This is a genomic window from Cyclobacterium xiamenense, assembly GCF_042140265.1.
GTDB classification, from domain to species: Bacteria; Bacteroidota; Bacteroidia; order Cytophagales; family Cyclobacteriaceae; genus Cyclobacterium; species Cyclobacterium xiamenense_A.
In genome coordinates this window covers 1,070,858-1,186,200 of the sequence record NZ_CP159481.1, presented here as the reverse complement: position 1 = coordinate 1,186,200, position 115,343 = coordinate 1,070,858, and the positions used below count along the sequence as shown (strand labels likewise).

Below are 115,343 nucleotides of genomic sequence, written 5' to 3'. Positions count from 1 at the left end.
GAGTGCACCTTGTACACCACGCTCTCCCCCTGCCCGATGTGTTCGGGAGCAATTCTGCTCTACGGTATTCCCCGAATTGTCATCGGTGAAAACGAAACCTTTATGGGTTCCGAAGCACTGCTCAGGCAGCACGAAGTAGCCCTCACCGTACTCCAGGATCCCGTGTGCATAGGGCTTATGCGCCGATTTATCCAGCAAAACCCCGATATCTGGCAGGAGGACATTGGCGTCTGAAGCTATTTCTGGCGAAAGGTGTCCGAAACAAATCGCAGTACTTCCGGAAGTGATTCTCTCCAGTACGTCCAGTTGTGGGCCCCATCCCGAATCCTGAATTCATGCGGGATTTCCTTTTTCTTCAGTGCAATGTGTACCAGGCTATTCCCTTCGTAGAGAAAGTCGTCGTCTCCGCAATCAAAAAACCATTTTACCGATTTGATTGTCTCCGCAGCGTTCAACTCGATCTGCCGAAGCGCCTGATGGCGGTTATAATACGCCTCCAACGCAGCCGGATCCTTTACGGCAGTCCCGTTATTCTCCAACCCTTTTTTGAAATCCTCAAAGCTGGTGTTTCGGAGGGCTGCACTCAGGGGCAGGCCGAGGAAAACAGGTCTGGACGGTGCATGGCATAGAAAAAGGTACCTCCCCCTCCCATGGATAAACCGGCAATGGCTCGGTACCTTTTTTCCTTCTCGATTCGGTACTGCGCCTCAACATAGGGCATCAATTCCTCAAAAAAGAAGTCTTCGTACCGCCACTCTCCTTCTATATCGTTGAAATAGCCCCGCTTTCCGGTATTGGCATCGGGCATGACGACGATCATCTGCGTGGCAATGCCTTCAGAAAAAGCCCGGTCGGCGATATGCTGCACCTCACCGAACTGTACCCATCCGGTTTGGTCGTCGCCTGCTCCGTGGAGCAAATAGAGTACCGGATACGACCGCTGGGAGTAGGCGTAGCCGGGAGGAAGGTAAACAGCAAATTTCCGCTCCATATTCAGGATTTTGCTATCCACGGTCAGCGCATCAAAAACCTGGCTATCCTGAGCACATACAGTGGAAAAGGATACAAAAAAAACCAACAAGAAGGCAAATAAAGGTCGCATAATAAATGGGGGTTTATTTCCGGTGACTAAAACTTTGGATACATTTGGATACAAGCTACTAAATTCAGCGCTAAAGCGGTAAAGATAGCCGCCTTTTGCCAAAAAAAGACGTGAAAATGCAAGCCAGTTTTTTGAAGCAAAGCGCCTTCGTTACAATTTCCGAACCAACCGGAGGCGCGCTCTTCCATTCGAGTACCGAACGTTACCGCCTGTCGGCCTCCTATTTGGCCAACCAATCCAATTCAAATTTGTACAAAGCGATGTAGACACCTTCCATCCCTACCCCATGAAAACCAGTCTCACCGGATTCTTTTTCGTCTTGTTACTCGTGCTTCTTCCGGGCTTTTCGACCAAAGACCTCCCAAAACCGGAGTTTAAAATTATTTCCTTTGCGGAATTCGAACAATTGGCGGCACAGAAATCAGAAAAGTTGCGCATCTTCAATTTTTGGGCCACCTGGTGTGCCCCCTGTATCAGGGAAATGCCTTATTTCGAACAAGCAAACCAGTCGGATGAGGAACTGGAACTCTATTTTATCTCTATCGACGATGCCCGACGGCCCGACCGGGTCACATCCTTCATCGAACGAAAAGCCATCCAATCACCCGTCTATCTGCTGAATGACGTGGATTTCAATTCCTGGATCGACAAAGTCAGTACCGATTGGACCGGAGCCATTCCTGCCACGCTTTTTATACAGGCGAATGGGACCAGACATTTTCACGAAGGGGCCATGGAAGAAACCGAACTGCTACAACGTATCGACCAACTCAAACAGTAAGCGTGATGAAACATACCCGAAAAATTCTATGCACCGTACAGGCATTTTTGATGCTAACAACTTTTTCGCTGGCCCAGAATGATGGATACCAGGTAGGCGACGAAGCCATGGATTTTCAACTGCCAACCGTGAGCGGATCGCAGGCCTCGCTGAGCGGGCTGGAAGACAATCGGGGCGCGGTTGTCGTGTTTTCCTGTAACACCTGCCCCTACGTAAAGGCCTATGAGGACCGGCTGATCGAGTTGCATCAAACGTATGCCCCCAAAGGATACCCCATTATCGCGATCAATTCGAACGACGAAAGGATCAGTCCGGGAGATAGTTTTGAGGCCATGAAAAAAAGGGCGGCTGAAAAACAATTTCCATTTGCCTACGCCTACGACAAAAGCCAGGAGGTCATCCGTACCTATGGAGCGACGCGAACTCCGCAGGTCTTCCTCCTGGAAAAAGAATCCGATCGGTACATGGTTCGGTACATCGGTGCCATTGATAACAACTACCAGGATGCCGCATCCGTCAGTGAACGGTATCTGGCTGATGCATTGGACGCCTTGCTAAGCGGAGAGCAGGTACCACGGGAAACGACGAAGGCCATCGGCTGCAGCATCAAGTGGACGCGAAATTCCCGGTAATGAGGCATCGCTACCGCTGAGGTACGATGCTTCCCCGGCACTTATTCGTAGCCGTGGTACAGGTAAATGGCGCCATAGGTCCATTGCGGTCCCTGAATTCCCGGGTAATTGTACCGATCCATCATCAAGGCAAGGTAACGAAAGGGATACCCCTCGGGTAGTTCGACCACGTTGGGCCATACCCGGGTACCGGATTCCGCATCCCAGGGAGGGAGGTCCATTTGCAAGGTCCCCTGTTCCTTCAGATCCGGGTAGCTGTAAATGAAGATCTTCCGTTCGCTGCTTCCGAAGAAGGCATAGCGCTGTTCGCCAATTTTTTGGAGCGAGGTTCCGGTGGAGTTAACCGATACCGGTCCGGCAAGAGGTACAAATCCGCGATTCCACTGTTCGGATTCCAGCAGGATGGCCTTGTATCCGTTTTGGTTGATGCAGGTAAGCATGCGCCATTTGCCGGCCGCTGCATCAAAAAGCAGGTGCGGATCTTCAATGTCTCCAACCATGCCAAAGGGTTCCGCCTGCATGACCGAAAAGCCAAATCGGGGATCCTTTTTGCTGGATATGGTAAGTAGCTGCTTCGCTTCGTTTTCGTTGGCATAGGCACTAAACCCGGTGGTGAGCCCCTTCCACATTTCCTCCCTCCGATCGTAGAACACATGAGAAGCCACCTCGTTTCGCAGCAGGCCGTCGTTCCTGTCAAAAACGATCACTCCCTCCAGTCGGAGATCAAAAACCGTAGGATCCATACTAAATACTCCTTGCAGGGGGTGGGGCAGTCCCCTTCCGCGAATGGTGAGGGTGTACCACAGCCTTCCCGCGTCCAACAGGGGGCTTCCATCTTCGTAGGTAATGGCCCGGATATCCGCCAGACCCATGCCTGCTCCCAGGTAGGCATCTACCCGGCCGATGTGCACCGCACCCTGGGAAATCTCCAGGAATACCTGCGATTGGAAGCGATGGATTCTATCTCGCTGCCGTAAATCCAGGTACTGACTGAATTCGCCCTGCCCGATCACCAGGGGCAAGCCTGCATCCTGAAGGTACACGGTCAAGCCACTGCCCAGCAGTTGCAAAATGATTCGCTTCCCTGCCAGGGAGTCGCTGGAAGCGGTCTGAATGGACGTGGATAAAACCTGAAGCGAATCCTCGAACACCTCCATCCGCAAGTCCTGCAACCGGCCATTGGTATATTCCAGCCCTACGCGCATTCCCTCGGGTCCCGAACCAAAAGTGAATCCCAGCACCCCGGTCCCGCTGAGGTTTCCCAGATCGAGGGAATAGGTGGCAAAGGGATTGAATCCGCCAAACCAGACTTCTGTGTGTGAAGCCTCTTCGGAACGGACGAGCAGTTGATCGTTTTTCAACAGAACGGCTGCTTTTTCTGCCCGATGGTGGCTTATCGGATGCATGGCGGGCAATCCAATGATGGAGGCTGGATCCAGGGAGGCCAGTGGTATGCGTTGCTCCTGATCGAAAACAAACCGCTTCACCCCTTGCCGAACAAACCGCAGGGCCTCCGGTGAGGGCTGCGCCTGAATGGAGGCCATTACGAAAATTAATGCCGGCAAAAAACAGTACTTCATGAATTTATCATTTTTTAGCAAAGGTCAGTGGTCGCTGACCAATAATCCTCCGCCTGTGGGAAGCCTGCCTTAGGCAGGTCGGGTGCAGGCAGGCAGGATAGCAAACGCACCCGAATATACGCATACATCGGGTCCACTTACTAGTGGAAAGTGCTCTTTTTTACAGTCCTCCATTCAATCCGGAAACGAACGCTCGGCTGTTCGCAACTCGTTTTCTTTCCAAGGCGGGGCTGAAATAAGTAGCCTATCCCTTGTCCGATGCAGTATAGGATTAGAATGCATTCATAAGATAACCTCAGGAAGCGAACCCAAGGCCTCTTTCCTCACACACTGAAAAGCACCCATGAAACCATGCACTACGAGTTGGATGATTGCCCTACTTTGCCTGGCGCTGGCGTCCCCAGCTGCCGGGCAGGCAGGTTATTCCTTTAAACAACCGATTAGCAAAACGATCGCCCTGCCGGCAAGGGCAGGAACGCAGGTCATGCGGCTTTTTTCGCAGGGAGATTCCATTCGGGTCGTCACCTCCCACGGTCTATTTACCTATCATCAGGGAAGTTGGTCGGGAGAGCCCTTTATCAGTGGCCTACAAGTTGCAACCATGGATGCGGCGAACCGTATCTGGCTATCCAACGGTCGCTCCATTTGGGCAGAAGATGGAAACCGGATCCCCAATCCGGCTTTACTGCCCGGCGAGTCGATTCGCTGCCTTGCCTGGGTGAGTCCACAAACTCTTCTGGTAGGTACCAACCGGGGGCTGCACACCTGGCAGGATGCCTGGAATCGGATCCCGTTTCCGGAAGAAATGGTCGTAAATTCCCTGGCGGTTGACAGCGAGGGAAACGGGTGGATGGCTTCCAATCAAGGTCTCTGGCGGTGGCAAGACGGACACTGGACCAATTTTGACGAAGACGTGATGGCTCCGGGACACGAAAGCAATTACCTGGCATTGGAACCTGATATCGCGGAAGGAATCCTCTATTTCAGTTCCGAAAAGGCAGTCGGCGCCCTGGCAGTAGATGGAAATCATTGGATGGCCCGGGGATCGGACGGTTTGCCCTACGGCCCGGTGACACGCATGGCGATCAACGACGGGACGATATGGATGGCTACGGAAAAAGGACTGATCAAAAAAGACAGCAGCTGGCACTACTACGCCGGCAGGCGCTGGCTTCCGAACGACCGGGTGCAAGACCTGTTGCCCCTGGGAGCAGATCGGATCTGGGTGGGCACTCCCGAAGGTATCGTGGAACTGGCAAGCATCCCTATGTCTTTGGAGGAAAAAGCCGACTCCCTGGAACGGGTGGCAGAAGCACGACACAACCGGCTGGGACTCATTAACCGATCAAAGCTCGCCTCACCCGGTGAGCTGGGCAGTAGTTTTCTGGAAAACCAGGACAACGATGGCCTTTGGACCTCCTGCTACCTGATCGCGCAATGCTACCGATACGCTGTCACCGGGGACGAAACTGCCCGAATCCGGGCGGTGCGCACATTTGAAGCCTTGGAACGCCTGGAAACCGTCACCGGCATCTCCGGGTATCCCGCACGGTCCTATGCCGGCGCATCGGACCTGGTGGCACCTTCCCGTTCTCCCCATCCCAAAAATTGGCACTATTCAGCGGATGGAGAATGGCAATGGCTGGACGATACCAGCTCGGATGAAATCGTCGGACACCTCTTTTCCTTAAGTCTCTTTCACGAATATGTGGCCGATGCCCCGCAGCAAAAAAGGATCGTCAATTTAATCGACCGTATGGTCAGCCACATTCTGGACAACGAATTTCAGCTCATCGACGCTGATGGTCTTCCCACCCGCTGGGGAATCTGGAACCCCGACTCGCTCAATCGTTCCAGCAATTGGATGTACGAACGGGGCCTGAATTCCCTGCAGATCCTTTCCCACCTGAAAACGGCCTACCATTTTACGGGCAAGGAAAAATTCGAAAAAGCCTATCGGTACCTGATTGAAAAAGAGGGGTACGCCGAAAATGCCCTAAGGGCAAAAATGACCCATCCCTTTGAAATCAGCCATTCGGACGATATCCTGAATTTCTTTCCCTACTACAACTTGCTTCGGTATACCGAGGAAACCGATCCCTCACGGAACTTGTACCTGCAAAGTCTGCGGCGATCCTGGCAGGCAGTACGTAGCGATCGCATGCCTGTGTGGAACCTACTTGCAAGCAGCCTACTCGGCGAAAAACTGGAGCTGGATCTGGCGCGGGATGCATTGGAAGATTTTCCACTCGACCTGATCAATTGGTCCTTCACCAACAGTCATCGTTGGGATTTGGAAAGGGATGAATTTCCGGGTCGGGGTGGGGCCGAACAGGCATTGGTGGCCCTTCCTGCCGGAGAGAGTAACGTTTTCCGCTGGAACACCAATCCAAAGCAATTGGATGGCGGTGGCTCCGGATTGAGTGAAGAAAGCGGTAGTTATTACCTGGTGGCCTATTGGATGGGCCGGTTTCACGGTTACTGGTAATACACCCGGGTAGGGGAAACGCGGCCTTCAAAAAAAACCTGGTAACATCCTGAGCATTCGCTCGATTCCCGGAACGCGTCCATTCGGCCAATAGCGCCTGTTTTCGATTTTAATGCGGCCCTTTTGGAGCGGATCCCGCTTACCGATCGGTTTCCTCCTCGATGGCGCACCGTATGTTCACAGGCTATTTTTTCCGGAATTCTAGATCTTGCAGGAGCCATTCCCTTCGCCGCGCCTCGCTTTTTCATGGGTTTGTCCAAACCAACCCTTCTCAAAGAAATGAGTGAGACGGCGATAGAAGCCCGTCTTCGAGTGAGCAATGCACTCGTCCACAGCTCAGCGCCGCAAGATTTACCGGAGCTATCGGTTTTTTGAGGAAGGGGATCAGGAAATAGACCTCTTTTTCAATCCGTGCTGAATGCTCTTTCGCGTTTCCTGCTTCGAACAAGCCCAAACCTTTCCGGAAAAAGGCTGCCCTCCTGCTGTCATTTCCATACAAATTCTCCGGTTTCTACCCCCCAATCGTTCCCAAAATATCCGGTTCCCACCACAGCCTCGTATCCGGTCTCCAATGCATCTGCACCCAGGATCGTCAGGTCCGGATAGGCGGTTCCCGCCAAAAAGTAGGAGTTGGCGTGTACGGCGGCAAAGCCGGTTGGGCCGGTTCCAGCAATCACTCCCACCGAGGCGAGGTTACTGTCCGGACGGGGCTGGATAAAATAGCAACCCCACCCTTCGCCGGTCCATACCCGATCGCCCACGGTCAGCTCTCCCCGCCTTACCTGTACCGGGCTTTCGGACAATAAAAGCTTCCATGCGCCATTGGTATCCGCATTGCCGTACAGGATTACTCCCCTATCCGGGTACGCTTCGAGGGAAAATTGCCGGTCCGCAAGCAATTCGATGGCCCCGTTTCCACGATAGCCAAAAGTTTCAGCATCGAACCGTGCCTTGTGAAAATTCCAGTCGTTTTCTTCCGGGCTGCCCTGGGTTCCGTAGACAAAGACCATCCGGTGGCGGAACGCATCCTTGAACCCCCCGTACCGATGGGGACCTTTTTCTTCCCTACCCGGCAAATTGCCAATCCTCCAACCTGCTGAATCGGTACGAACCAGTACGATTTGCGCAACGGACTGTTCCAATGTAAATTGGCTGTTGTCCAACGTAATCGCCAGCGGAAACAAAACTTCGGCCTTGCGCAAATCCAATTGCAACACACGCACGTTCCGGGTGCTGCCCCGAACCGATAAGGAATCCGCCCCAAGCTGCAAATCCACTCCGCTGATTTGGAAGGGATGCTGTTGTTGATAAATGGTTGCCCAATAGGATTGGGAGGAAATTCCGGGACTGGCGGTAAGAAATTCCAGCGTTCGCACCTGCCCGGACCCTGGCCGCCGATGACTTTTGAAAAAATCAAACAGGGGAGGCCAATCGGCAGAATGATTTCCGTACCAGTGCCCACCGCCCGGGTATTCGTAATAGGCAAAATCCGGGTGAAAACCTGCCAGCAACTGCCGCATCTCCCGGGCATGCCGCACCGGCACCACCGCATCGGCATCTCCATGATTGATATACACGCCAAAATGCAGGTAATTCCGATGCAATAACCGGGTACGCTGGGAATTTCCGGCTCTTTCGAACATTCGCTGAACGGGAGTCTGCACGGGCCGAACGTGTTCGATCCAATCGTGCAGTTCCGCGTAGCCCGCCGCAGGCCCGACAGCGGCCCAGAAATCGGGATAGCTGGCACCGAGGTACCAACTCGCATGTCCTCCCATGGAATGACCGGTCAGGTAGATTTTTTGTGGGTCGGGCTGGAAACGCTTCTTTCCGATCTCCAACACCTCGAGGGCATCCAGCCGCCCCCAGTCCTCCCAGGCAAAGCCAAAAGGTCCCCGATTAGTCGGCGCGATCAAATGGCCCCAATCCTTGGGAGTGTAAACCGCAGCCTGACCGCTGGCCTGCACCCCGGCACCGTGCGTGGAAAAGAACAAAGCCGGTGACTGCCCTTCCGGCACCTGGCCTGGCTGCACCGCGTAATACTGCACGCTGCCGTCAATGGTACTGACAAACGTCCGGTTGTGCAGGCTGGCAGCGGTGCGGTTTTTCAGCGGCAGGGTCAGCGAACTCACTTCCTCCCCTGAACCGGACAGCAAGTGCAACTGTACCGCTACCTCTTCGCGGGTCAGGCCTGCTACTTCCGGAATCCGAATCGGAACGATACGCGAGGTTAGCTTTTCTACCACCGGAAGCGGGGTGCTTATTTCTTCCCCGCCTTCCGCCCGAGCCAGGATGCGGTAATCGGCTGCCACGGCTTCTGTGGCGTTAATCACTTTGATACCTGCCCACTTGAACCCACTCTCTTCCTGAATCAGGTCGGGCAGCGTCGCCTGATCGGCATGGAGTTGAACGGAAGGTTCCGCCGCATGCAACGAAGCCCGTATTTCCGGATTTCTGCCCGAAGTCAGGTAAAACGTATTCCTCCCTTTTTTTACCTTTATCGGAAGCTTGGTGATGCCGAAGCCAAAATGATCTCCCTCCCGCGGAAAGCCATTGACATAGGCCTTTCCATGACCCGAGGCATCCAGGATAACCACCCGTTCGGACGGACTCTGGTATTCCAGGTACAGACCTCCGGACGCCAGGTATTCGTGTTTGAAAAAGCCCGACTCATCGGCTTTGATCGGCTCCCAATCAAGAGAGGGGCCATCCTGGCTGCTGTCTGGCCGAATCGACTCACCGGAAAGCAGCCGTGAAACGACCGGATCTACAGGGAACTCGGTACGGGCATAGCGGGGGTATTTCACGGGCTTGCCAAAGCCCGTCACCCAGCCTTCGGTGAAGACGATGGGATCGGTAGTGGTTTGTGCCCGGCTCTCGAACAATAGTCCCGATGCCAGAAACAGAAGCAGCAGAATGCAGCGTGGTGGCTGGTGCATGCGAATGGTGGTTGAGGTGGAAAAAGAATTGGTAACGGGGTCCCTGACTGCCCGTTGATTTACTGGTCAAAGAAAAGGATTTTCGTTTGAAAAAAGGACCGATTTTTCAACTAATCTCCAGTAAATGCAAAATTTGGATTCGATTTGCTTCAATGGTTACCGACTTTAGCCCTCCCGGATGGGTTGGATGTCTATTTTTTAACCGGAACGGCCCGTATTTCCGGCCCCTCAGAGCACCCCGCCACCAGGTGCCGGCCCATTCTATCCGGAGAACGGTTAGTTGCCGGCGATGGTTTCTACAATCAGCTCCTTGCGATCGAACAGGCCCGGATTAAACTGTAGCCCAAGGCCGGGCAAGTCCGGAGGGCGCACCAGGCCATTTTCTACCTGGGGAGCATTGGCAAAGAAAAAAGGATCCCGCTCTTTCCAATACGGGTAAACGCTTTCCACAAAATGTAAATTGGTAACCGAGGCAGCCAGGTGTACCGACGCGTACCACAGGATCGGCCCGCCAGCCGTGTGCATCATGGTGGGGATATAATAGGTATTGGCCAGGTCCGAAATTTTTTTACCTTCGGATATACCACCGCACCAGGTGAGATCGTACATGGCTATTTCGGCAGCCCGCTTACCGGGATTCCAAAAAGAAAGCCAAGCAATCCTATCCTTTCAAAATTGAACCTGAATTTCTACACGTATCAAAAATTACATACACCTTACCGGTAGCGAGGATGGAAACATCGAAATAGCTCTCACCCCTACTCCTTCGGTGGGTTGATCATGATATGGGCACGGTGGGTACCGGGATCCATGATCCAGGGCATACCGGGCGCCTCTGGCTTCAATGCCAGACCCGTACTTTCCTGTGTCGCCCAGGGAATGTAAACCACGTAGCGCAGGTAGGTGTTTTTCACTTCCCCATTCATGCCGTCGTAATCCTCGGCGGCTGCCGAAAGGGAATACAGTGTGGCCCCATCTTTGGGCATCTGCAAGGTGCCGGCCTTGGCTTCCGCCTCCCGGGTGTCGAAGATTTCCTTAAAATTCTTCCCTTCTTTCCTCAATTCCCTGCCTCGTTCCATAAAGGGCTCCAACTGCTTGTGGTAGCAGGCCACGCTGAATCCCTCGGTATTGGGATCGTCGGCAATGCAAACCATATCATTGCTGCCTTCGCGCAGGACGGTCCAGGTGCCGCGGGCATCGTAGCCATAGACCATGGCTCCCTCGCGCAGGTCTTCGGGAGCGGCCAGGACGGCGGTTTTGATTTGCATGGCTTTGGAGGGCAGCTGTTGGGCCGGGGCCTGAAAAAACAACAGCAGGGCAAAAAAACTAAGTAGACAGTAGGTTGTGATCTTGTATCGGTTCATTTTTTGGTCGTTTAGCGCTCCTTTAATATAAGGGCTATTTTTAGAAAAATAAAGAAAAAGTCAAAAAGTACGAACCGCAAGAAGGCCGGGTAAAACCAAAAAAACCGCCGGATCGAACCCGGCGGCTTATTATATAGTTTTGACAGATGCGAATGGTTACCGATCCAGGCGGGTATTCGTTCCATCTACCGGAGTACGGTGTTCCCTGTTGGCGAGATCCCAGGCCGTATGAAAAATCAGCCGGGCACGTTTTTCCATCAGGTCAAATTCAATTTTATCTACCGTATCGCTGGGTTGATGGTAATCGTCGTGCACGCCGTTGAAAAAGAAGATTACGGGAATGTTGTGCTTCGCAAAATTGTAATGATCGGAGCGGTAATAAAACCGGTTTGGATCGTCCTCTGCATCGTACCGGTAATCCAGAATCAGGTTGGTGTAGGTGATGTTGTTGTACTCATTGATGATCTTGAGTTGGGAGGACAGCATTTCGGAACCGATCACGTAGACGTACTCCTGGTTTTCGGCATTCTGGTACTCGTAATCGATCCTGCCCACCATATCGATGTTTAGGTTATTTACCGTATTTTCCAGGGGAAACACGGGGTTTTCGGCGTAGTATTCCGAGCCCAGCAGGCCTTTTTCTTCCCCGGTAACGTTGAGAAACAGGATGCTTCTACGGGGTCGGTACCCGTCCTTTGCGGCGCTTGCGAAGGCTTCGGCGATTTCCATCACGGATACGGTACCCGAGCCATCGTCATCCGCCCCGTTATTGATTTCCCCCTGACTATTGACGCCCACGTGGTCGTAGTGAGAAGAAATTACCAGCACTTCCTCTTTTTTATCGGTTCCCTCCAGGTAGGCCAATACGTTTTCCGTACCTACCATGATCTTATCCTTTCGAACGCGGTAGCGTGCTTTTTGGGAAGGGATGGATTCCGGATTGTTTTTTGCGGCTTCCTTGAGTTGCTCCACGGGGGTTTCAAATAATTTTCCCATGGTCTCTGAGCTGACCATAAAAACCGGCCGGTGCTCGGTGGGCCGGTCAAAACCCAGCCTACCTCGTCCGGAAAGGCTCTTGTACCGGTTGGCCACCCGGTCGAAGTTGGCCTGTCCCTCCATGGTGACCAATATCACCCCTTCCGCGCCGGCTTCCATCACCTTGCCGACAACGTCGGCGGATCGTGCACCGATGGCCCACATGCCTACCAACTTTCCTTCCACGTCCACTTTTGCCAGGTTTTCGTCCGAAGACAAACCCAGAAATACCAGTTCGGTACGGATGCGCTTTTGGGTATCCGCATCTCCAATAAAGACAAAATCTTCGTTCAGTACCAGATCCTGATTACCCACCTGCAATTCCAAATCTTCCCAGCGGACGCTGGAAAGTTCAAATGCCTGCAGGTAATTGCCGCCCACTGGTCCTGTCAAACCCTGCTTCTGATAGAAATCAACGAGGTAGGCTGCCGCGAGCTTCTGCCCTTTTTCTCCGGTATCCCGGCCCTCCAGCTCATCGGAGGCCAGGTAAGTGAGGTGCTTATCCAAATCCCCGGCTTGAATGGTGCCGGCGTAGCGCAGGGAAAGGTCTTGCTGACCCAATGCCGGAAAAGAAAAAACGGCCAACAACATGGCTGCGGCAATCATCGGTAAATTTTTCATGATGAAGGATTAATGATTGGTAAGGATGGTCTTTTGAAAACCTAATTCCGTCTCAACTGGTTAATAAGAAGATAATTAAGGGCATAATCAATACCTAAATCGGCTATTATTTCTACCTTTGCGGTTCGATTCAGGAACAATTGACTCGGCCAAAAATAATGATATTTTATCGGATATATGAAAATCAACCTTGCTTCTTCGGAAAAATTTAAAAACAGGCACATTGCTCCTTCGGAAAACGACATCCAATCCATGCTGGATGCCATCGGGGTCTCCTCCCTGGACACCTTGATTGACGAAACGATTCCCCGGAGCATCCGCCTCAAAAAACCACTACAACTCCCCAAGGCGCTATCGGAAACAGCATTTTTAAAGAGTTTCAAAAAGACAGCCAGCAAAAACCAATTGTATAAATCGTACATAGGGTTGGGCTATTACGACACCCTGGTACCGGGGGTAATCCAGCGTAACATCCTGGAAAACCCGGGCTGGTACACCGCTTATACACCCTATCAAGCCGAAATTGCCCAGGGGCGATTGGAAGCGCTGATCAACTTTCAAACCATGGTGGCCGAACTCACCGGCATGGAATTGGCCAATGCCTCCCTGCTGGACGAAGGTACCGCTGCCGGAGAAGCCATGACCATGCTGCATGCCAGCAGGCCCCGGACCAAGAAGCAGGCGAATCGGTTTTTTGTGGACGAAAAAGTATTTGAGCAAACGAAAGAACTTCTGAAAACCCGTGCCCTCCCGGTGGGTATCGACCTGGTATTTGGGTCCCTTCAGGAACTGGACCTAACGGATCCCGACCTATTTGGCCTGCTGCTCCAGTACCCGAATGCAGACGGCGAAGTTATTGATTACAGCCGTCTGGCAGAGTCTGCCCGGGAAAACAGCGTCTTTACTGCCTTCAGTACGGACCTGTTAAGCCTAACGCTGCTCAAGCCTCCCGGAGAAATGGGGGCAGATGTGGTAATCGGTAGCAGCCAGCGATTTGGTGTGCCCATGGGTTTTGGAGGCCCGCATGCCGCCTTTTTTGCCACCAAAGAAGCGTTCAAAAGACAGATTCCCGGACGAATCATCGGCGTATCCGTGGATAAATCGGGTAAGAACGCCTACCGCATGGCACTTCAAACCCGGGAGCAACACATCAAACGGGAGAAAGCTACCTCTAATATTTGCACGGCGCAGGTGTTGCTGGCGGTGATGGCCGGTATGTACGCGGTGTACCACGGACCCAAGGGGTTGAAGGCCATTGCCTCCCGAACGCATGGGCTCGCAGTCATGACGGCGGATTGGCTGTCGCAATTGGGCTATGAACAGGTGAATGCCGTCTTTTTTGATACCATTCGCATTCGCGTGGATGAGGTGCAGAAGGAAAAGATCAGGGCCTTTGCGCTGTCGAAACGACTGAACTTCCGGTACGAAAAGGAGTACATCCTGCTGAGTTTTGATCAGGTAAAAAACCGGGCAGACGTGGCAGAGATATACGAAGTGTTTGCCAAATCTACCAACCTGCTTCAGGTAGAAACGCCGGCAGTGCCGGATCAGGTAGACGGCATCATTCCGGCAGGGCTGGAACGAACCAGTTCCTACCTGGACCACGAGGTATTCCACCGGTACCACTCCGAACACGAGATGCTGCGGTACATGAAGCGCCTGGAAAACAAAGACCTTTCCCTGGTGCATTCCATGATTTCGCTGGGCTCCTGCACGATGAAGTTAAATGCCACCGCAGAGATGATCCCGGTGACCTGGCCGGAAATCGGTCAATTGCACCCTTTTGCCCCTCAGGATCAGGCGGCAGGCTACTACGAAATGTTTCAGGAGTTGAGAAACTGGTTGAGCGAAATCACCGGATTTGCAGACACCAGTCTGCAGCCAAATTCGGGAGCTCAGGGAGAATACGCGGGATTGATGGTCATCCGGGCCTACCACATGAGTCGGGGGAGGACTTCCGAAACATCGTACTGATTCCTACCTCTGCACACGGAACCAACCCCGCATCGGCGGTAATGGCGGGCATGCAGGTGGTGTTGGTGCCTTGCGACGAACGGGGCAATATCGATGTGGAAGCCTTTAAGGAAAAGGCCAGCGAACACAAAGACCGCCTGGCTGCTTTGATGGTTACCTATCCCTCCACGCATGGCGTATTCGAGGAAGCCATACAGGAAATATGTGCCCTGGTGCACGAGTACGGTGGGCAAGTCTACATGGACGGTGCCAATATGAACGCCCAGGTGGGGCTGACCAGTCCGGGAATGATCGGTGCTGATGTTTGCCACTTGAACCTGCACAAAACCTTTTGTATCCCCCACGGCGGCGGGGGCCCGGGTATGGGACCCATTTGTGTAGCCAAGCACCTGGCCCCTTTTCTGCCGGGCAATCCCTTTGTCCGCACCGGTGGAACAACGGCCATCAGCCCGATTTCTGCAGCCCCGTTTGGAAGTGCCAGCATCTTGCCCATTTCTTACGCCTACATTGCCATGATGGGAGAAAAAGGGCTGGCCCACGCTACCAAAATGGCCATTTTGAATACCAATTACATCAAAAAGCGGTTAGAGGCCGATTACCCCATTCTCTATACCGGGAGCAAGGGCCGAGCGGCCCACGAGATGATTTTGGATTGCCGGGCCTTCAAGGAATCTGGGGTAGAGGTAGAGGACATCGCCAAACGCCTGATGGACTACGGGTTTCACGCACCCACCGTCTCTTTCCCTGTAGCCGGTACGCTGATGGTAGAACCCACGGAATCGGAATCCAAAGCGGAATTGGACCGCTTCTGCGATGCGATGATCGCTATCCGCCAGGAAATTCGGGAAATTGAGGAAGGAAAGGTCGACCCCAGCTCAAACTTGCTGAAAAACGCCCCCCATACGGCCGGGGTTCTTTTGAGTGATACCTGGGAATTCGCTTATTCCCGCGAACGGGCAGCCTACCCCTTGCCTTTTGTCAAGGAAAATAAGTTCTGGCCCACCGTGGGCCGAATCGACGCTGCCTACGGTGACCGAAACCTGATGTGCAGCTGCATTCCTACCCAAGCCTACGAAACGGAAAAAGAAGCGGTGGAATAAACGAAAAAAAGCCCCTTTGGCCTGCGCTTCCAAAGGGGCTTTTTCTAAGGGCGGAGGACTTTACTTCAGGCTTCCGGTCATGTCTTCCGGTTTGACCCATTCGTCAAATTGCTCGCTGCTCAGCAGCTCCAGAGCAATGGCGGCCTCGCGAAGGCTGGTACCTTCCTTGTGTGCCTTTTTGGCAATTTTCGCCGCATTTTCGTAGCCAATATGCGTATTTAACGCGGTGACCAACATCAGGCTATTCTCCAGGTGACGCTGAATAAAAGGTCTGTTGGGCTCGATACCGATGGCGCAATTATCGTTGAAAGACACACAAGCATCTCCCAACAGCCGGGCGGACATCAGCAGGTTATTGACCATCATGGGTTTGAACACGTTCAGTTCAAAGTGCCCATTGGCTCCTCCCACAGACACGGCCGTATCGTTGCCGATGACCTGGGCACAAACCATGGTCATGGCCTCTGCCTGGGTAGGATTGACCTTCCCGGGCATGATGGAGGAACCCGGTTCGTTTTCGGGGATCAATAACTCGCCAATACCCGAGCGGGGTCCGGACGACAGCATGCGAATGTCGTTTGCAATTTTCATCAGGCTGACCGCCAATTGCTTCAGGGCTCCGTGAGTTTCCACGATGGCATCATGTGCCGCCAGGGATTCAAATTTGTTGGGAGCGGTGACAAACGGATTTCCGGAGAAATGAGCGATTTTTGCCGCCACCAACTCCGCATAGCCCTTCGGAGTATTCAGCCCGGTTCCTACGGCCGTACCGCCCAGGGCCAATTCAGACAAGTGAGGAAGGGTGTTTTTTATCGCCCGCATGGCATGGTCCAGTTGTGCTACGTAGCCGGAAAACTCCTGTCCCAGCGTAAGCGGGGTGGCATCCATAAAATGGGTGCGGCCGATTTTCACCACGTTCATAAAGGCCTCGGATTTGGCTTTCAGCGTATCCCGTAGTTTTTGTACCCCGGGCAGGGTCGTTTCTGCCACCATCTTATAGGCAGCAATGTGCATGGCAGTGGGAAAGGTATCGTTGGAAGACTGGGACTTGTTTACGTCATCGTTGGGATGAATCTTCTTCTTTTCATCCTGAAGGCTACCTCCGGAGAGGACGTGTGCCCGGTAAGCAACCACTTCGTTTACGTTCATGTTGGATTGGGTACCCGACCCCGTCTGCCAGACCACCAGTGGAAACTGGTCGTCCAGTTTACCCTCCAGGATTTCGTCGCAGACGGTAGCGATGATGTCCGCTTTTTCCGGATCCATCACGCCCAATTCGGCATTCGTTAGGGCAGCCGATTTTTTTAGGATGGCGAATGCATGAACGATCTCCAAAGGCATTTGCTGCCGGGCTCCACCGATCTTAAAATTATTTACCGAGCGCTGGGTTTGGGCACCCCAATACTTGTCGGCCGGAACCTCTACGGGTCCCATGGTATCCTTTTCTATTCTGTATTCCATTGAATGGCTTGGTTTACGTTAAATACAATTGAGCTGCTAAATTACAACAGGCCGGGCATAATCCATAGGTCCCGCGTGCTTAGTTCCTGCAATTTCCCGCGGAAGGAATCATCGGGAGGCATTCTTGCCGGCATTCAATCCCATGGCCTCGTGAAAAAGTGCCTGGCTTTCGCGGACCTTTCGCCGAAAATGCCAGAAAGCAAAACCGTAGTTGGCCAATCCCGCCAAAACACTGAGCAAGGCCATCTTCCAGTCCTGAAAAACGGACAAAAATAGCACGGTCAACCCAAAGCTAATCACGCCCCAAAAGCCAAGAAAGAAAGCGGTGCTGGGAAAAAACGAATATTCCAGCGAGATCAGGCAGCCTTTAGACAGGGGGGACACCTCTCCTTTTATCAAAGGAAGGAAACTATCGGCTTTGTTGATTTTTTTCGAAATCCGAAAGCAGGCCTTTTCCAGGCTGCCATTAAAAACCACCGCTTCCTCTGCGAGGGGCAACGGCCGGTCCAGGTAATTTACTTTTCGGGTGATGCGATCGAGTTTCTTTATCACCTGCTGGCTGTCCAGGGTAGACACAAATGTTTCGCTGTATGTGGGCACCAATCTCACCATGAACTAACAAGCAATTCGGAATAAAGTTTATACCTCGGCAATGCAGGAGATTTCCACCTGCACGTTTTTTGGAAGCCTGCTAACTTCCACCGTTTCACGGGCCGGAGGGGCGCTTTTAAAGTACTGTCCGTAGGCTTCGTTGATGGTGGCAAAATCATCCATGTTTTTTACAAAGATGCTGCATTTGACCACCCGGTCAAAGGAGGAGCCGGCAGCACGCAGGATGGCCTCCAGATTTCTCATGACCGCATGCGTTTCCTCGGTGATGTTTTCGTTGATGAGTTCTCCGGTATCCGCGTCGAGGGCAATCTGCCCGGAAACAAAGAGCAAGCCGTTGCTTTTAACTGCCTGGCTGTAGGGACCGATGGGAGCCGGTGCTTCCGTAGACTGGATGATTTCTTTGGCCATGGGGAAAGGGGTTAAATGAAGCACAAATTAAACCCTATTCCAAGAATTTATCAAAGGAAGAACAAAAGATCTCAGTTGGCGACCAATTTAAAACCCTCTCCGTGGAGGGTAACGATCTGAACGCTGCTGTCCCCTTTCAGCAGCTTGCGGATTTTGCTGAGGTACACATCCATGCTACGGGCATTGAAATAGCTGTCGTCTCCCCAGATTTGTTTGAGTGCAAAAGAGCGACTCACGGGTTCATTCATCGATGCCGCCAACAGGCGGAGGAGTTCGTTTTCTTTGGAGGTCAATTTGTGCATGCCTTCCTTACCTTCCAATTGCTGTTTGTCGTAATGCAGCACAAAGCTGCCAAAGGAATAGGTCTTCAGTGCGGTTCGTTCTCCCCTGGCCTTGGTTCTTCGCAGAATGGCGCCGATTCGCAATAGCAATTCCTCCATGCTGAATGGCTTGGTAATGTAGTCGTCTGCTCCGATCCGAAATCCCTGAATGACATCGTCTTTGAGATTTTTTGCCGTGAGGTAGATGATGGGAAGGTGCTCTTCCACCTTCCGGATTTCCTTACCCAGGGTAAAGCCATCCTTTTTCGGCATCATCACATCCAGGATACACAGTTGGAAATAATCTTTCTTATAGGTGGTCCAGCCTTCTTCCCCGTCCCGACACAAGGTGACCTCGTATCCTTTTACCCCCAGGTATTCCTTTAGAATATCGCCCAGATTGGGATCATCTTCTACCAATAGAATTCGTTCCTTGCTCATTGCCTTTTTGGTAAATTAATGGTGAATATACTTCCCTGACCCGGCTCACTTTCCACCTGTATGCTTCCCTTATGGGCCTCCACCATGGTTTTCACATAGGAAAGCCCCAGTCCAAAGCCCTTCACGTCGTGAATATTACCCGTAGGCACCCGGTAGAATTTGTCAAATATTCGTTTTTGCGCCTCTTTGCTCATGCCGATACCGGCGTCCTGTATGGCCAGAATATACCGATCGTTCATCTCCCGGACAGCCACCCGAATGGAAGGCCTATCGCCCGAGTACTTGTTGGCGTTGTCCAGTAAGTTGTTGAGTACATTGTTCAGGTGAAACGGATCGGCCTCCAGACTACCTGTCTGGACCTGGTAGTCCGTTTCGATGGACCCGCCCCGCTTTTCAACCAGTAACTCAAAATGCTTTTTGGCTTCTTCAACTGCATCTACCAGGTTGATGCTTTCTACCTCCAGTTTGAAGTCTTTTTTGTCCAGGGCAGCCGCCTGCAAAACCTGCTCTACCTGCTGACCCAGCCGCGTGTTTTCATCCTTGATAATCCCCAGGTACCGGGAACGGAGCGATTTTTGTCCCAACAAATCCGGATCCTGGAGGGCCTCGATGGCCAGACTCACCGTAGAAATGGGTGTCTTAAACTCGTGGGTCATATTATTGATGAAATCATTTTTGACCTCGGAAATTTTCTTTTGCCGGATAATCACCTTTATGGCGTAAACGAAACAAACGATTATGATCGCCATAAAGAGCAAGGAACTGGATAAGGGCAAAAAGACCTGCTGCAAGAGGTAGTTTTCCTTGGTTGGAAAGTGGATGACCAGGAAGTTTTCCAGGCCCAGCAGGTCGCTGGGAAAGAGTTCTGCCCGAATGCCTTGTGCTTTTAAAAACTCCAGATTTGACACGGAGCCGACGCCCACGATGCGGTCGTTTCCATCGATGATCCCCAACTCAAAGGGCTGGTGGATGTTTCGGTTGACCAACTGGTCCCGCACCTCTCTGCGGACCTGGGCCGTGTCGATCCGGTTGAGAATATCCTGATTGCCCTGAGAACAACAATTGATGGATGACCACCTCCACCAACTCAATTTTCATGTTTGCTTGTACAATGGACTTCGCCACGTTGCGGGAAACGTTGAATTCCTCGATGATAAAATCCTGCCGGTTGCTGGCGTATTGCCGTTTGCTGATGTAATTGTCTTTCCGACTCAAAAAATCCAGGAACCGTTCCTTTTCCTGCAATAGAATGGCCAGTTCGTCGGGAGTAAAAAGCGTAGACGCCACCGACGGGGACATGTAAAAATATTTTTCGATTTGGCTGAAACTCTTCGGCTCCCCTTCCTTCGAAGCAATTAATTTCCGAAAAGTAGGGGAAATCTGGGGAATGCTTTGGTCAAAAAGGGAATCCACCATGGAGGGCCGATTTATTGCCACCTGCCGGTGCCTGACCTGTACCTGAATGGGTTCAATGGGTTCCAGCAGGGCTTTTTGAAACAAGGTGTCCCGCGCAAGGGAACTCAGCAAAATATCACTGGCCTCGCCTTTCTCCAACCGCTCGGAAGTGGATGCCAGTGCTTGAAACACGTTTTGTTCAAACCGCTCTTCGTTGATCTTTAGCACGTTTCCCACCCAGTAAAACTGAAACCCAATCAAGCCCAGACTGGCAAGCGTCATCAGGAAGATAATGATTTTAATACTGGTTTTTGACATGGTACAAATTTAAACGATATCCATCAGGAAATCATTTCCTTAACTTTTTTTAACAGGGGGCAGGAAGGGCCACCTTTCTTTTAGTAAAACATGCATTCCCGCAACAGAATTCCCTTTGGGTCGCTGGAGCAAAATTCGTTTTAAGTTTGGCTTTCATTCTCTATCTTTGCCAGCTAAATCAACACCTATGGAAATTAGCAACCAACGTTACTGCATTCAGGAGATCCCGCTACTGGATGTAGCCAAAAAATACGGAACGCCGGTTTATGTCTATGATGGAGAAAAGATCCTTGCGCAGGTAGAAGCACTCAAACAAGCCTTTTCCGGAGTAACGTTGAAAATTAAGTATGCGACCAAGGCATTGTCCAACCTTACCATCCTGAAGCTGATGCGCCAGGCAGGCACCGGGGTCGATGCCGTTTCCATAGAAGAAGTACAGCTGTGCCTGCATGCCGGCTTTGCGGCCGGGGAAATCATGTACACCCCAAACTGCGTGGATTTTGAGGAGATCAAACAAGCGGTGGAATTGGGAGTGATGATCAACATCGATAATATCCCCATGTTGGAGCATTTTGGCACCGAATACGGGGCCTCCGTTCCCCTGTGTATCCGTCTGAATCCGCACATCCTGGCCGGTGGAAATGCAAAAATATCCGTAGGACATATCGATAGTAAGTTTGGTATTTCCATTCTTCAACTCAAACATGTCTTGAAAATCGTGCAGGCTTACGAACTACGGGTGGTAGGGCTTCACGTGCACACCGGCTCCGATATTTTGGATGCGGAAGTGTTTCTGAAAGGAGCAGAAATACTCTTCGATGCTGCCCGGGAATTTGGGCAATTGGAGTTTCTGGATTTTGGTGGCGGGTTCAAGGTTGCCTACAAGGAAGGAGACATTACCACCGATATACAGGATGTGGGAAAAAAAGTATCGGCCGCTTTTCAAAAATTTTGCACCGAATACGGCAAGAAGCTGGAAATTTGGTTTGAACCCGGTAAGTTTTTGGTAAGTGAATGTGGCTACCTGCTGGTAAAAGCCAACGTGGTCAAGCCCACTCCAGCCACGACCTTTGTGGGGGTCGACTCGGGCCTTAACCACCTGCTGCGCCCCATGATGTACGATGCCTACCACGGGGTGGTAAACATCAGCAAGCTGGATGGACCGGAGCGGGTGTATACCATCGTGGGCTACATTTGTGAAACCGACACCATCGCCGCCGACCGCAAGCTTCGGGAAGTAAAAGAAGGCGATATACTGGCCATCAAAAACGCGGGGGCCTATGGCTACAGCATGGCCTCCAACTACAATTCCCGGTTCCGACCGGCAGAGGTGTTGCTTTTACACGGCAAAGATCACCTCATTCGGAAACGGGAAACCTTCGAGGACTTACTAAAACACCAACCGACGGTTCGATTTATAAATCAAAACAGGGGGCAAAAAAATTTGCCCCCTGTTTTTTTTCCAATTCCCGGCACTTTTTCCAAAATCCCGGGGAGTAACTTCGTTTTTCTCTCTACCAAATCACACCTGATTTTTTCCCATTAATCCCGCCGTAAATTATTTTTTACGGTAATTTGGGAATTTAAATTTTATTCTATTATTTATAAGAATAGAACATATTTTTAATATTTCATTTAAATGTGTTCTAATTACATAAAATAATATTTCAAAAAATAAAAGACAAAAAAGAATTTGTGTAAAACAAAATTTATCGTTCAAAACAGCGGATCGGACTTGTGTCTGATAAAGCGTCGGCAAACACCGACTATCCGGAAAAACCGAAGATTTAGTTAACTTTTAACACATTACAAAAAATGATGGCGTCCAAAACAAAAGCGATTATGCAGATCCACCTGGACCAAAAAGATGCTCGCATCATCGGTCAGGACCTGCTGGAATACGCCGAGACTTTAAGCGAAGCGTTGGGCATGGATACGTTTCGTATTCAGGAAGAGATGCAATCCGGGGATCTGAACCATTTAATCATTACGTTCAATTACTATTTTGGGGAGTACATTGAGCTGTTGGATTCCGACCACCGCATCAGCTCCTGAATTCCGCAGGAGAGCGACTATTTTTCAATCAACCCATCTGAAAACAAAGAAGGTAAAAAGCTGCTTTACTGTATGAAAACACAGAAGCAGCCATGACAAAAACGTTACGACTTATTCTGGGAGATCAGTTGTACTCCCACCATTCCTGGTTTACCGAAACGAAGGAGGAAGTGGTCTACCTGATGCTGGAAATGCGGCAGGAAACGGATTACGTTCGGCATCACGTACAAAAGGTGCTGGCCTTTTTTCAGTCCATGCGAAATTTTGCAGCGGAGTTGACCGAGAAAGGGCACCGGGTACGCTACCTGCGCATCGATGACCCGGAAAACAGGCAATGCCTGGAAAAAAACATTGGCGATCTAATTGACCGGGAGCAATTTGACCGATTTGAGTACCTCCTTCCGGATGAGTACAGACTCGACAAACAGCTTCAACGGATCTGTGAACAGCTACCTATCAAAACAGATTGTTTTGATACCGAACACTTTTTGACCGACCGAATGGCCGTAAAAGAATTCTTTTCTGGTAAGAAAACCTACCTGATGGAATCCTTTTACCGGTCCATGCGGCAGAAGTTTGGCGTGCTGATGCAGGGGGACAAGCCGCTAGGGGGAGCATGGAATTTCGACAAGGAAAACCGAAACGCCTTCCGGGAAGAGGTATCGGTGCCGTCCTTTCCATCGTTTGACCGGGACCTGGGATCCCTGTTAGAATCCATCGGGGAGGCCGGAGTACAAACGATAGGTACGGTAGATCCCTGCCTCTTTTCCTGGCCCTGCTCGCGGCAGGAAGCGCTGATCGTTTTGGACCATTTTCTTGATCAACTTCTTCCCCATTTTGGCAGGTACCAGGATGCCATGCATACCGCCGAACCTTTCCTGTTTCATAGCCGGCTCAGCTTCGCACTGAATAGCAAAATGCTCCATCCACTCGAAGTGATCCGCGCCGCCCAAGAATGCCTGGAAAAGGACCCGAAAACCTACGGCTTGGCTCAGGTGGAAGGCTTTATCCGTCAGATACTGGGTTGGCGGGAATTCATGCGGGGGATCTATTGGGCGAAAATGCCGGACTACGCCTTGATGAACTTCTTTGACCACAAGCGCCGCCTTCCCGCATTTTTTTGGAATGGCAAGACCAAAATGAATTGCCTGAAACAGGCCATCGGGCAATCCCTGCAGCAGGCCTATGCCCACCACATTCAGCGGCTGATGGTCACCGGGAATTTTGCCCTGCTGGCTGGAATTGATCCGGATGAAGTCGACCAATGGTACCTGGGGATTTACATAGATGCCATTGAATGGGTGGAAATCACCAATACCCGTGGCATGAGCCAGTTTGCGGATGGAGGCATCGTGGGCACCAAGCCCTATGTCTCCTCTGCCAATTACATCGACAAAATGAGTAACTATTGCGAAAACTGCCATTATTCGAAAAGCAAAAAAACGGGGGATAAGGCCTGTCCCTTCAATAGTTTGTATTGGGCCTTTTACGAGCGCAACCGGGAAAAACTGGAAAACAACCCCCGCATCGGTTTCGTGTACAACACCCTCTCGAAGATGAAGCAAAAAGATGAAATCCTGAAACAAGCAGAAAGGTATCTAGAAAACCTGGAGGAGCTTTAACCCCATCCTAACTATTTGTATTTATCTGGTTCAGAGGGGATTGTGATTCTAAAAACCCTTTCTGGGTCTAGTATTGAGCTACCTCCCGGCTTTCTGTCTCCGGGTGTAGATTGCATCTAGATCCCTGCTATCCGAGTGGTTACCTATACAAGGCTTTTGCCATGCCGGAAACCAAAGACCAACCGTAAAGAAAATCGTTCTTTAAAATGCACACGATGAGCGGTAGTAAATGGCTTTTTGGCAGGTTTTGTCTCTTTATGTTTCCGGAAATAGCAAGGCTGATTGCGCTACTTCACCCCGTATTGACCTATTATCTGTGTTAATCTGAGTAATCTGTGGTGCAACCTTTACCAAATAATGCCATTACAAATGGCCTTTTTGACGGTTATTATCTGTTAACTTGCCGGAAGATAGGACCGTGAAGTTACAGGCTACACCTGGCGTGAAGCCTGGGGGAATTAGATCTACCTTATCGATAAATTATATTAATGCAATGAATACCAAAGTTTTATAAGCAACACAAACAAAAAGTCGGAAAAACAAGTTATATTTAGTGTTCGACCAACAATTAAAAACATGTACTGGAGTCTTGATGCGTTTTTTCAGCAGAACCTACGGCTGAATGAAAACGAAAAGTTAAAATTGATAAAAACCTATATTAAAAACCTAAAAAGTGAGAAAAAAAGAGGGGCTAAATGCCCCTTTTTTCGTGTTGGTCGTTTTTTTAATGCTTCTTTATCAGTCCCTCTGTCAACTTATTTAGCGCTTCCACCTTGTATTCAAAATCCCCTTTCAGGGTATCTCTGTACTTGTTGATGTTTTCCACCATTTCGTTGATGTCTTCCGGAATCGTCTCTTCCAGCAATTGCCGCAAGCGCTTTGCCGTCGTTGGGCTTTTGCCATTGGTGCTGATAGCGATTTTCACGTTTCCCTTGGTGACGATGCCTCCCAGATAAAAATCGCAGTACTCCGGTGTATCCGCCACGTTGACCAGCAAATACCTTTCTTTGGCATCCCGGTAGATAGTTTTATTGACTTCTGGAAAGTTGGTGGCAGCGATCACCAGGTGTTTTTGTTCCAGGTAGCGCGGATGGTAGGCATCTTGTACCAACCGAATGCGGGGATTATCCCGCGCGATTTCTCGGATTTCGTCGGAAATCTCCACGGATACTACCGTGACGGTAGCATGAGGGCTGGACTTAAGCAAAAAAGTGAGCTTTTCCAGCCCTACAAATCCCGCACCTACCAGCAAGGTTTCGAGTTGATGTACTTTCAGAAAGATGGGATACAGTTCATTCATTGGACCAGGAAATCAATTGGTGTTCGCAAATAACCTCTTCATAAACCGCCCGGAGTCGGGGACTTTCCCGGACTACCTCGCCGATAACGATGATTGCAGGAGCCCCAATCTGTTGCTCCCCGGCTTTCGCTACAATATCTTCCATGGTGCCTGCCACCACTTTTTCCTCCCGGGTGGTGCCCCGTTCGACGATGGCAATGGGTTTGTCCATCAGGCCCTGCGCTTCGTAGGTATGCACAATTTCTTTTAGCTTTTTGGTACCCATTAAAAGCACCACGGTGGCTTTGGAGCGACAGGCCAGTTTGAGGTCCTCGGAAAGCGCGCCGCTGGAGGTCGTTCCCGTAATTACCCAGTAGCTCTCCGAAATACCTCGCTTGGTCACCGGAATGCCCACCGAAGCCGGAACGGCCACTGTGGAAGAAATACCGGGAACCACCGCTGTATCTATCCCAAACTGCTGGATGTAATCCAATTCCTCTGCCCCTCTGCCAAACACAAAAGGGTCTCCTCCTTTCAGGCGCACCACGTGCCCGTATTTCTGGGCATAGATGACACATAGCCGGTTGGTCTCGTCCTGAGGGTTCTGCTGACTTCCATGGCGCTTGCCCACAAATATTTTCAGGGCCTTGTCTGGCGCATGGTGCAGCAGCGCCCGATCGATCAGGGCATCGTACAAGACCACATCGGCCTTGTTCAGTGCCAACACCCCTTTTAAGGTGATCAACTCCGGGTCGCCCGGCCCTGCTCCCACCAGGGTTACGCGCGGTCTGACCTCATTTCTCATGCATGTACTTCTTTAGACCTAAATTCACTGATCGCTTCGTATACCCGCTCTGCCGTCTGGTAATACTCCCGGGCAAAAACTGGGGTAGGCGAATGCTGTTTGATTTGGTAGACCAAATCGGAAAAAGACCCCCCCAGGTCAATCTTGCCGGAATCGATGAAGTGACCTTCAAATTCGGAAACAATGCTGGCGTAGCTATTGGTATTTACCCCTTCGGCCGTCAAAATGGCCTTGGCCGCATTTACCATGCATGTATAGGCCTGGTAGATTCCATCGGCCCATTTCTCTGCCTTCAGACTATCCTCCGCATCGGCCAGCTTCTCGCGGGCCTCCAGCAGCAGGGTGGAGACCAGGTCGATGACCACCCCGGCACATTCCCCTACCCCAATGGCTTTTACATAAGGCTCCTCGTTGCCCCAGTCGATGAAATCCGACTCCGTAATAGCATCGGTTCCTGCCAGAGGCTTGAGTAGTTCGTAAAAATACATCTGTCCCTGACGCTCGTAGTAGAGCGCATAGTTTTCTCCGTTTTCCGCTTGTGCTTTGTAATCGTCCAACAATACGCGCAAGGCTTGCGGGCCACGCTTGCTCGGGATTTTAATGACTTTGTCGGAAAAACGGCCTTTGCCGTCACCAAAAGTAGCTCCGCCCAACAGCACCTGCAAGGCCGGCAACACCGACTTACCTACTTTCATGGACATTCCCTGAAAACCAATGGAAGCCATATTGTGCTGCCCACAGGCATTCATGCAGCCCGATATCTTAATGGTGAGGTTTTTGTCGAGCAAAAACTCGGGATATTCGTCCAAAATCACTTTTCCCATCACATCGGCAGCGCCCGTACTACTGGCAATCCCCAGGTTACAGGTATCGGTACCGGGGCAAGACGTAATGTCTCCGATGGAGTTGTATCCATAGTCCGCCAAGCCCAATTTTTTCAGCTCCTGGTAAAAAAACGGTACCAATTCTTCTTTCACGTCACGAATCAGAAAGTTCTGCCGCAGGGTAAACCGCAATTCATCGTTTGCGTATTCCCTGATCAGCTTCGCCAGCTGCCGGGCCTCTTTGGTGTAGAAGTCACCCAAATGTACTTTCACGCCCACGGCCACGTATCCGGGCTGCTTTTGAGGCAATACGTTGGTCAATTTCCATCGTTTGTAATTTTCGTCGGTAGGAACGGTAAAAGCTGGCATGGCCGGGTTGGGCAAGGATTTGGAAGCCTCGTACTCGCTCACGTCGATCGGATAGGATTGGTGCTGCAGGGCCATCCGCTCTTCCGCTACCAATCGTAAAAATTCCTCCAGACCCAGGCCATTGATAAGAAACTTCATGCGGGCCTTCATGCGCTTGGCCCGCTCCCCATGCCGGTCAAAAACACGAACGACCCCCTCAATAAAGGGAATCAACTGATCGGTGGGCAGAAATTCATGCACTACATCTCCATGTCGGGGTTGAGAACCCAGTCCTCCGCCCAAGAGAACCTTAAATCCACGTTCCGAGGTACCGTCTTTATGGGTTCTCAGTTTGGCAATAAAGCCCAGGTCATGCAGGTAAGAAAGCGCGGTGTCTTCTTCGCTGGCGGAAAAGCTAATCTTGAATTTTCTGCCCATTTCCTGGGAAATGGGGTTGCGTAGCATGTACCGGAAAGTGGCATCCGCATAGGGGGTCACATCGAAGGGTTCGCGGGGGTCAATTCCTGCGGTTTCGGAAGCCGTGACGTTCCGGACGGTATTGCCGCAGGCCTCCCGAAGGGTGACGTCATCCTTTTCCAGTTCGGCCCAAAGTTCGGGGGTTCGGTCCAGGCTCACGTAATGAATCTGGATATCCTGCCGGGTGGTGATGTGCAGCCTGCCGGTGGAATATTTCTCGGAAACATCACAGATGCGGGTTAGCTGGGAAGACCGCACCCTTCCGTAGGGTAGCTTGATGCGGATCATCTGTACGCCCTCTTGTCGCTGTCCGTAAACTCCCCGGGCCAGCCGAAGACTTCTGAATTTTTCCTCATCTATTTTCCCATTTCGAAAAAGCTCAATTTTATTGGCCAATTCGACAATATCTTTCTCCACCAGGGGATTTTCGATTTCTGTTCTGAAACTTTGCATGGTACTACTTTTTCAGTTTTTAATTTGCGTGTTGTCGATCAGGCATTTTTCGTGAGTTGCCCGGGCTCGTGAAGGCCGCACTCCTTGTGGGACGCTTCCCACCACCAGCGGCCCGCCCGTGGATCCTCTCCCGGCAGTATGGCCCGGGTACAGGGCGCGCAGCCAATGCTAACGAAGCCTTTGTCATGCAGGGGGTTATAGGGAATTTTATGCTCCTTGATATAATCCAGCATTTGATCCATTGACCAACGCAATAAGGGATTGTATTTGAGGATTTGGTTTCCTTCCTCCCATTCAAGCAAAGGCATCCCTTGTCTGTTCGAACTCTGCCCTGCCCGTAGACCGGTTACCCATACACGGTTTCCTTTCAGTGCCCGCCTGAGGGGTTCTACTTTCCGCACATAACAACAGGCCTTCCGCTTTTCCACGGATTGGTAAAAGCCGTTGATGCCGTTTTCCTGTACCAGGTCCTGAACCGCACCCGTATCGGGATAGTAGGGATGAATGGTCAGCCCGTACTTCGCTACCGTTTTTTCGAGTAGATCGTAGGTCTCGTAAAACAGCCTGCCCGTATCCAGGGTAAAGATTTTAACTGGAAGCTTGTGTTTGGCGATAATTTCCGTGATCACCTGATCCTCCTGACCCAGCGATGTGGAAAATACCACTTCCCCGGGAAACAGATCGGTTAACAAGGCCAGTCCATCCCCGGGAGATAGCTTCTCGATCCGCCGGCTCAGTTCTTCTATTTCGGTTGCGTTAATCATGGGGTTTCGGTTTTTAGTGAAGGGATCCTTCTCCCTTGCGCATCTATCTGCTTCTTACACAGCCGCACAGGTACAAAAGTACATAAAACCTACAAATTATATAGAGTAAATGGTAAAAAAATTATTCGTTGGATAAAATATCCTGCAAGGTCTTCATTTCCAGTATTTTGAGTGTCTCGTCCCGAACTTCTGCCATCACCTTGTTGAGGCCACACCGCTCCTGGCTTTCACACTCTTCACAGGGTTCGTAGTAATTAAGACTCACGCAAGGCAGCAAGGCAATGGGGCCATCCAACAGCCGTATAATGCGGGAAAGAGGGATTTGGTCCGGTTCCTTGATCAGGTAATAACCGCCTCCCTTACCTTTTTTGCTCCCTAAAAATCCGGCTTTCTTCAATTCAAGAAGGATATTTTCCAAAAACTTGTGGGAGATTCCGTGTTTTTCCGAAATCTCCTGAATCAATATGGCTCCCTGATCTTTGTTTTTCCCCAGGTAAGTTAGGGCATGAAACGCATATTTGGTTTTTTTTGAGAGCATGGACCTTGCAGAAGGTTTGAGAAGTTTACAACGCTTGAATCAAATAAAGATAATCACTTTTGGCAAAAACGAACAGGTTATTTCCGGATTTATGATAAATGGCAAGGAATGGTGCGGAACCAACAAGCAAGTTAGTTGCATACATAACCGGAGTTTTTGCGGGAGCGCCGCTGTGTAAATGCGAGCAGCGAATGTCACAGCAAACAGAGCGAATGGGTAGTAACCATCCGATTATCAGGGATCTACTGACTAAAAAATAGTTGGTAGTCGGAAATCTCCGGGGTTGCCAGGGTACCGGCAAAGCCCTTGGGCATGCCCAGACTGTAAGGGGAAGGAACCATCCATTGGCTGCGTACTCCTTCTACCTGCAAGACGCCCTGCGGATCCAGCGTCACAAACGCATACAAGGGCGCCTGGTACCCGGCTATTTGGGGCAGGGAGGGGTACTGTTTGTAATCGGCTTTGGAAAAACGATCCCGACTTTGGTAGCTAGCTGCCGTCCAATGGTACGACATGCTGTTGATCTCCAGGTAGTCGATTCCATTTTGGTGGTGATGGTAATCGATGTGGTCGTGCCCGTTGAAGCAACAGATGACCTTTTCCTTATGGCTCTCCATGATCTTTTGAATCTCCAACCGGTTTTTTATTCCCCAGGTGTAGTTCCACAAGCTTTGGTGGGAAAATACAACGGTAGGTAGCCGGGTTTCGGCCAAATCCGCTTTTAACCAATCGATCTGCTCGGGATGTATATAGGTACGGGCGCTGTCCGAAATGTAAAAATTCGCCCGTTCGTAATCGATATACTTCCCATCCTGGAAAATGAAATTAGCATCCAGTACGATAAAATGGTAGCCCCCAAAATCGTAGGAATAGTAGGCCTGGGGCATGCCCCAAAAATCCAGCATTTCCTTTTTTGTGTTCCTGTCCATGTCGTGGTTTCCCAACACGTGGTATTTCGGTCTCCGAAAAGATTCCCAAATCCCCATAAACGCTCTATTGCCGCGCTCCCCCATGCAGAAATCGCCCAGCTGAATGATGAAATCGGCCTTTCGCTCGTCTGCCTTTTGAATAAACTGTTCGAGCCGTTGGTTGGCGTCTGGCATTAAGTCCTTGTGCACGTCTGCAACGATTCCAAAGGTTAATTTTTGGGGAGATACGGCCGAAGGTACAAAGCTAAGGCAGGTACCCGGTACTCCGGCCATCAGGGCTGCCAACCCGGTTTGATGTAGAAATTTACGTCTGTTCATGATTGGTTTAGCTGATCACTGAGGCGATCTTTCCTGTGGGAATGATTCCAACGCAAAGGTAGTGACGAGCAACCCATGATCCGAAGGATACGGCAGTTCCTTGCCATTGATTCGCAGGTTTTCGCCAAAATAGGCCATGTAAGATGTAGAAGCCAACGGTTTTAAATTTCCCTTGTAAAAAATGTAATCGATGCGGTGGGAATCCGTCTTTCCCTTTACATCCCAGGTAATCCCCGGATGCCAGTTTGGGTTGGGATGTACTTCCCGGAAGGAATCCCTCAGACCCATATCGGCCAATACTTTTGTCGCATACCAGGGTACGATCAGTCCCTTGTGCCGCGCCTGGGTTTCCTCGCTCCAGTCCAGGTGGGAGGGGGAATTCATGTCGCCACCCAAAATCATGGGAATGGAATCGGCGGCAGCAGCGTATTTCCTGAGGTAAGGCAAGACGTTTTGAATCATTTCGGTACGTTTGCCGGCGGCTTCCCAAACCAGCAGTTCCTGTGCGGATTTCCCCATCTCCTCCGGCGCATCCTCCCAGGGTAAATAATAAAACCAGTTGGAAAAAACGTTTATTTTCCGCCCATCGACCAGTACCTCCCGTCCACCCAGGTAAAATGGGTACCCGGTATCGATCCGTTTTCCAAAGGGGTATTTGGAGTAGATCGAAAGATTGACGCTGTCGTCATCCGGATCGGTACCCTCAGGGGCTATCAGGTGAAAACGATAGCCTAAAGTCTCCGCTATATGCGGTCCGGAACCGTAGGTTTCCACCATCAAAATCACATCCGGGTTGATTTCCCGGATGATATCGATCACCCGATCCGGACCCTCCGGCAGGTCATTCCCCCCATGCAGGATGTTCCAGGCCATGACCTTGAGCGTCTTTACGTCGGGAGTTTGTGCCCAGGCATTGGTATGCAGGAGTAAAAAAGCGACAAAGAAAGCATGGAGGATGATTCGTTGCATCGGTTGGTTGTGTTTGAAATTGATGGGCACGGAAGGCAGCCTATGTTGATGAAAACTGGCTGCTGGTAAATATACAAAGCTTATCTTTTACGGCCAATCGCTGTTTTTTTACGGCGGTCGAAAAGGGTATTGGGTTGGGTTCGGGTTTCCAGACAGGTTAATCCCACTGGCTAATCCTAAATTCCTGAAACAAATCGCATGGAAATAAAAGAACCGAAAAACCCAACTTGAACTAATTCCCTCCGCCGCCGCGGAGGGCAAGGGGGATTTGGATACGATCGGATCTACGAGAACGGTGATACCACCGGATCTGCTCAGGCAGGCGCAAAGGCACCAATGCCACGTTACAATGCCATTTCAGCAATTCCCCCTTTTTTAGGCGGCATGGGGAATTTTTTCGAGCAGCTCGAATTTATAATAGGTTGATTTTGAGTATAATGACCTAATAAATCCCCCCACCCCCTGGGTAAGATTTGGGTACGTACGTACGGATTTCCGGTCGGAATATGACGGCGCGACTTTCTCAGCTCGTTGAAATGGCGCCCGTTCCGCATTAAGACGCCATTCAGCAACTCCAATCTTTCTACGATCAACCGGTAAGCAAAAAAAGGGAAAGCAAGTTTTCGGTCTCGCTCTCCCTTTTGGTTTTGCCAGTTGTTTGTTCAGATCAACTCCACACTTCGCTTCACAAAGGCGGTAAGCTCCTTACCGGTCAGCAGCCCCTGCGAAAGTAGCGCCAGATCAAAGGCCTGTTTGGCGAGTCGTTCTTGTTCGGCGGCATCCTCCGATTTGAGGATTTTGTCCACCACCGGATGATTGCCATTGACCCCTACCTTGTAATTATCGGGGAAGGAACCGTAAAGCCCCATACCTCCGCCGTTTTTCGCCATGTCCTTCATCCTACGCATGAACTCGTCCATGGTAACGGTGACGGGCAACTCCTCCGGACTGGAACCCTGGACTTCCACCGAATAGGTCTTGTTATCGATGGCTTTTTCAAAAATCTCTTTCACCTTATTGGATTGCTCTTCGGTCAACAGGTTTTCGTATCCGCCTTCCTTTTCGATCAACTTGTCTACCACGTCGGCGTCCACGCGCTTCAGGCTGGCATTTTCTAACTTGCCCTCCAGGTGCTGGATAAAATGGCTGTCAATCGGTGAATCCATTAACAATACGTCGTATTCCTTTTTATTGGCCGACTGGATAAAGGTATCCTGTTTATCGGCGTCAGTGGCGTACAGGTACACCAATTTTTCGTCTTTGCCGGTTTGATAGGGCTTGACCTTCTCCTGGTATTCGTCCAGGGTGAAATGCTCCCCGTTTGTATTGGTGAGCAGGGCGAAATCCTTGCCTTTTTCGTAAAATTTATCCTCCGAGATCATCCCGTATTTCACAAAAAGGCCGATGTCCTTCCACTTTTCTTCGTACACCTTCCGGTCTTTTTTGAACAATTCGCCCAGCTTATCCGCTACCTTCTTGGTAATGTAATTGTTGATTTTCTTGACGTTGCTGTCCGCCTGCAGAAAGCTTCGGGAAACGTTCAGCGGAATGTCCGGAGAATCGATCACCCCGTGCAATAGCATTAAAAATTCCGGCACGATATCCTTTACCTCATCGGTAATAAAGACCTGCCGACTAAACAGTTTAATCTTGTTGCGCTGCAGGTCAAAGTCGTTTTTGACCTTAGGGAAATACAAAACGCCCGTCAGGTTGAAGGGATAATCCACGTTCAGGTGAATCCAGAAAAGCGGATCCTCGCTCATGGGATACAATTCCTTGTAAAACTTCAGGTAATCCTCGTCCGTCAGGTCGCTTGGCGCCTGTGTCCAGATGGGATGAGTGGTATTGATGATATTGTCTACCTCCACCGATTTCCACTTCTTCTCGCCCTTGTCGTCCACGCCGTCTTCTACGCTTTCGGATTTCGTTCCAAACCGAATCGGCACGGGAAGGAATTTGGCGTATTTGTCCAGGATTTCCTGCAGCTTCCATTTGTCCAGAAACTCCTCGGACTCGCTATTCACATGCAGGATCACATCCGTTCCCCGTTCGGTTTTGGTGCCGGGGCTGATTTCGAATTCCGTACTGCCATCACAGACCCATTTGGCTGGCTCCGCGCCTTCCTCGCGGGACAGGGAATGAATTTCTACGGTATCCGCCACCATAAAAGCCGAGTAAAAACCCAAACCAAACTTACCGATGATTTCATTCGCATCCTTGGCATCTTTGAACTTCTCCACAAATTCGGAAGCTCCGGAAAATGCGATCTGATTGATGTATTTTTTGATTTCCTCAGCCGTCATGCCGATACCCTTATCCGAAACGGTGATGGTCTTTTTGTCTTTGTCAAAACTGACATCAATGGTCAGGTCGCCCAGCTCTCCCTTGTACTCGCCCAAAGCGGCCAATCGTTTGATTTTCTGGCTGGCATCCACCGCGTTGGAAACCAATTCCCTTAGAAAAATTTCATTATCCGAATAGAGAAACTTTTTGATTATGGGGAAAATATTTTCGGTATGGATCGAAATGGTACCTTTTTCCTGCATGGCTTTATATGATTTTGATTAAAACAATTTCGTACGTTAACTAACCCACGGTAATCAAGACCCGTTCCAAAATCAAAAGGGTGTCAAAATGGCAGGATTTTACCGCTGAATAACTTCAAGAATTATTCTTTCGTCAATTCATCAAGCCTCTCCTGAAAGTTGGGGAACGAGGGATTGCCCATTTCTACTTTGCGATCATCTTTTAGCAAAAATGAAATAAAGGATACCTCCCCGATACCGTTCGCTTTATAAAACTCTTTATTCGGGTCGTGAATTACAGGGTGCGAAAAATTGTTTTCTTTCAGTTGGCGGATCAATTTGGAACTGTCTTTCTCTGAAATGTAGAAAAGGAAGGCCACCTCCTTGTTGTTTGAAATGGCAGGTTGCCAGTCCAGGTTTGTTATGGAACGGCCGACTTTACTCATATACACGGCTACTTTGTATTTGCTGTCAAACCAACTGGTATTAAATTTAACGGCATCTCTGATTTCTTGATCAAAAATAAAATCAGGAGTGAACTTCACCTTTAGATTGTCGGACAAAAAATTATTTCCTGATGTCTCCAACGGAACTATTTTATCAATTTTATAAGGAAAAGCATGTACTTCTACATCTTGAAACAAAATATGCAGGCCTTCCTCACCATCAAGTGTGTAAGTGACAGGTGTATCACAAGCGGTTAAAGAAATAATGAACAGAATAATACTGTACTGTCGATTTATCATCGTAAGTGCTTTAAAATCAAATCAACTAGCCTATTACCTGCCTATTCTGTGAGCAGCGAAGCCTCCGGCAGGGCAAAGGCAACAACATTGGGATCCGCATCTACGGTGAGTCCATAGATGATTCCCTTCTCTTCATACACGGTAAATCCGGTTAGCGGGTAATCTAGCGAATACTGATTTAAAATTTTTCCCTGATAATCAAAAACAAAAATCCGATTCAATTCATCTGGATCACTGATGTTTCGAAAGCTTTTACCCAGGTGAAGCCCGTATATTCGTTCTTTCCCGGCAAAACTATCCGAATACTTTACTGTGAGTGTTTTCATGTTCATAGCTGCCATGGGATAGCCCCTACTATAGTCCACCTCAAATTCGGGAACTTCATCTACAGGACCTCTGATAGAAAGGATCTTTCCAGATGCCTTATCCAATACATCGATAAAATCCCGTCTGGATCCTGCAGCGATAAATTCACGTTTATCGGGAGAGGCTTTTAATCTTCCCTGATGTATACTACTTATCACATTGGCAGGAACATCTTTGCGATCGATCATACTGTCCCAGGTACCGTAGGCGGCCAATGTATCCCCTTGCAGCGACACCTCAAAATACTTATCGTTACCATCCACCATCGTAACTAATAAGCTGGTATCTGATGCCCAGGTCAAATCAGCTACATAATGGAAAATTTCTCCCAGTCTCAACTGGCTTTCTGCCAATTTGGAAGTCCCTTCATTAACGGAGTACTTTGAAAAAAAAGTTTGTTCCAAATCGTAGCACCAGAAGCTTTCTTTTTCAAAGGCGGGTTCCAATTTCCATACCAGGGTTGCTTCTCCCGGACCAAGGCCATTCTTCCCGGTACTGCGGATGTATTTTTCGGATTGTATGTCAAGGATATGCAAAAGATCGCCATTGCTTCTTTCACTTACCACCAGGAAATCTCCCAAACACAAAATATTTCTCGGGTTTGTTATGTTGGGGAAATTGTACTTTTTCCCGACCAAGGCTATCGGATCCGGAAGATCCTTTTCATCAAAAACAACGATTTCTTCGATTTCGTTTTCCTCCGATGCGGGAGAACAGGCAAAGCCTAAAGCGAAAAATCCAACTAGAAGGGTTAATTTATTGCGCATCATTTCTTGAGAATTGATATCAAAATCAAGTTAAAAGGGAGTAGGACATCTTTGAAGCCTACTCCATTAAAAGTTAGTTAAATACAGGTATCATCATTTGGAACCCAAATGGAGTCCGCAAATTTCAATCCAATTGGGTGCGGACAGGAGTCATTCCACGAGCAACATACGCCTCCATATTCATTAGAACCCGCAATCGCCTTCTCCAAAGCCACGTCGGTTGAGGAAAAGGGCGCTTCTGTACGGCCAATACCAAACTGCCATCCGGCCACCAGCATAACCGCTACAGCCACAAGGGCTGCCATTAATTTTCTTGAATTTTTAAGCCATGTCTTCATGTTTTTTTTGGTTTAATGTAAAACATTGATTGAATGGCACTTAAATTGATAAAAGAAACGAGAGTTGCAACTATTCTTTTAAAAAATACTGAAAAAATTACAACTCTTCTGTTTTAAAGCGTATAGGGGGATTTAGGTCGCAAGTTTTATGAGATAAAAATTTCCCTGTAAGCAGACTTGTGGATTTGATTAATTTTTATTGTAGCTCAGGAACCCTGTCAAGATCATACGTGTAAATCTCATCTTTTTCAGTTAAACCAAACAGCAGATTGTTAGCGGAATCAATACAAATATGTAGTAATTTTTCCTTTATAATTAGTTTACAAGTTGGATTTCCATCCCAGTCGATCACATGGACTTCAGCCGGCGAATTGCCTATCGCCCATTCTTTTCTACTAAGATTTGCATAAAGTCCAAACAGAAATCCGTTACCATCCCTTAAATCAACATAGTATTCATTTTTTAAAGGCATACTCGCTTTCGCAGCGGTACTAAGTGATTCGACGTTTTTATTTGTTGTAATCGAAATGGAATTATCAGGATTTTCTATATCATATATATTCAACTGATCCATAAACATCATCCCTCCTGCGTATTTTCGCTTCAACTTATTGAAAACCGTAACTGAAGCCATTAGATAACTATCCTGTTGATCATTGAGTCCTGATTTTAAGGCGGTATCAAGCCGAGTAATTTGCTGATCATTCAGCTGATATACCGAATACAGTTGGTTTAAATTTAGGAAATCCATGTTATCAATAAAAACCCTTTCATCGTCAATTTTGTAAGCTCGATATATCTCATTCAGTTTTTTCAATTTGACAGTATCCATAAATATATCAATTTCACCATACCACGACTGAGTGAGGTTAAAATAAAATATTCCCTGCCTAGCTTTGTGATAAAATGAAATAAGGACATCATTTCCTTTCTTTTCCGCAGAAAGGGGTCTCAGAAGGTTTTCAAATTCATTGGGACCTTCTCCCTTTCTTATAAAATTTTTTTCCAGACCAAGGTTATGTAAGGATCTAATATTGTATAGCGTATCCCGTTGAGGGGTGGTAATAACCATTAGACTGTCCAGTATGTGGATATTTTGTGCACCTAAGGTTTCTAAACTAGCAAGTGTCCCGTCAAGGCTATAGGATTTTTCGAATTTTATAGTTACGGGACGCTCACCCATAAAAGTGGTTTCTTTTTCGGGCACACAACCTAAAAAAACTACTATGGTTAATGCTAACAGCAGTGATAATTTCATGTCTTTTGATTCCGTGTTAACTTATTCAAACCGATTCATACCGACTGCATCGATATGAATCGGTTTGGAAACGCTTTTAAGGAGTACATTGGTCTCCAAGGTGATACCAAGGAGGAATCCCAGTTGCAAGCGAACATGGTGAACAAGCCACCGATTGTCCGTCGGTTCCCTGTAGTATACTGTAGCATATAATACTATCACCACTTCCCGCAATCGCATTCTCCAAAGCCACTTCCCTCTCCGAAAACACCGTTTCCGTACCACTAACCCCAAACTGCCAGCCGGCCACCAGCATAACTGCTACAGCCCCAAAGACTGCCATTGATTTTCTTGAATTTTTAAGCCATGTTTTATACTTTTTTTGGTTTAGCGTAAAACATTGATTAAATGGGAGTTAATTTGATAAAATAAAATGATAGTTGCAACTATTCTTTTAAAAAAAATAAAATAAATTACAAGTAATCTGTTTTAAAGCGTATACGGGGAATTTAGGTATCAACCTTTCAGGATTGGAAATGGTCAGTTAGTTGGCTTATCCGTCTTTGTTGAACAATTTTAATCAATTCGGTTATAGTTCGATCTGTTTGGCCTTTTTATCAATCATTACGTGATAGGCTTCCTTCATTTTACTCGGAAGAAAGCTTATTTCCACAAACCCATGCCATATCGGTATCGTCTTTCTGAAACGCTCGAAAATATTATCGAATGCTTTCTGATCGATTTCAAACCTTCTCATCGCTATTTCAAAATCCCTTCGTGTTAGCTTCCTCTTTTTTCCGTTAAGGGTGAGTGCCAATTCTTCGTTATCTCCTTCAACCACCAACTGGGCAGCTACCATGTCATAGGCGGGACTCAGGTTGTATCCCCTTTTCGGATCCTTAAATAGGGAGAAGTTTTTCAGGTGCATGTCATTGTTACCGGTAAGGAAACAAAATACAACCTGCTCAAAGAAGGTGATGATATCAAATCCGGGATTGGTCGAAAAGTGAACCAGTGCTTTTCCAATCTGTTCATAGGAACCCCGATACTTCGATTCTGTTAACCGCTCGGTCAGTTGGCACATGTCTTCCATATGGAATTTTTGCTTTCCTTTTCTATCTATTCGTTTGGTCATGTAAGAAAGCTCCCCTGACTTTAACCGGATCAAGGTATGCGGAACGGTTCTTATTCCGGCTATGGCTGCCAGGTGCATCGTGAGGTCTTCCAGTTCGGGCATACTTGGATAATGTTCACTCGGCGGTTTCAATATGTATCCGCCCCAAACACCCATAATCGTCAGTTTTTGAGGCGTATCTTTTTCAGTCATGGTTTCCAGCCCTAGGGAAAGCTTTGCCTGTACGCCGGTTACGGACGACTGGCGCTGTATGACCTTTTCAGCCAGTTCGAGCATCTGATCATTGGTATATTCCAATAGGGGAGAAACAGGCTTGCCGAATAGTTTCTTGCTGCATGTTGAGTGAAAGTCCATTTCTTCTCCACTCAGTTCTTTATAACAATATAGACAGCAATTTTCACTCATCTTCTTTTTCCTCTTCCATTGGTTCAATGCTCACTGCACCTATGCAATCGTGACATGTTTTAAGTAGCAAACCCATCCGATCACGTGCACTTAGTTTCCAGTTTTTTTCAGCGATATCCAATAACCAACCCTCCGGTATCAGACCGTCAAAAAACGGAAATAGCACGTTATCCTGAAATGGTTTTTCCTGTAGCGGAAGTGTCAAACTTACTGGCTCTGCATTATCTCTTTTCAGATAAACATCCCTGTATTGAAAATGATAACCTTCCTCATCTTCTTGCAGAATTCCTGCCCAATCGTTGTGCATAAAAACTTTAGCCTTTCTCACGGATCAGTTTATTGCGGTTTATGGGTACCGGCCCGAGTTCATAACCAAACAATACCAGTACCTGGTTGACCTTATCCTTTTGCACGGTAGGTTTATCACGTTCCAATTCACGTACAAAACGTAAGCCTACGCCAGCTTTCTCTGCCAGCTCTTGCTGGGTAAGCCCTAGTGCCTTTCGCTTCTCCTTTACAAAACTGCTTAGGGGTAATGCAGTATAGTTATTTCCGGTAGTCATTCGGTATGGTAGTTACCCATTCGGGTACAAATATATAAAAAAGAGGTGAGAATATACCCCTTCGGGTATAAATTAAAGTGCGCAGTAAATTAATATACCCTTTCGGGTGTAATTTCCTATTTCATCTAGAAATTGTACCCGTATCGGTACAATAAAAAGATGGCAGGATCTACTTCAACGAAATTCGAGAAAAATGAAACGCAAAAGCCTACATTGCGCAAGCAAAAACGAAATAAAGGAAAATACCAGAACCTTATAAAATCGGTTTTTCATGGAAAGGAGCCTAAAAGTGAATCGCTTCAACTAGCCTATCACCTGCCTATTCTGTGAGCAGCGAACCCTCCGGCAAGGCAAAGGCAACAACATTGGGATCCTGATCGATGGTGACCCCATAGATAATTCCATTTTTCTCATCTACGGTGAAGCTTGTCAATGGATAATCCAGTGCAAAATGGTTCAGTATATTTCCTTGATAATCAAAAACAAAAAGCCTGTTCAACTTGTCCGGATCGCTTATTTGTCTAAAGCTTTTTCCCAAGTAAAGTCCATATATAAGCTTGCTTCCGGCAAAACTATCCAAATATTTGACTGTGAGTGTTTCTAAGTTCATATTAGCCATGGGATACCCAAGACTGTAGTCTACTTCAAATTCTGGAATTTCATCAATCGGACCCCTTATTGAAAGAATCTTCCCTGAATTTTTGTTCAGCACATCTATAAAATTTCGTCTTGACCCGGCTGATATAAATTTACTTTTATCAGGTGAGGACTTAATTCTACCATGATGGATACTGCTGATCACATTGTAGGGAATATCTTTTCGATCCATCATACTGCCCCATTTACCAAAGGTGGCCAGAGTATCCCCATTTAGAGAAACCTCAAAATATTTATCATTACCGTCCACCATCGTAACCAATAAGCTGGTATCTGAAGCCCAGGTTAAATCCTTTACATAATGGAAAATTTCTCCCAATCTCAACTGGCTTTCTGCCAATTTAGAAGTATCTCCGGTAACTGAGTACTTCGAAAAAATAGTTTGTTCAAAATCATAGCACCAGAAGCTTTCTTTTTCAGAGGCATTCTCTAGTTTATATACCATAGATGCTTCTCTCGGGCCAAAACCATTTTTTCCGGTACTACGTATGTATTTTTCGGATTTTATGTCAAGGATATGCAAAAGATTATCGTTGGACTTTTCACTTACCACTAAGTAATCCCCTATACACAAAATATATCTGGGGTTTATGATAGCAGGGAAATTATATTTCCTTCCGGTTAGGACAATCGGATCTGGAAGATCTTTTTCATTGAAAATTACTATTTCTTCCTTTTCGATTTCATCCGATGCATGCCTAGGGGAACAGGCAATGAAGAAAGCTGAAAACCCAACTAAAAGAAGTAATTTATTTCGCATCACTTTCTAAGAATTGATTCAAAACCAAATAAAAAGGGAGTAGTAATGCCAAACGATACTACTCCTTTAAAACCTAATTAAATACAAACATCATCACCTGGTTGCCATATTGATTCTGCAAATTTTAGTCCAATAGGGTGATCGCACGGGCCAAACCACTGGCAACAAACACCTCCATATTCATTAGAACCCGCAATCGCTTTCTCCAACGCCACGTCGGTTGCATAAAACGGTGCTTCTGTACCGCCAACACCAAACTGCCAGCCAGCCACCAGCATAACCGCTACAGCCCCAAGGGCTGCCATTAATTTTCTTGAATTCTTAAGCCATGTCTTCATGTTTTTTTTGGTTTAATGTAAAACATTGATTGAATGGCACTTAAATTGATAAAAAAAAAACGAGAGCTGCAACTATTCTTTTAAAAAATACTGAAAAAATTTACAAATAATCTGTTTTAAAGCGCATGATTTGATTCGATTTCCGCACCGAAAAAAGTGGAGTGCCAGGCCCGGATTTTTTTTGAAATATAGCCAATCGGGGACGGGATAGCGATTACCGATTTTAGGTTGTGTTTTAACATTGGTCCGTCCGGTAACTGGTTGTCACGGCTTTATAGGAATGTTCCTTGACTGCTGACTATTGGGCTTCCATTTCCGATTTTAGTGTTTTCTGACTATTTTCATTCCTAACATTAGGTCCCACTTGCCCGTTTATCTAAACTAGTTGCGGCTACGAGTAAACATAAAGCCAACGGATTGGTAAAAAAATGAAGCAGCTTACGATCAATATCGCAGACAATAAATTTGACGTTTTCCTGGAGTTTATCAAGGCCCTGGATTATGTGGAGGTAGCAGATGACGAAGAAAAGGCATTGGAGGAACTTCAAAATAGCCTGATCCAGGTCAAGCGTATGAAGGAAGGGAAGCTCCCCAAGCAATCGGCCGAAGACTTCCTCAATGAGCTATAAGGTAATCCCCACACCTAATTTTAAAAAGTTGGCTAAAAAACTGGCCAAAAAGTATTCCTCCCTAAAAACTGAACTACAGGATTTAATTGAGACCTTGGTCGAAAATCCTGCATCCGGAACCCCTCTTGGACATAACCTCTACAAGATTCGGATAAAGATATCCTCAAAAACGCTGGGCTGTAAAAAAACGTTAACCCTTTTTCTGAAACTCACTGACTTTTTTACTAAACTACCTGGAACTGAACTTCAAATTGGTATCCCAATGCCTTTTAATGTTCCTACTGTCCGTCGGGGCACCTTTTCTTCATACCTTACTCAATTATGGTTTAGCTCCCCGTGAATCGGTTCCTCACTGGCTCAAATCAGGTTCAACCCCATTCGGGGTTTGAGGGTATGGTGGTCCATATGCAGTGGGCTGCACCCACGGTTAGTGTTGTTTAGGCCCTTCAGGCCTGCCTTTACTGAGAGAATCATTGATCATCTAAAACGGCATATTCAAAACTACTTTTCCTTTCACCCAATCATATACTAATGTGGTCCAAAATTGCTTATCGACAAACATCACCTAATCGGCTCCGAAGCCTGAAGGGCTTCAACAAAAAACCCCGGGCGAAACCCGGGGTCTGGGAACCGTTAAATCCTACCCCCAACCCCGGAGTGGGTTGAACCACCGCTTGCAGCTCAACACGGGTTATTGCCCACCTGTCTCCTCTGCCGATCTGGGATTGGATTGGTTCAATTTCTTACCAATCTGTTGAAATATTTTTACGAAAGAAAAAAACCCCCCTGCCCTCCGCCACGGCGGAGGGATTTGTACTCGTTGGGATTTTACACATACATTCCCATATAATGCCGCTTTCCGGATCAAACCCACAGCATTAAATCTTAAGATTAGCTAACTCCCATTATAACCAATCATTTCGCATCCACTATCTCGCCAATCGGCTGACCGGAAGCTCCATTGGGAAGCCTGGTTTTTAGCAGCATGGCCAGCGTGGGAGCGATATCGGTAATGGTGGCGTAGCGGCTGCTGCTACCCGCCGGAACACCCCATCCATAAAATACAATCGGTACATGGGTATCATAGGTGTACCCCGTGCCATGGGTGGTGCCCCGTACAGAATTGGTCAGCCAGGCGGGCTCCAATATCACCATCACATCTCCCGAAGCCTTGTGGTTGAAGCCCATCTGCAGCAAATGCTTTCTTCCATGGTTGTATTCCAATCGCTTCAAGTCCTCCGCTGTGTAGGTTTCCTTGATCCCGTCAAAGCGCAGCAGGAAATCGGCGACTTCCTTTTGCATGTCGGCCAGCACCAGGCCTTTCTCTTTGGCCAGCTCCCGGTTTAAAAACACCTGCTCGTTGGAATAATTGGAAATCCAGTCACCCTCTCCGAATTGCTGATTGGTAAATCCTTTCAATTGGGTCAGCACAAAGCGTGTGTCCAAACTTCCGGCCGCCACCCGTTCGCTCTGCATGTAACTAACTACATCGGCCACCCCATGATCAGCGGTCAGAAACACCAGGTATTCCCCTTCGCCGATCTCCCGGTCCAGGTAGGCAAAAAATTCCGCCAATTCCCGGTCCAACCGAAGGTAATTGTCTTCCACTTCTACCGAAGCGGGACCAAACCTATGCCCGATATAATCGGTAGACGAAAAACTTACCGCCAGAAAGTCGGTCACTCCTCTTTTGCCCAATTGCTCTCCTTCCAAGGCAGCATAGGCCAGATCCAGGGTAAGGGTATTGCCATAGGGAGTCGTACTTATCAGGCCCAATCCCCCATTGTCTGCCGTCAATGCGGGCAGATCGTAGGGAAAGGTAGGCGTTTCCATCCCTATAAAAGGGGATTCAAAATCATTGTTATCGGCTGCGCCCTGTAGGTAGCTTTCCAAGGGAAAAAGCGTCTCCCAGGTCTCTGATAGGTATTTTTCCGGTAGTTTTCTGGCATTGAACGCTTTTGCCCACTCGGGCAATTCATCGTAATAATAGCTGGAGGTCATGAACTCGCCGGTTTTGGCATCGTACCAGTAGGCATCTCCCAGGTGCCCGGCAGGTAAGGCCGCCCCCCGGTCCTTGATGGCGATACCTACCACTTTGGAGCGCTTTCCGGTAGCAAACATGAGTTCGTCGGTGATGGTACTGCTCAGCAGATTTCGGGGGGAAATTTCTCCATTGGAAGGACTGCCGGCTACTCCCGTAACGGTACTGTCTTCCGCACAATAGATGGAACGGCCCAACGAGCGTACATACCAATTATTGCCGATAATACCATGGGTAGCCGGGGTGGTGCCGGTATAGACGGAGGCGTGGCCGGGGCCGGTATAGGTGGGTATGTAGTTATAATGGCCATTTTTCATCATAAAACCCTCATTCATAAGGCGCATGAAGCCATCTTCCACAAACCTTTCCTGATAGCGGTAAAAATACTCCTGCCGCATCTGGTCTACCACAATGCCAATCACCAGTTTCGGCCTTTCCGGACGCTCAGGTCCCCAACCCTGAGAAAAAACCACATGGGAACAGGTCAGCAGGACCACTACAAATAAATGTTTCATGTTTTCGGATTTCTAATAATGGGCGAATATACCATTTTGTCTCCATCGAAGGAACAATAGGGTGACCTTCAGGACGGAAAAGTGATAAACGGACAATTTTGCCGGGATACCCGCCAGGAAGCTTTTTTAATCCCGGTTTTTCAGGTCTCCGTTTTTAATGGATTTGATAAACTGTGCCCAGGCAAAGGGATTAAGCAGAGGCAAGGGTCTGGGCCCGTACCGGTCCAGGGTTTGCTGGGTCTGCTGATTGGTAAACTGCCGGAAATTTTCGTTACCGGAAGCGGGCATTTCTTCCGCCCAGCGGAGGAGTAATTGAGGACTGAGATTGCCCCGGTTGAGTGGAGGTTCCGCATCGATATTCACCGCCAAAATGGCATTTTTGAATTCCTCCTCGGTGGGATAGGGCATGACCTGCACCTCTTGTAGGGCGATCTCGTCCTGCACCATGGTCAGGATATAGCTCACCTTGTCTTCATCCAAATCTTCCGGAATGGTAATGGTCTGTCGCTTGAGACCAATAAAGGAAAAAACTACACTATCTCCTGCCAAAACCGGCATGGAGAAGTACCCAAAACGGTTACTACTGGTTCCTCTACCCTTTCTGGGCACATAAATATTCACCCCGGGAATGGCCGTGGTGCTGTCGGCATTCAAAATGACGCCCGACAGCTGCACCACTTTTCGCTCCGGCGTATCCTGGGCATTGGCCGGCAAGAGATGCCCCGCATATACAAGGAGGACGAGTAGGGCGAGTTGTAAGTACTTTTTCACGTATCTCATTTTTCCAAAGGCCTGCCTTTCTTCCAGGGATACGGAAAGAAAGCAAGCCGGTTTTGTAACAAAGCCAATGATTTCACGATAATAAGAGAAATACCCCTGAATTCATTAACTTCAACCGGTTTTATTTGTTAAAGTTAATTAAATGCGCTTAAAAAACATAAGTTTAAGTTATGGGATGCGTGTCTTCAAAGCCCTTTCCGAAGAACCGCGGGTACGAATCCTCCATTTACTGTTGCAAAACGAGGAATTGTGTATTTCGGACATGGAGCACATTCTGGATTTCACCCAGACCAAAACGAGTAGACACGTCACCTACTTAAAAAACGCAGGATTGATCGGGAGCAGGAAAACCGATCAATGGACCTTTTATTACATCCTGGAGGAAGCCCAGGAAGTACTGGGGCAAATCCTGAGATTTATCCAAAAAGACCAAAACCTGCTCCGGGACCAGGAAATCTACGAAATCCTCTACTCCAACCGGGAGCTGGCCAAAAACAAGATTGAAAACAACCTGTATCGAAAGTGATTTTCCATGAAACCTTACCGCCACCTGCTTTTTGATTTGGACCATACCCTATGGGATTACGACAGCAATGTGCGGGATTCCCTCACCGAATTGTATGCGCAGCACCGGCTGGCCGAACTTGGCAGTGCTACGTTTGAGGTATTTTTTGAGGCTTTTCAGGCCACCAATCTGGAGCTCTGGGATCAGTTTAACCGGGGGCAGGTGGATCGGGATCAGCTGCGGGCCATCCGATTCCCGAAGGTCTTTACCAGAGCCCGGCTTTCCGAGGACCTCATTCCCCGATCCCTGGAAGACGATTTTATCCGCCTTACCTCTTCCAAGGCAAAAGTAATGGATCAGGCCTTGGAAATGTTGCACTACCTGGGTGAAAGCTACGAGTTGCACATCGTCACCAATGGGTTTAACGAGAGCCAATTCGCCAAATTAAAAGCCTCCGGACTCGACCGCCATTTTAAGGTAGTGGTTACCTCCGAATCCTCCGGATTTCGAAAGCCTGATTCCCGAATTTTTACCCATACCCTCCGGGAAATAGGCACCCTTCCCCAGGAGTGCCTCATGATCGGGGACAACCCCACCTCGGACATCCTCGGCGCCAAAAATGCTTCCATCGACCAGGTACATTTTAATCCCAGGGGCCTAAAAAGTCCGGTGCCGGCTACCTTTACCATCCGGCACCTTTCGGAATTAAAAACCTTCCTTTGAACCCTGCGTGGAAGCGGTTCGTTGTTAACGTATACATTCGATAAAACCAATTCTTGCACCAAAACACCAATAATTTATGCTCAAAGGCTTTTTTACCGTACCCGAACCAAGCAATGAACCCGTCAAAGCCTATGCACCCGGCTCGCCGGAAAGGGCCGCTCTTCAGGAGGCCATCGCCGCTGCCCGTTCGCAGGTGAAAGACATCCCCATGTATATCGGCGCAGAGGAAATCCGAACGGAAAAAACCCAGTCCCTGCACCCTCCTCACGATCACCAGCACGTACTGGGGCATTATCACCAGGGAGACACAGGCCACGTCACTCAGGCAATAAATGCCGCAATGGGAGCCAAACATGCCTGGGAAAACATGCAATGGGAACAACGGGCAGCCATTTTTCTAAAGGCGGCCGACTTGCTCGCGGGGCCCTACCGGGACCGGATCAATGCCGCTACCATGCTGGGGCAATCCAAAAATGCCTTTCAAGCGGAAATCGATTCGGCCTGCGAGTTGATCGATTTCCTGCGGTTCAACGTGAAATTCATGTCTGAAATCTACGCCCAACAACCCCCCATCAGCGGGAAGGGCGTCTGGAACCGTACCGAACACCGGCCGCTGGAAGGATTTGTTTTTGCCATTACCCCGTTTAATTTCACCGCCATTGCCGGCAACCTGCCCACAGCACCGGCCATGATGGGCAATACGGTCATCTGGAAACCAGCACATACCCAAATTTACGCGGCTCAGGTATTGATGCAGGTATTCCGGGAGGCAGGCATTCCGGATGGGGTCATTAACCTGATCTACGTGGATGGACCGGATGCCGGTGACGTGATTTTTTCGCATCCTGATTTTGCTGGCCTGCATTTTACCGGATCAACGGGGGTGTTTCAGCAGTTATGGAAAACCATCGGCAAGAACATCGCGCTGTACAAAACGTATCCGCGCATCGTGGGCGAAACGGGCGGCAAGGACTTCGTGATCGCCCACAAATCGGCCGACCCAAAAGCAGTGGCCACGGCCCTCAGCCGGGGGGCCTTTGAATACCAGGGGCAAAAATGCAGCGCGGCTTCCCGGGCCTATATTCCTTCGAATCTATGGGAGCAGGTAAAGGAATTTTTGCTGGCAGACCTGGCGTCCATGAAGATGGGTGGACCCGAGGATTTTGGCAATTTTATCAATGCAGTCATCGATGAGAAAGCCTTTGACAAGATCAGCGGATACATCGCGGCAGCAAAAAAAGCGGATCAGGTAGAAGTAATTGCCGGAGGTACCTGCGACAAATCCAAGGGATATTTTATCGAGCCTACGGTACTATTGGTGCAGGATCCCCTGTATACCACCATGGTAGAGGAAATCTTCGGCCCCGTATTGAGCATCTACGTCTACCAGGAAAACCATTACGAAGAGGCACTGGAACTGGTCGATCAGACCTCTCCTTATGCCCTTACCGGTGCAGTCTTTTCCAGGGATCGGTACGCTATCGAACTGGCCACGGCCAGGTTGCGGCATGCAGCAGGAAATTTCTACATCAACGACAAGCCTACCGGAGCCGTGGTGGGCCAACAGCCCTTTGGAGGGGCGCGTGCTTCCGGTACCAACGACAAGGCCGGGTCCATGATCAACTTGCTGCGCTGGGTTTCGCCGCGCACCATCAAGGAAACCTTTGTCAGCGCCACCGATTACCACTACCCTTTTTTGGGGAAATAATAACCGGATACAAAAAGCGCATGGCTCCTCCGGGGATCCATGCACTTTTTATTTGTAATTAATCCGGCTTGGGGCCTGCTACCCTTTCGGCTCAGTCCTCCACGTCCCGTACGCCCAGCAATACGATACGAAAGGTGGTTCCCTTTCCCAGTTCGGAGGCATTGACAAAAATACGACCCTTGTGGTAGCCTTCGATGATCCGTTTTGCCAGGGTAAGTCCCAGACCCCAACCGCGTTGCCGCGTGGTAAAGCCGGGGTTAAATACCTTTCCAAACATCTTTTTTTCAATACCCTTTCCGGTATCGCTGATATCGACAAACACGTATTTTTCGCTTTCCTTCACGATGTTGATGTGAATCGCTCCCTGACCTTTCATTGCGTCGACCGCATTTTTGCAGATATTTTCAATGACCCATTCAAAGAGCGAGCGGTTCATCTGTGCGTAAATATTTTCTGCATGGGAATTGAGGTCCATGCTTACCTTGCTTGAAATCCGTGGCCGCAGGTAGCTGATGGCGTCTCCGACGACCTGATACACATTTTCGGGTTTGATCACGGGTGTGCTGCCGATATTACTGAAGCGCTCGGTCACCATGCTTAGTTTGTGGATATCTTTTTCCAGCTCCAGAATCACCTCCTGATTTTCTTCAAATACGGGAGAATTTCGCAGGTAGTCTACCCAAGCCATGAGGGAGGCAAGAGGGGTTCCCAACTGATGGGCGGTTTCTTTGGTAAGTCCTGCCCAGAGGCGGTTTTGTTCGGCCACCTTGCTTTGGTTAAAAAACGCATACGCGAGGATACCAAACACCAAAATCACCGAAAGCTGCACGTAGGGATAGTATTGAAGACGTGTGAGCAGGTCGGAGTTTCTGTAATAAATAAAGGCGTCGTCTGAGAGGCGTATGGGTTCGTAAAGCTCCTTCATCGAAGCCAGTTCTTCGAGTAGCTGCTGCTTTTTATCCTCCTCGGTACTGTTTTTTCGGAAGCGAACGTTTTTGTACTCAATCGGCTCGCCCGCTGCATTCACAGTGATGACGGGGATGGACCGGTTTTCCTGAATGATTACTTGAAAGACGAAGGTCAGATTATCGGAGTTGACAGAAGCATATTCCAGTGCCTCTGCGTAGAGGTCTACCTGCCGCCTTTCCCGAATCTTCAACTCCTCCACCAGGGTATTGGTGTAATAAATGGATCCCAGGCCAATAACGATGGAAAAGGCGAATACCGCCCATTTTACCTTTCCCCTGTTTTTGTAGAGATCCAGTGATGTCAGGTCTTGAAATTTTCTCTTCATTGGCAAAAGATGTTTCCGAACTTAAAGAAGTTCATCATCAGAAACAATAGTTGCGCGGCATTATTGCTTCAGACCCTAAAAATATCTACCGGTACCACGGCCTTGACAGAGCGGTAGCGAAGTCTTAGTTATTGTCGGTGAGCCACTTCCAGAGCACCTTGTAGCCCACCTTGGTACCGTGCACCAAAATACCGATGCGGTAAATCTTACCTGCCATCCAGGTTGTGCCCAAAAACCCCGCCACTAACAAGCCGATGGATAGTGTCAGTTGGTGCCAGGGCACGCCAAAACTGACCCGCCCCATCATGGCCACAGGAGAGGTAAAGGGAATAATGGAAAGCCAGTAGGACACACGGCTATTGGGATCATCCAATACAAAAATAAACAGCCCCATGTAGGCAATCAACAGCGGAATGGTCACGGGAAACATGAACTGTTGGGCGTCAGAGGGACTGTCCACCGCTGCGCCTATGGCCGCAAAAAACGCCCCGTACAACAAGTAGCCACCAACAAAGTAGATCAGAAAGGCGAGCGTTAGTTGCAGGAAGTCAATCCCCTGAAGCAATTGAACCATTTGTCCGACGTCTTGCTGCCCCGTATCCGGAAATACCCCCGGTTGCCCCGACATCTCCATAAGTTGTTGTTGAGGCATTTTCATCCCGAAGTAGCCCATGACCAGGGAAGAAACGGCGCTGATAAGCAGGATCCATATCAAGAACTGCGTCAATCCCACCGCTCCGATTCCCAAAATCTTCCCCATCATCAACTGAAAGGGTTTCAGGGAGGATACCAGAATTTCGATGATCCGGCTGGATTTTTCTTCGATGACCCCCTGCATGATTTGGTTTCCATAAACAAAAATGAAGGTATAGATCAATATGCCGGCAATGAAGCCCACCGCATAGTTGACCACGGCATGAGAAACCCGATCCCCTCCCGGTTGGCCGACGACCACCGACTGCACGGACACGTCGGTTTTTAAGGCAGAAAGCACGACCGGATCGATTCCAGAAGTGAGCAGGCGGAGCTCCTCAATTTTTTGCTTCAAGGCGGCCTCCAGGCTTGCAAGGGTCGTAAGCGAAGGAGTTTCTTCGCAATAAAAAACGATCCCCTGTGGATTTTTCAGATCCAATTTGGGGATGTACAGCAGGCCAAACCGCTGTCCTTCCTCTACCAGCACTTTGGCCGCTTCCCGGTCGAGTCCCTCGTAGGAGAAGGCATACATTTCGTTGCTTTCAAGAAAATAGGCATTGTTTTCGTCTACCACTTCGATGAAGCGCCGGCTCTCACCAGGCAGGTCGGTCAGTGCAATCCAGAGAAACAATCCCAATATCGTGGGAAAAATCAAGGGGGTGATGAGTGTGGCGAGTAAAAACGAACGTTTCTTTACCCGGGCCAGGTACTCGCGTTTGATGACTAGCAGAATTTTACCCGGCATGACTCTCGTTGATTTTTTGAATGAATATTTCCTCAATGCTGGGAATGATCTCTTCGAATCCCAGGATTTCACCCTGCTCCATCAGCTCCCGCAGCAGCGAATTGGGCTGCCGTCCCTGCAGCTCTACGGTAAACTCCAGGTATCCTTCCCGACTCACCCCGTCTTCCAGGGGCAGGGCAGTGGCGGACGTATCCGGAATGAGTTTTACGAGGAAACGGTTTGTCTTTGCTTCGTTTTTAATCGTTTTTACCGGACCGTCAAGGACTTTTCGGGCACGGTTGATCAGGGCAATTTGGTCGCAGAGCAATTCTACCGACTCCATGCGATGGGTGGAAAGGATAATGGTGGTACCCTGGCGCTTTAATTCCAGAATCTCGTTTTTGATAATTTCTGCATTGACCGGGTCAAAACCCGAGAAAGGCTCGTCGAGAATCAACAGGTCCGGCTGGTGGATCACCGTGGCGATGAACTGCACTTTCTGTGCCATGCCTTTGGACAGATCCTGTATTTTATTTTCTTTCCAGCGGGTCAGGTCCAGTTTTTCCAGCCAGCGCTTTATGCGCAGCTGCGCTTCCTGCTTTTTGAGTCCTTTGATTTGGGCAAAATACAGCAGTTGTTCCTGTACTTTCATTGCTTTGTAAAGGCCTCTTTCCTCGGGCAGGTAGCCGATATCCCGCACGTGCCGCATGCGCAGGGGTTCGCCCTTGATCCGGATTTCTCCCGAATCCTGTTCGATAATCTGGTTGACGATCCGGATGAAGGTGGTCTTTCCTGCTCCATTGGGCCCCAACAGTCCAAAAATAAGCCCTTGCGCAACGGAAAGGTCAAAGTCTTTCAGGGCCTGATGTGCCCCATAGGATTTATTTAACGAACGGACGTGTAACAGTTCCAACAGCGGTAAAATTTAATCGTCACTTTGCGACCCAAAAACGAAAAACGGGCGTATCTTATTCCAAAGATACAGATCCCACGGAAACATCTATCAAAAAGGTCATGAGGTTTTTGGCGTCTGCCTGGTAGCCTTTACTGACGTAAGTGTTTTCGGTGATTTCCCGAAGGTGTCGCGGCACTTTGGTCCGACACATGGCTGTCGCTTTGATCTTCACCAGGTAAGGCAGGCTTTCTTCAGGAAGTTTGATGGATACCGAACCGGCACCGACCATCGCGTTGACCGTGGTGCGGTGGGCCATGGTATCCCCAAACGAGAGGTTTACAGAGCCGTAATTTACATCCAACAGTAACAAGCGGGCATTGGAAAGCTGCAAATCATCCGCATAGAACGAGCCCATATTAATGGCCACCGCCAGGGTGTCCATGGCCACGGAATTGGCCACCGGGTTGGAATAATTCAAAAAAACGTCCGCAGAGGCGGTCTTGACGATACAATTGGATATGGGCAGGTTGGCAAAATCGAGCCGGGCTTTGCCAATGCCAAAGTTCAGGTGCAGGTCGTAAAGAAAACTAGCGTCCAATCCAACCTGCCAGGTATGGTCAAAATCGTCGTCTCCACTTGAAAAAAGCCGGTAGGAAAGGTTTTTGCTCAGGCTTTCCGACTCCACGTTTTTATGATCCAGCTGGGCGTACAGCACCCCATCGGAAAAATTGTGAACGAAGGTGGGCAGGATATTGACGGTTCCCAGTCTGGCGTCTGCATGCAGCGGCAGGCCCCTGTACGCACGCTGGATGGTAGACACACCTTTGTAACTGGAAAAATGCAGATTGACCAGATTGATGCCTTCCCTATCGGATACCTCAAAATGCCTTAAGATTTGGCCATTGGAGGAAAAACCCACACAGGTAATCAGACTCATCGCTACAATCAATTCCTTAAACATACGGAATTAATACGGGTTGGCTTCCAAAAGGTTTCTTTACAAAAAGTGAATGGCCGTATTCCGACCAATCACTTTCAAAAGAATTCCTTCACTTTATCAAAGATGCTTTTTTCGGACTTTCCCGGATTGGGTTTGAAATTTTCCGAATCGCGTAGCGACTCCAGTTTTTCCCGCTCCTCTTTGGTCACCTCTTTGGGTGTCCATACGTTAACGTGGATGAGCTGGTCTCCCTTTCCATACCCGTTTAATTCCTTGATGCCCTTCCCTTTCAGGCGCAAAATTTTTCCCGCTTGTGTACCTGGCTCAATTTTGATTTTTACTTTACCATCGATGGTAGGTACTTCCAACGAGGCTCCCAGGGCTACGTCTACAAAACTCAGGTAGAGGTCATACACTACGTTATTGCCATCCCGTACCAGTACCTCATCGGCTATCTCCTCAATCAGGATCAGCAAATCCCCGGGAACGCCTCCGGGCACTTCGTTGCCTTTGCTACTCAGGCTAAGTTGCATGCCTTCCGACACACCGGCAGGAATATTGATGGGAATGATCTCTTCCTTCACCACCAGTCCGCGGGCATCGGCATTGGCGGGCTTTTTGTCGACTACCTGACCGCTTCCTTCACAGGCAGGACAGGTACTGGCCGATACCATTTGTCCCAGCATGGTATTCACCACTTTTTTGATCTGTCCCGCTCCCTGACAGGTAGCGCAAGTCTTAAAGGTGACCCCATCGGCCACCATGTGGCGCTTCACTTTGATTTTTTTCTCCACTCCGTTTGCCAGCTCCTGGAGCGTAAGCTTTAGCTTTACGCGCAGGTTGGTACCTTTCTTGGTCCGGCGGGAACTTCTGCCGCCACCACCAAAGAAAGAATCAAAACCGCCCCCGCCAAAAATGTCACCAAACTGAGAGAAGATGTCGTCCATGTTCATTCCACCTCCGCCGAAGCCACCGTTTCCACTGACTCCCTGGTGACCAAACTGGTCGTAGCGCTGGCGTTTTTCCGGATTGCTCAGCACCTCGTAGGCCTCCGCCGCTTCCTTAAACTTGTCTTCGGCACTGGCATTCCCCGGGTTTTTGTCTGGATGGTACTTGATCGCCAGTTTTCTGTACGCTTTTTTTATCTCATCGGCGCCGGCTCCCTTTGCGATACCAAGCACCTCGTAATAATCTCTCTTTGCCATATATCTTTAGTTTCCAATTACCACTTTTGCAAACCGCACGACCTTGCCTGCCATGGTGTATCCCTTTTCGACCACATCGACGATTTTGCCTTTTAACTCCTCAGAAGGAGCAGGTATTTGGGTAATTGCCTCGTGATATTCTGCGTCAAAATCCTTCCCGACCAAATCTTCCATCGGCTGCAAGCCCTTGGCGGTAAGCACCCGAAGTAATTTATTGTAGATCAACTTGCTTCCGGCCTGCTTTTGTTCCTCCTCCCGTTCGGAGGTATTTTCGGCCTTGAAGGAACGTTCGAAATCATCCAGAATGGGCAGCACTTCCTGCACCAGGTCTTTGGAAGCCGTGCTAACCAGCTCCAAACGTTCCTTGGCAGTCCTTCTCCGGAAATTTTCAAATTCCGAATACAACCTGACATACTTGTCTTTCAGCTCTTGGTTTTCCTTTGCCAATTTGTCCGACTCCGACAGTTCCGTATCTTCGATTTCATCTGAAACACCGGTACTGCCCGCTTTGTTTTCATCTCCTTCATTCACAGGGTTTTCGACCGTTTCTGTCTGTTCAAGGTCTTGGTCCTTATCTTCTTTTGCTCTATCTGTCATTTTTTCGTCTGTTTTTCAAAAATCCATAAGCAAGAAACAATTAACTTGCCATCTTTCCCCGGTATGCCATTCTGACACCCTATTGCAAGGACTTCCATATCAGGTCCTTGAGTTCGGGGAGGTGGTATCCAGTCACCGCAGAAATAAATAGGTGCGGTACCTCCGGAGGGAGTTCTGCTTCCAGGGCGGTCGTGAGTTCGGCATCCAATAAATCCGCCTTGGAAATCGCCAGGATCCGCTTCTTGTCCAGTAGCTCCGGATTGTATTGGTTCAGTTCCGATACCAGTATCCGGTATTGCTTTCCCAGGTGGGGCGCATCGGCCGGAATAACAAAAAGCAGGATGGAGTTCCGCTCAATGTGTCGCAGAAAACGCAAGCCCAGCCCCTTTCCTTCGGCAGCACCCTCAATGATTCCGGGAATGTCTGCCATCACAAACGACCGGTCCCCCCGGTAATCCACCACCCCAAGGTTCGGTACCAGCGTGGTAAATGCATAGTCAGCGATTTCGGGTTTGGCAGCCGAAAGACTGGAAAGCAGGGTGGATTTTCCAGCATTGGGAAAACCGACCAGGCCCACGTCGGCCAACAATTTCAATTCGAGAATCATCCATTCTTCCACTCCCTCTCCGCCCGGTTGGGCATAATGGGGTGCCTGATTGGTGGATGTTTTAAAATGGTCGTTTCCCAAACCGCCTCTGCCTCCCGGAGTCAGGATGACCTCCTGTCCATCCTCGGTGATTTCGCAACGAACCTCACCGGTTTCGGCTTCTTTTGCCACGGTGCCGATAGGTACTTCCAGGACCACGTCTTGCCCATCGGCCCCTTTTCGCCGCCCTCCTTCGCCATTATTGCCCCGTTCCGCGATCACATGCTTTTTGTACTTGAGGTGCAACAAGGTCCAAAGTTGGGCATTGCCCCGCAGGATCACGTGGCCACCCCGGCCACCATCGCCCCCATCGGGTCCGCCCTTTGGTACATGTTTTTCTCTGCGAAAATGGACGGAACCGTTGCCCCCCGCTCCCGAACGGGAGCAGAATTTCACGTAATCGATAAAATTGGAACTTGCCACGGTGGTAGGAATCCTGATTGGTTACTCGTAAAGTTTTCGGACAAGCTGTACTTCAGCATGCCGAAAAAGAAAATGGCCAAGCCCAATGCTTAGCCAATCACTGAATCGCAAAGGTACGGATTAATACGCATCTATCACAGCGCATATCTTCCGGAAAATCTCGTCAATGGCGCCTACACCATGAATTTTTGCCAGTTTCCCTTGTTGTTCGTAGTAGTTGGCCACCGGAAGGGTTTCTTCGTTGTAGACCTTGATGCGGTTATTGATTTTCTCCTCGTCCTGATCGTCCGCCCTTCCCGAGGTTTTTCCTCGTTCCTTGATGCGCTTTTTCAATTCTTCTTCCGGCACTTCCAGGGAAATCATGCCCGAAATTCGCGTTCCCTTTTTTGTTAGCAAATCATCCAACGCCTTCGCCTGCGCTACGGTCCGCGGAAAGCCGTCGAAAATAAATCCGGTCAGATCGGCGGTGGCGTTGATTTTCTCATCCACCATACCAATCACTACCTCGTCTGGAACCAGATTGCCCTCATCCATGTATTTTTGAGCCAGCTTGCCCAGTTCCGTCCCTTCCCCGAGGTGCTTTCGGAAAAGATCACCGGTAGAGATGTGGTCGATTTTATATCTTTCGATCAGTTTTTCACTTTGGGTACCCTTTCCTGCACCGGGAGGGCCAAACAAAACAATATTCAACATAGGTTAATTTTTTTTATGGATTAATTTATTGGATTTCTGTCTTCTGATAAAGCGACCGCAGGTTTCTACCCTGCCCGGAATAGTCCAGTCCATAGCCAACCACAAACAAGTCCGGGATTTCAAAACCAATGTATCGGATCTGCAGGTCTTCCTGCAAGGCAGCTGGCTTCAGTAGCAAGCTGACAATTTCCAGGCTGCGCGGATTTTCCCGGTTCAGCAGATCCAACAGGTAGGCCATGCTTTTTCCCGTATCTACTATATCTTCGACAATGATCACGTCTTTACCGCTTAGGTCGAACTCCAATCCAAGCAGCTGCCGGACCTCGCCGGTACTTTTCGTACCCGAGTAAGAAGCGATTTTAACAAAAGTAATGCCGATTGGTAGATCGATTGCTTTGCAAATATCCGACATAAACATGAAACTACCGTTCAAAACGGCAACTAATACCGGAGATTTCCCCCTGTAGTCCGTAGTTATTTCCGCTGCTAGTTCGTTTACCCGGCTTAAAAGTTGCGCTTCCGGTATCAATGGCGCAAAAAAAAGGTCGTTGATCTTGATCATTTTCTTTCCAGTTCCTGGGTTGGGCAGCCCTTCTACCAAAATGTATCATCGAATAAAAGACTTTTTCGAATCCATTACAAATTTTGCATCAAATATTGATACAATTTAATCATGCAATCCAAATCAAAAAAAGAGGCCTTTTCCGCCGGTGTGTGGGGATTCTCCGCACCGACTCCCACGAAACACCAATCGATCGGGTAGGGGCTCATTTGGATTTCCCGCCCATCGCTCCCTCCGGCTGCCTCCACCTCCAACTGGTAAGGAACGCCGCTTTCCTCTGCCAGGCGAACGATCTTGTCCAAAAAGGTTTTCCGGGGAATAAAACTATCCCGCAGGGATACGACCGCTCCCTGGTGCAGATGCACGCCATCGGTAATCCAGGTCACGTCCGCTATCAGCGCCTGTTTGATTGCCCATTTTTCATACAAAAACCGAAGGAGAAAGGGCATGGAACCGCCCCCGTGTTCTTCGTAGGTGGTGAAGACAACGACACCATGCTCCAGGGTTTCGCAAAGTTTGAGCAGCGCATATAGCCCCAAACGGTTGTCCAGGTACGCTGCTTGGATGGTGCCAGGATCCGTCCGTATGTTTTGCTCGTAGGACAAAACCGTTCCCCGCTGTATCGCCCTGGGAAAATCGTGGTACAGGTTGCCCTCTTTCTCCTCAATGCGGCAACGAATGCCGCCCACGGCATCTTGTCCCTGAACCCAGGTACCGGAAATCACTTCCGGACCACCGATGGGCACCAATTGGTTTTCATACCTGCTGGTGAATCCCACCGTGTCCATATGAGCAAATGCCGCCGTTTTGGGTTCCCCGAATACCAATAAAATGTTTTCCTGAAATTCCTCGCCAAAAAATATTTCAGGCGAAACATTCCATGAACTTCTTCGTTTTAGAATATGGTTCCGCAAACAAGCAGATATTCTGGATTCGTCGCCCGAAACGCTATTTATGAGTAGTATTTCTTTCAATAAATCATCCATTGGCATAGTTTATGTTAAAATATTTTATAAATTTCGGGTTCAAAAACCTTTTTCTGGAAACAATTGGAATAGATGTTTAAAGTTCCCGTAAATTAATATACATTTGTAATACAAACCGAGTAATAACTAGTAGCAATCAAAATCAATTAAAACACTGAATGTTGTAAAAAATTTTTTATCATGAAAAAAATAATACTATCAACACTAATGGTTGGTGCTTTAGCGATAGGCGCTAATGCTCAAGACGACTTCAACAAATGGTCCATAGAAGTTAATGGAGGGTTCAATAAACCAATGGCGCCAATGACGCCGGGATATTTTTCTCCGACATTGAATTTGGGCCATGTAGATCTGGGAGCCAGATACATGTTCAACGAAAAATTCGGAACCAAACTCGATTTTGGTTTTGGTAGCTTCAGTAATGCAAGCGACACACCGGATTTCTCTTCAAACTACTACCGGGTAAACCTTCAAGGTGTCGCCAATCTTGGACGAATTATGAGTTGGGAAACCTTCTCTCAGACGTTCAATCTTTTGGGACATTTCGGTGGTGGAATCGGGAGGTTGACACCACAAGAAAATCAGTGGGCCGATTTCCAAGACAACCAGTACAATATTATCACCGGGATGACCCTACAGGTCAAACTTAGTGACCGAATCGCTCTGAACGGCGATATCACCAATATTGTAGCGGGTCGTCAGGCTGTGGCCTTCGATGGGGCTTCTTCTATCAATCCTGGGACGGATGGGTACTATGGGGCAAATGCGGTATGGTGGACCGGAACGGTTGGTCTTTCTTTCTACCTTGGAAGCAATGCAACGCATGCAGACTGGTACCTGAGAGAAAGCAAGTATGCGACCAAAGAGGAACTGGCCACACAAATCGGCGAAATCAAGGATATGCTTAAAGATTCCGATGGAGACGGTGTTCCGGATTACCTGGACAAAGAGCCTAACACACCCGCCGGTGCACGCGTAGATTCCCACGGAGTAACCATGGATTCTGATGGAGACGGTATTCCGGATCACGTAGATAAGTGTCCGTTTGTTCCAGGTCCTGCTTCCTTGGATGGTTGTGCTCCGGACGACACCGAAGAAATTGATTACCTGGCCAAGGCCATCAACGACGGATACGTAAATGTGTATTTTGCATTTGACAGCGCGAAGCCGCTTGGCTATTCTGCCTCTGCAGCTCATTACGTGTCAAACTTTATGAAGCGTAACCCCGGCGTTCAGGTTGAACTCAAAGGATATGCGGATGAATTAGGTCCTGAGGACTACAACATCAAGTTGTCCGAGCGACGCGCAAAATCCGTGTACGACCTGTTAATTGCTTCCGGAGTTTCCGAGTCCAGGCTTTCTTACAAAGGCTACGGCGAAGACACCAGCGTGGACAAGTCCTCTGCTGACGCACGTCAGATGGCCAGAAGGGTAAGCTTCGAGATCAAATAAGAAAGAAAAAATCGAAATAGTAAAACCCGATCTATATGGATCGGGTTTTTTTGTTTTACTTTGTTTTGTCATGTTCATCCTAACTCGTAATAACTCCATCGCCAATCAGTTTCTGGCCGAACTCCGGGACCTCTCGGTGCAGGGAGACCGCATGCGTTTTCGGAAAAACCTGGAGCGCCTGGGAGAAATCATGGCCTATGAGATTTCAAAATCGCTTCCCTATGCCCCCAAGGTACTTTCCGGACCCTTCGGCACCCTTCAATCCGAACTCCTTGTAGAGCAACCGGTAATCGTCTCGGTCCTGCGAGCGGCGGTTCCGTTTCACCAGGGAGTTCTCAATTTTTTTGATCGGGCTGACAGTGGATTTATTGGTGCATACCGGGTTGAAAATCGGCCCGGCGAAACAGAAATTGCGATCCAGCTGAATTACATGGCAGCCCCATCGCTGGAAAATAAAACCGTACTTCTGGTCGATCCCATGTTAGCCACAGGCAAGTCTTTTGTCAAAAGTGTACAGCACCTGATGAACCACGGAAAACCGAAACAAATTGAAATAGCCAGCGTGATCGCTGCACCGGAAGGAATCGAATACATAGAAAAAAACCTGAAAGTCCCTCACCGCTTTTGGACAGTAGCACTGGATGAGAAATTGAATGCACAGTCCTACATTATTCCAGGGCTGGGCGATGCGGGTGATCTCGCTTTTGGGCCTAAAATTTAATTGAATAGTACGGCATGAGTTACGTTTTGTTAGCAGTAGGGCTGCTGGTATTGCTGTTTGGAGGAAAATTTCTGGTGGATGGGGCCTCTTCCATCGCTTCCCGACTTGGGCTGAGCCCGGGTCTCATTGGCCTTACCATCGTGGCCTTTGGCACCTCTGCTCCGGAGCTATTGGTAAGCGTGACAGCTGCCCTGAAAGGAGCCAGCGATATTGCCATTGGTAACGTTGTAGGAAGTAACATTTCAAACATTACGCTGGTACTTGGCATCAGTGTGCTTATTTTTCCCATGTATATAGAGAAATCTACCCTTCGGTTGGATTATCCCTTTACGGTCATCAGTTCCCTGCTTTTTTTCGTTTTCGCCTTTAATGGACTCGTTTCCCTGCCTGAAGGTATCTTTTTTTTGATTTGCTTTGTGGCACTCAATTGGTACTTTTTCAAAACGATTGAGCGGGTCGAATTCTCGGAGGAGGACGCAGCGGTCATGAAAAAACAACCGGTCTGGCTGGCGTTGGTACAACTGGCGGGCGGTGCAGCCGGCCTTTATTTCGGATCGGAGCTGGTGGTGGAAAACGGGACCCTCATCGCGCAGACCCTGGGCATCAGCGAGCGAGTCATCGGCGTGACCATTATCGCCGTCGGAACCAGTCTCCCCGAATTGGTGACCTCGGTTCTGGCGGCCATAAAAAAAGAAACAGCGCTCGCTCTTGGAAACATCCTGGGGAGTAACATCATGAATGTGTTTTCCATCATCGGGTTTACCGCGGTCATCAAACCCATACCCGTTACCCCAGACTTTATTTACTCGGATTTTATTTGGATGCTGGGATTTACCCTACTTCTTTTCCCCATCATGCGTATCAATTACCAGATCTCCCGGATCAATGGTGCCGTACTGTTGGTAGGATATGGGCTCTATGTATACCTGCTGATCGCATGAGCGAGTACCTGATCACTTTTTTGGGCATTTATTTTCTTTGCCTGTTTAAATTCATTGCCGGGCCGCTCTTGGGTTCCGCTGCCGGTTTTAGTCTATGGGAAATCGTCTTCGTTACGGTTTCTGGAATGATGACCTCTGTTGGCTTATTCTCCTTTTTGGGCGAGTGGTTTAGAAAAAATTGGGGGGTCATCCGAAGAAAAAAGCCCAATCGTTTTTCAAAGAAGAACCGAAACATCATTCGTGTATGGCAAAAGTTTGGCGTATGGGGCATCGCGTTTTTAACCCCGGTGGTATTGACTCCTATTGGTGGAACCGTGGTTCTTACCTCTTTTGGAATTCCCAAACGAAAAATACTGGTTAGCATGCTGATCAGCGCGCTTTTCTGGGCCACAGCTTTTGGCCTCAGCATAGAGCAACTCTTGGAAATACCCTTCTTTAAAAATCTCTGGCTGTAAGGATGCGCACACTACACCTGGCAGCTATTCCGGGTCAGCGCTGCGGGTCTCTACACCATCCGCATAAAAAAAGGGCCATCTCTTACGCTGAGACCGCCCATTTTTTTACGCAAACGACGTTGCGTACTTATTGCACGGCAAGTACCTCCGCTTTAAACCAAATGGGAGTAAAGGGCTTCACCAGGTCGATTTGCTCTCCCCTTTCTACCAGGTCCTCCCGGATAGCTTCCGGTAAAATCTGGATGGCATCTACGTAGGAGGCAAAAGAAGTGGCCAATACTTCGACCTTTTCATCCAGCACGACTCCCTTTAATCCTTCGTTTAGAAAGGTCAATCCGGAATTACCGATGGAAACCGTCGTCGGCTGGTTGGAAGTATAGGACTCTAAAACAGGCTCTGTCTCTCCCAACTCGAAAAGCTCAAAATCAACGGATACATTGCTTCCCAACGTGGATTCAGTCTTGGTTTCGTCTCCCGCTTCCAAGGTCCGGAAAAAGACCCCATCTGCGATTTCCTGAAATCCTTGCAGCCCGTTGTCCGCAATGAATTCCTGAATCATGTTCTCCTCCCGTTGCTTGAGTTCCTCTTCTGAATATTTTTTTACAAACTTCAGCTGGATAACCAAATTGGACGCCGGTAGGATCAACTGCTCGAACCCGTAGTTCCCAAAGGCCAGGTACGAGGGAGTATATACCATCATTTCCTCTCCTTCCCTGGCCAGACCTGCCGCATAGGTGATGGCGATGGGCCACAACCCGTCCTGACTGTACTTGAAATATTTCGGTTCCTGGGACTCATCCAGGTAGGAATCGATCAATTGACCATCTATGGTCTTGATTTCATAGTAGATGCCAATATAGTCTGCATTGGTAAACTGCGCGGCATCCGGCTTTTCCTCCGTTTTTTCGTAATAAAAACCCAGCTGTGCCTTGGTCGCATTGATGTTGTTGGAAGAAATATACTGTTCCATTATCAAATTGTCCCGGGTGATGGACCGATCCAGGTCGGTTTCGGTCTCCTGAATGCAAGAGGTAAACAATAGGGGGGAAAGCGCCAAAAGCCAGCCAAATCTGTTGGATAAAATCATGGTAAATTAACTAATTTAATGGATATGGTTTATTTATTCTTCAAATTGAAATTCATGCGTAGGTTTACCCCTCCGATGGAAAACTGCTGGTTGGCAAAGGTAAGATTACTCAGCGGTAGTTTGTAAAAGGGCTCCAGAGAAAAGTAAAATTCATTATTCAGTTTGTATTCGTACCCAAAGGAGAGGTTCAGCAATCCCGCAAGATCGGCGTTTCGCTGATTGGCAGCAGGAGTATGCACGGTGCTGAATTGCTGTACGTTCGGTGCATATTCCAGGGTACCGCTCAGGCTATTGGCCAGAAAGAGGGATTGGGTTTCTACGGTTTCCACGGTATTTTGCTCCAAATAGACCATGCTGGAAAGCCCGGTAATGAGGTAAATTCCCGACTGGTTTTTATCAAAAACCTTGTATTTTAGGTTAACGGGAATGTCCAGTGAAGCAAAGTTCAGTTGATAGTCGGTATCAATGATGTTACTATTTGTGCGGGCATCAAAACTCGGAGATGCTTGCTGCCGAAGTGGCTGAAAATTTTGAGGGGAAACACTTTGGCTGGCATAAGCGAGGCCCACATCCAGTTTTAGTTTCCTGGACAGCGATATTTCCGATATCAACCCCGCACCCAGATTCATGCCGGCTACCGGGCTGGAATTGGACTGCGGGCTAACCATCAGGCCCAATTTGAATGGGCGGGATTCGGTAGCTAGCTCCTTCGGCGCAATCGTTTCATCCCCGGCTTTCCACCGGTCCACTACTTGTTGTGCCTCGGACTCGGAAAGCGGTTCCTTGTCTGCGGATAGCGGTTTGGATTCAACGATAAAATCGGCAGCCACTTTTTCCGTCACTACCTCCTGAAAATCGGCCCATGCTTCCGCAAAGGCCATGGACCAAAACCCGGGCTCTCCGGTGGCTGCTTCGGGGACAGCCGCTACCCTTCTCCTGTCAAGCAATTCCGGGCTATCTGAAACCTCTGCCGCAGAACGCGGCTCCGAAGTGCGCCCGCGGCTACCTGTCGGGTTTTCCCGGGAAGATGCGTCGGCAGCAATCGGCCCGTCTGAATCAACTCCCATCGTGGTAGATTCCTCCGCAAAAAGCGGACTTTCCATCGAGATGGAGTCCGTCAACGCGCGGAATTTTTCCTCTATGGCCTCTTGTTCGGGAAAATACAGGAAGAAAAAAAGCAGACTGGCGGCAATTCCCGCACCCAGAAAGGGCCAGAAAACCAGCCAACGTCCATTTTTCCTGGGTTTGAAATAGGCCTTTGAAAACCTTTCCCAGGCCTGGGGATCGAAGGGCTCCTCGTACGTACTGAAGGAGGCTTTGATCTTCTCCACAAGTTTCTTATCGAACTGCTCCTTCATTTTTTATCTGATTTATTGCAATGATTTTTTCTCGTAACTTCTCTTTGGCCCGGGCCAGGTACGTTCGGCAGGTACTCGCAGGGATGCCCAGTTTTTCACCAATTTCGTTATGCTTGTACCCTTCAATTTCATACAGGTTAAAAACCAACCGCAGTGTTTCCGGAAGTTCTCCGAGTGACCGGAGGATATCTTCCCGGGAGAGGGTATCAATGATGTCCGGATCGTAGGACTCGGCACTCGCCTTATCGATGTCCATCGCCGCGTAATGCTTGAAATTTTTCCGGTAATAATCCACCGAAGTATTGATAATGATCCTTCGAAACCAGGCTTTAAACGAGTTTTCCAGAGAAAACTGATCCAAATTATCAAACGCTTTCATAAAACTGTCGTTGACGATCTCACAAGCCTCTTCCCTACTTCCGGAGTACCGAAGCGCAATACTCATGGCATAGCCATAAAAGTGCCGGTAAAGCCTTTCCAACGAACTCCGGTCCCGTTTCTGCGCTTTTTGTATGAGGTCTTTCTCCAAAAGCCTTTTGTTAATACTACGTAGGTTCAATGTCTGGACGCAATCCCTGTGAAAAACGCTACAGACAGTCGAAAATTTTTCTCCAGGGCCCCTTGAAGGAATCGGGGTATTGTTTTTTTTTAACAGATTGCCCCCGTCACAATTTCGCCGACCAAACCGGTTTAAAAAAGCGAATGGGGCGTTTCCCTTCCTGCAGGCCTTTGTTTGTTGGCATAATCTGATTATTTTTAGACCTGCAATGGTAACAATGCCGGCAAATTTAGCGTTTATTTTCCTGATCATCTATGATGGATAAAATGAAATACTTACTTATTCTGGCGCTGGCGCTCGTGGCGACGCTACCATTGCACGCCCAACGCGGGGAGGCAGGTGACTATGACTACGATCAGGAAGTACTGTTTGGGATCAATAAAAACACCAATGGAGGATTGATCGGCGGGGTTAGCTTCAAATTGGGGTCCCGCATCAACGATAACCTTTTTCAGTTTTTCAATTTGGAATTGGCAAACGTGAAGAACCCGAAAGAGGTCCGGTACAATACCGTGCTGGGTAATAGCTACATTTTTGGCAAATCGAATTACCTGTATGCGATTCGTCCACAATATGGAAGAGAGGTACTGGTTTTTAAAAAAGCACCCCATCAAGGGGTACAGATTTCCCTGTTGGGTGCCATCGGCCCTTCCATTGGATTGATTGCGCCTTACTTTATAGAATATTCGCTGAATCGCACCGAAACAGTGCGGGAACAGTACGATCCGGCCGTGCACCAAAGCCGATTCAACGTCCTGGGCCCGGGTAGGCTTTTTGAAGGAATCGGAGATTCTGAAATTGCCTTTGGGGGAAATGCCAAAGCCGCCATGACCTTTGAATTCGGATTTTTTAAATCGAACGTAACCGGAGTGGAACTGGGTTACCTTTTAGAGGGTTTTACCAAAGAGATTCCTCTGATGCCCACCACGGAAAATCGACAGGTCTTCCAATCCGTCTATTTTACCCTGTTTTACGGGTTTCGGCGGTAACAAACCGGGACCTTTTGGGAATCCCTTCTATTTCATTAATTTTGAACCGAATAAAATATTCGATATGATAGAATTGCCGGTAATCGCAGAAGCACAGACAAAGAAGAAAAAACCGGATTGGCTCCGGGTAAAACTACCCATTGGCAAAGAATACGCAAGGGTCCGCAAACTGGTGGACGAACACCAGCTGCACACCATATGCGAAAGCGGCAATTGTCCCAATATGGGAGAGTGTTGGGGTGCAGGGACGGCCACCTTTATGATACTTGGAAACGTCTGTACCCGTTCTTGCTCCTTCTGTGCCGTGGCCACCGGAAGGCCTCCGGAATACGATGAAGACGAACCCAGAAGAGTCGCCGAGGCGATCAAGCTCATGCAGGTAAAACATGCCGTGATTACCTCGGTAAACCGGGATGAGCTAAAAGATCGGGGGGCGGAAATCTGGTACCAGACCGTCACAGAAACCAAAAAACTTTCCCCGCAAACGACCATAGAGACGCTGATACCGGATGTAAAAAGCAATTGGGATGCCTTATATCGCATGATCAGCGCCGGCCAGGAAGTGGTCTCACACAACATGGAAACTGTCGAACGTCTGTACCGTAGGGTACGTCCCCAAGCCAAATACAACCGCTCTCTGGAGCAAATAAAGCGGACCAAAGAATACGGCAAACGAACCAAGACGGGCATCATGCTTGGCTTGGGTGAAACCAAGGAGGAGGTCCACGAGGCCATGGATCATTTGGTTGCACATGGCTGCGATATCCTGACTCTCGGACAGTACCTGCAACCTACCAGCAGACACATAGAAGTGGCGGAATTCATCCATCCGGAGCAATTCGAAGCGTATCGGGAAGCAGGCCTGCAACGAGGACTCAAATACGTAGAATCCGGACCGCTGGTCCGATCGTCCTATCACGCAGAGAGACACGTCAATGTCTGAAAAAAGTGGTTTCGATGGCAAGGGACCGCTTTTTTACGGGATTTTATCTGGGAAAAAACAGATACTGGTTTATTTTTTGTAATTTAAGGATGTCTTTAAAGACAAAATGGGTTTTAATTAGGCATCAAGATGAATTTTGAAAAACTATACGTGCTGCTATTTCTGGGTCTCGTGTTGGTCTCCTGTTCACCAAAGACCCTGGGAGGTTTGAGTAAAGAGGAGTATGCGTCCTGGAAACAGAAGAAAAAAGAACTCAGCCCTGCAGATTACAAAAATCTGGTCGAGGAAAAGGAGCAACTTGAGGAAGACAACCGAAGTCTCGCGGAAAAAGAAGCCTACCTGAATCAGCTCGTTGCGGAAAAGAACGATGAAATCAGCCGAATGAGCGAACAAGTGTTACGATTGCGGTCAGCACAAGCAGCAGCACCTGTCGAAGCCAACGCAGAAACCAACCCCTGGGATCATGGGGTGGTATTTCGGGTTCAATTGGCCGCCCTTGACGATTATGACCTGCGCGACCTCACCGAAAATGGGAGCGACCTTAAAATTGTGGATGAAGACGGTTACATCAAATACGTGCTGGGACAATTTCGGGACTACGAAATGGCCGATACTTTCAAGAAAAAACTGCGGAAAATTGGGGTAAAGGAAGCTTGGATCGTTCCTTATAAAGACGGAGAAAGGGTTCCTTTAAAGGAGGTACTTACCGAGGCCATCGACTAATTGCGGCAGGATAGTGGCCCGTTGTCTGGGCATTGCTTTCCTCTTTAGGCGAGGACGATGGATTTTTTTGGCTGGTTACGCCTGTTCGTTTTGTAATTTACCCCAGTATGGATTTTAGATGGAAACTTAAACAAAAGGCGAGGGAAGAGACCGTCGAACGCCTGAGTACCGATATCAACGTAAACCCAACCCTTGCAAACATGCTGGTCAACCGGGGCATCGCGGATTTTCAGCAAGCCAAGGACTTTTTTCGACCGGATCTGGACAAACTCCACGATCCCATGCGCATGAAGGATATGGATCGGGCGGTAAACCGACTCGTCAACGCCATCACTAAGAACGAACAGATTTTGGTTTACGGTGATTACGATGTAGATGGGACCACTTCAGTCGCCATGTTTTACAGTTTTCTCACCGCTTTCTACCCCCATGTGGCCTTTTACATCCCGGATCGGTACAAGGAAGGGTACGGAATTTCAGAAAAAGGCGTGCGATTTGCGGCAGAAAACAATTTCAAGCTCCTGGTTTCACTGGACTGTGGTATCAAAGCCCTGGATAAAATCGATCTGGCCAACAACCTGGGGGTAGACTGCATCGTCTGCGATCACCACACACCGGGAGAACAACTTCCCAATGCCATCGCTGTATTGGACCCCAAGCGCAAGGATTGTTCCTATCCCTACAAAGAATTGAGTGGCTGCGGGGTAGGTTTTAAACTTGTTCAGGCTTTCTCGGAATTCACCGGTAGGAATCAGGCCGAACTCTATTCCTACCTGGACCTGCTGGCCATCAGCATCGCTTCGGATATCGTGCCCATTACCGGAGAAAACCGCATTCTCGCGTACTATGGCCTGGACCGCCTCAACAACAACCCAAGGCCCGGAATCAAAGCGCTAATACGTAAAGGCAAAGTAGAAAAGGAAATCGACATCACCGACATTGTGTTTAAGATCGGTCCTAGGATCAACGCTTCCGGTCGACTGGAACATGCCAAAGCATCCGTGGAACTACTGATTGCCAATAGCCTGGACGAAGGCGTACGAAGGGCCGAGTTGGTAGAAGATGTTAACAGTGCCCGAAAAAATTTCGACGAAAACATCACTCGGGAAGCATTGGAAATGATAGAGGCCCGGGAACAAAACGGCAATTTCAAAAGTACCGTGCTTTTCAAAGAGGATTGGCACAAAGGCGTTATCGGGATTGTTGCCTCCAGATGCATTGAAAAATACTACCGGCCGACCATCATCCTGACCGAATCCAACAATAAAGCCACTGGCAGTGCCCGTTCCGTTTTTGACTTTGATATTTACGAAGCAATTTCGGCTTGCAGTGATTTACTGGAGCAATTTGGTGGACACAAATACGCTGCCGGGCTTACGTTGTCCGTCGAAAACGTCCCTGCCTTCCAGGAAAAGTTTGAAACAATCGTCAGCCAACGGGTCAGTGACATTCACCTGAAACCCGTTCTGGAAATCGACGATGAGCTGATGTTGGATCAAATCAACTACCGGTTTTACAACATTCTGAAGCAAATGGCTCCCTTTGGTCCGGGCAATCCGGAGCCTGTTTTTTGTGCAAACCAGGTACACGCCGAAAACGTACGGATTTTAAAAGACAAGCACCTGCGGTTCGAAATCATTCAGGACGGGCAAAATACCCGCCCGGTATGCATTGGCTTCGGATTTGCTAAGTACTACGAGTTGCTAAACAGCAAAATGCGTTTTAATATCGCATTCGAAATACGGGAGAACACCTTTCGCAACACAAGCAGCCTGCAATTGTACGTAAAGGACATCAAATTTGACTAACGATGATTTTAAGGGCAGAAAACCTGGTTAAAATATACAAGAAAAAAAAGGTAGTGAATGACATCTCGGTCTCCGTGGAGCAGGGAGAGATTGTCGGGCTGTTGGGACCCAACGGAGCCGGGAAGACTACTTCCTTCTACATGATTGTAGGTTTGATCAAACCGAATGGCGGAAGGGTCTTTCTGGATGGAGAAAACATCACCTCGCTTCCCATGTACCGGCGGGCAAAACTAGGCATTGGCTATCTTGCGCAGGAAGCGTCTGTCTTTCGCAAGCTGACCGTGGAAGAGAATATCCTGGCGGTGCTGGAAATGACCAGCCTGCCCAAAAAAGAACAAAAGGAAAAAGTAGATCAACTGTTGGAGGAATTCAGCCTCACACACGTCAGGAAAAATCTGGGCATGGTGCTTTCCGGAGGAGAAAGACGCAGAACGGAGATCGCCCGGGCGCTCTCGGTAGACCCAAAATTTGTACTCCTGGATGAGCCCTTTGCCGGCGTAGATCCCATCGCAGTAGAAGAAATCCAATACATCGTCGCCAAACTAAAAGACAAGAATATCGGGATCCTGATCACGGACCACAATGTAAACGAAACACTTTCCATCACCGACCGGGCCTATTTGATGTTCGAAGGAAGACTGCTCAAAGCCGGTACTGCCGAAGAACTTGCTGCAGACGAGCAGGTCAGAAGGGTATACCTGGGCAAAAACTTTGAACTTAAACGAAAAATTTAAACGGAAATCGTTCACATGGAAGTCATCAATACCTTTATGACCTGGATCTTCAAGAACCGCATTGGTCAAATTGAAAAATTCAAAAACAACCCTCTGGAAATCCAACACGAGATTTTGTTTAAATTGATTTATACCGCCAGAGATACCGGGTTTGGAAAAAAACATCATTTCAGACAAATTTCTTCCTACAACGATTTCAATCGATGGGTGCCCATTCACGATTACGAAGCCATGATGCCCTACATCGAACAAACGATGAAAGGTGAGCAAAACGTGATCTGGCCTACTCCCATCCATTGGTTTTCCAAGTCGTCTGGCACTACCTCCTCCCGCAGCAAGTTTATCCCCGTATCGCCAGAAAGTCTGGAGGAATGCCACTTTAAGGGAGGAAAAGACATGCTTTCCCTGTACGTAACCAATTACCCGAACACCAAGCTTTTTACCGGAAAGAGCCTTACCATTGGCGGCAGTTTGCAAACCAACCCCCTGGATTACAACAAAAGCAGTTCCTACGGGGATATATCGGCCGTGATCATGCGTAACCTGCCCAAATGGGCGCAATTGGCCCGAACCCCCAGCCTGGAGGTCGCCCTGATGAGCGAATGGGAAGAAAAAATTGAGAAAATGGCCGAACAAACGATTGACGAGAATGTGACCAGCCTAACCGGCGTGCCCACCTGGACACTCGTCTTGATAAAAAAAGTGTTGGAAAAAACCGGCCGAACAAACATTATCGAGATCTGGCCCAACCTGGAGGTGTTTTTTCATGGAGCGGTGGCTTTTGGTCCCTACCGAAACCTTTTTCAACAACTGGTTCCCTCCGATGACATGCACTACATGGAAACCTACAATGCCTCGGAAGGTTTTTTTGGTATTCAGGACCAAACCGATAGCGACGAACTACTATTGATGCTCGATTATGGCGTATTTTACGAATTCATCCCCATGGAGGACCTGGAGGCTGAACACCCAACGGTCATTCCTCTGGATGCAGTAAAGACCGGAAAAAACTACGCCATGCTGATTACGACCAATGCGGGCCTCTGGCGCTACAAAATTGGCGATACGGTAAAGTTTACGTCCACCCGGCCGTATCGATTCAAAATCTCCGGGCGTACCAAGCATTTTATCAATGCATTCGGCGAAGAACTGATTGTTGAAAATGCAGAAAAGGCCATTGAGAACACCTGTAAAATCACCGGAGCCAGCATCAGCAACTTTACTGCTGCACCCGTTTACGTCGGAGATAATCAGCAGCAGGGAACCCACGAGTGGATCATCGAATTTGTTCATTTCCCGAAGGACCGCGAGGCCTTTGTCCGAATCCTGGACGAAGAGTTACGGGCCGCCAATTCCGACTACGATGCCAAACGCTACCGCGACATGGTACTTAAGCTGCCAATCGTCCACCTGGTCGAAGAAGGCTTGTTTGAAAAATGGCTTAAATCCAAAGGAAAACTGGGCGGGCAAAACAAAGTACCGCGCCTGTCAAACAACCGGGATTACCTGGACGAAATTGTCCGCCTGTTGTAAAACCGTCGCCCCGACCCCGAACAAAATTAAATTCTTTTCCCCGCGAGGAAAACCGGATTTGGCAAGCAAGCTATCCGAAAAATCGAGGGAGAAATCGAGGACAAAAACCAGCCTATTTCACGCCATTTGAACTTTGAAAAAAGCAAGCTTTTTTTATCCACATTCTTGCCCAGTTATGCACACCACCTAAAAATACACGTGTATACGTTTGATTTTCAATTAATTATATTTTTATAAAAATTGTTCTTTTGTGGATAAACTTGAAAAATTTCAATTTTTTTTTACTTTTGTTCGAATAAAAAGGTGGATAATTCGGGCTCCGGAATTTTATTTTCTTAGGCTTGTTTTCACTCCTGCTTTTTCGCCGCTTCCCAAAACACATCCATCTCTGCCAGACTCATGTCTGCCAAGGATTTACCGGAATTTCTGGCCGCCGTTTCCAAAAACTGAAACCGGTGGATAAACTTCCGATTGGTACGCTCCAGTGCCTCCTCGGGGTTGATCTCCAGAAAGCGGGCATAATTGATTAACGAAAAGAGTAGATCGCCAAATTCGGCAGCTACCGCTTCTTTGTCTTTTTCCCGGTAATCCACTGCCTCCTTGAATTCCTCCAGTTCTTCCTGCACTTTTTCCCATACCTGTTCATCCGCTTCCCAATCAAACCCTACCCCGCGCGCTTTCTCCTGAATTCGCATGGCTTTGATCAAGGCCGGAAGCGACCTGGGCACACCTCCCAGCACACTTTGATTTCCCTTTTCCTTGAGCTTGATTTTTTCCCAGTTCTGTTTGACCGCTTCTTCGTCCCGGGCTTCTGTATCCGCATAGATGTGTGGATGCCTTCGGATCAACTTCTCGTTTAGCTGCCGAATCACCGCTCCAATATCGAAGGCTTGCTGCTCATCTCCCAGTCTGGCGTAGAAAACGATGTGCAGCAACAAGTCTCCCAACTCCTTTTTGATCTCTTCCATATCGCTGTTCAGGATGGCATCCGATAGCTCGAAGGTCTCTTCGATTGTAAGATGTCGCAGCGTCTCCATGGTTTGCTTTTTATCCCAGGGGCATTGCTCACGGAGTTCATTCATTATGGTCAACAATTGGTCAAAAGCGGTGAGTTGGGATTTCCTATTGTCGGACATAGGCATTAAATGGGTAGGAAACTTATGCTTCGGTATGAACGTTTTGAAAGTAATACGTAAATTTGCAGAAATAAATTTGATATGACAACTGTATATTTAACATTGGCATTCCTGGCGATTTTTTTCATTTTAATGTCCGTGAGGCTGATATTCCTGAAAAACGGACAGTTCAAGGGGACCTGCGCCTCCCAAAACCCCTACCTCAATAAAGAAGGAGGAACTTGCGGCTATTGCGGAAAAAAGGTGGATTCCGACGCTTCCTGTGGTAACCCCGACAACGAGGTAGACAAGGTAATGGCTCGGTTTAAGTAAATCGCTGCCTAGTCAGGTACCAATGAACCGATTTTTATACATGCTTTTCTAAATTCCTTTTACGTGGCTTTAATCAAATCAATTTCGGGTATCCGGGGCACCATCGGTGGAAAACCCGGTGAAGGCCTGACCCCCTTGGATATTGTTAAATTTTCCGCGGCTTACGGTGCCTGGGTCCTTGAAAATTCCGATCAAAAGAAAATTGTGATCGGCAGGGACGCACGATTGTCGGGTGGAATGGTCACGCAACTGGTAAGCCAAACCCTGTTGGGGATGGGGTTGGACGTGATAGATCTGGGACTGAGTACGACCCCTACGGTAGAATTGGCCGTTCCCAGGGAAAAGGCCGGAGGGGGAATCATCGTAACCGCCAGCCATAACCCCATCCAATGGAACGCATTAAAACTCTTGAACCATCGCGGCGAATTCATTTCCGACAGCGAAGGTCAGGAAGTCCTGCAAAAAGCGGCTACAGATGATTTTAAATTCGCTGTAGTTCGAAAGTTAGGGAGCTACACGAGAAAGGAGGATTACCTCGACCTACACATCCAACATGTACTGGACCTCGAACTGGTAGACCGGGAGGCAATTGCAGAAAGGAAATTTAAAATTGTTGTCGACGGTGTGAATTCCACCGGAGGCCTGGCCGTGCCCAGGCTGCTCAAAGCCTTGGGCGTAGCCCAGGTGGTAGAGTTGTATTGTGAGCCTAACGGCGAGTTTCCCCACAATCCAGAACCCCTTCCAGAGCATTTGCGGGATATCGCGCTGAAGCTCGAAAACGGAGATTTTGACCTGGGGATCGTGGTGGACCCGGATGTGGATCGGCTTGCCTTCCTGAACGAAGACGGTAGCTTTTTCGGCGAGGAATATACCCTGGTAGCCGTGGCGGATTACGTGCTCTCACAAAAATTGGGAAATACCGTGTCCAACCTGAGTTCCACCCGGGCACTTCGCGACGTCACCGAAAAAAGAGGTGCACAGTACCAGGCAGCTGCCGTGGGCGAGGTGAACGTCGTCAAACAAATGAAAGCATCGGCTGCCATCATTGGCGGTGAAGGAAACGGAGGAATCATCTATCCGGAATCGCACTACGGCAGAGATGCCCTGGTGGGAATCGGGCTGTTCCTCACCCACCTCGCTAAATTTGGAAAGACAGCCAGCCGACTCAGGGCCAGCTATCCCAATTATTTTATCTCAAAAAACAAAATCGAGCTGACCCCTTCCATCGATGTGGACGGTATCCTCGATCGAATTAAATGGAAATACCGAAACTATCCGGTCAACACCATCGACGGGGTAAAGATCGATTTTGATAAGGAATGGGTACATCTCAGAAAATCGAACACCGAACCCATCATCCGCATCTATTCCGAATCAGAAACCTCCGCAACCGCGGACCATCTGGCCAAAAAAATCATGTCGGATATCAAAGAAATCATTGCCGAAAAGAACTAATCCCGGGACCCCTTACTCATGGCCAATACGCCTTCGATTTACCTGGACAATGCCGCCACCACAGCCATGGACCAACGGGTTCTGGAGGTCATGATCCCTTTTTTTTCCGGAAATTATGGAAATCCCTCCTCGGTACATGCCCACGGCAGGCAGGCGCGGGTAGAACTCGAAAAAGCACGAAAAAAGATTGCTTCCCTGCTAGGTACCAGTCCCGGGGAGATCGTTTTCACCTCCGGTGGCACAGAGGCGGACAATACGGCTTTGCAGGGAGCCATTTCAGCCTACGGCATCGAACATATCATCAGTTCGCCGCTGGAACACCACGCAGTTTTGCACGTAGCCGAACATGCTGCCAAAAGGCAGGGCATCCGCTTTTCCCTGGTTGATGTTGACGAAAAAGGATCCCTAAACCTGGCGCATCTGGAAGAACTTCTCCAAAGCAGTCCCCGATGCCTCGTATCCCTCATGCACGGAAACAATGAAATCGGCAATCTAACCGATCTACACCGCCTGTCGCAACTCTGCCGGGAACACGACGCCTATTTTCACTCGGACACCGTACAAACGGTGGGCCACTATCCCCTGAACCTAGAAAACCTATCCATAGATGCCATCGTCGGATCCGCACACAAATTTCACGGACCAAAGGGAGTGGGCTTTCTCTATGTCAATAAAAATAAAAAAATTCCTGCCTTAATCGAAGGGGGATCCCAGGAACGGAACCGCAGAGGTGGAACCGAAAACATCGCCGCAATCGTGGGCATGGCAAAAGCCCTGGAAATCGCAGTAGAGGACCAGGCCCAACACCGGCAGCAGGTCTCCGAGCTGAAAGGATATTTTATCCAACAACTTCGGGAGGCGCTTCCGGGAGTAAGTTTTAACGGGTTATCTGGAGAGCCATCTCAGAGTCTGTATACCGTCCTGAACGTTGGTTTTCCCCCAAACGAAGCCACTCGGGGCATGCTTTTGTTTCACCTGGACCTCGCGGGTATTTCGGCATCCGGAGGGTCTGCCTGCAGCAGCGGTGCCCGATTGGGTTCCCACGTCCTGCAAGCGATTGGTACGGACCCGGAAAGAGAAAACGTGCGGTTTTCGTTTAGTCGTTTTACGACCATTGAGGAGGTGGATTATACCATTGATCAGCTAAAAGCACTTTACCCGGCCTGATTTCGCCAGGGGAAGGACGACGCACGACAAAAATGCGCGGGCATCGCTAAAAAGGAAGGCGGGCCAGGTCCACATTCCCTCCCGATAGAATAATGCCTACTTGCTGCCCTTGAAATTGAGCTTTGTTTCGCAGGACCACGGCAAGTGGTACCGCACAGCTGGGTTCTACCACCAACTTCATGCGTTCGTAAATCAATCGCATGGCAGCAATGATTTCTTTATCACTGACCGTCAGGATATCCCCGACGTGCTTGGAAATGATCTCAAAATTTATCTCTCCCAAAGAAGTCAGCAGTCCGTCCGCTATGGAATTTGCCTGTTGCAGAGGAATCCGCTTACCAGCCAGGAACGACCTTCGGGCATCGTCTGCACCTTCGGGTTCTGCTCCAATGACCTTGGTTTCGGGCGAAAAAAAATGGGCGGCAAGTGCGGTGCCGGCAAGGAGTCCTCCGCCTCCGACCGGTGCTAGTAGTACGTCCAGGGAAATAGACGATTCGAAAATCTCAAACGCGCAGGTGGCCTGTCCTTCGATCACGTCCCAGTGGTCATAGGGCGGGATAAAAACAGCACCGTAGGTTGCGACAACCGACCGTAGTCCTTCCTCACGGGCCTGGAGGGTAGGCGCACATTCAAAAATCTGCCCTCCGTATTCCTTAACCGCCCGTTTTTTGGTTTCGGGAGCGGAGGAGGGCATGACGATATAAGCCGGGATTCCTATCTCTGAGGCGGCCCTCGCCAGTGCGGCGGCGTGGTTGCCGGAGGAATGGGTAGCTACTCCGTTTTTCCGTTGGGAAGCGGGTAATTTCACCACCGCATTTGCAGCCCCCCTCGCCTTGAAAGCGCCTACCTTCTGGAAATTCTCGCACTTAAAAATCAACTCACATCCCGCGATTTTGTTGATCGCCGATGAGCGCATCAACGGTGTCCAATGCACAAAGGCATCGATTCTTTCCCGCGCCTCAGCAATGCTGTGTGAATCAATTTCTCCTTCCTGTTTCATCGACTAAAAATGCACAATTATTCCATAAGCGACAAAGACTTTGGTAGAATCTTTGCGCCCAGAAAGGCGCGGATTTTTCGTTTTCCCGCGTACAAAATTCCTATATTGAGCGAGTTTTTAGAGACTGTTTTTGCATATTGCTTATGGCCACACATACAAGGGATTTCTTCCCTCTCATGGGGGAAACATTCAACAGCGAGAATAGCCTGGTGCTGGACATGAGTGTAGGAAACAAGGCCTTGCATCGGCTTGACTTGCGGGATACACAGGCATTTTCGTACTTTATTTCCGACCTACTCGCCCAAGGACGTAAGAAATACGGGGTGGGTGGATACGCCGAAAATCGAATCATTTATCAACGAAGCGAAGTGTTTGCACACCAGCTTTCCAATTTCCGAAACATCCACCTGGGCATTGATATTTGGGCGGCTCCCGGGACAGCCGTCTATTGCCCGCTTCAGGGAAAAGTACACAGCTTTCGCGACAACAGTGGTTTTGGGAATTACGGCCCCACGATCATCCTGGAGCATCGCTGGCAGGAAAAAAGAGTGTTCAGTCTCTATGGGCATCTCAGTATAAAAGACCTGAATCGGTTAAAACCCGGGCAAACTTTTCTTAGCGGAGAAAAAATCGGACATTTGGGTCATGCCGGAGAGAATGGGAACTGGCCTCCGCACGTGCATTTTCAGATCATACGTGATTTGGGTAATTGGGTGGGAGATTACCCGGGGGTTTGTGCAGAAATGGAAACGGGACAATATTTATCCAATTGCCCGGATCCGAGCGACTGGTTGGGGCTCCGGGCATTACGATTGTAAACACAACATTAGAATTGCATTAGAATGAATTCCCAAACACTTAAAAAGATACGTGCTTTCAGAAAGGAGTTGCATCAGGAACCGGAAGTCTCCGGGAGGGAACAGCAAACGTCACTGAAAATAAAAGCTTTTTTCGAAGCGCTGAATCCGGACGAAATCATCGAAGACCTGGGACCCCATGGGCTGGGCGTGGTATACAAGGGAAAAGAAAAAGGGCCTACTACCCTGATTCGGGCAGAGCTGGATGCGCTACCGATCCCGGAAATAGGAAACCACCGGCACAAAAGCAAAAATGAAGGGGTGTCCCACACCTGTGGGCACGACGGTCACATGGCCATCCTCTGTGGAGTAGGTATGGAGCTGGCCGCACAAGGCCCGGAGAAAGGCAAGGTAGTGCTGATTTTCCAGCCCTCGGAAGAAACGGGTCTGGGAGCCGCGCAGGTGATCGAATCAAAAAATTTCAAGCAAATTCAGCCTGATTTCGCTTTTGCCCTGCACAACCTTCCAGGGTATCCCAAAAATGAAATTGTTCTAAAAAAAGGTGCTTTTACTGCCGCCTCCAAAGGCATGACCATTACCCTGGATGGAAAAACAAGCCATGCGGCTCACCCGGAAGACGGGCGAAGCCCAGCCGAAGCCATGTGCAAATTGATTATTGCTCTGGAAAAATTACCGGAGGGTATACCGTACTTTTCTCTGGTGACCGTCATCCATGCCCAACTGGGTGAGATTGCCTTCGGGACGACTCCTGGTACTGCACAGGTAATGGCGACGCTCCGCACGTTCGACAACGAGACCATGCAGACACTCACCGCCCGAGCAGAGAAGCTGGCTGCATTGATTGCCAGCGAACAGGGGCTGGAGTTCAGCATCAGCTACTGCGAAGAGTTTGAGGCCGTTGTCAATGACCGCGTGCCGTGGGAGCTGGTAAATGACGCCGCCAAAGAACTGGGATTAAAAAGAAAACACATCCGAACCCCATTTCGATGGTCGGAGGATTTCGGGAAATTTTCCACCCTTACCAACAGCTTCCTGTTCGGCCTGGGTGCCGGCAAGCAGCAGCCCCAACTTCACGAAGGGCATTACGATTTCCCGGATGAGATTCTCCAGACAGGAGTTGCGCTCTTTACCGCCATTGTCAAGAAATTAAATCACTGATTTTATGGTCCATACCTCCTATATTGAACTGAGCAAGAGTGCCTATAGAAACAACCTCAAATTTCTACGCAGTCAGGTAGGTTCACACGTCACCATTTCCTCGGTTGTCAAGGGAAACGCATATGGCCACGGAATAGAAAACACCGTAAAGATAGCCGAGGGCGCCGGAATAAGGCATTTCAGCACCTTCAGTACCGATGAAGCCCTTCGGGTAGAAGCTGCGTCCACCAAAAACAGCGAAATCATGGTCATGGGCATGGTGGACAACGAAAGCATCCCCTACCTGATCGAGCACGCAATCAGTTTTTATGTTTTCGAATTGGACCGACTGCGCTGCGCCATAGAATCCAGTAAAGCACTAGGGAAAAAGGCAAAAATTCATGTGGAAGTAGAAACTGGCTTCCACCGCACCGGGTTTGAATGGGAGGAACGAATGGCGCTGGCAGAGGTTCTGCTTTCGAACCGGGAAAACTTGCAACTGTGCGGACTGTGCACCCATTATGCCGGGGCCGAAAGTATTGGTAATTACGTGCGGATTCAAAATCAGATTAAAGCCTACCTGGAATTCAAACACTGGTTTCAGGAAAAAGGCCTGTATTTCGATAAATACCATACTGCTTGCTCGGCCGCTTCATTGAGCTATCCCGAAACCATCATGGACATGGTTCGCATTGGAATCGCTCAGTACGGTTTCTGGCCCAGCCAGGAAACCTATATGTTCAAATTTAAGCAGCTGGCTCCCAACATGAAGAATCCACTGAAGCGATTGATCAGCTGGAAAAGTCAGGTGATGAGCATCAAAAAGGTACGAATCGGGGATTTTGTGGGCTATGGCAACAGCTACATGGCTTCCCGTAACATGACCATTGCGTTGGTACCCATTGGGTATTGCCATGGATTCAGCCGAAACTTAAGCAATTTGGGAAAGGTGTTGATTCATGGAAAAATACTTTCTGTCGTGGGTACGGTCACCATGAATGCCATTTCCGTGGATATCACCGACCTCCAACAGGCCCGCAAAGGGGACGAAGTAGTCATCATTGGCCGCCAGAAGAGAAACGAGATCACGGTCGCCTCCTTCGGGGAATCCACCCAGCAGGTAAATTACGAACTACTGACCCGCTTACCCCATGATATTCCCAGAAAAATTATTTCCTGAGGGTTTTTAGAATGGTATTTGCTTGATTATGGTGCAAAGTGGATCCCTTGTATCCTATGTTTCACCTTAAAAAGCAATTCGATGAAATTCCTATTCACCCTATTTCTTGTAAGCACGACCGTCTTAGGTATGTTTTCCTGCAAATCCGAGCCCGTCGAACTGGCAGATCACGACTGGATCGTAACCGATCTGGCAGGAAGCGCTGCCCCTAAAGAAAAACTGACCGACCTTACACTCGAATTCAAAGAAGAACAAGCGATCGGAGGATTTGCCGGATGCAATGATTACCGCGGCGCCGCTACCTATAACCAAGAGCAGATTAAATTTTCTACCCTGTACGCAGACACCGATTCCTGCGACGATATCAACCTGGAGAAGCGGTTTCTTTCCAACTTGGAAGCCAGCACCCGCTACACCTACAGCGCCGGAACACTGGTCCTCTACGACGAAGGAGGAAACATCCTGGTAGAAATGGAAAAAATCTAACGGGTGCAAACGAGTTGCACCTTTCCCAATGAACGCTACGAATCAGCTGAAAATAATGGTGCGGTTGCCTACTACCTTTATTTTTTGCGCCAAGTGGTATTTGATGGCCTTTGAAAGCACCACTTTCTCAACGTCCTGCCCGATTTGTACCAATTCATCGACCGTGTTGTGGTGGCGTACGCGTGCCACATCCTGCTCGATGATGGGCCCTGCGTCCAGTTCTTCCGTGACGTAGTGGGCGGTCGCACCAATGATTTTCACCCCACGTTTGTAGGCCGCGTGATAGGGTTTTGCTCCCACAAAAGCAGGCAAGAAGGAATGGTGGATATTGATGATTCGGTTCGGGAAATGGGAGATAAAATCGCGCGACAATATCTGCATGTACCGCGCCAGTACCACAAAATCGATACCGTGCGTTTGCAGTAAGCGAATTTGTTCTGCTTCCTGACTGGCTTTGGTCTCCTTGGTCACAGGCAGGTGGTAAAAAGGAATCCCAAAAGCGTTTACGATCGGCTCAAGATCGGGATGATTCGAAATCACCAGGGGAATGTCGACCTCAAATTGTCCGGAGTAATACCTGCTGAGTATGTCAAACAGGCAATGAGACAATTTGGAGACGAACAAGGCCATTTTGGGTTTCGGAAAATTAAATGAAAGCGTGTAATTCATGTCAAAAACAGCCGCTACCTGATTTCCAAACTGTTCGTAAATCTGGTCTTTAGCGATGCCAAAGGTGTCGAGTTCCCATTCCGCTCGCATAAAAAAATCACCGATCTCTTCGTCTATGTATTGATCGATGGCCAAAATATTTCCATTATTTTCGAATAAGAACCGGGAAACGGCGGCGACGATGCCTTTATCATCTTTGCATTGGATAATGAGTATGGCGGTATGCATAAGTGGGTTTTTGGTTTGTGGGGAGATCGCATTGCGGGAAGTGCTCATGCGAGCAGGGCAGAAATATCTTCTTTGCTTAGACTTTTGATAAAGCTTTCTTCGGTACTGATCAGTTCGCCCGCAAGAGCCATTTTTCTTTCCTGAAGGGCCATGATTTTTTCTTCGACCGTATTTCGTGTAATGAATTTATAGATGATCACCTTATTCAACTGACCGATGCGGTGAGCCCTGTCAATGGCCTGCGACTCAACGGCGGGATTCCACCAGGGGTCCAGCAAAAATACGTATTCCGCTTTGGTCAGGTTGAGACCTACCCCACCGGCTTTGAGTGAGATCAAGAAAACCTGTACGGTTGGGTCCTCCTGAAAACGGGCTACCTGGGCTTGCCGGTCTTTGGTCGTGCCATCCAAATAGGCAAAGGGGATTTTTTGCTGGCAAAGAAACTCTTTGACAATCGTCAGATGGCGGACAAATTGACTAAAAATCAACACTTTATGCCCTTCACTTACGGTTGACTTTATCATATGGGTCACGTCTTCCAATTTTCCCGAGTCACCGGTGTACCCATCATCGGCCATTTTGGGATGGTTTGCCATCTGGCGGAGCTGGGTCAGGCCCCTTAGGAGGGTCAGCGACTTCCGGGAAACACCGGGAATAGCCAATTCGTCAATGATTTTGTCCCGGTAATAAGCCTTGACTTCCTCGTAGGCATTTTCCTGTGCCTCGGTCATCGTAGAGTATTGCACGTTCACCACTTTCTCCGGAAGATCGGTGGCCACTTGAGATTTAAGCCTTCTCAGGATAAAAGGCTTGATCATCGCATTGAGTTTTCCGATTTTGTCCGTGTCGTTCTTTTTTTCGATGGGCAGTAGAAACTGCTTTTTGAAAGCCGATTGTCCACCCAGCAGGCCGCGGTTGATGAAGTTCATTTGCGACCACAGGTCCATGGTCCCGTTTTCAACCGGAGTACCCGTTAAGATCAATTTATGGTTACTCCTTAGTCGGGTCACCGCTTTGGATATAATGCTATCGGGGTTTTTGATTGCCTGGGACTCATCCAAAATGATGTAATTGAAATAAAAATCCTTAAGAATATCGATATCCAGTCGGGCGATTCCATAGGATGTCAACACGAGGTCGTATCGACCAAAATGGCTGCAATCTTTTACGCGCTGGGTTCCCGTATAAATAAGAATTCGGAGTTTTGGGGTGAATTTTTTGGCCTCCAGCTCCCAATTGTAGATCAGGGAGGTAGGCATGACAAGCAGCGAGGTCGTTCCTTCCGATCGTTCCTTTTCCATCGCCAGGAGCGCCAGTGTTTGTACCGTTTTTCCCAGGCCCATGTCATCGGCCAGGCAACCCCCAAAATTGTACTCGTTTAGAAAACGCATCCAGTTGTACCCGGCCTTCTGATAGGGACGGAGCGTCCCTTTGAAAAAATGAGAAAGGGCGTAATCGTCGATGGAAGAGAAATCCTTTAACTTTTTCAACCGCTCACTCAAGGAAAGTTTGATCAAGTTGCCTTTTTCCAGTTCTTGCGCCAGGGCGATGTGGTGCTTTTTTAATTTGAAGTTTCCCTGCTCTGTCTCCTTTTCTTCCATAAAGGAAAAAATCTCCCCGTAATTCACGAACCAGGATTTCGGAATAATCGCCACCTCTTTGTTGGGAAGCTCGATCTCGGTTTTTCCTTTCATGAGCAATTTCCTGAATTTCAGGAATGATATTTCGTACTCTCCAAACGTAACCGTGGCTTCTACATCGAACCAATCAATTTTTTCATGAATCTTCACATTGATCCGGGCCGAACCAATGAAATATTTCTTACCCTTTTCCTGAGAGGTCTGGTGAATTTTTACACCCAACTCATCCAAATCCGGTCGATGGTCAATGATCCAGTCATAGGCTTCCCGTTTGGACATAGAAAATCGACCATTCCGCACCGGCAATCCTTTGGACTTCAGGAAATCTCCATAATAGGCTTCTCTGTCCAGGTCCCGCACCACCTTGTGAAAGGTATAGTCGTCTCCATTTTTTTCGAGTTCCACATTGGTAGGTTTGGCCTGGTCTGCTCGAAAAGTATAGTCTCCATAGATGAAACGTAGATCAAAGACCATTTTTTCTTCTTGCTCGATACCGGTAGTTTTTCCAAACATATCCACCGCAGGATTGCCAGGTAAATCACCTAAAAACAAAACCGGTTGCGGATCAGACCGCTCAACTTTGATGGCGAAGCCTTTTGCAAAAACATCGAAGGAGGCCAGCAGCTGGGTGACAAATTTTTGGTAGTACGACTCCTCAACTTTTTTGGGAATGACAATGAACTTTTTATTTAAAAACGGCAGCAGCTTTTTGCCATCTACATCCTTTTCGAAACTAAAAAGCCTGGAGTCAACCACCAGCCAGGCGGGTTGGTGACAAATAAGGTAGCTCCCTTTGTATTGCCATTCCAATTTCTCGCCTTTGTACTTGATCGTTGGGAAATAATGGGTGTTTTCCTCGTTTCTTCGGAAATGAAAGAGGACGGACGCTTTTTCGGGCATGATCTCGATTTCCTTCCAAACCGGGTTTCCATCATTTCCCATTTCAAACAAGCGCTTGTGCTTGATTTTTTCCAGAATTTTGGCTCGGGTGATTTCCAGCCTCCCTTCGATTAGCTTCTGAATTTCTTTGTTGGCTTGCGTTTGCTGCCCCTCCTCGAAAACCTTACGTAAAAACTCCTTGGGTTTGTTATTTTTTACATTAAACTTTTTGATAATCGCTTCCTGCTGCATGCTGTCCATCAATCGGATCAGTTCCAGGTCGGTATCATCGATTCCCCCCTCAAATTCTCTTGCATTTTTATAGGAAATATTTTGGTAAGCAAAGGACAGTCTGCCTTTTTCGTCCAACTGCACGGCAAAAGACTCAAAAAGAATTCCTAGAAATTCGTGGCTAAAAAGCGAATAAACAATTTTAAAAGGCTTTTCCGAAGCTACTTTCATTGCTGGTGTTTTTATACAAAAACGAAACGATTGCTGTTTTTTTTAAATTGGCAGTTTGCAAATTAAGGAAATATTTAAAAAAATTAAAGAGATCATCCTTTTTATCGGCTACAAATGACGGGTAGTAGAAACCTTCGATGCAATCAGTGCAGGACGATAGGAGGCAAGTAGTGTAATCAGGATCACACTCAGACTGGTATACAAAAAATCCGTCCACTGCATTTTTACCGGATAAGCATCTACAATGGAAGAAGTAACACCCAACGAAACCAAGCCAAACCTATCCTGTATCCAACAAATGAAAAAACCTAGCATCAAACCTGCTGCTGCGCCAGAAAAGGCGATGATTGCACCTTCTTTCAAAAAAATGGACCGGATAAATCTCCGTGTTCCTCCCATGGAAAGCAAAACCGCAATGTCCTTCTTTTTTCTATGGCAAGCATACTCAGCGAAAAGAAAATATTAAACGAAGCTACCGCCAAAATAAAAGTAAGGGTGAGGAAAACAAACAGTTTCTCCAGGCGGATCGTCATCAATAGGCTAGCATGCTGTTCGTCGCTGTCCTTGACAGAGAAATCTTCACCCAATAAGTTCCGCAATCCCGCCTTCACATCCTGAATCGAATACCCTTCCGCTACCTTTATCTCCAGCGCCGTTCGCCGGTCTCCGTATTCCAACAAGCGGGCGGCAAAGTCCAAGGGAACGATCAGGTATTCGTCGTCGTACTGTTTCTCGATACTGAATATCCCGGCAGGTCGAATTACTTCGCGGTTGTACATGCTGGAGGGATCGATGCTGCCCGCCCGTGGCTCTTTGGGGTAAAAAACCTGCATCAATTCGAATTCATCGTCCAGATCTAACAAAAGAAAATAAGACAAACCCCTACCGAGAATGGCCTCCGGCCGACCCTCTTCGCCAAGGCTCATCTCCCCCGTCAACCTTCCCTTTTCGAAGCGGTTTTGCTGTAGAAAATTACCCGAAACGCCCTTTAATGTGGCTACGACCTGATGGTCTCCGTACCGAACCAAGGCATTGTCTTCGATCACTTCCGTCAAAATCTCGACCCCCTCGCTATTCTCTATGGAAGCAAGGAAATCCTCATTTACCTCAAAAGACTTGCCCATGACCGGCATCACTTTCAAATCGGCATCAAAGGAGGCATACAGGCCCTTGATCAGGTCTTCGAGGCCATTAAACACAGACAATACCACCACCAAAGCCATGGTTCCAACGGCCACGCCTATCATCGAAATACGAGACAGAACCGTAATGAAATTCTTCTTGGCTTTACTTTTAAAGTACCGTGCCGCTATGAAATAGGATAGATTCAAAGGTGCAGTCGTTAGTTTTCTTCTTCGTCCTCTTCATCCGAAGGCTCTGGAATATCTAATTTGGAAATAACCTCATCCATGTGTTGTGCATAGGCGGCCGACTCGTCCAGGTAAAAGACCAATTCGGGAATGACACGCACTGATTTGCCAATGCGGTTACCAAGAAATTTCCGTAGCTGACTTTTGTTTTCATTAATCCGCTCAAACAAGGCCTGGTTATCGGCCAGCAGAAAACTTACGTTTACCTTCGCAACACCCAGGTCCGGACTTATCAGTACCCGGACCACGGTTACCATGGCTTTACCAACCAGGGGCTTCCCCTCGCGCTGAAAAATTTCTCCGAGCTCCTTTTGGATTAATTTCGAATATTTTTGTTGTCGCTTCGTTTCCATGCTGCCGTTTTTATTCGTAACAAATTTAGTGAAATATACGGGTAACCTTTAATTTCGTAAATTGAGTTTTAAACAAATATAAGCCTTGCTCGAATTTTTCAAAATCAACGACCCCTTACGAATGGCGGGAATCCTTTTCCTGCTCCTGTTTTTTAGGGTCCCCTATTTGTTCATCGACATTCCTTTTACCCAACCGGAATTACTCTGGCAAATGTTGGGCGAACGAACGGCAGCGGGAAACCTCCCCTACGTCGATACGCTGGATGGTACCGGACCATTTTCGATGCTTATTTACTGGCTAAATGAGCTCCTGACCGGCAATTCTCTGCTTTCATTCCGGATTTTCGCCTTTCTTTTACTGGTCGTACAAATCTATTTTACCAATGAGCTCTTTATCAAAATCAATGCCTATGAGGAGACCAACTATTTCCCTGCATTGATCATGGCCATTACTTTTCAGCTGTCCTTCGATTTTATGACGCTTTCTCCGGCATTGATGGGCAGCCTCTTCCTGATGCTGGCAATGGGTCATTTGCTGAGTCAAACATCGATCAATGCGAACCCGGTGCCAGCGGTCCTGCTAATGGGCTTCTGGGGAGGTGTGGCCTTTTGCTTTCATTTTCCCTACCTGGCTTTCCTCCCCTTTCTGATTCTTGCCGGATTGCTGATCATTGGCATTTCTTTTCAGCAATTGTGCCTGTTACTTACCGCCTACCTGCTTCCAGTAAGCTGTTGCATGGTGTATTATTTCCTCCAGGACGGGCTGGACGAATTTGTTAAGCTGTACCTGCTGCTGGGTTTTCGGGTAAGCCCGGTTTACCACGTTTTGCCCAAGGATCTGCTGATCATTTTTTCCTTACCCTTACTCCTCGCAATTATCGGGTATGTCAATAACAACCTGCAACATCGCATGAATGTGACCCAGCAAAAGCAAAATCAGTTGATGATGGTGTTTCTACTCGTAAATATGGGCTCATTTTTTCTTCTCGATCGGGTAAGTCCATTCCAATTTGTGATGCTGGTCCCGCCACTGGTCTACTTCATTGCCCACCTGTTTGGCCTAAGTAGAAAAAAAAGCACCCAGCAAAGCTTGATTTACAGCTATCTTTTTTTGGTACCTTTGATTGGATACGGAGGGACCGTTTACCAAACCCATGCATCTACTGTTGATCGCTACGCGGTTCGGCCAATTTCGACCGACAAAAACAGCCCGGAGAAAAAAATCATGGTGCTGGGTGAAGACATGCATCGCTATAGCGGAACCGGATTGGGCAATCCTTACCTGAATTTTCGGCTCACGCGACAGTATTTTAAAGAAATGGATCCGATGGACCGGAAAATGAAATTTTACAGAGACCTCAGAAAAACATCTCCTGACGTCATCATAGACGCGGAACGCACGTACGATGCCTGGGCGAGCGGGATTCCTTCCCTGGAGCAACGGTACCACAGGAACGGTCAGCAATTGACGAAAAAAGAATAAAACAAATCGTTTCACCTGTACCCCGAAAGAGCCAGGCCCAATACCTTTTCAGCAGGGTATTTTATTCACCCTCCGTGCATGCCTGCCTCCTTCAAAGTCGGTGGTGAGAAATCGCAGCACCATTTTCTCTGTAAGTTCGAACGAGACAAACCGGGAGGGTATGGAAATCAGGTTGGCGTCGTTGTGTTGCCGGGCCAGCACCGCGAGCTCTTCGTTCCAGCAAATAGCAGCCCGAATGAATTGATGTTTGTTTGCCGTGATAGCCACACCATTTCCACTTCCACAAAGTATGATTCCCAGCCGAAACTCCCCCGATTCCACCGCTTCGCACAAGGGGTGCACGTAATCCGGATAATCCACCGATGCATCCGTATAGGGGCCAAAGTCCTTCACTTCATAGCCCTGTTGTTCAAGCCGGTCGATCAGCTGCTGCTTGTAAGCGAACCCTGCATGATCGCCGCCGATAGCAATTTTTTCAGACATTTTTAAAGGATTAAAACCCGTTTTCCAGTTCTTCTTCTCTTCGCTTTTTCTCCAGGCGCTTGGCAATAATGATCCCTGCCTCGTACAATACCAAAATCGGCATGGCGATCAGAATCTGGCTTATAACATCCGGAGGAGTGATCAGGGCAGACAATACCAGAATAACCACGATGGCGTGCCTGCGATAGGTTTTCAGCATGAGCGAGGACACCAGACCAGCCTGCGTTAGAAAATAAATCACAATGGGCAATTGAAACATAACCGCTGAGGCAAGTACCAACATGGACAAGGTGGATACGTACGAGGTGATGTCAAATTCGTTGGCGATGGAAGGGTCCAATTGATAGTTTGAGAGAAAATTAATCGAAAGCGGCGAAAGGATAAAATAGCCAAAACTAGCTCCCAGGAAAAAAAGCAAGCTCACAAAAAACACCGCGCCTCTGGCAGCATTTTTTTCCTTGTCGTACAAGCCCGGACTGATAAATCGCCATACTTCCCAAAACACATAGGGGAAGGATGCAATCAACCCAACTACCAAACTAGAGGTGATGTGCATGGAAAACTGACCGGTCATCTGCCTGCTTTGAATGATAAAAGGAAGCTTCTCTATACAAAGGGCGGGCAACGAAAAAAAGTCGGACAGTTGGCAAAGCACGCGATAGGTAATGAAATCAACCTTGGACGGACCCAGAATCACTTGTCCAAAAACAAAACTTTTCGAAAGAAAGGCCAGAACCATAAAAACCAAAATGGCAGATATCGAACGCAATAGATGCCATCGCAGCTGCTCCAAATGGTCAAGAAAGGACATGCCGTTCTCTTCTTCCTCTTCTTCGTTGTATTGATCCAGTGCCACGTACGTTTTTATTTTTTAGTATAAAGGAAATTGAACCATCCACTCGTTTACTTCCTTCTTGATCGATTCAAGCTGGCTTTCTTCTCCATGGTGAATCAAGGAACGGTCGATCAACTCCACGATTCGAACCATGTCTTGTTCCTTCAGTCCCCGGGTCGTAACGGCAGCAGTACCGATACGCATGCCGGAAGTTACAAAGGGAGACTTTGTATCAAAAGGAACCATGTTTTTATTGATGGTAATATCTACTTTACCCAAGGTCTCTTCGGCAATTTTACCGGTCAACTCCTTATTTCGTAAATCGATCAGCATTAGGTGGTTGTCGGTGCCACCGGATATCAGCTGGTACCCTTTTGACAGGAATGCTTCGGCCATGACCGCCGCGTTTTTCTTCACTTGGACCACGTAGTCCATGTATTCATCGGAGAGTGCTTCCTGAAAAGCGATGGCCTTTGCAGCGATGATGTGTTCCAATGGCCCTCCCTGTGTGCCAGGGAATACCCCCGAGTCGAGTAGGGCTGACATTTTGCGTAATTCCCCTTTCGGGCTTTTTATGCCAAAGGGATTGTCAAAATCTTCGCGCATCAAAATTAATCCGCCCCGGGGACCGCGCAATGTCTTGTGCGTGGTGGTCGTCACTACGTGACAAAACTCAAGTGGATCGTTTAGCAAGCCCCGTGCAATCAAACCAGAGGGATGGGAGATATCCGCCAGTAGGATGGCATCCACCTGATCGACAATATGACGCAGCCTTTCGTAATCCCAATCCCTGCTGTAGGCAGAGGCACCGCAAATAAGTAGCTTGGGTTTAACGGACAGTGCTTTTTCTTCTACCTTATCGTAATCAATCAGGCCGGTAGCCTCCTCCACTCCATAAAAATGAGGATCGTACAACTTGCCGGAAAAGTTGACAGGAGAACCGTGCGTCAAATGCCCTCCATGTGATAGATCAAACCCCAGAATGGCGTCACCCGCATTCAGACAAGCCAGGAAAACGGCGGCATTGGCCTGCGCCCCGGAATGGGGCTGAACATTGGCCCAGGACGCACCAAAAAGCTCCTTGGCCCGGTCGATGGCAATTTGCTCGATGTCGTCTACAATTTCACATCCACCGTAGTACCGCTTTTTTGGCAGTCCTTCCGCGTACTTATTCGTAAGTACGCTGCCGGCGGCCTCCATGACCTGTTTGCTGGTAAAGTTTTCCGAAGCGATCAGTTCTATTCCTCTTTTTTGCCGGTCCTCTTCCTTGCCGATCAGGTCAAATATCAAGTGATCTCTTTTCATGTAGTAAGCCTGTCATTTTTGCCTCACTTCCCCTTCCCACCGTTGGAAAGAACGGGAAGTTGCAATCCGATTGATTTCAAATTCGAAAGCCAAAATTACTCCTAAACTATGTATAATCCAATTGTCTATTCAAATTGATTGGGCAATCGTATAAGAAATATTATTCCTGGTTTTGGACCTGCAGCCACTGCCCCCGCAAAGCGATTCTGGCTACTCAAAAACTGAATTGCAGGTTTAGAGAGATGTTTCTGCCCGTTTGGGCCACACCAAACGGGCGGTACAGCGACATGTGATCAAGAAAGTAGGTATCAAGGATATTGTTTGCGGCCAATGAAACATCCAATTGTTGTTGCCAAAGATCAAAGCTACTTCCGGCATGAAGTCCCAAAATAAAATAGCCGGGAGTGGATTCCTCCAGTGGAGCCGGCCTGCTTTGCTCCAGTACCAAACTCCCCGTGGCATTTAGGTAGGGTTGCCTGAATCCTCCTGTGTTACGGAAGGTGAAGCCAAGGTCCTGATTCCATCGAAAAGCGGGAATATAGGGCAGATAGGTTTGATCAGACCTGCGCTTCCCGATCACCCTACTGTACGAAGTTGTCGCAGAAAGTCCCGGCAGGGCCGCAGGATGGATGTCCAGCATTACCTCTCCTCCGTAGAGTCCCGCGTTGTCCTGTGCAAATCTCCAGACGGTAAGGTCTCCTCTCCGCTCGTCGGAAGGAGCAAAATAGATGTAGTTGTTCACCCGGTTGTAAAAGACCTCGGTGGAAATGGAAAAATGGGTTGCCTGGTACCGTACCCCAACATCCGATTGGATGTTTTGCTCGCGCACGAAATCAGCACTTCCCTGTTCAAACCTTGCCGTACCGGGATGCGGCCCGTTGGAATACAGTTCGGCCAGATCGGGTGCCCGGAAACCAGAGGCCAGGTTCCATCGGAAACGCCAATACTCCGAGGGTCGAAAAGTCGCCCCCGCACTGCCGGTAATTCCATCAAACGATCTGCTAAGCTTCCGGTTGTCAGGCGAGCCGGGAAGCTCAAAACCATATGCCAGAAAATTTGGGGCACTGGCATCGGCCGTCACCTTTCGGTAATCGTACCGCAGTCCTCCCTGAAAAACCCAGTGAGGGTCGGAATAATTCAGCAATGCGTACAGCGAACGGTCATCCTTCACAGCATCTGGAATCAATATCTCCGCGGCGTCTTCGTAATTTACCGTATGCAGCAAAAACCCTTGAATTCCAACAATCGCCTCGATCCGTGGACTCAGGGATTTGTAGTACTTGATGTCGTACATGAAATTGCGCTGCCGCAAACCCAAATCTACCCGCGCAAAATCATCTTCTGTCTCTTCTCGAAAATTCCAATGGTAGCCAAACGTAGCTTTCAGCTTGTCCTCGCCCAGGAATACACTGGTCTCGGAGTTTAAGAAATGGTCGGTAACGTCTTGAAACGGCAACTGAAGTTCTCGATCATTTCGAGTGGTTACCAAAGATTGCTGGTTGTTCTCATCCAAAATGCCAAGCTTTTGTTGCAGATACGTATACCGGATTCTGGTGTCCCCCCAGTTTTTTCTGAGGCCTACTCCTGCTTTGAACCCTTGCGTTTGGAAGCGGGTATTACCGATGCTGGTACCCGATCCGTCCCGGTAATCTGCATGGGACTCGGAGGCGCCCCTCAGGGACCAGAAAAACCCTTTTTCCGAAGCTCCTTTGACCCCGGATTCCACACGCCGTCCCAAAGAATTGCTGTACGCCCGGACCTGCACGTCACCGGTTACTTCCCCTGCAGGGGCATCCGGGGCTTCAATCAGGTGAACCACGCCGGCCATGGCTCCCGATCCATATATGATGGATGCCGGACCCTTAATAATTTCTATACCCGAAAGACCGGTTTCCGTGAGACCGAGCCCGTGGTCCGCCCCCCACTGTTGATTTTCAAACCGCGCACCCTGGTAAACAGACAACACCCTGCTAAACGATAATCCTCGGATTACGGGTTTACTGATACCTGGCCCCAGGGAAACCTCGCTGACACCCGGGGTTTTTGCCAGGGCTGTCATGAGACTTGGGTAGGGATTTCGCAAAAGGGACTGCTTGTTTATTTTTTCTATGGAAATCGGGGAACTCTCCCTACTCATGATATAAGCGGCGGAAACCACCACTTCCTCGACAGAAGCTGTAGCCGCTTCGAGATCAACATCCAACCTGGATTGATCGGCGGCATTGATTTTTTTTAAGGCAGTGGCATACCCCACGTAAGAAAACTGGATGGTAAGGTTACGGGAGGGCAACCCATCAATCCGGTACATACCCTTTGCATCGGAAATGGCACCTCTTCCGAGCTCTGGCACGAATACCGTGACACCGATCAGCGGCTCAGCCGAACCCCCGTCTCTCAGGGTTCCCGAAAGCGAATGGTTTTGCGCCCAGGCAGCCGGAATGGAGGCCAAAAGAAAGATTCCCAGCCTAAATAAGTGGTTCATGGCGATTGGATTGAATGAAAAAGGCCTCAACGAATGCGGGTATTTCCCAGGTTCGGACCGGAAAATCATCGAAGGAAAATCCCCCGCTTCCGCGAGCATTTGGAGCAGAAGGTGGTTTTAAAAAGTAGTTTGTGGGGCCTCTCAAGGGCAGGGTTTCCCGGAATTGAACAGCAGGCCACTGTCGCGGCGCGGGTGCCCGGGCGACTTCGGATACCTTTACCGACCCCTGTACCCAACCGAGTCTGTCGGGTAAGAAATACTGGCTGTTCATCGGCAGGAGTGCATTCTCGGAATGCTCTCCATTCGCCTCTCCCTCTTCCAAAAGAAGGGGGTGTGCGGGAAAGATAGGTTCTCCCGAATCCCGTACCTCTTCCTGGTAAAAAATCAGGTGATGAATCTGCATCAGGAGGCACATTACCAACGAACCAAAGGTAAGTTTCGGTACTATATTTCGGAAAGAGCTCAACATTTACTTCTCATAGACCTACAAACGTACGCATTATCTGACAAGCCGCCAATCGGACTGAAAGATAGGTCTTAATTATTATTTAGTCTTGTCTAACAAAGAAGCGAACCAGGAACGATGATTTCTATTTGGAAGGATTATCGCGTATATTTGTGTGAGATGGATTTCGATTACAGACCGGCAACCTATTTCAACGGAACAGGTGCGAGTGCCCTGCTCGCAAAGCTAACCTATCCAGAAAGCCAATGGGGCGAAGAAATATGTATTTTCGCCACGGCATTGGACGGTGAGCTTTTTTTCGAAATCGTTGATTTTTATGGAAACGAGTACCAAGCCAAACCGGAAGTTGCTAACAGGCCTTTATCGCTTCAGGAATTGATTCTTTTGGTAGAGTCTTTGGAGGTGGACCCGGAAGCCGAATTAGGGAATATCAACCAAACCTTGTCGGGTATTCCCATGGCCGAAAGCGAACTGTATCCGCAGTTGAAAGACTACTTCTCCCAAAAACGAATGCACTTTGGCTACAGCTAATCGATCGCGTTTTTCCGGCCTTCTCTAATAAATTCTTTAAGTTTGCCCTCTCGTCAATCTCATGTCAAACATTCTGCTTGTCCTTAGTTCCATTCTGATCGGTCTCCTGCTCCAGAGAATTAAGGAATTTCCGACCGAAGCGCCAAAAGCGCTGAACGCCTACCTCATCTACGTGGTATTGCCGGCTGTTTCTTTATTGTATATTTCCAGATTGGAGCTTAGCCCTTCCTTGTTGCTGCCAATTTCCGTGGCCTGGATCATTTTTTCTCTCAGCTGGATGCTATTTGGATACCTGGGAAAAATACTTGGGTGGAAACGAAACACCATTGGTTGCCTGATCATCTGTGGCGGACTCTCCAATACCGGATTTGTAGGTTACCCGATTATCGAAGCAATCTATGGCGCCGAAGGCCTGAAAATCGCCGTGCTGGTGGACCAGCCGGGTTCATTTCTGGTGGTCAGCAGCCTGGCGATCATTGTCGCCTCCCTCTATGGTGCCGAAAAAATGCGGAAACGAGATATTTCCAAACGAATGCTGGTCTTTCCTCCGTTTCTCTTCTTTTTGCTTGCGTTGTTTTTGAATATTTTTCGGATAGAAATAAGGGGCCTGGCGCAAGAAATCCTGGAGAGCTTTGCAGCTACCCTCACCCCCATTGCATTGATTGCGGTAGGCTTGCAAATCAAAATAAAACTTCGGGATATTAAGGATAACTTCCTCTGGTACGGACTGATTCATAAACTACTCCTTATACCGACCATCATATTTCTGGTGTACTACTGGCTGTTGCAATCCGAGGGCGAGCAAAACCTGATTTTTAAAGTAAGCGTTATGGAAGCAGCCATGGCTCCCATGATCACCTCCTCCATTATTGCAACCAATTACAATTTGCGGCCAAAACTAGCATCCCTGTTGGTCGGCATGGGTATTCCCCTTTCTTTCCTAACCCTGACCGGCTGGTACTACCTGTTGGAATATTTCCGATAAATCTACTGGGGGTTTGGTTGTTCTCCGGAGGAAGGTTTTTTACGATTTGTAAATCCTCTTAACAGGTTTTTGACCTCGTCTGCCGCTTTTTCTTTGGTTTCTTCGACCAATCTGGCAGCCTCCCTTTCCACACTATCGCGGGCTACCGCTGCCTTTTCCTTTACTTCCTGCCGCAGACTGTCCTCTTTCGCCTTAAACTCGGCGGTGATGCTTTCCTCCGCCGCTTCCTTGCCTCCCGAAAGTTGTTTTTTCAAAGCATTGGAAACGTAGCTCTCCAGCCCTTCCGAGGAAGCGAGGGAGACTTCCGGGCTAGCATAGGTCCCCCCTAGTGTTATTGCCAGGGGAACAGTAGTTCCGGAAAGGTCGGTACCAACCAGCCCACCGACCAGGCCCGTTATCTGTGGCCCGAATGTATCGGCCGGCACCGCGACCGTCACCAGGTAATTGATCCGTCCATCGAACCCGGTGCTGCCCTGAATTTTCGTTGGGTAGTCCCACAACTGCAGCTCGAAGGGTGCGACGTTTAGCATGCCATCATTGATTTCAACCTGAATACTCAAGGGCTTTAATCGAAGCGTTGTGGCATCTTTCAGCGGGGTCAGGTTTGCAATTCCGTTTATGAGTGGACTCTCGTTGACTGCGGTTTCGCTGACAGCGACCCGACCTTCTCCGTCGAGGCTGGACAAAACAGGCAACATGTCCTGTCCCAGAAGTCCGGAAAAAGAGAATTTGGTTGCAAATGTTCCGATCAGGTGCTGAGCAATCGGAGCAAAGGCTTTAACGGTAGAAAATGACTGAAACGCTTCGCGAATACCCATACCGCCAATATCCAGTTGCATGGAAAAAAAGGGATGAATCAAATCCCTTGGGTCATAGGTGCCGTCAAACGCAAGAGAACCGCCCAGAGCACGGGTGGTAAACCCATCCAGGCGCAAGATGCCGTCTGTGAGGCGCAGTGCTCCGCTCGCGTCGGTCAGGGAAAGGTTGTCGTACCGAATCTGATCTGCCTCGACGCGCATGGTAAAGTCGATATTCTTTGGTAACGGCAGCACCTGCAGGCTGCTGCTATCCTCTTCGGTGCTTTCCGAAGGGATCATCCACTCGTTTACGTTGAAATTGCTGGAATATAGATTCAGGTCACCGGTAAGGGCCTGCCCTTCCCCCCCAAACAGGTAGCCCATGTAGTTGGAAAGTGCACCGGTTGCCTCCAGGGGACTTTCTCCGAACCGTGCATCAAACTTGCTCAGACGGATGGTTTCCGGCTTGAAATCTCCGAACGCTTCGTGAATGCGTATACCCTGAGGATAGGTTTCGTCTGCATAATAAAAATTCTGCAACTCCAGCTCTCCCGTCGTTTCGAGCGCAGCAAAGCGCTTGGCTTCTATCGCCGCATAGCTACCTTTTGCATCGATTGCTGCGCGGATCTTCCCTTCCAGCAAGGTTTTTTCCAGAGAAAAAACAGCTGCGAGTTTCGCCAGATCGGCTGCCCCATGCAGCGAAAAATCGTACCTGATGTCTTCAAGATCTTCCAGTAGTAAGTTGCCAGTAACGCGTTCGCCCTCCAACTCGAAGCCAAATGTGGAAACATGTACCAGCAAATCTTGCATCCTACCGGAGGCATTTTCCGCAGTTGCCTGAAAATGGATTCCCTCGATAGGGGCCGGATAATCGGCACTTTTAACGTACCCATCCGCGAAGGTGAATTCGGCATCCATCTTCGGGATTTCTCCCGAGATGCTATCGTACCTTCCGGCAGCTTTCAAATCCAGAAAGAGTTTTCCCCGAAGGTCAAGCCCTTCCATCGGAAAGATGGAGGTCAATTCCGCGAGATCAAGATTCCCCTTGAGCCCTGCGTCCATTTCGTACCGAATCAGATCTTTCAACCGAAAATGGCCCATGACTGGCTGATTGCCAAACTCCAGGGAAAACCGGGAAAGGTCCACGGAAGTTCGGTCCAGGTCGCCGGTAGTATTGGCTACCTTTACATCCAGGTTCACGTGTTGAACCGGCCGGGGAAGGTCCGGATATTGAAACATCCCGTCGCTAACCGTCAGTTCAAAATTAAATGCAGGAAAGCTGGTTTCGCTGTAGGCCCCCCGTACCGCTCCTGCGAAATCCATGGATCCGGAAGAAGTCAAATCCGAAAAGGAATCGGAATAGATTCCAGGCACCAGGGACAGAACACTCTCAAAATCGTTATTTGCACCAGAAAAGACAAGGTCCATGTCAATCGCTTCCTCAGGCATGGCCAGAAATCCATCGACACGAAATCCAAACTCATTTAGTTTCAATAGGGCGTTTTGCGCAGAAAAACGCATGTTTTCCAGATCAACATTGATTTTCGAATCGATTGTCAGAAATTTATCTGAAAGGTACTCCAGTCCATCGTAGGACACGTTTACTACATTCATTGTGCCGTTCAGCCCTAAATCGTACACGTCCAGCGTTAAATCACCGCTCCCCTGAAGTTGGATATCGGATAAAGCCATCAGGAAGTCGAGGGAACGATCTTCGTATATCAGGTCCATATTTCGTATGTCAATCAGGTCTATTCCCATTTGAAACGATGGGGCCTCGGGGCTGGGCTGCGCCGCCGCTTCCTCCTCCTTGGCAATCAGATAGTTTGCCTGCCCGTCTTCCAGGACCTTGACCATAAGCTGTCCCTCTTCCAAATGGACACCCTTTAAGCGGGGATTCTCATCGAATAGCACGGACCAAACATCCACGTCTACTTGCAGGGATCCCACGTGGATCAGGGTATCGCTCTGAAAAGGCGGGTTGCCTTTTACACCAAAATTTCCCATGCTGGCTGTCAGGTAGGGGAAGTTTTGAAACACAGTCAGGCCAATTTCATCGCGGTCGTAGTATACCTGTGCATTGACGGACCTGGCCAATTCCTGATCCAACAAATCAAAAATTTTGTCTTTAAAGAAAAAGGGAACCGCTGTCAAGGCCAGGAGTACGATGGCAACGACTGCAAAGATTGCGAAGATTATTTTTTTCATGGTAGTATAGGTCTAAAAATTGTACGAAGCTATCCAATATCTCTTAACGAGATTTTACGAAGGACGTATAATAAAGCACGCAAAAACAATACCGATACTGCATGCTAGCAGAAATAACTCGTTTCCGGTCAAAAAATAAGGGAGGAAAGAGGTAGCGGGGCTACACTGACATTAGACGGAAGTGGCAATCACCCGATTTTGCATGTGAAATTTCCTTGGACAGGTGGTACACGGCTTCCAGCAGACAAGCGTTCTTAATAAGCCCGGCATCAATGGCTTTGAAACCGATAAGTTCAATCAGTTTTTTCAGTAAAATTCGATCTTCCCTACTATCCCCACAAAAGTACGTTTCCTTGATAAGCTCAAGAGGGTCAGATTTGGGGTAATCCAATCCCAAATTATTGAATGCTTTGAACAAACGCTCGTGACCGGTTTCCTTCCGAATAAACGTGGTATTGCAGTCTAAACTTTCATCGTGGCGCCCGTTGGTGCAATCGATATATAATTTTTCGGCGGAGCCGTACTCTTTCAGGTAGTTGCAAACGACCGGTAAAAATTCATTATCGCAACAAATCAACACAACATCCGATGCAGAAATCGCGTCCGCGTAATTCAATACGTAATGGTTTTGCATCCTAAGAATTTTCCACTCCACCTTTCGGGTACTAAACCCCTCCCGAACTCCAAATACCACATCCATTCCTCTTGCGATAAACTTGTTGCCCAGGTTGGTAGCCAGGTCGGTACCTCCAATGATTCCTATATTCATTTTATTTATATTATTATGCATATCAACTCCAATAAAAGACCGTTTGTTTGAAAACTGCGGTAGGTACAAAGTTTGGGTGATTCGAGTAGCTACTTGGTGTTCTCAATTAAATGTTTGAAAGCTAATCATTTATAGCGAAAATACAAATTTATTTTTCAAACACTTAAATATTTTTTTTGAATTATGTTTTTTGCTGTTAGTCCCAAATTCGAACAGTCAATTATTTCTTACTATAATTCAAAATGGTCGGTAATTGCCTCCAGCAAGCCCTGGTGAACCTTACCGTTGCTCGCCAAAATCTCTGCTCCAAACAGGTAATTCTCACCGCCCCCAAAGTCGGTCACCCGACCTCCGGCTTGCTTGACGATCAGCGTACCTGCGGCCACATCGTACGACTGGAGATTGTACTCCAAATATCCCTCTACTCTTCCACAGGCTACGTAGCACAAGTCCACCGCTGCTGAGCCAAGCCGTCTCAGGCCGTGGGTGTTTTTTAGAAAATGGGCCAGCAAATTCAGGTACCGATCCGACTTTCCCCCATCGTCGTAAGGGAAACCAGTCGCAACCAAACTATCCGCCAACTTATCCGGACTGCTCACCCGAATGGGTTTTCCATTGCAGGTGGCCGCTGCTCCAACGCTGGCTGCAAAACACTCGTCCAGATTTATTTCGTAAACGACTCCGGAGAGTATTTCCGTCCCCCGGGCCAGTGCGATGGAGACCGCGTACATGGGAATCCCATGAACGAAATTGGTCGTTCCGTCCAGGGGATCGACTATCCAGGTCAATTCCTGACTGTCATCGGACCGGGTTCCCTCTTCCGTAATGAAGCCCGCCTGTGGTAGCAATTCGGCCAAGCCGTTGACTATAATCTTTTCGGCCCCTTTGTCCACGTAGGAAACAAGATCGTTAAAACCCTTTTGCTCAACCTTTTCAAGGCTAAAATTTTTTCCTTCTTCCCGAATAAATGAGCCGGCCGTTCGGGCCAGCATTGCCACCTGTTCTGTCAGCGTTTCCAGTTCTAGTTTATCCATTATCTTCCCGAAACCGTGATGACGATTTCTCCTTTAAGTGTGTGTTCCTTGTAGTAATCCAAAATTTCCCCCAGGCTTCCTCGTATGTTTTCCTCGTGGATCTTGGTCATTTCCCGACTGACACAGGCCCTGCGCTCCGGTCCGAAGGTCTCCGAAAACTGCTGCAAGGTCTTTAGCAGCCGATGCGGGGATTCGTAGAAAACCATGGTCCGGGTTTCGTCCTGCAGGGATTCGAGCCGGGTTTTTCTGCCTTTTTTATGCGGCAAAAACCCTTCGAACACAAAACGGTCGTTGGGCAATCCGGAATTGACAAGGGCTGGTACGATGGCTGTTGCGCCAGGAAGGCTGCAAACCTCAAACCCAGCTGCAATCGTCTCCCGTACCAGCAAGAACCCGGGATCAGATATACCGGGAGTACCCGCGTCGGTGATCAGTGCAAACACCAAGCCCTCCCCCATTCTCGTTAGTATCCGGGAAATGCTTTGGTGTTCGTTATGAATATGGTAGCTTTCCAGGGGTCGCCGGATGGAATAGTGTTTTAGCAACTTACCAGAAGTCCGCGTGTCTTCCGCCAAAATCACATCTACCTCCTGCAACGTTTCCAAGGCTCTTACTGTGATGTCCTTGAGATTGCCGATCGGGGTGGGTACCAAAAAAAGGCTCAGGGAAGCGTTTTCCGACATTAGTTTATCGCAGCTATGGCCTCTGCCAATTTCCTATCTTTCTCGGTAACTGTATTTCCCTGATCGTGCGTGGTCAATTCAATCTGAACCTTGTTGTACACATTGCTCCAGTTTGGATGGTGGCCATGCGCTTCCGCCAGAAATGCCACCCGCGTCATGAACGCAAACGCTTCCTGAAAATCTTTGAACTCAAACGTCTGTGTCAACTTATTATCTTCTTCTTTCCACATATCTTGGTTGATTATAATGATACTACTCCTTCGATTTTCGCAGCTTCCTCGTATACGTCGATGATGGATTGGCTGCTTGGCATCATGGCCTTGATGGTGGCACTGGTGTATTTACCCTTGGACGAAACCCGTAATTTCATTTCGTGACCGGGCAATAACGCAGCCACCTCCGCTTCTTTACCGGTGGGTACAATAAACTTAAACATGTACAATGCAGGAAAACTGGTTTGATTTTCCAATTTCTCCTTGAACGAGTCGGTGTCGAATTTACTGCTCATATACGTTTTCAACGATTTTTACTACAAATTAAATCCCTAAAAACCAAAAAATCCCATCCTTCGAAAAGGATGGGATAAAATTTTGACGTTTTTCTGGGTTTAAAAGAATTTGTAACGATAATCCTTCACGTCTGCCAATTCCTCCATCGCCATCATGATCATGTAGCCAGTCCGTTGGGATGCATTGGTTGTAATCTCGTTTTGGTAGCGGGTATAATCGGCGATCTCGGGAGCGGGAATGAGATCGTTCAATTGGGCAACGATAACGCCAATGTCCTCTTGGATGGGATCGGTCATTTCTCCGGATTCCCGTAGCCCAAAAATGGCGCCAACTGCCTTGGGCGCAAACCCTACTCCCGGCAACACGCTGGCGTTCATACGCAAATCAGGCGTAGAGCCAATGGACGCATCCGGAAAAACCTCTTTGATCGCATCCAATGTTTCCAACCCGGCAATTTTTTCCTTTATATAAGCTGCTTTTTTCTCGTTTTTCAATTGGGTGGTAGCCTGGGCCCGAATTTCGGGGTTGGCAATCGTACCGTCTCCCTCTTCGGTTTCACTAGACAGCAAAGCCACCACATAGGCGTCATCCAATTCAAAAACATCCGAAACTGATCCAAGGGAGGCGTCGTTAAACGCCCAGCGAACAATCTCTCTGGCGCCGGTCATATTGTTTAAGGATCGCGCAGTGGGGCCCACGTTGATGGCCGTCAACACTTGATACCCCTCTTTTTCAGCATTCGCATCAAAGGTAGACTCATTGGTCGAATTAGCCGCGAAGTAATCGGCGTTTCGGAATATGTCATTTCTGGTAATGTCACTTGCTATCAGCTCCAATTCCAAAATGGCTAGTTTCTGCGTTTCTGTCTTTGGAAGCTCGGTTACTTTGATGATGTGAAATCCGTATTCGGTCTCGACGATTCGGTTGATTACTCCCAGGCTCCGTGCACCGAATACTGCATCGGCAAATTCAGTGACAAAATCATCCCGGAAAAACCATCCCAAGTCGCCTCCACGCTGGGAGGTAGCGTCCTCCCCATACTGCGCTGCTGCGACCTCAAAGTTCCCGGTTTCGTTGACTTCCTCCAATACTTCCTGCGCCCTCTCGCGAACCTGTTCTTTTGCCTCCCCTTCCAATCCTTCTGCATTTAGCAAAATATGACTCGCTCTCATTCGCGGTGCACCCTCGTAGCGATCGGTAATTTTATAGGCAACATAACTGGAATTATTGGTCAAAAACGGACCGTAGACCACGTCGACTTCGGGCTCATCCACATTGTTGCTAAAATTCACCGGAAGCGGATCTCCGGGATTGATGGTAAGGAAAGGGTTTTGAGCTTCCGAGTTTCTTACAACAAAAGCAGAATCATTGGAAGTTTCTTTCAATTCAGCTACCAGGCCATTCATTTGCTCCAGCGTAGCTGCCGAATCCTCCGCGCTGGGATAAAGGGGAAAACGGACGTAGCTCAGCCCCCGACTTTCCGTAACCTTAAATTTTTCCTGATGTTTGCTGATGTAAGACCTCACTTCCGAATCGGTCACCGGAACCAGAGAATCAGATACCGAATAATAGGGAATCTGTATGTGTCGGACATCGGCAATGGTATTTGCCATTTTGTGCTGGAGCTTACCTTCCGCCGAGGTCGCGTACTCAGAAGTGGCCAGGAGATTATCGTATTTGATTCGTAAACGGGAATCGGCAAATAACTTTTCCTGCTGCGCCCAAAACATTTGCTGCTGTGGGTCGGCAGTTTGAAGCGACTGCAGAAAGGTCACCAATTGTTCCCGATCAAATTCACCGGTTTGAGGGTTGGTGAGCTGCCTTCTCAATTCACCAATAATATTCTTTCCCTGTACCATGTCTACGAGTTCCTCGTCAGAAACGACCATACCCAGTTCCTCGTATTGCTGGGAAAATATTTTTTCCACAATCAGCGCTTGCCAGGCTTGCTCCCGAATACTTGACAATTCGTTTTCATTGGGGTTTCTTCCCGTATTTTGCTGAAAACTCATTTTGGTCTGTTCGATTTTCTGAACGTATTCGTCATAGGAAATGTCTTCTCCCGCTATTTCTCCGACTGTAGTCCGACTGGAGCCTAAAATCATGGAATTTGGGCCCAAAATGTCCCCTCCTACTAAAAAGAAAATAAGTCCCACCGCAATCACACCGATCGCAAGTCCCGTCCTTTGTCTAATTTGTTTTATTAATGCCATTCTCCTGTTTTTTGCAGTGTCGCAAAATAATTACATCTGAAGGTAATTTCAAAATATTACCTCATCTATAAATCAAGTATTTCTGCGACACGGGTTATTCCTCTAGTTTAATTTTTATCGTATCAATCCGGTGGTCCTGCTTGGAAACAACCGTAAATGTAAATGGGCCGTACGTTACCGACTCTCCCTTTTGGGGAATGCTTTCTGTCAAGGATAGAATAAACCCGGCAAGCGTCTCAAATTCTCCCTCGGGAAGGTTCCATTCGTATTTCTCATTGATGTAGTCAATTTCGTGCCTGGCACTTAGCAGGTACTCCTGATCGGAAACTTTTTGTTCGATCAGATCATCACTGTCGTACTCGTCTTCAATTTCTCCAAAAATCTCTTCGATGATGTCCTCCATGCTGACAATTCCGCTGGTCCCCCCGAATTCATCCACTACCAGGGCAAGGCTTTTTCGCTCTTTTATAAACTGCACGAGCAACTCATTGGCCAGTGCCGACTCCGGTACAATGATGATGGGGGTCAGGATATCCTCGATACACTTTGGTTTTTTGAATAGTTCCAGGTGGTGACAGTACCCGATCACATCGTCAATCGTCTCCTTGTAAATGATGATTTTTGAGTGGCCGCTTTCCACAAAAACCTTTTTCAGATCATTCATGGGGTCTTCCACCTCCACAGCTACAATATCCGTCCGCGGCACCATACACTCCCTGACCTTCACTTTTTTAAAATCTACCGCGTTATCAAAAATCTTGGCGTCTATGTCCACATCCTCACCTTTTGTATCCAGGTAGTTTTGGATGAAACTATTTAAATCGGTGATGGTGAATGCGGGCCGGTCTTCGTTGTAGTCCAGTTTGAGTACCTTGGTGATCGTCAATTTGGACAAGCCTACGACCACCCATACCACCGGATACAACAGGTAATAAATCAAGACAAATGGAAAAGAGAAAACCGTCAACATGCTGTTGGGGTTCAGAATAAAAATACTCTTGGGAATGAATTCAGCAGTAATTAGCACCACGATGGTGGAAATAACGGTCTGAACCACCATGACTCCCGCCTGAGTATTGATCGCCTCGGGCAAAAGATAGCCCAAAGGTGGCCCCAGCAAATACGCCATAAAAATTCCGTACAAAACAAGACTGATGGTGTTCCCCATCAAGGTGGTTCCGATGAACTGTCCCGGATTTTGTATGAAATTGGCCAGAATCCGACCGGAAATCTTTCCCTGTTTGCTCTGCAACTCGATGTGAAGACGATTTGCCGACACAAACGCGATCTCCATTCCTGAGAAAAGAGCGGAAAAAAACAAGCTTACCAGGACCAGTAGGAAATAGTGCTCATCCATTGGGTTTCCGTTTTTTTGGTTTGTTTCCTTTTTGCTGGTTTTGGTCTTCCTGTTCGTTTCGATTTCTTCGGTACATGTGCCAAAACAGTAACAGTACCGCAAACATAAAAAATGGATAGGATGCCACGATACCTGCCTTCATGGTGAGGTGGGCACCGATCACCACCATGGCAGCTGCCAGCGATAATAAAATGGTACTCGTCAGTTTCATGTTTATAACTTAAAGTGCATTGTCTATTTCGCCGGTTACTTTTTTAAATGTGTACTGGTTAAACCCTTCGTCTGCTTCCATCCCCGTTCCCTTGATTGTTCGTTCCGGCTCTTCCACCGTAACAAACTTTTCCGTATAAATTTTCTTCTTCCCCGGATCCCAGAACAATTCTTCGGAAGATAATTTCTGTTCCTTTTTCAGGTTTTCTACCTGTACGTCTCCCTCCCCCCGATACAAATTATTTTTTCGATCGTAAAATCCACGGTCTGCCCGAATCTTTGTACTCAAGGTTCCGTCCTTGTCAAAAAAATGAATCACGATACCTTCCGGAAACTCAGTGTCCCGATTCAAATATTCGAGCTGCTTTGCAGCCATAAGTTTGGTTCGCACGAGTGCAGAGTCGCTGTGCAACAGCTCTACCTCGTGGCTGATCCGGTAGGGCCCCTGGTAATTCTCCAACTGGCTTTTGTCCACGTCTTCCCTACAAGAAAATAGAGATAAGCAAAGAAGTACCGCCTGCATCCAACTTTTCGCGAATCCGACACACTGCCTCTTTTTCTCCATTTGGTCCATTCCATTCGGGTTCATGTTGAGCGAGCTTTCATTTATATACCGCATGCAAAGATACATACAATTTTCAGAGGAATAGGCACCTGCTGATTCTATTCCTTACAAGCTTGACGAAGCTTATTGGCCCGGGGTTTCATTCCTGCGGAGAAGTCAGCGGCCCTTTGCCTGCTCTCGGGACTAAACGAAAAAAAAGGCGGTAGTGGTACCGCCTTTTTTGAATGTCTGTTTTCACATCCAATACGTGGATGGAAAAGGCATCGGAAGATCAATTAGTCTCTGGTCGCCAGTGTGACAGTTTGACCTACCCAACAGCCGGTATTGATCGTATCACCTACCTGGAATCCTTCGGTGAAAAGCTCTTCCTTGGAGGGAAACCGTGATTTGGCGTTGGCCATGCCCTGGCTATCCCCAGCTCGCGCATATGAATTGTATGCGGCAATGTAAATGGAGTAATCCTTGACGCGACTCTGACCACCTCTACAGTCGTTAGAAGAGGACATAATCAAGCCGCCAATAAAGGAATGGGCATCGGCTTGTCGCTCTTCGTTCAGCTCAGCGGCTTTCAACGCAGAAGTACGGGCCTGATTTTTTCTTCCCAGGTTGGCATGAACCTTGGCCATGTCCCAGTGAATTTCCGCCTTCTGCTCATCCGTTTCTGCGAGTGTCAGTGCTTTTTCGAACAGCTCTCCCGCCTTTGCGTATTCGGAGTTTTGCATGTATCGCATGCCCCGTACCTGTGAAGTACTAAAGGTAGGGCTATCGTTATCGATGGTCTCCAGCGCTTTCAGGAAGATATCACTGCTGGTGCATTTCTCCTTGATTGAGTATTGAAAAATCTGTTTCGCCAATTTCAGATTGGTAGGATCCGCGGTTAGTTTGGGCCCCATGTTATTTTCGATAAAGTCACAGTTGATAATGTCCATAGCGGCCAGCAACTGCTCCAGCGTACCTTTGGAGGTCGCCACATTCTGTCCAGCTGCTTCGTCTTCGTCCAACTTGGTCATGATGAATTCGTACTTGGAAATGACCTCGTCCGGCGTGTAGGCTTTGTTGAACGCAAAATTTCTGTAAATGGCATCGAAATATGCCGCATTCAATGAAGAAGGCTCTAGCTTTCCGTGAATTTCGATGGTTCGCTCAAATAGCTTGGCTGCGATATCTACTTTATCTTTGTTTCCTTTGTAAAATTTGTACGCGTAATACGCCTTGTTTGCAATCCACTGGGGCTCGTTATCGTATAATTCGTTTCGTAAATCGTAAATGGTCAACACTGAATCCTGAAAGGCACTGATCTCCGCTTCGTCCGTTGCCATCTCTGCCGCACCCTCGTACACTTTTACACCATTGATGTACAGCGCCTCGTTCAAATCCGGAGCGTTCGTCAATAACCAGTGAAGCGGCCCCTTGGCTTTCAAAAACTCCTCTGACTTCATGTAGTCGTTGTAAGCCGCATTGTATTCCCTGGCTTTTGCTTCCATTTCTTGATCGGATGGCCAATTCCAGTTGTCTTGCGCCTGAACCAGTCCAACCATGAGGAAGGACAAACATCCGATAATTGCCGATTTAATTTTCATGTTTGTCAACATCATTCAAATACTTTTTTGTAAAACCAACTGTTGTCATTTATTGAAATTCCTAACGAAACTTTAAAATAATTTTCTCTTACCAACCCGTCACTTACCGTTCCTCTGGTACCCACCTTAACTGCCACATTTAATAATGACAAGCTGTACACCGGTATGCTGGTACCAAAATTAATGCCAATATCATCTATTTGATTTTGGTTCAAGAGGTACGGCAGCCGTTCGTACTCAAAGCCGGCCCGGAACGTTGACCTGCTCAACATGCTTTCCATTGAAAAGGCATTGGGTATGTATTGCCCCCCCAGCGACAGTTTAAAAGCGTTTTGAAGATTTCCCGTACTGGCATTAAAATCCCTGAAATCGGTGAAATCCTGGAATTGCGCTTCTACTCCTATAGCAAATTTATTAATTTTTTCATAAGTTACACCATAACCTATCTTATTAGGTAGGAAAATACTTCCTGAAACGTTGTCTGCCAGCACGTCACCGGGCGAATTCGGAATGCTAGCTTGGCCCGATTCCGCCATTTTTGCAAACTCTTTTCCATTAATATCTCCAAATACATGATAGATGGCACCAAGATTTAGGTATTTTTCATCTCCCAAGGGCTGTGCATAAAAAACACTTGCCTTAAAGGTCACATCACTGAAAGTCAGTCGTTCATAGTATTCGGACGAAATTCCAACGGCATTCATTGCTGTATCCAGCAGGTCCAATTGATTGGTCCGGATGGTTGAACCAAAGGTGTAAGCGCCTTCCAACCCCAGGCTCAGGCTTTTGTATACCTGAAAGCCCCCCTGCAGGTAGACCTGACTGAGCCCTCCCCTGCCTTCGATAATGTTCTGAGCCATCAGATCCGTATTGGTAACCTGCGAATTGACCGTAATGTTGTAATCTACGCCGGTTAATTGGTTCAGGCCCAGTCCCATGGTAAACCTTCGGGGGATTACCGGAAACGACATGGCTACATAGCTCAGCCCGCCACCGTCCAATTGTTCAGAACTGGACTCGGTAGCTGCAGCCAATTGGTTGTAATTTAGGGCTGCCTGAAAACTGTAGGCCGCATTTTTTACGGAAATCGCCGGATTGACGTGATTCACGCTGTAACTATTGCCAAAGCTAATCCCCATACCGCCCATTCCCTGGTTTTGGGTCAGGCCAGAATTATTAAAAATCCCCACACCCAACGAACTGTAAGTAGAAGAGGAAAATTGTGCAAAACTGGTTTGTTGAATGGCCACAAACGCCAGGAGAAACCCCAGGCTAGCCACAAGTAGTTTAGTTTTCGACATTGTATGTTAAAATTCTGTCCAATCCGTACAGGACCAAATTGGGGATTACAAATATGTGGTCTTTTGTTAAGCTTTCAAAGATTTCTGCATCTCCACCACAAATAAAGACCGTGACCTCGCCATGGACAAGGGAAAACAGCCGGATGTATTCGCGTATTTCGCCCAGGATGCCGTGATAGATACCGGATTTCATGCAGCTCCGTGTATCGCTTCCCAAAAATGCGGGAATTTCCTTTCCCAATTCCACCAAAGGTAGTCTTGCCGTAAAGGCATTCATGGCCTTTGCCCGCAAGCCTATTCCGGGAGATATCGCTCCCCCCAGGTAATTGTCGCCACCATCCATAAAATCATAGGTGATACAGGTGCCTAGATCTATGCACAAAACGGGGCCACCGGAAACGAAGGCCCTGGAACCGATCACGGCTGCCAACCGATCCAGGCCCAGGGTAGCGGGCGAATCGTAGTGGTTTTGTATGGGCAGGGGAGTTTCCTTATCGAAAAACAAAAATGGGAAGGAAATTTTTTCTCTCAGGGCTTTCTCAGTCCAGTTTACCGACACGATGAGCACCTCATCCTGCGGTGCGGGTTGAAGCATGTCTGCCAATGCCTCGTACCCGGTGACGGTAGCCGATTCCAGGAGTCGCCCCTGGCTAAATATTCCAGCCTTGATTCTAGTGTTTCCAATGTCTACTACCCAATTTTTCTTATCTGGCATTGTTGCTTTCCGAAAACTCCATCAAAATTAGTCATTTTACTTTGGAGGGGGATCGGCTACCTATTATTTTTAGCATTGGTAAGTGGTTTTTAACAAACTTTAACCCATGAGTAGTGACAACAGGTACAAGCTAATCGGGCTGATGTCCGGCACCTCAGGCGACGGGTTGGACCTCGCTTTTTGTTCCTACGAAAAAAGCGAGCAATGGGAATTCGAGGTAATCAAAGCAGCAACCATCCCTTTCCCGGAAGAACTGGGGCAATCGCTGCAGTCTGCCCACCTGCTCGACGCAGAATCATTGGAGTTTCTGGACATAGCCTTCGGAAGATGGATGGGCCAGGTGGTTAAGGATTTTTGTACGCAAAATGCCTTGCTACCCGACGCAATTGCTTCCCACGGCCACACGGTATTTCACCGGCCCGAGAAAGGCATGACCCGCCAAATCGGAAATGGACAGGCCTTATGCGAGGCTTCCGGGTTCCCGGTAATTAACGACTTCCGCATTGTAGACGTGGTCTTAGGCGGGCAAGGCGCACCCTTGGTCCCCATAGGAGATGCCCTGCTTTTTCCCGACTACGATTATGCTTTGAATCTCGGCGGAATCGCCAACTTATCCATGCAATCGGAAGGAAAGCGGATTGCTTTTGACACCTGCCCCTTCAATTTGCTTTTGAACCATTTTTCCAGGAAGGTCGGAAAGGATTTCGACGCCGGCGGAAAACTTGCCCGGGACGGAAGGCCCATTGAAACGTTGCTCAACGCCCTGAACCAACTCCCGTATTACGGGCGCACGGGGGCAAAATCGCTAGGGAGAGAGCACATAGAATCCGACTACCTACCCCTGCTGGAAAAAGGAGATCATCGGGTAGCCGATGTACTCGCTACACTTACCGAACATTTCGCGGAAAGCATTGCACGCACAATCGTAAACGGGAAGAATACACGCGTGAAAAAACAACAACTGCTGGTCACGGGCGGAGGCGCTTACAACACCTTTTTTATTGAAAAACTTTCCGAAAAAATCGGGCAGCAGGTAAACCTGACGCTGCCTGAAAATCAAATCATCGAATTTAAGGAAGCACTTGTCTTTGGCTTTTTGGGCGTTTTACGGCTGCGTGGGGAAACCAACTGCCTGGCATCTGTGACCGGTGCTTCACGTGATTCCTGTGGTGGTACGGTTTTCGGACTTTTTCCTTAAACCGAAACGAAATCTGAAAAAATGAGAGAACTACTAAAAAAATTTGAAAACCGCCAACCGGAAATCGTTTTTGAATGGAGCGACAGCGAAACCGAGGCAGAAGGCTGGCTAGTCATTGACTCCCTCCGAGGTGGAGCTGCCGGGGGTGATACCCGAATGAAAAAAGGGTTGGAAAAAAAAGACGTGATCCAACTTGCAAAAAACACGGCTATCAAATACACCATTTCCGGACCACCCATTGGGGGAGCAAAGGCTGGAATCAATTTTGATCCCGAAGACCCCCGGAAAGAAGGCGTACTCAAAAGATGGTTTCAAGTAGTTTCCCCAATTCTGAAAAGCTACTTTGGTACCGGTGCGGGAATTCATATAAGCGAAAGCAAGGAACTGATCCCCTTGACAGAAAATCATGGCCTTTGGCATCCGCAAGAAGGTATTGTCACCGGCCATTTTAAGCCCGGGGAGCCGAAAAAGATACGAAAAATCGGGCAGCTCCGGCAGGGCTTGTCCAAAATTATTGAGAATACCGATTTCTTTCCCGCTGGCCCTGCCAAATTCCGGGTAAGCGATATGATCACGGGATTCGGTTTGGCCACCGCAGTTCTGTACTATTACCAGCTATGGGGAGGCACTGTTAAAGGAAAAAACGCTATGATACAGGGCTGGGGCAATGTGGGGGCCGCAGCCGCCTATTTTTTAGCCAAAGCGGGCGTACAGGTGGTAGGCATCTTATCGCTGGAAGGGGCCATCATCGACCCCGATGGGTTGGACGAATCCGATGTGACCAAATTGTTTTTGTCTAAGGAAAGAAACAAGCTGGTTAGCAACAAACGCATTCCTTTCGAAGAGGGAAACGAAAAGTTCTGGAACCTCTCTGCAGACATTTTCATTCCTGCGGCCAAATCCCGACTGGTAGACAAAGACAAACTGGAAAAATTGATGGAGGGAGGCCTGGAAGTGATCGCGAGCGGCGCTAATTTCCCCTTCGCCGAAAACAACATTTTTTTGGGGCCTGTCAGCACCCTTGCAGACGAAAGAATATCCCTCATTCCGGATTTTATTTCGAACGTGGGAATTTCCAGGATGACGGCTTACCTCATGTCGGACCGCGCACTTCTCACCGACGAAGCCTTATTTGGAGATGTGAGCAAAACCATTCAAAAAGCATTAAAGCGGTGCCATCAGGCAAACCCGGCACCGACGGGTATTGCGCAAACTGCCTTGGAAATCGCCTTGCAGCAACTAGACTAAAGAATTATAGCGGTCAAAAAAATTCACTATTTTTGACCGCTCCCACCAATTTATTTGGTTCCTACACCACAAAATAACTAGTTTAGGGGAATTTATTGCAACCAACCGTTTTTCCAAGATCCTTGGAAATCCTTGACTTAATCATTCTTTGAACAATAATTTGACGTGAATGAAGAACTATTTAGCTTCATGGTTCCTGCTATTTGGATTTCTTTTCCTGGTTTCAAACCAATTACAAGCCCGTTCTATTTCCCCATCCGAACCGATTGCATTGGCCGAGCAAGCCACCGAGTTGCCACAGTCTGCCGAAGTTGGTTCCGGAATTCACGCTGAAACAGCGCCGGAAGAAGCACATGGACACGCGCCCGCCTGGTTGGTTGTTCCATTTGTAGCCCTGTTGCTCATGATTGCTACCGGTCCCCTTTTTTATGAACATTTCTGGCACCACAATTATCCGAAAATTGCTGTAGGCCTGGCAGCGGTCGTAGTTCTGTATTACCTTTTTGTCTTGCATAATGTCCACAACCCGGTACATGCGCTGGCCGAATACATACAATTTATCGCATTGCTTGCGTCCTTATTTATCGCTTCCGGAGGTATTCTCATCGAAGTCGACAAAAAGTCAACCGCTCTGGGAAACGTGATCCTGTTGCTCGTCGGGGCAGCAATTTCGAACCTGATTGGTACCACAGGTGCTTCCATGTTGTTGATCCGCCCGTTTATTCGCCTCAATAAAAACAGCATTCAACCTTACCACATCATCTTTTTTATCTTCATGGTAAGTAATATCGGTGGCTCCCTCACACCCATTGGAGATCCGCCACTCTTTCTTGGTTTTCTGAAAGGAGTGCCTTTTTTCTGGACCCTGACCAATAATTGGCCGGCCTGGATGCTGGCGCTTTCCATTCTGGCCGTTTTATTTTATTTGATAGACAGACGATTTGGTCGCAGCAAGGCCGCTGCCGAAGACGAAGAAGAAGCCAGCTATACCAACAAAATATCCCTTTCCGGTACCAAAAATTTTCTCTGGTTGCTTGTCATTATCATTGCTGTCTTTTTGGATCCAAACGTACTGGACTGGGTACCTGCAATCCATTACGACGGCCAAAAATTCAGTTTTATCAGGGAATCCATCATGCTTGCTGTGGCCTATTTATCCTATCGGCTTGCCGATAAAAAAGCCCTGGCAGGTAACGAATTCAATTTTGAACCCATTCGGGAAGTAGCATTTATTTTCATTGGTATTTTTGGAACGATGATGCCGGCATTGGAACTGGTGGGTACTTTTGCCCAATCCGAGGAAGGTGCCGCCATGATTACCTATAACAGCCTGTATTGGGGTACCGGTTTGCTATCTGGCTTTTTAGACAATGCACCCACCTACCTGAATTTTCTTGCTGCCGCCATGGCCTCGCAGGGAGCGGATATCAACGTCATACAACAAGTGAAAGATTTCGCCCTGAACAACTACCTGGATTCCTCATTTGAATTGATGGCCATTTCCATCGCTTCGGTCTTCTTCGGAGCCATGACCTACATTGGCAACGGACCCAACTTCATGGTTAAATCCATCGCAGAACAAAGCGGTATTAAAATGCCCTCCTTTTTCGGGTATGTATTGCGGTTTTCCATACCCATCCTGCTGCCAATTTTATTTATTACCTGGCTGGTTTTTTTCGCTTTTGCCGGATAAGGGAAGCCTGTGCAACTCGCCATCAGGAAACTGAGCGGGCATCCCGGCAGGCTTTCTTGAATCGATTGATTCAAGAAAGCCGCTCAGGTCCCCTTTCTATCCAGAGAACGAAACGACAGCGGGGATCGAACACGGAAGAATCGCACCGATCGTTCATTGTCGCTGTACGAATTATTACTCAGCCGCCTACTTTGGCCTCCACTTCCAGCGCCGTGGGCGGCATGAACCATACCTTTTGACTTCCCCGAAGGCGGTAGCCGACCAGGTCTTCCTTATCATCCAAAACGATGGTCCCTTTCACCTGCGACTGGTAAAATAAGTTATTTTTCGTCGTTTCTATGCGAATCTCCTCGATCCGATTCCCTTTCTTCTGCACAAGAATTTGTTGAACGATCCCTTTTTCTCCGGGCTTAAGCTTGTGAATCAACCGCCCCTCCTCTTCGCTGGTGTCGTACGCCGAGGCCAGTGCCGCCTTGTTGATGTCCGCCTGAAAAAAAAAGTCCAATTCCTTTCGCCAGGCTTCTTTATCCGGTTGAAAGCTAACTTCCTCGACTTCATCGTTGAATCGTATGGTCTTGGTCACCGCAACCCCCGCCCGTTCGGTAATTTTTTGTTCCAGAAAATCTGAAACGGGAAAATACCGATCAATTTGCGTGGGGTTAGCGAAGGGCGTTTCCGCTTCCTCTTTGCAGGAAAACAGGAGAAAAGCAGCCAGTACCGGTATTAGAAATGAGCGGGAAAGGCAGTTCATGAAGGATCTTTCAGGAGAATAGTTCCGGTCATTTCCTGAGGCTTCTCCAAACCGATCAAGGTCAGAATCGTAGGCGCCAGGTCTCCCAATTTACCGTCGTTTACTTCCAGCCGGTCGTTTTTATCGACCATGATACAGGGTACCAGATTGGTTGTATGTGCTGTATTTGGCGTACCGTCTGGGTTGATCATGCAATCGCTGTTGCCATGGTCGGCGATGACGATCACGGTATATTCATTGGCTAGCGCTGTTTCGATGACCGAAGCGGCGCATTCGTCCACTGCCTCGCAGGCTTTGACTGCCGCGTCAAAAACGCCCGTATGTCCGACCATATCTGCGTTTGCAAAATTCAGGCAAATAAAATCGGCCTCCCTTTTGGGCAGTTCCTGATTGATCTTTTTTGCGATTTCGTGAGCAGACATCTCGGGCTGCAGGTCGTATGTGGCCACTTTGGGTGAGTTACAAAGAATCCTGGTTTCCCCCTCAAACGCTTTTTCCCGCCCTCCGGAAAAGAAAAAGGTCACGTGCGGGTATTTTTCTGTTTCAGCGATGCGTATTTGCTTTTTATGGTGCTGCTCCAATACCGCACCCAGGGTATTGCTGAGGTTATCCTTTTCAAAAACTACAGGAATTCCTTTGAAATTTTCATCATAGAGTGTGAAGGTCACGTAATTCAGATCCAGCTTTTTCATGTTGTAATCTGGAAAATCCTTCTGGGTGAGCACTTCTGTGATTTCCCTCCCCCGATCGGTTCGGAAATTAAAGCAGATCACGGTATCTCCTTCCTCAATTGTTGCCAGCGGCTTACCCGCCTCGTCCACCTGGATGATGGGGCGGATGAATTCATCGGTAACCCCATTGGCATAGGATTTACGGACGGCAGAAAGCATGTCTTTTGATTTTTCCCCTTCTCCGTGTACCAGAGCATCGTACGCCAGTTTTACCCGCTCCCAGCGCTTATCCCGATCCATGGCATAGTACCTTCCCACGATGGAAGCTATTTTTCCTACGGAACCTTCGCAATGAATTTTCAGATCCTCCAAAAAACGAAGGCCACTTTTGGGATCGGTATCTCGACCATCCGTAAACGCATGGATGAAAACATCTTCCATTCCGTTGTCTCTGGCGGCATCACACAAGCCTTTCAAATGGTAAAGGTGTGCGTGAACGCCCCCGTCCGAAACCAGCCCAATCAAGTGTACTTTTTTTCCTTTGCCTTTTGCATCTTCAAAAGCCGCCCGCAGCACAGGGTCGGTAGAGAGCGCGCCTTCCTGAACGGCTTTATTGATTTTTACGAGATCCTGGTAAACGACCCTTCCGGCGCCTATATTCATATGACCTACCTCTGAATTGCCCATTTGGCCCTCCGGTAGGCCAACGGCCAATCCGGAGGCATCCAAACGTGAATGGGGGTACCTGTCGTACAAACTGTCGATAAACGGAGTCTTGGCTTTATCAATTGCAGAAACTTCTGGGTTGGGAGCAATTCCCCACCCATCGAGGATCATCAATAAAACTTTCTTATTCATTTCTTTTCTTATTGGTTATACTCAAACAAAAATTCCGGAGGCTCTAAAAACCTGTGTCCCGGCTACTCCTCCTGAAGGCATGCATTTCGAGGTGTCCACCATGCTCCGCAAATATAAGATAATTAAAGATAGCGCTCAGCAAATTACCCAATAATCTCCCCCTGCTGCTAGCCGCCGACCACGGCCACCGCAGCTGCGGGAAAAGCTTTACAAATTTTGGCCTGGATTTTGTGACGGAAAAAATATGCGTCGTGTAATCCCCCATTGTATTGCGATTGTTTTCTTAATTTTTTTCTCTCCTTTGACTACGTTTGCCCAGGGTTATGAAAAGGATGTTGAATTTGCCATGCAACAGGGCTCTAGCAAGGAGCTTTCGAAATACCTGGACAGCCGGGTAGAGATTAGTTTTGACAATAGCAAACACGATTTTTCCAGAAGCCAGGCAGAGATTGTCCTTAGAGACTTCTTCA

At 48.4% G+C, this 115,343-nt stretch carries 104 protein-coding genes and 3 pseudogenes (2 of these 107 running past the window's edge); 37 read left to right on the top strand and 70 right to left on the bottom strand.

The features are described 5' to 3' along the window. Positions 1-234, top strand: partial view of a nucleoside deaminase gene (locus ABWH99_RS05065; protein ID WP_375585212.1) — the 3' portion only. The gene continues 204 nt to the left of window position 1, outside the view; only the last 234 of its 438 coding nucleotides appear in the window; its start codon lies beyond the left edge, outside the window; the stop codon is at positions 232-234. A 2-nt stretch (positions 235-236) separates the two neighbouring features. On the opposite strand, the pseudogene ABWH99_RS05060 reads toward ABWH99_RS05065, so the two are convergent. Further along, positions 237-1,102, bottom strand: a pseudogene (locus ABWH99_RS05060) (alpha/beta hydrolase). Between the two features lie 286 nt (positions 1,103-1,388). Here ABWH99_RS05060 and ABWH99_RS05055 point away from each other — a divergent pair. Both ABWH99_RS05055 and ABWH99_RS05050 read left to right on the top strand, forming a co-directional pair. Further along, the gene (locus ABWH99_RS05055; protein WP_375585211.1) at positions 1,389-1,883 is read left to right on the top strand and encodes a TlpA family protein disulfide reductase; all 495 of its coding nucleotides are present in this window, start codon (positions 1,389-1,391) and stop codon (positions 1,881-1,883) included. 5 nt (positions 1,884-1,888) lie between these two features. Beyond that, positions 1,889-2,515, top strand: coding sequence for a thioredoxin family protein (locus ABWH99_RS05050; protein WP_375585210.1), 627 nt, complete (start codon positions 1,889-1,891; stop codon positions 2,513-2,515). A gap of 41 nt (positions 2,516-2,556) precedes the next feature. On the opposite strand, the gene ABWH99_RS05045 is transcribed toward ABWH99_RS05050, so the two are convergent. Further along, on the bottom strand, positions 2,557-4,095 hold the full coding sequence (locus ABWH99_RS05045; protein WP_375585209.1) for a hypothetical protein: 1,539 nt from the start codon (positions 4,093-4,095) through the stop codon (positions 2,557-2,559). Between the two features lie 343 nt (positions 4,096-4,438). Between ABWH99_RS05045 and ABWH99_RS05040 the strand changes: the two genes are divergently transcribed. Then, the gene (locus ABWH99_RS05040) at positions 4,439-6,583 is read left to right on the top strand and encodes a transcriptional regulator (protein WP_375585208.1); all 2,145 of its coding nucleotides are present in this window, start codon (positions 4,439-4,441) and stop codon (positions 6,581-6,583) included. Positions 6,584-7,068: 485 nt separating this feature from the next. Here ABWH99_RS05040 and ABWH99_RS05035 read toward each other — a convergent pair whose 3' ends face one another. The 4 genes from ABWH99_RS05035 to ABWH99_RS05020 all read right to left on the bottom strand — a co-directional run bounded on the left by ABWH99_RS05035 (position 7,069) and on the right by ABWH99_RS05020 (position 12,542). Further along, complete coding sequence (locus tag ABWH99_RS05035; RefSeq protein ID WP_375585207.1) at positions 7,069-9,522, bottom strand: prolyl oligopeptidase family serine peptidase; 2,454 nt, start codon at positions 9,520-9,522, stop codon at positions 7,069-7,071. A gap of 276 nt (positions 9,523-9,798) precedes the next feature. Next, positions 9,799-10,137, bottom strand: a complete 339-nt coding sequence (locus ABWH99_RS05030) for an enolase C-terminal domain-like protein (RefSeq protein ID WP_375586544.1) — start codon at positions 10,135-10,137, stop codon at positions 9,799-9,801. 143 nt (positions 10,138-10,280) lie between these two features. Further along, entirely contained in the window at positions 10,281-10,886 is a 606-nt protein-coding gene (locus ABWH99_RS05025) for a hypothetical protein (RefSeq protein WP_375585206.1), read from the bottom strand. Between the two features lie 156 nt (positions 10,887-11,042). Continuing rightward, on the bottom strand, positions 11,043-12,542 hold the full coding sequence (locus ABWH99_RS05020; RefSeq protein ID WP_375585205.1) for a M28 family peptidase: 1,500 nt from the start codon (positions 12,540-12,542) through the stop codon (positions 11,043-11,045). A gap of 177 nt (positions 12,543-12,719) precedes the next feature. Between ABWH99_RS05020 and gcvP the strand changes: the two are divergent. Then, positions 12,720-15,616: pseudogene (gcvP, locus tag ABWH99_RS05015) on the top strand (aminomethyl-transferring glycine dehydrogenase). 60 nt (positions 15,617-15,676) lie between these two features. On the opposite strand, the gene fumC reads toward gcvP, so the two are convergent. The 6 genes from fumC to ABWH99_RS04985 all read right to left on the bottom strand — a co-directional run bounded on the left by fumC (position 15,677) and on the right by ABWH99_RS04985 (position 20,571). Further along, entirely contained in the window at positions 15,677-17,077 is a 1,401-nt protein-coding gene (gene fumC / locus ABWH99_RS05010; protein WP_375585204.1) for a class II fumarate hydratase, read from the bottom strand. Positions 17,078-17,185: 108 nt separating this feature from the next. Continuing rightward, on the bottom strand, positions 17,186-17,689 hold the full coding sequence (locus ABWH99_RS05005; protein ID WP_375585203.1) for a hypothetical protein: 504 nt from the start codon (positions 17,687-17,689) through the stop codon (positions 17,186-17,188). 27 nt (positions 17,690-17,716) lie between these two features. Beyond that, positions 17,717-18,097 (bottom strand): RidA family protein, encoded by a 381-nt coding sequence (locus ABWH99_RS05000; RefSeq protein ID WP_375585202.1) that lies wholly within the window; start codon positions 18,095-18,097, stop codon positions 17,717-17,719. A 71-nt stretch (positions 18,098-18,168) separates the two neighbouring features. Further along, complete coding sequence (locus ABWH99_RS04995; protein ID WP_375585201.1) at positions 18,169-18,858, bottom strand: response regulator transcription factor; 690 nt, start codon at positions 18,856-18,858, stop codon at positions 18,169-18,171. After that, complete coding sequence (locus tag ABWH99_RS04990) at positions 18,855-19,514, bottom strand: sensor histidine kinase (protein WP_375586543.1); 660 nt, start codon at positions 19,512-19,514, stop codon at positions 18,855-18,857. The genes ABWH99_RS04995 and ABWH99_RS04990 overlap by 4 nt, the downstream gene beginning before the upstream one ends. Positions 19,515-19,812: 298 nt before the next feature. Continuing rightward, positions 19,813-20,571 (bottom strand): hypothetical protein, encoded by a 759-nt coding sequence (locus tag ABWH99_RS04985; protein ID WP_375585200.1) that lies wholly within the window; start codon positions 20,569-20,571, stop codon positions 19,813-19,815. Between the two features lie 187 nt (positions 20,572-20,758). Here ABWH99_RS04985 and lysA point away from each other — a divergent pair, with 187 nt between their 5' ends. From lysA to ABWH99_RS04970, 3 genes are all read left to right on the top strand, one after another. Beyond that, positions 20,759-22,117 carry a diaminopimelate decarboxylase gene (gene lysA, locus ABWH99_RS04980; RefSeq protein WP_375585199.1) on the top strand — a complete coding sequence of 453 codons (1,359 nt, stop codon included), beginning with the start codon at positions 20,759-20,761 and terminating at the stop codon, positions 22,115-22,117. A gap of 296 nt (positions 22,118-22,413) precedes the next feature. After that, a complete protein-coding gene (locus ABWH99_RS04975) occupies positions 22,414-22,626 on the top strand; it encodes a hypothetical protein (protein WP_241684821.1) in 213 nt (70 codons plus the stop codon). 92 nt (positions 22,627-22,718) lie between these two features. After that, complete coding sequence (locus ABWH99_RS04970) at positions 22,719-24,248, top strand: cryptochrome/photolyase family protein (protein ID WP_375585198.1); 1,530 nt, start codon at positions 22,719-22,721, stop codon at positions 24,246-24,248. A 724-nt stretch (positions 24,249-24,972) separates the two neighbouring features. On the opposite strand, the gene ABWH99_RS04965 is transcribed toward ABWH99_RS04970, so the two are convergent. From ABWH99_RS04965 to ABWH99_RS04885, 17 genes are all read right to left on the bottom strand, one after another. Further along, the gene (locus ABWH99_RS04965; RefSeq protein ID WP_375585197.1) at positions 24,973-25,548 is read right to left on the bottom strand and encodes a bifunctional precorrin-2 dehydrogenase/sirohydrochlorin ferrochelatase; all 576 of its coding nucleotides are present in this window, start codon (positions 25,546-25,548) and stop codon (positions 24,973-24,975) included. Then, complete coding sequence (gene cobA / locus ABWH99_RS04960) at positions 25,541-26,332, bottom strand: uroporphyrinogen-III C-methyltransferase (RefSeq protein WP_375585196.1); 792 nt, start codon at positions 26,330-26,332, stop codon at positions 25,541-25,543. Before cobA ends, ABWH99_RS04965 begins: the two co-directional genes overlap by 8 nt. Beyond that, positions 26,329-28,434 (bottom strand): HEPN domain-containing protein, encoded by a 2,106-nt coding sequence (locus ABWH99_RS04955; protein WP_375585195.1) that lies wholly within the window; start codon positions 28,432-28,434, stop codon positions 26,329-26,331. Before ABWH99_RS04955 ends, cobA begins: the two co-directional genes overlap by 4 nt. Positions 28,435-28,472: 38 nt before the next feature. Next, on the bottom strand, positions 28,473-29,198 hold the full coding sequence (locus ABWH99_RS04950; protein WP_375585194.1) for a phosphoadenylyl-sulfate reductase: 726 nt from the start codon (positions 29,196-29,198) through the stop codon (positions 28,473-28,475). Positions 29,199-29,319: 121 nt separating this feature from the next. Continuing rightward, a complete protein-coding gene (locus tag ABWH99_RS04945) occupies positions 29,320-29,736 on the bottom strand; it encodes an RrF2 family transcriptional regulator (RefSeq protein ID WP_375585193.1) in 417 nt (138 codons plus the stop codon). A gap of 242 nt (positions 29,737-29,978) precedes the next feature. Beyond that, entirely contained in the window at positions 29,979-30,983 is a 1,005-nt protein-coding gene (locus tag ABWH99_RS04940) for a metallophosphoesterase family protein (RefSeq protein ID WP_375585192.1), read from the bottom strand. 15 nt (positions 30,984-30,998) lie between these two features. Next, positions 30,999-31,952 carry an endonuclease/exonuclease/phosphatase family protein gene (locus tag ABWH99_RS04935; protein ID WP_375585191.1) on the bottom strand — a complete coding sequence of 318 codons (954 nt, stop codon included), beginning with the start codon at positions 31,950-31,952 and terminating at the stop codon, positions 30,999-31,001. Positions 31,953-32,614: 662 nt separating this feature from the next. Then, positions 32,615-34,498, bottom strand: a complete 1,884-nt coding sequence (htpG, locus tag ABWH99_RS04930; protein WP_375585190.1) for a molecular chaperone HtpG — start codon at positions 34,496-34,498, stop codon at positions 32,615-32,617. 122 nt (positions 34,499-34,620) lie between these two features. Continuing rightward, the gene (locus ABWH99_RS04925; protein WP_375585189.1) at positions 34,621-35,223 is read right to left on the bottom strand and encodes a hypothetical protein; all 603 of its coding nucleotides are present in this window, start codon (positions 35,221-35,223) and stop codon (positions 34,621-34,623) included. A 41-nt stretch (positions 35,224-35,264) separates the two neighbouring features. Beyond that, positions 35,265-36,359 carry a BF3164 family lipoprotein gene (locus ABWH99_RS04920; RefSeq protein ID WP_375585188.1) on the bottom strand — a complete coding sequence of 365 codons (1,095 nt, stop codon included), beginning with the start codon at positions 36,357-36,359 and terminating at the stop codon, positions 35,265-35,267. Positions 36,360-36,433: 74 nt separating this feature from the next. Beyond that, positions 36,434-36,694 carry a hypothetical protein gene (locus ABWH99_RS04915; protein WP_375585187.1) on the bottom strand — a complete coding sequence of 87 codons (261 nt, stop codon included), beginning with the start codon at positions 36,692-36,694 and terminating at the stop codon, positions 36,434-36,436. Positions 36,695-36,890: 196 nt separating this feature from the next. Then, complete coding sequence (locus tag ABWH99_RS04910; RefSeq protein ID WP_375585186.1) at positions 36,891-37,952, bottom strand: hypothetical protein; 1,062 nt, start codon at positions 37,950-37,952, stop codon at positions 36,891-36,893. A gap of 568 nt (positions 37,953-38,520) precedes the next feature. Further along, the gene (locus ABWH99_RS04905) at positions 38,521-39,471 is read right to left on the bottom strand and encodes a HipA domain-containing protein (RefSeq protein WP_375585185.1); all 951 of its coding nucleotides are present in this window, start codon (positions 39,469-39,471) and stop codon (positions 38,521-38,523) included. Continuing rightward, positions 39,464-39,778, bottom strand: coding sequence for a HipA N-terminal domain-containing protein (locus ABWH99_RS04900; RefSeq protein ID WP_375586542.1), 315 nt, complete (start codon positions 39,776-39,778; stop codon positions 39,464-39,466). The genes ABWH99_RS04905 and ABWH99_RS04900 overlap by 8 nt, the downstream gene beginning before the upstream one ends. A 7-nt stretch (positions 39,779-39,785) precedes the next feature. Next, a complete protein-coding gene (locus ABWH99_RS04895; protein WP_375585184.1) occupies positions 39,786-40,034 on the bottom strand; it encodes a helix-turn-helix transcriptional regulator in 249 nt (82 codons plus the stop codon). 319 nt (positions 40,035-40,353) lie between these two features. Then, positions 40,354-41,451 carry a BF3164 family lipoprotein gene (locus tag ABWH99_RS04890; protein WP_375585183.1) on the bottom strand — a complete coding sequence of 366 codons (1,098 nt, stop codon included), beginning with the start codon at positions 41,449-41,451 and terminating at the stop codon, positions 40,354-40,356. Between the two features lie 77 nt (positions 41,452-41,528). Next, entirely contained in the window at positions 41,529-41,789 is a 261-nt protein-coding gene (locus ABWH99_RS04885; protein WP_375585182.1) for a hypothetical protein, read from the bottom strand. Positions 41,790-42,217: 428 nt separating this feature from the next. Here ABWH99_RS04885 and ABWH99_RS04880 point away from each other — a divergent pair, with 428 nt between their 5' ends. Beyond that, positions 42,218-42,418: a hypothetical protein gene (locus tag ABWH99_RS04880; protein WP_375585181.1), complete on the top strand. Its 201-nt coding sequence runs from the start codon at positions 42,218-42,220 to the stop codon at positions 42,416-42,418. Next, positions 42,408-42,758, top strand: coding sequence for a hypothetical protein (locus ABWH99_RS04875; protein WP_375585180.1), 351 nt, complete (start codon positions 42,408-42,410; stop codon positions 42,756-42,758). Before ABWH99_RS04880 ends, ABWH99_RS04875 begins: the two co-directional genes overlap by 11 nt. Before the next feature lie 575 nt (positions 42,759-43,333). On the opposite strand, the gene pafA is transcribed toward ABWH99_RS04875, so the two are convergent. Both pafA and ABWH99_RS04865 read right to left on the bottom strand, forming a co-directional pair. Next, a complete protein-coding gene (gene pafA / locus ABWH99_RS04870; protein WP_375585179.1) occupies positions 43,334-44,974 on the bottom strand; it encodes an alkaline phosphatase PafA in 1,641 nt (546 codons plus the stop codon). Between the two features lie 126 nt (positions 44,975-45,100). Next, positions 45,101-45,754: a carboxypeptidase-like regulatory domain-containing protein gene (locus ABWH99_RS04865; protein ID WP_375585178.1), complete on the bottom strand. Its 654-nt coding sequence runs from the start codon at positions 45,752-45,754 to the stop codon at positions 45,101-45,103. A 142-nt stretch (positions 45,755-45,896) separates the two neighbouring features. On the opposite strand from ABWH99_RS04865, the gene ABWH99_RS04860 reads away from it, so the two are divergent. The 3 genes from ABWH99_RS04860 to pruA all read left to right on the top strand — a co-directional run bounded on the left by ABWH99_RS04860 (position 45,897) and on the right by pruA (position 48,690). Further along, positions 45,897-46,280: an ArsR/SmtB family transcription factor gene (locus ABWH99_RS04860; RefSeq protein ID WP_375585177.1), complete on the top strand. Its 384-nt coding sequence runs from the start codon at positions 45,897-45,899 to the stop codon at positions 46,278-46,280. 6 nt (positions 46,281-46,286) lie between these two features. Next, complete coding sequence (locus ABWH99_RS04855; protein WP_375585176.1) at positions 46,287-46,982, top strand: YjjG family noncanonical pyrimidine nucleotidase; 696 nt, start codon at positions 46,287-46,289, stop codon at positions 46,980-46,982. A 76-nt stretch (positions 46,983-47,058) separates the two neighbouring features. After that, positions 47,059-48,690 (top strand): L-glutamate gamma-semialdehyde dehydrogenase, encoded by a 1,632-nt coding sequence (pruA, locus tag ABWH99_RS04850; protein WP_375585175.1) that lies wholly within the window; start codon positions 47,059-47,061, stop codon positions 48,688-48,690. 91 nt (positions 48,691-48,781) lie between these two features. Here the strand turns inward: pruA and ABWH99_RS04845 are convergent, their stop codons facing one another. The 10 genes from ABWH99_RS04845 to ABWH99_RS04800 all read right to left on the bottom strand — a co-directional run bounded on the left by ABWH99_RS04845 (position 48,782) and on the right by ABWH99_RS04800 (position 58,348). Next, a complete protein-coding gene (locus ABWH99_RS04845; protein WP_375585174.1) occupies positions 48,782-49,984 on the bottom strand; it encodes a PAS domain-containing sensor histidine kinase in 1,203 nt (400 codons plus the stop codon). 124 nt (positions 49,985-50,108) lie between these two features. After that, positions 50,109-51,422, bottom strand: coding sequence for an ABC transporter permease (locus ABWH99_RS04840; RefSeq protein WP_375585173.1), 1,314 nt, complete (start codon positions 51,420-51,422; stop codon positions 50,109-50,111). Further along, positions 51,412-52,314 (bottom strand): ABC transporter ATP-binding protein, encoded by a 903-nt coding sequence (locus tag ABWH99_RS04835; protein ID WP_375585172.1) that lies wholly within the window; start codon positions 52,312-52,314, stop codon positions 51,412-51,414. The genes ABWH99_RS04840 and ABWH99_RS04835 overlap by 11 nt, the downstream gene beginning before the upstream one ends. A gap of 55 nt (positions 52,315-52,369) precedes the next feature. Further along, a complete protein-coding gene (locus tag ABWH99_RS04830; protein WP_375585171.1) occupies positions 52,370-53,257 on the bottom strand; it encodes a hypothetical protein in 888 nt (295 codons plus the stop codon). Positions 53,258-53,331: 74 nt separating this feature from the next. Next, on the bottom strand, positions 53,332-54,441 hold the full coding sequence (gene dnaJ, locus ABWH99_RS04825; protein WP_375585170.1) for a molecular chaperone DnaJ: 1,110 nt from the start codon (positions 54,439-54,441) through the stop codon (positions 53,332-53,334). Between the two features lie 6 nt (positions 54,442-54,447). Next, positions 54,448-55,038: a nucleotide exchange factor GrpE gene (locus tag ABWH99_RS04820; RefSeq protein WP_375585169.1), complete on the bottom strand. Its 591-nt coding sequence runs from the start codon at positions 55,036-55,038 to the stop codon at positions 54,448-54,450. A gap of 79 nt (positions 55,039-55,117) precedes the next feature. After that, on the bottom strand, positions 55,118-56,107 hold the full coding sequence (obgE, locus tag ABWH99_RS04815; RefSeq protein WP_375585168.1) for a GTPase ObgE: 990 nt from the start codon (positions 56,105-56,107) through the stop codon (positions 55,118-55,120). Between the two features lie 120 nt (positions 56,108-56,227). After that, positions 56,228-56,800, bottom strand: coding sequence for an adenylate kinase (locus tag ABWH99_RS04810; protein WP_375585167.1), 573 nt, complete (start codon positions 56,798-56,800; stop codon positions 56,228-56,230). Positions 56,801-56,825: 25 nt separating this feature from the next. Then, positions 56,826-57,362, bottom strand: a complete 537-nt coding sequence (gene hpt, locus ABWH99_RS04805) for a hypoxanthine phosphoribosyltransferase (protein WP_375585166.1) — start codon at positions 57,360-57,362, stop codon at positions 56,826-56,828. A gap of 74 nt (positions 57,363-57,436) precedes the next feature. Continuing rightward, the gene (locus ABWH99_RS04800; RefSeq protein ID WP_375585165.1) at positions 57,437-58,348 is read right to left on the bottom strand and encodes a M20/M25/M40 family metallo-hydrolase; all 912 of its coding nucleotides are present in this window, start codon (positions 58,346-58,348) and stop codon (positions 57,437-57,439) included. A gap of 180 nt (positions 58,349-58,528) precedes the next feature. Here ABWH99_RS04800 and ABWH99_RS04795 point away from each other — a divergent pair, with 180 nt between their 5' ends. The 4 genes from ABWH99_RS04795 (at position 58,529) to ABWH99_RS04780 (ending at position 61,917) form a co-directional block, all read left to right on the top strand. Next, positions 58,529-59,800, top strand: a complete 1,272-nt coding sequence (locus ABWH99_RS04795) for an OmpA family protein (RefSeq protein ID WP_375585164.1) — start codon at positions 58,529-58,531, stop codon at positions 59,798-59,800. 70 nt (positions 59,801-59,870) lie between these two features. Further along, entirely contained in the window at positions 59,871-60,521 is a 651-nt protein-coding gene (upp, locus tag ABWH99_RS04790) for a uracil phosphoribosyltransferase (protein ID WP_375585163.1), read from the top strand. A gap of 14 nt (positions 60,522-60,535) precedes the next feature. Beyond that, positions 60,536-61,462, top strand: coding sequence for a calcium/sodium antiporter (locus ABWH99_RS04785; RefSeq protein WP_375585162.1), 927 nt, complete (start codon positions 60,536-60,538; stop codon positions 61,460-61,462). Continuing rightward, on the top strand, positions 61,459-61,917 hold the full coding sequence (locus ABWH99_RS04780) for a hypothetical protein (protein ID WP_375585161.1): 459 nt from the start codon (positions 61,459-61,461) through the stop codon (positions 61,915-61,917). Before ABWH99_RS04785 ends, ABWH99_RS04780 begins: the two co-directional genes overlap by 4 nt. A 127-nt stretch (positions 61,918-62,044) precedes the next feature. On the opposite strand, the gene ABWH99_RS04775 is transcribed toward ABWH99_RS04780, so the two are convergent. From ABWH99_RS04775 to ABWH99_RS04765, 3 genes are read right to left on the bottom strand one after another with little or no spacing between them, the layout of a single operon-like run. Further along, on the bottom strand, positions 62,045-63,004 hold the full coding sequence (locus tag ABWH99_RS04775) for an FKBP-type peptidyl-prolyl cis-trans isomerase (RefSeq protein WP_375585160.1): 960 nt from the start codon (positions 63,002-63,004) through the stop codon (positions 62,045-62,047). 29 nt (positions 63,005-63,033) lie between these two features. Beyond that, entirely contained in the window at positions 63,034-64,362 is a 1,329-nt protein-coding gene (locus ABWH99_RS04770; protein ID WP_375585159.1) for an outer membrane beta-barrel protein, read from the bottom strand. Beyond that, the gene (locus tag ABWH99_RS04765) at positions 64,343-64,891 is read right to left on the bottom strand and encodes an RNA polymerase sigma factor (RefSeq protein WP_375585158.1); all 549 of its coding nucleotides are present in this window, start codon (positions 64,889-64,891) and stop codon (positions 64,343-64,345) included. The genes ABWH99_RS04770 and ABWH99_RS04765 overlap by 20 nt, the downstream gene beginning before the upstream one ends. Before the next feature lie 296 nt (positions 64,892-65,187). Between ABWH99_RS04765 and ABWH99_RS04760 the strand changes: the two genes are divergently transcribed. From ABWH99_RS04760 to ABWH99_RS04735, 6 genes are all read left to right on the top strand, one after another. After that, positions 65,188-65,910, top strand: coding sequence for a hypothetical protein (locus tag ABWH99_RS04760; protein WP_375585157.1), 723 nt, complete (start codon positions 65,188-65,190; stop codon positions 65,908-65,910). A gap of 64 nt (positions 65,911-65,974) precedes the next feature. Beyond that, positions 65,975-66,853, top strand: a complete 879-nt coding sequence (gene lipA / locus ABWH99_RS04755) for a lipoyl synthase (protein WP_375585156.1) — start codon at positions 65,975-65,977, stop codon at positions 66,851-66,853. Between the two features lie 129 nt (positions 66,854-66,982). Beyond that, positions 66,983-67,576, top strand: a complete 594-nt coding sequence (locus ABWH99_RS04750; protein WP_375585155.1) for an Ezrin/radixin/moesin family protein — start codon at positions 66,983-66,985, stop codon at positions 67,574-67,576. 107 nt (positions 67,577-67,683) lie between these two features. Then, positions 67,684-69,384 (top strand): single-stranded-DNA-specific exonuclease RecJ, encoded by a 1,701-nt coding sequence (gene recJ / locus ABWH99_RS04745; protein ID WP_375585154.1) that lies wholly within the window; start codon positions 67,684-67,686, stop codon positions 69,382-69,384. A gap of 2 nt (positions 69,385-69,386) precedes the next feature. Next, complete coding sequence (gene lptB / locus ABWH99_RS04740; protein WP_375585153.1) at positions 69,387-70,118, top strand: LPS export ABC transporter ATP-binding protein; 732 nt, start codon at positions 69,387-69,389, stop codon at positions 70,116-70,118. A 15-nt stretch (positions 70,119-70,133) separates the two neighbouring features. Then, on the top strand, positions 70,134-71,651 hold the full coding sequence (locus ABWH99_RS04735; protein WP_375585152.1) for a GH3 auxin-responsive promoter family protein: 1,518 nt from the start codon (positions 70,134-70,136) through the stop codon (positions 71,649-71,651). Between the two features lie 347 nt (positions 71,652-71,998). Here the strand turns inward: ABWH99_RS04735 and mazG are convergent, their stop codons facing one another. Beyond that, a complete protein-coding gene (gene mazG / locus ABWH99_RS04730; RefSeq protein ID WP_375585151.1) occupies positions 71,999-72,787 on the bottom strand; it encodes a nucleoside triphosphate pyrophosphohydrolase in 789 nt (262 codons plus the stop codon). Between the two features lie 81 nt (positions 72,788-72,868). Between mazG and ABWH99_RS04725 the strand changes: the two genes are divergently transcribed. From ABWH99_RS04725 to ABWH99_RS04715, 3 genes are all read left to right on the top strand, one after another. After that, positions 72,869-73,099 (top strand): hypothetical protein, encoded by a 231-nt coding sequence (locus ABWH99_RS04725; RefSeq protein WP_375585150.1) that lies wholly within the window; start codon positions 72,869-72,871, stop codon positions 73,097-73,099. A gap of 63 nt (positions 73,100-73,162) precedes the next feature. Continuing rightward, the gene (gene glmM / locus ABWH99_RS04720; protein ID WP_375585149.1) at positions 73,163-74,554 is read left to right on the top strand and encodes a phosphoglucosamine mutase; all 1,392 of its coding nucleotides are present in this window, start codon (positions 73,163-73,165) and stop codon (positions 74,552-74,554) included. Positions 74,555-74,572: 18 nt separating this feature from the next. Next, positions 74,573-75,721, top strand: coding sequence for a cysteine desulfurase family protein (locus tag ABWH99_RS04715; RefSeq protein WP_375585148.1), 1,149 nt, complete (start codon positions 74,573-74,575; stop codon positions 75,719-75,721). 46 nt (positions 75,722-75,767) lie between these two features. Here ABWH99_RS04715 and ABWH99_RS04710 read toward each other — a convergent pair whose 3' ends face one another. Further along, the gene (locus tag ABWH99_RS04710; protein WP_375585147.1) at positions 75,768-76,721 is read right to left on the bottom strand and encodes a pyridoxal-phosphate dependent enzyme; all 954 of its coding nucleotides are present in this window, start codon (positions 76,719-76,721) and stop codon (positions 75,768-75,770) included. 143 nt (positions 76,722-76,864) lie between these two features. Here ABWH99_RS04710 and ABWH99_RS04705 point away from each other — a divergent pair, with 143 nt between their 5' ends. From ABWH99_RS04705 to ABWH99_RS04690, 4 genes are all read left to right on the top strand, one after another. Continuing rightward, a complete protein-coding gene (locus tag ABWH99_RS04705; RefSeq protein WP_375585146.1) occupies positions 76,865-77,539 on the top strand; it encodes a peptidoglycan DD-metalloendopeptidase family protein in 675 nt (224 codons plus the stop codon). A gap of 24 nt (positions 77,540-77,563) precedes the next feature. After that, positions 77,564-78,697, top strand: coding sequence for an amidohydrolase (locus ABWH99_RS04700; RefSeq protein ID WP_375585145.1), 1,134 nt, complete (start codon positions 77,564-77,566; stop codon positions 78,695-78,697). 4 nt (positions 78,698-78,701) lie between these two features. Continuing rightward, positions 78,702-79,856, top strand: coding sequence for an alanine racemase (gene alr, locus ABWH99_RS04695; RefSeq protein ID WP_375585144.1), 1,155 nt, complete (start codon positions 78,702-78,704; stop codon positions 79,854-79,856). An 81-nt stretch (positions 79,857-79,937) separates the two neighbouring features. Continuing rightward, on the top strand, positions 79,938-80,342 hold the full coding sequence (locus tag ABWH99_RS04690; protein ID WP_375585143.1) for an META domain-containing protein: 405 nt from the start codon (positions 79,938-79,940) through the stop codon (positions 80,340-80,342). 42 nt (positions 80,343-80,384) lie between these two features. Here ABWH99_RS04690 and purU read toward each other — a convergent pair whose 3' ends face one another. The 4 genes and pseudogenes from purU to rbfA form a co-directional block, all read right to left on the bottom strand. Next, on the bottom strand, positions 80,385-81,239 hold the full coding sequence (gene purU, locus ABWH99_RS04685) for a formyltetrahydrofolate deformylase (RefSeq protein ID WP_375585142.1): 855 nt from the start codon (positions 81,237-81,239) through the stop codon (positions 80,385-80,387). A gap of 44 nt (positions 81,240-81,283) precedes the next feature. After that, positions 81,284-84,220, bottom strand: a complete 2,937-nt coding sequence (locus ABWH99_RS04680) for an SNF2-related protein (RefSeq protein ID WP_375585141.1) — start codon at positions 84,218-84,220, stop codon at positions 81,284-81,286. A 108-nt stretch (positions 84,221-84,328) separates the two neighbouring features. Beyond that, positions 84,329-85,551, bottom strand: a pseudogene (locus tag ABWH99_RS04675) (FtsX-like permease family protein). Positions 85,552-85,562: 11 nt separating this feature from the next. Continuing rightward, on the bottom strand, positions 85,563-85,943 hold the full coding sequence (gene rbfA / locus ABWH99_RS04670) for a 30S ribosome-binding factor RbfA (RefSeq protein ID WP_375585140.1): 381 nt from the start codon (positions 85,941-85,943) through the stop codon (positions 85,563-85,565). Between the two features lie 85 nt (positions 85,944-86,028). Here rbfA and ABWH99_RS04665 point away from each other — a divergent pair, with 85 nt between their 5' ends. Further along, complete coding sequence (locus ABWH99_RS04665) at positions 86,029-87,426, top strand: hypothetical protein (protein WP_375585139.1); 1,398 nt, start codon at positions 86,029-86,031, stop codon at positions 87,424-87,426. 48 nt (positions 87,427-87,474) lie between these two features. On the opposite strand, the gene rpiB is transcribed toward ABWH99_RS04665, so the two are convergent. The 5 genes from rpiB to ABWH99_RS04640 form a co-directional block, all read right to left on the bottom strand. Then, positions 87,475-87,909, bottom strand: coding sequence for a ribose 5-phosphate isomerase B (rpiB, locus tag ABWH99_RS04660; protein WP_375585138.1), 435 nt, complete (start codon positions 87,907-87,909; stop codon positions 87,475-87,477). Between the two features lie 10 nt (positions 87,910-87,919). Next, positions 87,920-88,765 carry a twin-arginine translocase subunit TatC gene (gene tatC / locus ABWH99_RS04655; protein ID WP_375585137.1) on the bottom strand — a complete coding sequence of 282 codons (846 nt, stop codon included), beginning with the start codon at positions 88,763-88,765 and terminating at the stop codon, positions 87,920-87,922. Between the two features lie 15 nt (positions 88,766-88,780). Further along, a complete protein-coding gene (glyA, locus tag ABWH99_RS04650; protein ID WP_375585136.1) occupies positions 88,781-90,049 on the bottom strand; it encodes a serine hydroxymethyltransferase in 1,269 nt (422 codons plus the stop codon). A 214-nt stretch (positions 90,050-90,263) separates the two neighbouring features. Next, complete coding sequence (locus ABWH99_RS04645; protein WP_375585135.1) at positions 90,264-92,531, bottom strand: TonB-dependent receptor domain-containing protein; 2,268 nt, start codon at positions 92,529-92,531, stop codon at positions 90,264-90,266. After that, positions 92,515-92,934, bottom strand: a complete 420-nt coding sequence (locus tag ABWH99_RS04640; protein WP_375585134.1) for a hypothetical protein — start codon at positions 92,932-92,934, stop codon at positions 92,515-92,517. Before ABWH99_RS04640 ends, ABWH99_RS04645 begins: the two co-directional genes overlap by 17 nt. A 180-nt stretch (positions 92,935-93,114) precedes the next feature. Between ABWH99_RS04640 and ABWH99_RS04635 the strand changes: the two genes are divergently transcribed. Together ABWH99_RS04635 and ABWH99_RS04630 are read left to right on the top strand one after the other, a co-directional pair. Further along, positions 93,115-93,528: a UDP-glucuronosyltransferase gene (locus tag ABWH99_RS04635; protein ID WP_375585133.1), complete on the top strand. Its 414-nt coding sequence runs from the start codon at positions 93,115-93,117 to the stop codon at positions 93,526-93,528. A 61-nt stretch (positions 93,529-93,589) separates the two neighbouring features. Next, complete coding sequence (locus ABWH99_RS04630) at positions 93,590-94,513, top strand: AEC family transporter (RefSeq protein WP_375585132.1); 924 nt, start codon at positions 93,590-93,592, stop codon at positions 94,511-94,513. Between the two features lie 2 nt (positions 94,514-94,515). Here ABWH99_RS04630 and ABWH99_RS04625 read toward each other — a convergent pair whose 3' ends face one another. From ABWH99_RS04625 to ABWH99_RS04565, 13 genes are all read right to left on the bottom strand, one after another. Next, positions 94,516-97,518 carry an AsmA-like C-terminal region-containing protein gene (locus ABWH99_RS04625; protein WP_375585131.1) on the bottom strand — a complete coding sequence of 1,001 codons (3,003 nt, stop codon included), beginning with the start codon at positions 97,516-97,518 and terminating at the stop codon, positions 94,516-94,518. Positions 97,519-97,678: 160 nt separating this feature from the next. After that, the gene (locus ABWH99_RS04620) at positions 97,679-98,287 is read right to left on the bottom strand and encodes an NADPH-dependent F420 reductase (RefSeq protein WP_375585130.1); all 609 of its coding nucleotides are present in this window, start codon (positions 98,285-98,287) and stop codon (positions 97,679-97,681) included. 230 nt (positions 98,288-98,517) lie between these two features. Then, a complete protein-coding gene (locus ABWH99_RS04615) occupies positions 98,518-99,321 on the bottom strand; it encodes an inositol monophosphatase family protein (RefSeq protein WP_375585129.1) in 804 nt (267 codons plus the stop codon). Further along, positions 99,321-100,004: a 16S rRNA (cytidine(1402)-2'-O)-methyltransferase gene (rsmI, locus tag ABWH99_RS04610; RefSeq protein WP_375585128.1), complete on the bottom strand. Its 684-nt coding sequence runs from the start codon at positions 100,002-100,004 to the stop codon at positions 99,321-99,323. The genes ABWH99_RS04615 and rsmI overlap by 1 nt, the downstream gene beginning before the upstream one ends. Next, complete coding sequence (locus tag ABWH99_RS04605; protein WP_375585127.1) at positions 100,004-100,234, bottom strand: 4a-hydroxytetrahydrobiopterin dehydratase; 231 nt, start codon at positions 100,232-100,234, stop codon at positions 100,004-100,006. The genes rsmI and ABWH99_RS04605 overlap by 1 nt, the downstream gene beginning before the upstream one ends. 11 nt (positions 100,235-100,245) lie before the next feature. Beyond that, entirely contained in the window at positions 100,246-100,512 is a 267-nt protein-coding gene (locus ABWH99_RS04600) for a DUF493 family protein (protein ID WP_375585126.1), read from the bottom strand. A 99-nt stretch (positions 100,513-100,611) separates the two neighbouring features. Then, positions 100,612-102,726, bottom strand: coding sequence for a SurA N-terminal domain-containing protein (locus ABWH99_RS04595; protein WP_375585125.1), 2,115 nt, complete (start codon positions 102,724-102,726; stop codon positions 100,612-100,614). 94 nt (positions 102,727-102,820) lie between these two features. Continuing rightward, positions 102,821-104,083, bottom strand: coding sequence for a hemolysin family protein (locus ABWH99_RS04590; RefSeq protein ID WP_375585124.1), 1,263 nt, complete (start codon positions 104,081-104,083; stop codon positions 102,821-102,823). Continuing rightward, positions 104,076-104,294: a hypothetical protein gene (locus tag ABWH99_RS04585; protein ID WP_375585123.1), complete on the bottom strand. Its 219-nt coding sequence runs from the start codon at positions 104,292-104,294 to the stop codon at positions 104,076-104,078. The genes ABWH99_RS04590 and ABWH99_RS04585 overlap by 8 nt, the downstream gene beginning before the upstream one ends. A 9-nt stretch (positions 104,295-104,303) precedes the next feature. Then, positions 104,304-104,912, bottom strand: a complete 609-nt coding sequence (lptC, locus tag ABWH99_RS04580; protein WP_375585122.1) for an LPS export ABC transporter periplasmic protein LptC — start codon at positions 104,910-104,912, stop codon at positions 104,304-104,306. A gap of 221 nt (positions 104,913-105,133) precedes the next feature. Then, entirely contained in the window at positions 105,134-106,453 is a 1,320-nt protein-coding gene (locus ABWH99_RS04575; RefSeq protein ID WP_375585121.1) for a hypothetical protein, read from the bottom strand. Continuing rightward, a complete protein-coding gene (locus tag ABWH99_RS04570; protein ID WP_375585120.1) occupies positions 106,450-107,739 on the bottom strand; it encodes a hypothetical protein in 1,290 nt (429 codons plus the stop codon). The genes ABWH99_RS04575 and ABWH99_RS04570 overlap by 4 nt, the downstream gene beginning before the upstream one ends. After that, on the bottom strand, positions 107,726-108,454 hold the full coding sequence (locus ABWH99_RS04565; protein WP_375585119.1) for a type III pantothenate kinase: 729 nt from the start codon (positions 108,452-108,454) through the stop codon (positions 107,726-107,728). Before ABWH99_RS04565 ends, ABWH99_RS04570 begins: the two co-directional genes overlap by 14 nt. 106 nt (positions 108,455-108,560) lie before the next feature. Here ABWH99_RS04565 and ABWH99_RS04560 point away from each other — a divergent pair, with 106 nt between their 5' ends. From ABWH99_RS04560 to ABWH99_RS04550, 3 genes are all read left to right on the top strand, one after another. Next, positions 108,561-109,652 carry an anhydro-N-acetylmuramic acid kinase gene (locus tag ABWH99_RS04560; RefSeq protein WP_375585118.1) on the top strand — a complete coding sequence of 364 codons (1,092 nt, stop codon included), beginning with the start codon at positions 108,561-108,563 and terminating at the stop codon, positions 109,650-109,652. A gap of 21 nt (positions 109,653-109,673) precedes the next feature. Next, a complete protein-coding gene (locus ABWH99_RS04555; RefSeq protein ID WP_375585117.1) occupies positions 109,674-110,900 on the top strand; it encodes a Glu/Leu/Phe/Val dehydrogenase dimerization domain-containing protein in 1,227 nt (408 codons plus the stop codon). Between the two features lie 169 nt (positions 110,901-111,069). Beyond that, entirely contained in the window at positions 111,070-112,593 is a 1,524-nt protein-coding gene (locus tag ABWH99_RS04550; protein ID WP_375585116.1) for a sodium:proton antiporter, read from the top strand. Between the two features lie 178 nt (positions 112,594-112,771). Here the strand turns inward: ABWH99_RS04550 and ABWH99_RS04545 are convergent, their stop codons facing one another. Both ABWH99_RS04545 and gpmI read right to left on the bottom strand, forming a co-directional pair. Beyond that, positions 112,772-113,344 (bottom strand): hypothetical protein, encoded by a 573-nt coding sequence (locus ABWH99_RS04545; RefSeq protein ID WP_375585115.1) that lies wholly within the window; start codon positions 113,342-113,344, stop codon positions 112,772-112,774. Beyond that, positions 113,341-114,873, bottom strand: coding sequence for a 2,3-bisphosphoglycerate-independent phosphoglycerate mutase (gpmI, locus tag ABWH99_RS04540; protein WP_375585114.1), 1,533 nt, complete (start codon positions 114,871-114,873; stop codon positions 113,341-113,343). Before gpmI ends, ABWH99_RS04545 begins: the two co-directional genes overlap by 4 nt. Before the next feature lie 301 nt (positions 114,874-115,174). On the opposite strand from gpmI, the gene ABWH99_RS04535 reads away from it, so the two are divergent. Beyond that, positions 115,175-115,343: the beginning of a DUF4783 domain-containing protein gene (locus ABWH99_RS04535; RefSeq protein WP_375585113.1), read on the top strand. It continues 176 nt past the right edge of the window; only the first 169 of its 345 coding nucleotides appear in the window; the start codon lies at positions 115,175-115,177; its stop codon lies beyond the right edge, outside the window.

What these genes read in the sequence shown, in the direction of transcription:
- ABWH99_RS05055 (WP_375585211.1), top strand. Translation starts at nt 1,389, where the DNA reads ATGAAAACCAGTCTCACCGGATTCTTTTTCGTCTTGTTACTCGTGCTT.
- ABWH99_RS05050 (WP_375585210.1), top strand. Translation starts at nt 1,889, where the DNA reads ATGAAACATACCCGAAAAATTCTATGCACCGTACAGGCATTTTTGATG.
- ABWH99_RS05045 (WP_375585209.1), bottom strand. Translation starts at nt 4,095, where the DNA reads ATGAAGTACTGTTTTTTGCCGGCATTAATTTTCGTAATGGCCTCCATT.
- ABWH99_RS05040 (WP_375585208.1), top strand. Translation starts at nt 4,439, where the DNA reads ATGAAACCATGCACTACGAGTTGGATGATTGCCCTACTTTGCCTGGCG.
- ABWH99_RS05035 (WP_375585207.1), bottom strand. Translation starts at nt 9,522, where the DNA reads ATGCACCAGCCACCACGCTGCATTCTGCTGCTTCTGTTTCTGGCATCG.
- ABWH99_RS05025 (WP_375585206.1), bottom strand. Translation starts at nt 10,886, where the DNA reads ATGAACCGATACAAGATCACAACCTACTGTCTACTTAGTTTTTTTGCC.
- ABWH99_RS05020 (WP_375585205.1), bottom strand. Translation starts at nt 12,542, where the DNA reads ATGAAAAATTTACCGATGATTGCCGCAGCCATGTTGTTGGCCGTTTTT.
- fumC (WP_375585204.1), bottom strand. Translation starts at nt 17,077, where the DNA reads ATGGAATACAGAATAGAAAAGGATACCATGGGACCCGTAGAGGTTCCG.
- ABWH99_RS05005 (WP_375585203.1), bottom strand. Translation starts at nt 17,689, where the DNA reads ATGGTGAGATTGGTGCCCACATACAGCGAAACATTTGTGTCTACCCTG.
- ABWH99_RS05000 (WP_375585202.1), bottom strand. Translation starts at nt 18,097, where the DNA reads ATGGCCAAAGAAATCATCCAGTCTACGGAAGCACCGGCTCCCATCGGT.
- ABWH99_RS04995 (WP_375585201.1), bottom strand. Translation starts at nt 18,858, where the DNA reads ATGAGCAAGGAACGAATTCTATTGGTAGAAGATGATCCCAATCTGGGC.
- ABWH99_RS04990 (WP_375586543.1), bottom strand. Translation starts at nt 19,514, where the DNA reads ATGACCCACGAGTTTAAGACACCCATTTCTACGGTGAGTCTGGCCATC.
- ABWH99_RS04985 (WP_375585200.1), bottom strand. Translation starts at nt 20,571, where the DNA reads ATGTCAAAAACCAGTATTAAAATCATTATCTTCCTGATGACGCTTGCC.
- lysA (WP_375585199.1), top strand. Translation starts at nt 20,759, where the DNA reads ATGGAAATTAGCAACCAACGTTACTGCATTCAGGAGATCCCGCTACTG.
- ABWH99_RS04975 (WP_241684821.1), top strand. Translation starts at nt 22,414, where the DNA reads ATGCAGATCCACCTGGACCAAAAAGATGCTCGCATCATCGGTCAGGAC.
- ABWH99_RS04970 (WP_375585198.1), top strand. Translation starts at nt 22,719, where the DNA reads ATGACAAAAACGTTACGACTTATTCTGGGAGATCAGTTGTACTCCCAC.
- ABWH99_RS04965 (WP_375585197.1), bottom strand. Translation starts at nt 25,548, where the DNA reads ATGAATGAACTGTATCCCATCTTTCTGAAAGTACATCAACTCGAAACC.
- cobA (WP_375585196.1), bottom strand. Translation starts at nt 26,332, where the DNA reads ATGAGAAATGAGGTCAGACCGCGCGTAACCCTGGTGGGAGCAGGGCCG.
- ABWH99_RS04955 (WP_375585195.1), bottom strand. Translation starts at nt 28,434, where the DNA reads ATGCAAAGTTTCAGAACAGAAATCGAAAATCCCCTGGTGGAGAAAGAT.
- ABWH99_RS04950 (WP_375585194.1), bottom strand. Translation starts at nt 29,198, where the DNA reads ATGATTAACGCAACCGAAATAGAAGAACTGAGCCGGCGGATCGAGAAG.
- ABWH99_RS04945 (WP_375585193.1), bottom strand. Translation starts at nt 29,736, where the DNA reads ATGCTCTCAAAAAAAACCAAATATGCGTTTCATGCCCTAACTTACCTG.
- ABWH99_RS04940 (WP_375585192.1), bottom strand. Translation starts at nt 30,983, where the DNA reads ATGAACAGACGTAAATTTCTACATCAAACCGGGTTGGCAGCCCTGATG.
- ABWH99_RS04935 (WP_375585191.1), bottom strand. Translation starts at nt 31,952, where the DNA reads ATGCAACGAATCATCCTCCATGCTTTCTTTGTCGCTTTTTTACTCCTG.
- htpG (WP_375585190.1), bottom strand. Translation starts at nt 34,498, where the DNA reads ATGCAGGAAAAAGGTACCATTTCGATCCATACCGAAAATATTTTCCCC.
- ABWH99_RS04925 (WP_375585189.1), bottom strand. Translation starts at nt 35,223, where the DNA reads ATGATAAATCGACAGTACAGTATTATTCTGTTCATTATTTCTTTAACC.
- ABWH99_RS04920 (WP_375585188.1), bottom strand. Translation starts at nt 36,359, where the DNA reads ATGATGCGCAATAAATTAACCCTTCTAGTTGGATTTTTCGCTTTAGGC.
- ABWH99_RS04915 (WP_375585187.1), bottom strand. Translation starts at nt 36,694, where the DNA reads ATGAAGACATGGCTTAAAAATTCAAGAAAATTAATGGCAGCCCTTGTG.
- ABWH99_RS04910 (WP_375585186.1), bottom strand. Translation starts at nt 37,952, where the DNA reads ATGAAATTATCACTGCTGTTAGCATTAACCATAGTAGTTTTTTTAGGT.
- ABWH99_RS04905 (WP_375585185.1), bottom strand. Translation starts at nt 39,471, where the DNA reads ATGAGTGAAAATTGCTGTCTATATTGTTATAAAGAACTGAGTGGAGAA.
- ABWH99_RS04900 (WP_375586542.1), bottom strand. Translation starts at nt 39,778, where the DNA reads ATGCACAACGATTGGGCAGGAATTCTGCAAGAAGATGAGGAAGGTTAT.
- ABWH99_RS04895 (WP_375585184.1), bottom strand. Translation starts at nt 40,034, where the DNA reads ATGACTACCGGAAATAACTATACTGCATTACCCCTAAGCAGTTTTGTA.
- ABWH99_RS04890 (WP_375585183.1), bottom strand. Translation starts at nt 41,451, where the DNA reads ATGCGAAATAAATTACTTCTTTTAGTTGGGTTTTCAGCTTTCTTCATT.
- ABWH99_RS04885 (WP_375585182.1), bottom strand. Translation starts at nt 41,789, where the DNA reads ATGAAGACATGGCTTAAGAATTCAAGAAAATTAATGGCAGCCCTTGGG.
- ABWH99_RS04880 (WP_375585181.1), top strand. Translation starts at nt 42,218, where the DNA reads ATGAAGCAGCTTACGATCAATATCGCAGACAATAAATTTGACGTTTTC.
- ABWH99_RS04875 (WP_375585180.1), top strand. Translation starts at nt 42,408, where the DNA reads ATGAGCTATAAGGTAATCCCCACACCTAATTTTAAAAAGTTGGCTAAA.
- pafA (WP_375585179.1), bottom strand. Translation starts at nt 44,974, where the DNA reads ATGAAACATTTATTTGTAGTGGTCCTGCTGACCTGTTCCCATGTGGTT.
- ABWH99_RS04865 (WP_375585178.1), bottom strand. Translation starts at nt 45,754, where the DNA reads ATGAGATACGTGAAAAAGTACTTACAACTCGCCCTACTCGTCCTCCTT.
- ABWH99_RS04860 (WP_375585177.1), top strand. Translation starts at nt 45,897, where the DNA reads ATGCGCTTAAAAAACATAAGTTTAAGTTATGGGATGCGTGTCTTCAAA.
- ABWH99_RS04855 (WP_375585176.1), top strand. Translation starts at nt 46,287, where the DNA reads ATGAAACCTTACCGCCACCTGCTTTTTGATTTGGACCATACCCTATGG.
- pruA (WP_375585175.1), top strand. Translation starts at nt 47,059, where the DNA reads ATGCTCAAAGGCTTTTTTACCGTACCCGAACCAAGCAATGAACCCGTC.
- ABWH99_RS04845 (WP_375585174.1), bottom strand. Translation starts at nt 49,984, where the DNA reads ATGAAGAGAAAATTTCAAGACCTGACATCACTGGATCTCTACAAAAAC.
- ABWH99_RS04840 (WP_375585173.1), bottom strand. Translation starts at nt 51,422, where the DNA reads ATGCCGGGTAAAATTCTGCTAGTCATCAAACGCGAGTACCTGGCCCGG.
- ABWH99_RS04830 (WP_375585171.1), bottom strand. Translation starts at nt 53,257, where the DNA reads ATGTTTAAGGAATTGATTGTAGCGATGAGTCTGATTACCTGTGTGGGT.
- dnaJ (WP_375585170.1), bottom strand. Translation starts at nt 54,441, where the DNA reads ATGGCAAAGAGAGATTATTACGAGGTGCTTGGTATCGCAAAGGGAGCC.
- ABWH99_RS04820 (WP_375585169.1), bottom strand. Translation starts at nt 55,038, where the DNA reads ATGACAGATAGAGCAAAAGAAGATAAGGACCAAGACCTTGAACAGACA.
- ABWH99_RS04810 (WP_375585167.1), bottom strand. Translation starts at nt 56,800, where the DNA reads ATGTTGAATATTGTTTTGTTTGGCCCTCCCGGTGCAGGAAAGGGTACC.
- hpt (WP_375585166.1), bottom strand. Translation starts at nt 57,362, where the DNA reads ATGATCAAGATCAACGACCTTTTTTTTGCGCCATTGATACCGGAAGCG.
- ABWH99_RS04800 (WP_375585165.1), bottom strand. Translation starts at nt 58,348, where the DNA reads ATGGATGATTTATTGAAAGAAATACTACTCATAAATAGCGTTTCGGGC.
- ABWH99_RS04795 (WP_375585164.1), top strand. Translation starts at nt 58,529, where the DNA reads ATGAAAAAAATAATACTATCAACACTAATGGTTGGTGCTTTAGCGATA.
- upp (WP_375585163.1), top strand. Translation starts at nt 59,871, where the DNA reads ATGTTCATCCTAACTCGTAATAACTCCATCGCCAATCAGTTTCTGGCC.
- ABWH99_RS04785 (WP_375585162.1), top strand. Translation starts at nt 60,536, where the DNA reads ATGAGTTACGTTTTGTTAGCAGTAGGGCTGCTGGTATTGCTGTTTGGA.
- ABWH99_RS04780 (WP_375585161.1), top strand. Translation starts at nt 61,459, where the DNA reads ATGAGCGAGTACCTGATCACTTTTTTGGGCATTTATTTTCTTTGCCTG.
- ABWH99_RS04775 (WP_375585160.1), bottom strand. Translation starts at nt 63,004, where the DNA reads ATGATTTTATCCAACAGATTTGGCTGGCTTTTGGCGCTTTCCCCCCTA.
- ABWH99_RS04770 (WP_375585159.1), bottom strand. Translation starts at nt 64,362, where the DNA reads ATGAAGGAGCAGTTCGATAAGAAACTTGTGGAGAAGATCAAAGCCTCC.
- ABWH99_RS04760 (WP_375585157.1), top strand. Translation starts at nt 65,188, where the DNA reads ATGAAATACTTACTTATTCTGGCGCTGGCGCTCGTGGCGACGCTACCA.
- lipA (WP_375585156.1), top strand. Translation starts at nt 65,975, where the DNA reads ATGATAGAATTGCCGGTAATCGCAGAAGCACAGACAAAGAAGAAAAAA.
- ABWH99_RS04750 (WP_375585155.1), top strand. Translation starts at nt 66,983, where the DNA reads ATGAATTTTGAAAAACTATACGTGCTGCTATTTCTGGGTCTCGTGTTG.
- recJ (WP_375585154.1), top strand. Translation starts at nt 67,684, where the DNA reads ATGGATTTTAGATGGAAACTTAAACAAAAGGCGAGGGAAGAGACCGTC.
- lptB (WP_375585153.1), top strand. Translation starts at nt 69,387, where the DNA reads ATGATTTTAAGGGCAGAAAACCTGGTTAAAATATACAAGAAAAAAAAG.
- ABWH99_RS04735 (WP_375585152.1), top strand. Translation starts at nt 70,134, where the DNA reads ATGGAAGTCATCAATACCTTTATGACCTGGATCTTCAAGAACCGCATT.
- mazG (WP_375585151.1), bottom strand. Translation starts at nt 72,787, where the DNA reads ATGTCCGACAATAGGAAATCCCAACTCACCGCTTTTGACCAATTGTTG.
- ABWH99_RS04725 (WP_375585150.1), top strand. Translation starts at nt 72,869, where the DNA reads ATGACAACTGTATATTTAACATTGGCATTCCTGGCGATTTTTTTCATT.
- ABWH99_RS04715 (WP_375585148.1), top strand. Translation starts at nt 74,573, where the DNA reads ATGGCCAATACGCCTTCGATTTACCTGGACAATGCCGCCACCACAGCC.
- ABWH99_RS04710 (WP_375585147.1), bottom strand. Translation starts at nt 76,721, where the DNA reads ATGAAACAGGAAGGAGAAATTGATTCACACAGCATTGCTGAGGCGCGG.
- ABWH99_RS04705 (WP_375585146.1), top strand. Translation starts at nt 76,865, where the DNA reads ATGGCCACACATACAAGGGATTTCTTCCCTCTCATGGGGGAAACATTC.
- ABWH99_RS04700 (WP_375585145.1), top strand. Translation starts at nt 77,564, where the DNA reads ATGAATTCCCAAACACTTAAAAAGATACGTGCTTTCAGAAAGGAGTTG.
- alr (WP_375585144.1), top strand. Translation starts at nt 78,702, where the DNA reads ATGGTCCATACCTCCTATATTGAACTGAGCAAGAGTGCCTATAGAAAC.
- ABWH99_RS04690 (WP_375585143.1), top strand. Translation starts at nt 79,938, where the DNA reads ATGAAATTCCTATTCACCCTATTTCTTGTAAGCACGACCGTCTTAGGT.
- purU (WP_375585142.1), bottom strand. Translation starts at nt 81,239, where the DNA reads ATGCATACCGCCATACTCATTATCCAATGCAAAGATGATAAAGGCATC.
- ABWH99_RS04680 (WP_375585141.1), bottom strand. Translation starts at nt 84,220, where the DNA reads ATGAAAGTAGCTTCGGAAAAGCCTTTTAAAATTGTTTATTCGCTTTTT.
- rbfA (WP_375585140.1), bottom strand. Translation starts at nt 85,943, where the DNA reads ATGGAAACGAAGCGACAACAAAAATATTCGAAATTAATCCAAAAGGAG.
- rpiB (WP_375585138.1), bottom strand. Translation starts at nt 87,909, where the DNA reads ATGTCTGAAAAAATTGCTATCGGCGGCGATCATGCAGGGTTCGCTTAC.
- glyA (WP_375585136.1), bottom strand. Translation starts at nt 90,049, where the DNA reads ATGAAAAGAGATCACTTGATATTTGACCTGATCGGCAAGGAAGAGGAC.
- ABWH99_RS04645 (WP_375585135.1), bottom strand. Translation starts at nt 92,531, where the DNA reads ATGAACCACTTATTTAGGCTGGGAATCTTTCTTTTGGCCTCCATTCCG.
- ABWH99_RS04640 (WP_375585134.1), bottom strand. Translation starts at nt 92,934, where the DNA reads ATGCAGATTCATCACCTGATTTTTTACCAGGAAGAGGTACGGGATTCG.
- ABWH99_RS04635 (WP_375585133.1), top strand. Translation starts at nt 93,115, where the DNA reads ATGATTTCTATTTGGAAGGATTATCGCGTATATTTGTGTGAGATGGAT.
- ABWH99_RS04630 (WP_375585132.1), top strand. Translation starts at nt 93,590, where the DNA reads ATGTCAAACATTCTGCTTGTCCTTAGTTCCATTCTGATCGGTCTCCTG.
- ABWH99_RS04625 (WP_375585131.1), bottom strand. Translation starts at nt 97,518, where the DNA reads ATGAAAAAAATAATCTTCGCAATCTTTGCAGTCGTTGCCATCGTACTC.
- ABWH99_RS04620 (WP_375585130.1), bottom strand. Translation starts at nt 98,287, where the DNA reads ATGAATATAGGAATCATTGGAGGTACCGACCTGGCTACCAACCTGGGC.
- ABWH99_RS04615 (WP_375585129.1), bottom strand. Translation starts at nt 99,321, where the DNA reads ATGGATAAACTAGAACTGGAAACGCTGACAGAACAGGTGGCAATGCTG.
- rsmI (WP_375585128.1), bottom strand. Translation starts at nt 100,004, where the DNA reads ATGTCGGAAAACGCTTCCCTGAGCCTTTTTTTGGTACCCACCCCGATC.
- ABWH99_RS04605 (WP_375585127.1), bottom strand. Translation starts at nt 100,234, where the DNA reads ATGTGGAAAGAAGAAGATAATAAGTTGACACAGACGTTTGAGTTCAAA.
- ABWH99_RS04600 (WP_375585126.1), bottom strand. Translation starts at nt 100,512, where the DNA reads ATGAGCAGTAAATTCGACACCGACTCGTTCAAGGAGAAATTGGAAAAT.
- ABWH99_RS04595 (WP_375585125.1), bottom strand. Translation starts at nt 102,726, where the DNA reads ATGGCATTAATAAAACAAATTAGACAAAGGACGGGACTTGCGATCGGT.
- ABWH99_RS04590 (WP_375585124.1), bottom strand. Translation starts at nt 104,083, where the DNA reads ATGGATGAGCACTATTTCCTACTGGTCCTGGTAAGCTTGTTTTTTTCC.
- ABWH99_RS04585 (WP_375585123.1), bottom strand. Translation starts at nt 104,294, where the DNA reads ATGAAACTGACGAGTACCATTTTATTATCGCTGGCAGCTGCCATGGTG.
- lptC (WP_375585122.1), bottom strand. Translation starts at nt 104,912, where the DNA reads ATGCGGTATATAAATGAAAGCTCGCTCAACATGAACCCGAATGGAATG.
- ABWH99_RS04575 (WP_375585121.1), bottom strand. Translation starts at nt 106,453, where the DNA reads ATGATGTTGACAAACATGAAAATTAAATCGGCAATTATCGGATGTTTG.
- ABWH99_RS04570 (WP_375585120.1), bottom strand. Translation starts at nt 107,739, where the DNA reads ATGTCGAAAACTAAACTACTTGTGGCTAGCCTGGGGTTTCTCCTGGCG.
- ABWH99_RS04565 (WP_375585119.1), bottom strand. Translation starts at nt 108,454, where the DNA reads ATGCCAGATAAGAAAAATTGGGTAGTAGACATTGGAAACACTAGAATC.
- ABWH99_RS04560 (WP_375585118.1), top strand. Translation starts at nt 108,561, where the DNA reads ATGAGTAGTGACAACAGGTACAAGCTAATCGGGCTGATGTCCGGCACC.
- ABWH99_RS04555 (WP_375585117.1), top strand. Translation starts at nt 109,674, where the DNA reads ATGAGAGAACTACTAAAAAAATTTGAAAACCGCCAACCGGAAATCGTT.
- ABWH99_RS04550 (WP_375585116.1), top strand. Translation starts at nt 111,070, where the DNA reads ATGAAGAACTATTTAGCTTCATGGTTCCTGCTATTTGGATTTCTTTTC.
- ABWH99_RS04545 (WP_375585115.1), bottom strand. Translation starts at nt 113,344, where the DNA reads ATGAACTGCCTTTCCCGCTCATTTCTAATACCGGTACTGGCTGCTTTT.
- gpmI (WP_375585114.1), bottom strand. Translation starts at nt 114,873, where the DNA reads ATGAATAAGAAAGTTTTATTGATGATCCTCGATGGGTGGGGAATTGCT.